The organism is Streptomyces sp. LBL (assembly GCF_029893585.1).
Classification (GTDB): domain Bacteria; phylum Actinomycetota; class Actinomycetes; order Streptomycetales; family Streptomycetaceae; genus Streptomyces.
In genome coordinates this window covers 230,011-322,863 of sequence record NZ_JARXYX010000006.1, presented here as the reverse complement: position 1 = coordinate 322,863, position 92,853 = coordinate 230,011, and the positions used below count along the sequence as shown (strand labels likewise).

Here is a 92,853-nt window from a genome sequence, read left to right as displayed (position 1 = left end):
GACTACGTCTCAGAAAGACGTGCGGGTGACACCACGAGAGCGGAACAGTCAGGCGGAATAAGCCCGACCGTTCACAGCGTCCTCGCTATGTTTTGTTTCAAAGGAACCTCGCCACCGGAGTAAACCGGTGGACGGGGTATCAACATATCTGGCGTTGACTTTTGGCACGCTGTTGAGTTCTCAAGGAACGGACGCTTCCTTTGTACTCACCCGAGAGACTCTCTCGTGGCTTTCCTCCGGGCGCTTCCCTTCGGTCTTGCGTTTCCGACTCTATCAGATCGTTTTCCGATCCGATTTCCTCGGCGCTTTCCAGGTTCCCGCTCTCGCGTTTCCCTTTCCGGCGGTTCCGACTTTATCAGAAGTTCTGAGTCGGAATTCCCGCCCCGTCGGGAAAGCGTCCGGTAGCACGAAGCTGCCGGGTTCCCCCTTGGGCGGAGTCGTAAACCTACTGGAGCGGGGCGCCCCGATGCAAATCGAGGCGCCCCGCTCCGGGTTCGCGTGGACGAAGGCCCGACGGACCGTCAGACCTCCACGACCACCGGGAGGATCATCGGCCGGCGTCGGTACTTGTCCGAGACCCACTTGCCCAGAGTCCGTCGCACCAACTGCTGGAGCTGGTGGGGCTCGACCACACCGTCCTGCGCCGAGCGCTCCAGCACTTCGATGACCCTTGGGAGGATGTCCGCGAAGGCGGAGTCCTCGATACCCGAGCCACGGGCCTGGACGTGCGGACCGCCTGTGATCTTCCCGGTCGAGGAGTCGATGACCATGAAGACCGAGATGATGCCCTCGTCGCCGAGGATCTTGCGGTCCTTCAGCGCCGGCTCTCCCACGTCACCGACCGAGAGGCCGTCGACGTACACATAACCGGCTTGGACCTTGCCGGAGATCTTCGCCTTGCCCTCGACGAGGTCGACGACCACGCCGTCCTCGGCGATGACGATCCGGTCGTGCGGGACGCCGGTCAGGGCGCCCAGCTCGGCGTTGGCCCGCAGGTGACGCCATTCGCCGTGCACCGGCATCAGGTTCTTCGGACGGCAGATGTTGTAGAAGTACAGCAGCTCGCCGGCCGAGGCGTGGCCCGAGACGTGGACCTTGGCGTTGCCCTTGTGTACTACGTGGGCGCCCCAGCGGGTCAGGCCGTTGATCACGCGGTAGACCGCGTTCTCGTTGCCGGGGATCAGCGACGAGGCCAGGATCACGGTGTCGCCGTTGACGATGCGGATCTGGTGGTCGCGGTTGGCCATGCGGGACAGGGCCGCCATCGGTTCGCCCTGGGAACCCGTGCAGACCAGGACGACGTCGTGGTCCGGGAGGTCGTCGAGCGTCTTGACGTCGACCACCAGGCCCGGTGGAACCTTCAGATAGCCCAGGTCCCGGGCGATGCCCATGTTGCGGACCATCGAGCGGCCGACGAAGGCGACCCGGCGGTTGTACTCGTGGGCCGTGTCCAGGATCTGCTGGATGCGGTGGACGTGACTGGCGAAGCTCGCCACGATGATCCGCTTGCGGGCGTTGGCGAACACCGTGCGCAGGACGTTGGAGATGTCCCGCTCGGGCGGTACGAATCCCGGGACCTCGGCGTTCGTCGAGTCCGAGAGAAGCAGGTCGATGCCTTCCTCGCTCAGCCGTGCGAACGCGTGGAGGTCGGTGAGGCGGTTGTCCAGCGGGAGCTGGTCCATCTTGAAGTCGCCGGTGTGGACCACCATGCCGGCCGGCGTGCGGATGGCGACGGCGAGGGCGTCCGGGATGGAGTGGTTGACCGCGACGAACTCGCAGTCGAACGGGCCGATGCGCTCACGATGTCCCTCTGCCACCTCAAGGGTGTACGGGCGGATGCGGTGCTCCTGGAGCTTCGCCTCGATCAGCGCGAGGGTCAGCTTGGAGCCGATCAGCGGGATGTCCGGCTTCTCCCGCAGGAGATAGGGAACGCCGCCGATGTGGTCCTCGTGGCCATGGGTGAGGACGATGCCCTCGATGTCGTCAAGGCGGTCCCGGATGGACGAGAAGTCCGGCAGGATCAGGTCGATTCCGGGCTGCTCCTCCTCGGGGAAGAGCACTCCGCAGTCGACGATCAGCAGGCGGCGGCCGTACTCGAAGACCGTCATGTTTCGGCCGATCTCGCCGAGGCCGCCGAGCGGGGTGACCCGCAAGCCGCCTTCGGGGAGCGGCGGGGGCGAGCCGAGTTCAGGATGCGGATGACTCAAAAGACTCTCCTCAACCACGCACGCCACGTACCGGTGGGCACGTGGCGCGCGTGACGTTCGTGCAGAAGCAGTTGTCGTTGTGGACGGCAGGCACCGGTGGCCTGCATATTCAGTTGTGAAGTCTGGGGGCGCGGGCGGGCGCGCGAAGTCTGGTGCTAGAGCTGTACCCCGCCGGCGGCAAGATCGATCTTGAGCTGCTCGATCTCTTCGGACGTGAGCTCGATCATCGGCGCGCGCAGCGGTCCGGCGGGCAGGCCCTGGAGGGTGAGCGCGGCCTTCGTCGTCATGACGCCCTGGGTGCGGAACATGCCCGTGTAGACGGGGAGCAGCTTCTGGTGGATCTCGGTCGCCTTCTGGACGTCACCGGCGATGTACGCGTCGATCAGCGCGCGCAGCTCCGGGGTGACCACGTGGCCGACGACGGAGACGAAGCCGACCGCGCCCACGGAGAGCAGCGGCAGGTTCAGCATGTCGTCGCCGGAGTACCAGGCGAGGCCGGAGCGTGCGATGGACCAGCTGGCGCGGCCGAGGTCGCCCTTGGCGTCCTTGTTGGCGACGATCCGCGGGTGCTCGGCGAGGCGGACCAGTGTCTCGCTGTTGATCGGGACGCCGCTGCGGCCGGGGATGTCGTAGAGCATGACCGGCAGCCCGGCGGCGTCGGCGATGCCCGTGAAGTGCCGGTACAGGCCCTCCTGCGGGGGCTTGTTGTAGTACGGCGTGACGACCAGGAGGCCGTGCGCGCCCACCTGCTCGGCCGCGCGGGCGAGCTCGATGCTGTGGTGGGTGTCGTTGGTGCCGACGCCGGCGACGACGTGGGCGCGGTCACCGACGGCCTCCAGGACGGCCCGTACGAGATCCGTTTTCTCCGCGTCGCTCGTGGTGGGCGACTCGCCGGTGGTGCCGTTGATGACCAGGCCGTCGTTGCCTGCGTCCACCAAGTGGGTGGCGAGCCGCTGTGCGCCGTCGAGGTCGAGTGCGCCGTCCGCCGTGAAGGGCGTGACCATGGCGGTGAGGACCCGCCCGAAGGGGGTCTGCGGAGTGGAGGTCAAAGCCATGGGGAACACGCTACTCGTTGCTCAAGGCGGGGTCTGCCCTCGGGGGAGGCGTCAAGTGGTGACAAATGCGGATCCCGGCACTGCCTGCTCGGGGGTTCAGGCAGTGCCGGGTCCGTTTGATCAGGCTAGATGAACTTCCCTAAATGCCGCAATACGGACACTTCGCCCCACTGGTCCGTACATCTGTGCCCTCCTGGGGAATAAGGGTGCGTAATGAGGGTTCGTTACGGCGCCACTCGGCCGTTCGCATTGAAGGCCGCGTGCGTGAGCGGCATGAGCTTGGCCCACTCCGCCTCCATCTTCTCGCCGACCATCTCGATCTCCCGCTGCGGGAAGGAGCGGACCTTCGCCAGTTCGTGCTGGGTGCGCAGCCCGAGGAAGTGCATCAGCGAGCGGGCGTTGCAGGTGGCGTACATCGAGGAGAACAGGCCGACCGGGAGCACCGCGCGGGCGACCTCGCGGGCGACGCCGGCGGCGAGCATCTCCTGGTAACGCTCGTACGCCTGAACGTATGACTCCTGCATCGAGCGTTCCACGATCGCCTGCTGCGCCTCGGTGCCCGGCACGAACTCGTATCTGCCCGGGCGCCCCTGCTGGACGAGCTTGCGGTCCTCTCCGGGGACGTAGAAGACCGGTTGCAGTTCCCTGTAGCGGCCCGACTCCTCGTTGTAGGAATTGTGGACGACTACGCCGTTCGCCAGGAAGTTGTGCCAGGGGCCTTCCACGGTGAGGTCGTACGTCATCTCCTCACCGTCCTCCTCGATCGACACGATCAGGTCAGGCACGGCCACGGCGATCTGCCCTCCGCGCCGTGCGAGGTTCTGTTCCTCGGCGCTCTTGGACGCATGACAGGGCTCGCAGGCCGGCGCCAGGTTCCGCTCGTCCAGCGCGCGAGCGAGGTCCTCGGCCACGGGAACGACGTGATCGAGCGCGAGCTGCTCCCGCGGGAAGGACTCTCCGCAGAGATGACAGCTGTCGGTCTCTCCGATCAGACGGTCGCGCAGCGTCGCGGTCCAGACTCCCACGCCGCGACGGAGGCTCGGGGGGACCGGACTCTCCGCGGGACGAGGCGCCATACCCTCCCCCATCACCGCGTCCCCCGCCGCGAGCTCGCCGGCCTTTCGCCAGCCGTCCGGGGTGAGGATCGCATGGTCGACAGTGCAGCGCAGGACCTTGCCGTCGGCAGTGGTGATCTTGATCAGCGGCTTGGTGCCGGACTGGATGACGTCGAGGATCGGGGCGCTACGGGCCGTCAGTGTCTCCTCGTCGTAGCAGCGGACCTGGTTGCGTCGGACCGGTTCCAGCTTGCGCAGCCGGGCCGAGGGGTGCCGCTCGCGGAATTCCGCGACGGCCGAGTCGGCCGCTTCACGGTGGTCGTACAGCCCGAGGTGGTGGTCGGTCTCTCCGAGACCGACCTGCGCCATCCACTTCTGCGCGCGGGCGTTCCAGGTCACACCGCCTGCTGAAGGCGGCAACCGGTCCTCGACGTCCAGGTGCCACAGCTTGTACAGATCCTCGATCGAGCGGCGCCGGAGGGTGCCCGCCTCGCTCACCAAGGTGATCTCCGTGTCACCGGCGACGCACCAGCCCACGCGGTGCCGCATGAACTCGCGGAAGACGAAGATCGGGGCGCTGACGAAGAAGGTCATCGAGTTGTGCTCGAAGGGGCTGCCGTGCCGGTCTCGCATCAGGTAGTTGATCAGGCCCTTGGAGCGCTCCGGGTCCTTGCCCAGCTCCTCCAGGGACTGTTCGCCGACGGTCGAGACGCGGGCGGCGAAGAGCACGTCGGCGTCGGACGCGGTGTGCTTGACCAGCTCGACGGTGATGTCACTGCGGAAGCTGGGCTTCAGGTCGTCGGCGGGTGTGTCGGTCACGGCAGGGAGGGTCCTTCCATCACTTCTCTCGGGCGGCGCCCACTCTACGGCCCGGCACTGGCATCGGGGCGTTCGGTGCCGGTACGCGACGACTTCTGTGAATTCGGGTGAAGCGGGCACCAAATGTGGCACCCGCTCGTCTGTATGGACGACAGTGATCCGTATGGACGACAGTGATCCGTTCGACCCCCGAAGGAGATGCGACCCCGATGTTCCGTCGGCGCGAACCCGTACCGTTCGCCTTCCTCGCCGAAGCCGACACGTTCCGCAGCAATGTCACTCCCCCGCCCCGTGAGCGGGCGTCCGCCGGGCAGATAGCCGGGCGCTCCTTCCTGGGGCTGATGATCGTCGCCGGTCTGGTGGGCTCCCTGGCGCTCGGGGTGCCCGCGCTGTCCCAGGACCGGGCGCCCGCGCATACGCAGCAGTCCCAGGCGTCCCGGGGGCACTGAGCCGGGACTGGCCCCATCCGGACCCCGGAGGTGGTGAGCAGGGACACAGGTGGATAACCTCACCGGGCACAGCCCACGCATGGAATTGAGTGAGGACCAGCCGTGCCCCTGCCCTTCCTGACGGCCGACCGCGCATTCGAGGCGCAGGACGTCCCGCTGCCCTTCGACGACCGCGACCGCTGGCGGCGTCCCTACCGGCCCGGCCCGTGGCGCGTGGGCGTGGCAGCGATCCTGCTGCTGCTTGCCTCCTACGTGCTCTTCGCGGCGGTGATCATCGCCCTGACCGGTGCGGTGTCGGAGGCCGGGGTCGTCCTCGGTATCGCCGTGGTCGTCATCGTCTGCGCGCTGCGGCTGCTGCGCATCGGTGTGTGGGTGAGCCCCCACGGGCTGCGCCAGGTGGGTTTCCTGCTCACGCGCACGGTGCCCTGGGAGCAGGTCGTCGCCGTCCGGACGGTGCAGCAGCCGGTGCGCTGGCTCGGGCTGCCGCGTGCCGTGATGGGGCAGGCGCTGACGCTCGTACGACGGGATCGTGGGGCGGATGACCTGCCGGCGCTGCTGACCACGCACAACGCGGACTTCCTGGCGCGGCCCGGTTCCTTCGACCGGGCCGCGGACGCGGTGGAGGCCTGGGCGGACGAGTACCGGCCGGGCTGACGTCCCGACCATGACCACGCCGAAGGGGCCGGTCCGCAGCGAGTGCGGGCCGGCCCCTTCGGCGTGCGGCGAACGTGGTCAGACCTGGACCGGTCTGCCGTCGTGCAGGGCTATCGCCCGTTGCATCGCCTTGCGGGCGCGTGGGGTGTCGCGGGCGTCGTGGTAGGCGATGGCCAGGCGGAACCAACTGCGCCAGTCGTCCGGCGCCGCCTCCGTCTCCGCCTTGCGCTCGGCGAACACCTCGTCGGCCGAGTCACGGTCGATACGGCCGCCCGGGCTGCGCTTGAGCTCGTCGACGGGCAGGCCGCCCTCGGCGTCGAGTTCGGCGGCAAGCTGGTTGGCCTTGCGGACGAACTGGGTGTTCTTCCAGAGGAACCACAGACCGATGACCGGCAGGATCAGCACCGCGACCCCGAAGGTCACGGTCAGAAGCGTGCCGGACTGGATGAGCATGACGCCGCGGCTGCCGACCAGGACGAAGTAGAAGACCAGGACGGCGGCCGTGACGGCGTAGGAGAGCTTGGCTCGCATCAGCCGAGATCCAGGAAGTGTTCCAGGCCGAAGGTGAGGCCCGGGGTGGTCACCACGCGGCGGGCGCCGAGCAGGATGCCCGGCATGAAGCTGCTGTGGTGCAGGGAGTCGTGCCGGACAGTCAGGGTCTCGCCCTCGCCGCCCAGCAGGACCTCCTGGTGGGCGAGCAGACCGCGCAGGCGGATGGCGTGCACGGGCACGCCGTCCACACTGGCTCCCCGCGCGCCGTCCAGTGCGGTGACCGTGGCGTCCGGTGCCGGTGCGGAACCGGCCCTGCGCCGGGCCTCGGCGATGAGCTGGGCGGTGCGGGTGGCGGTGCCGGACGGGGCGTCCACCTTGTTCGGGTGGTGCAGCTCGACGACCTCGACGGACTCGAAGTAGGGCGCGGCGATCTGCGCGAACTTCATCGTCAGCACGGCCCCGATGGAGAAGTTCGGCGCGATGAGCACGCCGGTCTCCGGGGACCGGTCAAGCCAGCCCTTGAGCTGTGCGAGACGCTCGTCGGTCCAGCCCGTCGTACCGACGACCGCGTGGATGCCGTGCCGTACGCAGAAGTCGAGGTTCTCCATCACCGAGGCCGGCGTGGTCAGTTCGACGGCGACCTGGGCTCCGGTTTCGGCGAGCCGCTCCAGCTTGTCGCCCCTGCCCAGGGCGGCGACCAGCTCCATGTCCTCCGCGGCCTCGACCGCCCGTACCGCCTCGGCACCGATGCGGCCCTTGGCACCGAGGACCGCCACGCGCAGCTTGCTCATGTTCTTGCTTCCTTAACCGGGGTTCCGGAGTCCCGGAGCCTCAAAGGCCCGGAGTCTCGGAGTCGTGGAGTTCGGAGTTTCGGAGTGGATCAGGCGACGGCCTCGTGCAGTCGGGCCGCCTGCTTGTCCTTCAACGGGCCGATGACCGACAGCGAGGGCCGCCGTCCCAGGAGGTCGCGGGCGACCGAGCGGACGTCGTCCGGGGTGACCGAGGCTATCCGGGCCAGCATGTCGTCGACCGACATCTGCTCGCCCCAGCACAGCTCGCTCTTGCCGATACGGTTCATCAGCGCGCCGGTGTCCTCGAGACCGAGGACCGTCGAGCCTCGGAGCTGGCCGATGGCGCGGTCGATCTCGTCGTCCGAGAGGCCGTGTTCGGCGACCTGGTCGAGTTCGTCGCGGCAGATCTTCAGCACGTCGTGCACCTGGCTCGGGCGGCAGCCCGCGTACACGCCGAAGAGTCCGCAGTCGGCGAAGCCGGAGGTGTACGCGTACACGCTGTAGGCCAGGCCGCGCTTCTCGCGGACCTCCTGGAACAGCCTCGACGACATGCCGCCGCCGAGGGCCGTGGTGAGGACCCCCAGCGACCAGCGGCGCTCGTCGGTGCGGGCCAGGCCCGGCATGCCGAGGACGACATGCGCCTGCTCGGTCTTGCGGCCGACCAGCTCGACGCGGCCCGCGGTGCGCAGGGCTCGGCGCCCGTCGCGGGGCGCGATGGGCGTGGCGTCGAGGTTCTTGAGGGCGCCCACCTTTTCGAAGGCCGCGCGGACCTGCCGTACGACCGTGTTGTGGTCGACGTTGCCGGCGCACGCCACGACGAGGTGGGTGGGGTCGTAGTGCTTCTTGTAGAAGCGGCGGATGCGGTCGGCGGTGAGGGCGTTGACGGTGTCGACCGTGCCGAGGACCGGGCGGCCGAGGGGGTTGTCGCCGAACATGGTGTGCGCGAACAGGTCGTGCACGCAGTCGCCCGGGTCGTCCTCGGTCATGGCGATCTCTTCGAGGATCGCACCCCGCTCGACGTTGACGTCCTCTTCGATGATCAGGGAGCCAGTCAGCATGTCGCAGACGACGTCGATGGCGAGCGGCAGGTCGGTGTCGAGCACGCGCGCGTAGTAGCACGTGTACTCCTTCGCCGTGAACGCGTTCATCTCGCCGCCGACCGCGTCGAGGGCGGAGGAGATGTCCAGCGCGCTGCGCTTCGAAGTGCCCTTGAAGAGCAGGTGCTCCAGATAGTGGGTGGCGCCGTTCAGGGCCGGCGTCTCGTCGCGGGAGCCGACGTGGGCCCAGATACCGAAGGTCGCCGAGCGGACCGAGGGCAGGGTCTCGGTGACCACGCGCAGTCCACCCGGGAGGGTGGTCTTGCGGACCGTACCGACGCCGTTGGTGCCCTTGATCAGAGTTTGGGTACGGGCGACGGCCCGCGCCTCCGAGGAGGTGCGGGCCGTCGCCGACGTGCTGCTCGACGTCACTTGTCGGTGTCGTCCTTCTTCTCGTCGCTCTCTTCGCCCTCGATGACCGGGATCAGGGAGAGCTTGCCTCGGGAGTCGATCTCGGCGATCTCGACCTGGACCTTGGAGCCCACACCGAGCACGTCCTCGACGTTCTCCACGCGCTTGCCGCCGGCGAGCTTGCGGATCTGCGAGATGTGCAGCAGACCGTCCTTGCCGGGGAGCAGCGACACGAACGCACCGAAGGTCGTCGTCTTCACGACGGTGCCCAGGTAGCGCTCGCCGACCTCCGGCATGGTCGGGTTGGCGATCGAGTTGATCGTGGCGCGCGCGGCCTCGGCCTGCGAGCCCTGCTGGGCACCGATGTAGATGGTGCCGTCGTCCTCGATCGTGATGTCGGCGCCGGTGTCCTCCTGGATCTGGTTGATCATCTTGCCCTTCGGGCCGATGACCTCGCCGATCTTGTCCACGGGGATCTTGACGGTGATGATCCGCGGGGCGTTGGGGGACATCTCGTCCGGCGTGTCGATCGCTTCCATCATCACGTCGAGGATGTGGAGGCGGGCGTCACGGGCCTGCTTGAGGGCCGCGGCCAGGACGGAGGCCGGGATGCCGTCCAGCTTGGTGTCGAGCTGGAGGGCGGTGACGAACTCCTTGGTGCCGGCGACCTTGAAGTCCATGTCGCCGAAGGCGTCCTCCGCACCGAGGATGTCGGTGAGGGCGACGTAGTGCGTCTCGCCGTTGATCTCCTGGGAGATCAGACCCATGGCGATACCGGCGACCGGGGCCTTCAGGGGCACACCGGCGTTCAGCAGCGACATCGTGGAGGCGCAGACCGAGCCCATGGACGTCGAGCCGTTGGAGCCGAGGGCCTCGGACACCTGACGGATCGCGTAGGGGAACTCCTCGCGCGTCGGCAGCACCGGCACGATGGCGCGCTCGGCGAGGGCGCCATGGCCGATCTCGCGGCGCTTCGGGGAGCCGACGCGGCCGGTCTCGCCGACGGAGTACGGCGGGAAGTTGTAGTTGTGCATGTAGCGCTTGCGGGTCACCGGGGAGAGGGTGTCCAGCTGCTGCTCCATCCGGAGCATGTTCAGGGTGGTGACGCCCAGGATCTGCGTCTCGCCACGCTCGAACAGCGCCGAACCGTGCACGCGCGGGATGGCCTCGACCTCGGCGGCGAGCGTACGGATGTCCGTGACGCCACGCCCGTCGATGCGCTTCTTGTCCTTGATGACGCGCTCACGGACCAGGGACTTGGTCAGCGAGCGGTACGCGGCGGAGATCTCCTTCTCGCGGCCCTCGAACTGCGGGAGCAGCTTCTCGGCGGCCAGACCCTTGACGCGGTCCAGCTCGGCCTCGCGCTCCTGCTTGCCCGCGATGGTGAGAGCCTGCGAGAGCTCGCCCTTGACCGCGGCGCTGAGCGCCTCCAGGACGTCGTCCTGGTAGTCGAGGAAGACCGGGAACTCACCGGTCGGCTTGGCGGCCTTCGCGGCGAGGTCGGCCTGGGCCTTGCAGAGCACCTTGATGAAGGGCTTCGCGGCGTCCAGACCGGAGGCGACGACCTCCTCGGTCGGCGCCTCGGCGCCGCCCGCGACCAGCGTGATGGTCTTCTCGGTGGCCTCGGCCTCGACCATCATGATCGCGACGTCGCCGTCGTCCAGGACGCGGCCCGCGACGACCATGTCGAAGACGGCGTCCTCGAGCTCGGTGTGCGTCGGGAAGGCGACCCACTGGCCGTTGATCAGCGCGACGCGGACGCCGCCGATCGGGCCGGAGAAGGGCAGACCGGCCAGCTGCGTCGACGCGGAGGCGGCGTTGATCGCCACGACGTCGTACAGGTGGTCGGGGTTGAGCGCCATGATCGTGGCGACGACCTGGATCTCGTTGCGCAGGCCCTTCTTGAAGGACGGGCGCAGCGGGCGGTCGATCAGACGGCAGGTGAGGATGGCGTCCTCGGAGGGACGGCCCTCGCGGCGGAAGAAGCTGCCGGGGATCTTGCCGGCGGCGTACATCCGCTCCTCGACGTCCACCGTGAGGGGGAAGAAGTCGAGCTGGTCCTTGGGGTTCTTGGATGCGGTGGTGGCCGACAGCACCATGGTGTCGTCGTCCAGGTACGCCACGGCGGAGCCGGCGGCCTGCTTGGCCAGGCGGCCCGTCTCGAAGCGGATGGTGCGGGTGCCGAAGGAGCCGTTGTCAATGACGGCCTCGGCGTAGTGGGTCTCGTTCTCCACTAGCGTTATCTCCGTTACTTGTCGTCTTTCGTCCCTCCTCGCCCGTGTGGCGGGGGGACGGTGGCGGAGAAGCGCTCCGTGCAGTGCGGGCCGGTCTTCGATCGAAGCACCCGGGGCTCGCTTCGCCCGGGCGCCACTACCGAGGACCGGCGGCGGCTAGGTGCGCTTCTCCATTTCTTGTCGTGCGGTGTTGCTCGTCCTGCTGTGTTGCTCGTCGTGCGGTGCTTCTTGTCGTGCGGTGCTTCTCGTGCTGTGTCGTCCGTAATGCGTTGTGCTACCACACTACAAAGCGTGAGTGACACTCCGCACGTTTCCGCACGTACGGCAAACCGCACATACGGCAAAGGGAGCGGCCCCCGATCGTTCGGGAACCGCTCCCCCACGGCGTCTTACTTGGCGCCCGCCGCACCGCGGCGGATGCCGAGGCGGTCGACCAGCGCACGGAAGCGCTGGATGTCCTTCTTGGCGAGGTACTGCAGCAGTCGGCGGCGCTGACCGACCAGGATCAGCAGGCCACGACGGGAGTGGTGGTCGTGCTTGTGGGTCTTGAGGTGCTCGGTCAGATCCGAGATACGGCGCGAGAGCATCGCGACCTGGACCTCGGGGGAGCCGGTGTCGCCCTCCTTCTGGCCGAACTCGGTGATGATCTGCTTCTTCGTAGCGGCGTCGAGCGGCACGCGTACTCCTCGTAGTCTGTGATTGCCACCGAGTGCCCCCGGTCTACTTCTCGGGGTGGCTTCCGTTACTCGGGAGGCAGGGATCCGTTGGGCGCGGCCTCCAGAGCGGCGCTCCGGGGGTGCGTACACAAACGGCCGTCACTCAGGGTACCAGGCACTGGTGGGGACCTTCGCCCAGGTCGCCGAAGCCCCTGGGCAGGGCGGACAGCGCCACTAGGGTGAGCGGTCGGACTTGTTCGGTACGTACGTCGGGAAGGGGTCGCTGCGCAATGGCGGAGACGGCAGAGGAGATCAAGGCGCGCAAGGAGCGGGAGAGGGACGAGCTGTACGCCCTCGACATCTCCGGCGTCGAGTGGCAGAGCGCGCCGGGAACCGAGCAGCACGAGGAACGGGTCGAGATCGCGTACCTCCCCGACGGGGCCGTGGCCATGCGTTCCTCACTCGACCCGGACACCGTTCTGCGGTACACGGAGGCGGAGTGGCGCGCGTTCGTGCTGGGGGCTCGGGACGGGGAGTTCGATTTGGAGCCGGGGCCGGAGCGGGGGCCGGAGCCGGAGCCGGAGAAGGACGGGGGCCGCGCAGCGGGGTGACGGTCGGGCGGGGCGGGAGCCGGTGGGTTGCCGGCTGCCCGCCCCGCCCGCGGGATGCGCTGGTGGGTTGCCGGCTGCCCGCCCGCCGGATGCACCGGCGGGTCCGTCGCCTCCGCGCCTGCCGGCCGGCCGGGGGGACCGTGTCCGCTGCCGCGCTGCGGACACGGTCCTTTCCGTTCACCGCGCGACGGACGCGGACCTCTCCTTCACCCCGCGACGGACGCGGACCTCTCCTTCACCGCGCGACGGACGCGGACATTCCGTTCACCGCGCGGCGGACGCGGGCTTCTCCGCGGCGCTCCCGATCCCCAGGGCCAGCCAGATCCAGGCCTTGCCGTCCTTCGCGGTGGGGCCGACGGCCTCCTTGGCGCCGAAGAACAGCCGTCCGTCGTGGACGAGGATGTCGTTCGATTCCGTGAGCGTGAACGATTCGGCTTCCAGCGGCAGACCGAAGTAGAGGTACGGAGTCTCCGCACCGGTCTTGGGGTCGAGGTCGACCAGTGCCATGGGTGAGATGCGGTCGCTGCTCTCGCGGAGCGCCAGCAGCCGGTCGCCGCTCATCTGTACCGGGTGCAGCAACTCGTTGGGCCCCGAGTCGAACTTCTTGACCGTTTTCCCGGTCGCCAGGTCGAAGCCGATGATCCAGTTGTTGGGGTGTCCGCCGTCATCGTGCTCCTTGCTGCGGAGGAACACCTGGCCGCCCCCGACCGGAATCGTGGGGCAGTCGTCGATGACGCGGTAGTCGAGCGCGTCGGTGCACTCACCGAGATACTGGCCGCTTTCGAGCCGGATCGTGGCGCGGTTCCTTCCCCGGTCGTCCAGGGAGAGCAGTTCGGTGAAGCCTGTGTCGCCGGCCGCGACGGCCAGGACGGCCGGTTCGCTGGAGGGCACCTTGATCTCCCGGACACCGGAGGCGACGGCGTACGTCCACAGGGTCCGGCCGGTGTCCGGCGCCACCTTGCGCACCTGGTACGTCGTGCCCTCCCACGAGGTGGCGGACGTGTCCTTGCGGGAGCAGGAGACCAGGACGAGCAGCGCACGCCCGCCCGCGGCGCCGGAGTCCCGGCAGGTGCCGGTGGCCTTGGTGCGCCACAGTCGCCGGCCCTCGTCCATGTCGTACGCCTGGGAGCCGCCGCCCCAGGTCACGGCGACCGTCGCCCGGGTGAGGGTCACGCTCGGAGTGGCACCGCCGCCCGGTGTGAACGGGTGCTCCCAGACCTTCCGGCCGTCGTCGAGGTCGACGAAGGCCACGTGGTCGCAGGGACCGCTGTCGTCGTTGCTCGCCCGGAACAGGCGGCCGTACGGTTCTCGACGGTCGTGTGCCGTGTGTAGCCGCAGATGGGGCCGGAGAACTGGAGCTTCCACTCCTCGTCGCCGGGGGAGGCGTCCGAGCCGATCCTGAAGCCGACGAGGGTTCTGTTGATGCCCTTGGCCAGGATCCGGTCCGTGGCCCACATGCCGGGCATCGCGCGCCGCTCGCCGGGGCTCATGTCGTCGAGGGAGAACCGGAACGCCATGGCGCCGCTGGTGTTCCCGGGCTGCTTCTCGACCGTCTGCCGGACGTCGAGGCGGCTCGGTGCCGCGGTGGCCGGTTTGTCCGACGATGACGGATCCCGGTCCCACAGCAACCAGGCGCCCGCTGACACCACCACCGCGAGGACGGCGGCCAGCGCACCGAACAGCGCTCTACGTCGCTTCCTGCGCTGCTGGTCCGCCGCCAGCGTGGACTGGGTGTACACGGAAGGAGGCGGGCCGAAGCTCACGCTCAGAGTTCCCTTCACTCGGTGCCGATGGCGTCCCTTTTGGGCCGACCTCCGCTGGCTTTCGCCGGCTTTTCGCCGACGCCACCGGCGGCATGCCGCCGGTGCCTGGTCAGCTCGTCATCGAACGTGCCGTCGAGTACACGTCGAAGACGGCCAGCGCGAGCGGTACCAGAGTCAGCAGCACGAAGCCCTCGGCGATCTCCAGGAAGCGGCCCCAGAACGGGGTGAGGCCGCCGCGGGAGAGGGCCAGCCCGATCGCGGTGACGAGCGCGGCCGCCGCCGCGATCACCGCGACGAGCCAGACGGTCCGGATGTCGAGGCCGTTGCTGTCGCCCAGGAGGGCCTCACGGACCAGCGAGCGCGGCGGGTCGAGGGCCAGCCCGAGGCCGAGCAGCACCAGCGAGACGAGACCGGCGGCCAGCACCGGGGCCACCTGGGCGGTGTAGCGGAAGAGGTGGGCGCGCATCAGCAGGGCCACGCCGGTCGCGAGGGCGAGCAGTTGGGCCCAGACGTCGGAGGAGAACCCGAGGACCGCCGAGGCGCCGACCGCGATCACGGCGCACCCTCCGACCAGACCGACCAGGAGTTCGTGGCCGCGGCGGGCCTTGGCGGCGACGCGCTCGGCGTCGACCGGCTCGTGCGGCGTGGGATCGGTGGCGTACGCGCTGCTCGGGGCGGTGTCCGGGGTGTCGAAGCCGATCGGCAGCCGGGCGAAGCGCATCGACAGGCCCGGCAGGAAGGCCAGGCCTCCGACGGCGATCGGGGCGCACAGGGCGCCGACCTCGGACGGCGTCCAGTCGGCGAGGATCGCCACGAACACCGCCACCAGGCCGATGGCGGACGCGAAGACGAAGGCGACGAACGGCCCGTCCCCGCTCGGTGAGCACAGGGCGAGCAGGAACGCGGCCAGCAGCACCGCCGCGCAGGCGAGGAGGAACTGGAGCTTGCCGATGCCCTGTCCGTCGGTGAGCGGGAGCAGTCCGGAGCCGGCCACCCCGATGTTCGGGAGCGCGCCGAGTCCCAGGGCGATGGCCGAGGCCCGGTCATCGTAGATACGGGCCCGCACGCACGCGAGGACGACGAGGAGGACGCCGGCGACCGCGGCGAGGACGCCGGGGAGGCTGTTCATGTCGTGGCGCGGGTTGCCCATCCATGCGACGAAGGCGAGCAGGACCGGCAGGACGCTGCCTCCGACGAGGCCCGCGGCGCGCGTCAGGTCGCCGCTCCACAGGGTGCGTTCGCTCGTCACCGCCGCGGCGACCGCTTCGGAGACGTCGTCGAAGACGGCCGGGGGCAGCGACTCGGAGAAGGGCCGCAGGGTGAGGAGTTCGCCGTCGAGGATGCGCTGGGCGGCGAACGAGCGGGAGCTGTCGAGGACGGTGCCGTCCCGGCGCACCAGGTGGTAGCCGACGGGGGCGCCCTCGGCGGGGCTCTGCTGGGAGAGAGTGAGGATCTCCGGATAGACGTCGGCGACCGGAATGTCGTCGGGCAGCGCCACGTCGATCCGGCTGTCGGGTGCGACGATCGTGATACGGCAGAAACCGAGTCCAGGGCCCGCCCCGGGAGGAGTTCCCGTCCCGGGCGCTCCTCCGGTGGCTGCCGCGGAGGCCGTCATGCTCACCTGCTGCTCCCCCTCAGTGATGATCCTGCGTCTACGGCGTGAAAATCCTGCGCCGCTTGCCCCGCCGTCCGCGGCCGGCACCGCCGAGCGGGTGCGGGGAGAGGGCCGACGTACTGCCGACGGGGTTCCGTACCTCGCCAGATGGCATGGAATGCCCTGATCCTCCGGCCCAACTCGCGTGTGCGCACGCGAACATCCGGCACCCTATCGCCCCCTCGTCCGTGAGGAAGTCAGTAGGATCACGCGGCGGCCTGCGTCCGCCTGACACGGGGCGGCGGACGGGACTCCCGGGCCGGCCAAGAGAATGGGTGAGCAGTGAGCCACATCGTCGTGAAGCGCCCGCCTCGGGCGCTGCCGTCCGAAGTGCCCACGCAGGAGATCGTCCTGCAGCCTCCGCCCGAACTGCCGCGGGGAAGCCAGGAGAGCGTGCTGATGCAACTCCTGCCGACGCTCGGCATGGGTGGCTCGGTCGTCTTCTTCTTCACGAGCGGACAGCCGTTCATGAAGATCATGGGCATGGTCATGATCGCCTCGACGGTCGCCATGTCCATCGCGATGGTGGTGCGCTTCCGCCGCGGTTCCCAGGGGCAGTTGGCGGACATGCGCCGCGACTACCTCAGTTATCTGGCGCAGACCCGGCGCACGGCCGTCGACACGGCGCGGACGCAGCGGGACGCCCAGTACTTCCTCCATCCCTCCCCGGAGCAGTTGTGGGCGCTGGTCGCCGAGGGCAGCCGGGTGTGGGAACGGCGTTCCGGGGACGAGGACTTCGCGCAGGTCCGCATCGGTCTGGGCGCGCAGGCGCTGGCCACTGCGGTGGTCGCGCCCGAGACCGGCCCGGTGGAGCAACTGGAGCCGCTGACGGCGGGCGCGATGCAGCGCTTCCTCGCCGTCCACGGCACCCTGGACGACCTGCCGATGGCGATCTCGCTGCGCGCCTTCTACCACGTCACGATCAGCGGCGACCCGCAGTCCGTACGGTCCTTCGCCCGGGCCGTGACGGGTTCGCTCGCCGCGCTGCACTCCCCCGAGGATCTGGTCGTCGTGGTCGCCGCGGGCCGTGCGGCCCTGCCCCACTGGGAATGGGCCAAGTGGCTGCCTCACGTCCAGGCGCCCGGTGCCGTGGACGGCGCGGGCAGCCGCAGGCTGATCGACGGTGACACCCGCGAGTTGGAGAACCTGCTCGCGACCCGGCTGAGCGGCCGCCCGCGCTTCCATCCGAACGCGGCGCCCCTGCCGGAGGAACCCCACATCGTCGTCGTACTCGACGGCCTCTCCCTGCCGCCGGACTCGTTGCTGGCCAGTCCCGAAGGGCTCCAGGGCGTCACCGTCCTCGAGGTCGTTCCCGGCGAGCTGACCACCGGCGGCGGCGAACTCTCCATCGTCGTACAACCCGACGCACTGCACCTGGAGTCGGGTCACGGCGTCGTCTACGAGGGGACTCCCGACGCGCTCTCGTACGAGTCCGCCGAGGCCCTCGCCCGGCAGTTGGCACCGCTGCGGATCGCCTCCGGCGGGGACGACGACCAACCCCTGCTCGCCAACCTGGAGTTCACCGACCTGCTGAACCTCGGTGACGCGGCGTCCGTGGACACCAAGCGCACCTGGCGGCCCCGGTCGCTCGCCGAGCGGCTGCGGGTTCCGATCGGCCTCGGCGAGGACGGCCGGCCCGTGATGCTGGACCTCAAGGAGGCCGCGCAGGAGGGGATGGGCCCGCACGGGCTGTGCGTGGGTGCCACCGGTTCCGGCAAGTCGGAGCTGCTGCGCACGCTGGTGCTGGGGCTGGCGGTGACGCACTCCTCGGAGACGCTGAACTTCGTCCTCGCGGACTTCAAGGGCGGCGCGACCTTCGCGGGCATGGCGCAGATGCCGCACGTGGCGGCCGTCATCACCAACCTCGCCGACGACCTGACTCTCGTCGACCGCATGGGTGACTCCATCCGCGGCGAGCTCAACCGCCGTCAGGAGATGCTGAGGGACGCGGGCAACTACGCCAACATCCACGACTACGAGAAGGCGCGCGCGGCCGGTGCCCCGCTGCAGCCGATCCCGTCCCTGGTCCTGGTGATCGACGAGTTCAGCGAACTGCTGACGGCGAAGCCGGACTTCATCGAGATGTTCGTGCAGATCGGCCGCATCGGCCGCTCGCTCGGCGTGCACCTGCTGCTGGCTTCGCAGCGCCTGGAGGAGGGCCGCCTGCGCGGTCTGGAGACGTACCTGTCGTACCGGATCGGTCTGCGGACGTTCTCGGCCGCGGAGTCGCGTGCCGCGCTGGGTGTGCCCGACGCCTACGAGCTGCCGAACGTGCCCGGTTCCGGGATCCTGAAGTTCGGCACGGACGAGATGGTCCGGTTCAAGGCGGCGTACGTCTCCGGCGTGTACCGCTCGGGCACGCAGCTGGGGGCGCTCGGTGACGGCCCGCTGCCCATGGACCGGCGGCCGGTGCTGTTCACGGCGGCCGAGGTCCCGGTGCAGTACGTGCCGGTGCCGCAGCAGGGAACCGCGGCGGACCCCGAGGTCGACGAGGCGCTCGCGGACACCGTGCTGGACGTGGTCGTGCGGCGTCTGGAGGCACAGGGCCCGGCCGCGCACCAGGTGTGGCTGCCGCCGCTGGACAGCCCGCCGTCGCTGGACAGTCTCCTGCCCGGTCTGACCGCGGTACCGGGCCGCGGCCTCACCCAGCCCGGTTACGAGGGCGCCGGCCGCCTGGTCGTGCCCGTCGGCCTGGTGGACAAGCCGTACGAGCAGCGCCGCGACCCCCTCTGGGCCGACTTCTCCGGCGCGGCCGGCCACATGCAGATCATCGGCGGCCCGCAGTCCGGCAAGTCGACGCTGCTGCGCACGATCATCTCGTCGTTCGCGCTCACGCACACGCCGTACGAGGTCCAGTTCTACGGCCTCGACTTCGGCGGTGGCGGCATGTCGGCGGTGGCCGGGCTGCCGCACGTGGGCGGGGTCGCCTCGCGACTGGACCCGGAGAAGGTACGGCGCACGGTCGCCGAGGTGTACGGCGTGCTCACCCGCCGCGAGGAGTACTTCCGCTCCTCGGGCATCCCGTCGATCGCGGACTTCCGCACCCGCAGGGCGCGCGGCGACATCTCGCTCACGGACCAGCCCTGGGGTGACGTGTTCCTGGTCGTCGACGGCTGGGGCAACTTCCGTACGGAGTACGAGTCACTGGACCCGGTCGTCCTCGACATCGCCGCGCGCGGCCTGGGTTACGGCATCCACGTGATCCTCACCGCGTCACGGTCGATGGAGGTCCGCTCCAGCCTCAAGGACCACCTGATGAACCGCCTGGAGCTGCGGCTCGGCGACACCATGGACTCCGAAATGGACCGCAAGGTCGCCGCGAACGTCCCCACGGGGGTGCCCGGCCGTGGCCAGTCCCCGCAGAAGCTGCACTTCATGGGGGCCGTACCGCGCATCGACGGGCTCGCCTCCGACACGGACCTCTCCGACGCCACGCAGGCACTGGCCACCGAGGTGACCCGCCACTGGCAGGCACCCCCCGCGCCGGAAGTCCGCCTGCTGCCACGGGAGTTCCCGGCCCACGAGCTGCCTCCGGGCGATCGCTTCCCGCGCCGCGGCGTCGCCTTCGCACTCGACGAGGACAACCTCGAACCGGTCTTCGTCGACTTCGAGCAGGACCCGTTCTTCCTCGTCTTCGGCGAGAGCGAGTCGGGCAAGTCGAACCTGCTGCGGCTCCTGGTCAAGCAGGTGACGGAGCGGTACCCGGGCAACGAGGCCAAGCTGTTCGTCATCGACAACCGGCGCTCGCTGCTGGACGTGACGCCGTCCTCCCACCTCGCCGAGTACATCCCGATGTCCAACGCCATGGACCACCACATGGCCGCCCTCGCCGACCTGATGCAACGCCGGACCCCGACAGCCGACGTGACGGCACAGCAACTGCGGGACCGCAGCTGGTGGCAGGGTCCGACGGTGTACGTCGTCATCGACGACTACGACCTCGTATCCACGTCGAGCGGCAATCCGCTGGCGGGTCTGACGGAGCTGCTGCCGTTCGCCCGGGACGTGGGCGTCCGCTTCATCATCGCCCGCTCCACGGCGGGCGCGGGCCGCGCCTCGTACGAGCCGTTCATGCAGCGCATGAAGGAACTGGGCGCCCAGGGCGTGGTCCTCGCCGGCGACCCCGCGGAGGGCGACCTCCTCGGCGGGATCCGGCCACGGGCGATGCCTGCGGGGCGGGGGGTCTTCGTGTCCCGGCGGAGGGGGAAGCCGTTGGTGCAGGTGGGGTTGGTGGCGGAGAACGTGTACTGAGAGCCGGTGGCATCGACGTGCTGAGCTGGTGCCAGACGTGAGATGAGGTGACGGTGGTGTGACTGGATCTTCCCGTCACACCACCGTCAAGCCGTGCGGCGATGAGTTGTGGAAAAAATGGTCAGATCCGTGAACTCGCTTGAACTGGGTCACGGATCTGATCTCTTGTTGGCTTGGCGAAGGGACCCCGCCCGACGGGCGGGGTTTCACGGGGACACGGGGAAGGGGTTCACGCGATGGCGTGGGACGAGTGGGAGCAGTTGAAGTCGCAGGCGGCTCAAGGGGAGTCGGCCCGGATGCAGCTGAACCAGTTGGAGCCCGGTGGCGGTGGAGGCTACACCTCGGATCCCGGCTCGTACGGCGACCTCAAGGTCAGCCAGAGCGATCTCTCAAACATCGGCAAGAAGGCGTTCGACCTCTACGACGACCTGTGGAACAAGGGCCGTAGGGCCGTACCCAGCAGCGAGACCGCCGCGGGGACCCTGGCCAAGGACGGCTTCGCCCTGGGCGGCGGGCTCAACCACGTGGCGACGCGCTGGGACGCGCAGTTGGCCTCCCTCAGGGACGCATGCGCGCACATCGCCAACCACATGACCGTCACCAAGAAGCTGCACGCCAACGACGACCATTACATCCGCCGGCAGATGAGCAGCATCGACTTGCTGGACGCGGGCTTCGACGAAAGGGTCGGTGGCCCGGGCGAGAAGAACTCGGTCTACGGCGTCCCCGAGGAGAAGCCCGGCGATAAGAAGGACAAGAACTGATGGATCTCGACGCCCTTCGTTTCGCCAACTTCAGCCAGCTCGACACTGCCATCGACGACTGGTCGACGATGGTCGACGACCTCTCGACCCTCAAGGACGACGCCGAGAAGGGTCTCCGCGGCGCCGCCAACAAGGCCAACTGGGCGGGCTACAACGCCACCGTGTCGAAAGAGTTCATCGGCAAGACGGCCGGCGAGTTCGCCGACGCCCACACGCAGGCGACATCGATCCGGAACATCCTCCGGGACACACGGAACGAGCTGAAGGACTACCAGGACAAACTGAAGGACGCGATCGACCGGGGACTGAAGAAGAACCTGACGGTGGTTGCCACCGGCGACGGCGGATTCACCGTCACCATGAACATCCACCCCGATCGCGCCGCGAAGGGCACGACGGTTCCCGAGCACCAGGAAAGCGACGTCACGGCTCTGCGGGACGAGGTGCAGAAGCTTCTCAACGGAGCTACGGAGAGCGACACCTCAGCCGACACCGTCCTCCGGGCCATCGCCGACCAGAGCGCCGTCGGCTTCTCGGACGCCAGCTACAAGGACCGGGACTCGGCGGACAAGGCCGTCAAGACGGCTGATGAGCTGGCGAAGTTGGCGAAGAAGAAGCCCGAGGACTTGACGGTCGAGGAGTTCGACCGGCTCAACAAGGGTTTGAAGGAATACGCGAACGACGATCTGTTCGCGGAACGCTTCGCCACATCGCTCGGACCGAACGGAACCCTCAACTTCTGGACCGGCATCAACGACCCTCACAGCGCCTGGGAACTGGGACAGAAACGGGTCGACCAGTACGACGACCTTCAGAAGAACCTCAGCCTCACGCTCGCCACGGCTTCGCAGAGTGACAGCGCCGCCATGTCCGACTGGAAGACCAGGATGATCGACCTGGCCGACAAGCCAGTCGGACGCAACGGCGGTTTCCCCCTCGGGGGCCAGGTCATGACCAACCTGATGCGGTGGGGCGATTTCGACGACCGCTTCCTCGTCGACTACGGCGACAAGCTTGTCGAGACGGAAAAGAAGTTCACGGACAACGGCCGCCACGGCGCTTGGACGCGCACCGGCGGCGATCCCCTCCTCAACCGCACGGGCACCGACTCGGGCTGGGACCCCATGACCGGTTACCTCAAGGGACTGTCCAATAGCCCGGATGCGGCAACGGAGTTCTTCAACGGCACCTTCGTCACCAAGGACGAGGACCACGACTTCACGCACGACACTGACGGCGACGGTAAGGAAGGAAAGAGGACTCTCAGCAACTTCGACTACCTGTTTGAGGAGCGCGATTGGCCGCAGGACAGGGACGACAAGGGCGAAGACAGCATCGCCGGGCGGAACAACCTGGCTTTGGCCTTGGAGGCGGCGACAACCGGACATCCAGCGGGAGAAATGCCGACGTCAGACACGCCTCCGCACAACACCGATCAGGCCAAGATCACGGAGAGTCTCGTATCATCCATCGCGGAAGATCCGACACGCCTCACCAAGCACAGTTACATGTCCGACAGCATGGGCCAGATTGCAGCGGAATACATGCCGGACGTTCATCGCGGACTTCATGCCGGGACTGAGGGCGAGGCACAACTGTTCCCCATCGCTGGCACAGCAGCCGAGTTGAGCGAGAGGGACACCACACGTTTCCTCTATACACTCGGCCGCAATCCCGATAGCTACGCGGCCGTAAATCTGGGACAGACCAGCTATACGACGCAGTTGATGCAGTACCACTTCGAGCATCCTGATGCGTACGCCAACGACCCGGCATTTGATCAGAAAGATCGCCTCAAACAAGGAATCGACGACATCGCCCGAACCGCGGGGCAGATTGAAGGCATGATCGGCGCAGGTCGCGCCTACGAGAGCGAACTCGAAGGCGGAGTCAAGGATGCCGACTACAACGCCAAGATCGAAAGTATCGGCACCTGGGGTGGCACTGCTGTCGGCATTGGGGTCGGTATGGCCACGGCGCCTCTCACTGGCCCTGGTGGAGCCGTCATCGGAGACTTGGCTGGCACGGCCGCCGACGAAATTATCAGTGGTATCACCGAGGGCTCCATGAAGGATAGCTCCGGAGAGGTCGTTTACCGCAACGGCGAAAAGATTGAGGACACTAAGTCTTCGACCTACGCGTCAGTCGAAGCGGCGGCTCATAAAGCAGGAAAGAATTCAGGCCACAGCTATCCACTCATCGAGGCTTCCGTAGGAACTTCTGCAGAGGGTGGATTCGACAGCGCTCGCACGAAGATTCACGACTACTTCGATGGCGAGGGAATTCCCAGGCAACTCGACACGGAAGATTGACAATTGAAACTCAGCCGCCCCCTTGTCCTTCTCGCCGTCGGAGCCGTAGTCGCACTGGCTCTCCTCGCGGGAATTGCATACATTTTCAAACTTCCACCTTTCAGGGAGAAGGGCGAGATCAAAGCAGGAGAGGTTTGCTCTTCGTTGGGCTCCTCATCCAACGCCGTCGACGCACTGACAAAGGTGCTGCCCGAGGAATCCTCTTACTCTTTCGACGAAAATATCGATCTTCGTACTGATGTCACGGACACGAACTTCGAATCTTCATGTTTCGTCGCCGGAGGCGGGAAACAGCTGCTGGTGGCAAAGGCGCGCTTGATGGAAGATGAGTCGGCAACTAGCTGGACGCAGTGGGTCAAGGGAACGGCTTCGAACGAGGTCTCCATCCAGTCACTGACGCCCTTCACGGCCGGCGATACAGCGGTCTCCTCCAGTAGGTTCGCGGCCGTCTTCGTACCGTGCACTTCTGCCGGTAAAGCTCCAGGCGGACAATATAATCTCAGCGTTTCTACTGAGCTGAAGCAGGAGGGAAACACCAACGATGCCGCGGCGCGCGATGAGCTGATCAAGTTGGCAAAGAATGCCGCTTCGTACGCCCACGTCAAGGCGAAATGCGACATGGCGCCCAACCTTGGTGGTACGTCATAGCTTGGAGACAGCACGTCTTCGACCCCACCGCCGTTCGGACGCAGGAGCGTGCGCAGCGGGGCTTGAGGGATGCGGCCGACGAACACTGAGCAAATGTCACCGCATCTTGAGACGGAATTCTGACTTCGAGCAAGAGGAATTCGTTATGTCCCGCCCCCCGGCCAGCCAGCCGCAAATTGTCCGAGCGTCGGCTTCCGTCGCCTTAGCATTGGCCGGACTGCTGACCTTTTCCGCATGCTCAAGTGGAGGTGGAGAAGAGAAGATGGAGTATATGGCGCCAAGCGTTCTCTGCGGAATTTCGCTCGACCCCAACCTGCTCAACGCGTTCCTGCCGAACGGTGATTCCGTCTCCGTCAAGCCTTCGTCTCCCAACGGAGGGACGAAATGGTGTGACGTGATCGTCGATGACGATCTAGCGGTCCGGCAAAGACAGACTTGGTGGGGCAGAGGAGAACGCGCGTCCGGTGTCTCCGCCGGATACGAAAAGATGGATGACGGCCAAGCGACCGATGACGGTCGCTATATCTACTCCGGCACGGGCCCCGTAGGCAAAACCTCAGCATCTTGCAAGTCTTCGGATCATCCCGATCAAGGTCTTTACGCCGTGGTCCAGGTGTTCACCCCGGACCGATCCGACTCCGACGCGATGAAGAAACTCATTATGGCTTATACCAAGGCACTTGAGGACTCCACCGAGTGCCACTGATTGACACTGCCAAGCTCGGCAACGGCGAGCGCCATGCCTCGCGCCATGACCCCGACTATCAGTAGTCCGCGCGCACGGCCGTGCCTTCAGCCGCAGCTGATGCCGCTTCTCCTACTCCCCGGCGTCAGCTCGTATCCTTGCGCATACCGCGTGATCCACTCGTTCCTCAGGGATCAAGGAACGTCAGCAGCCCGCGGACTCAACGAGTTCAACCTGATGAGGCTGGCCTTTGATCGCCTCTCGGCCTGGGTCACAGGAAGAGAGGCGATCACTGCGTCCGCTACTTCAACCCATCACGCTCAAGCCCATCGGAAGCCGCCACTGGGACCTGAACGCTCTCATCGCGGTTCGATGACAAAGGTGCACCAGACCTGCTTCTCGTCGAAGCCCATGCGATGCCAGCCCCATCGCCACGCCAGGGAATCCACCATGCGTAGCCCGCGCCCCCGTTCGCTGAACAGGTCGTTGTCGCCCGGGAGTTCCGGTGCTCGGCTCGGGGCATGGTCGATCACCATCACGCGTAGGACTCGAGGGGCAAAGTGTCTCCGCGATCCCAGAATCAGCTCAAGCCCAGCGAGTCCATCACCATGCCGCACTGCGTTCGCACACAGCTCGCCGACCGCCAACTCCACACTGTCTGCCAAGTCGGGGAGATTCCAGTGCTGTTGAAGCCACACGCGGGAACGGTGGCGGGCTTCGGTCACTGGGCGGTACGGATCCAGCACAGATGCGTCCCATCCGATGCGAGTGGGGGTGGTGTCGAAGACGGGGGAGCTGGGAGAGATCTGGGCGTCCAACGTGCACCTCACAAGGAGACTTGACGGTGATCTGAGCCACACCATAGACCCTGGACGCAACGGGTGATACCACATTAGCTCCAACGGGTTGAAGCCACCTGTTCGATGGACGCGTACAGGCATGCCGTGCACACTGAGCGCGAGCGAGGAGAGAGACATGGCCCCACGGCAGACCCCCACAGTCCGTCAGCGCCGTTTCGGCTCGGAATTGCGGAGGTTGCGTGAGGCCGCCGGCCTGTCCGCTCCAAGAGCCGCCGAGTTGCTCGGCACGGACCGTACAACCATTTCGAACGTGGAAGCCGGGCGCTTCGGCGTCAGCGAAGAGCGACTGCGCCGCCTCGCGGGCATCTACGAGTGCGACGACCCGACACTGATCGACGCGTTGGCAGCCATGACGGGCGGCCGCAGCTCAGGCTGGTGGGACGACTACCGGGGCAAAGTGCCGCCCGACTTCCTCGACGTGGCGGAGCTGGAGCATCACGCGACGTCGCTCCGAACCTTGCAAACCGCCCATATCCCCGGCATGTTCCAGGTTGAGGACCACGCCCGCGCCCTCTTCGACCTGTTCATCCCCTCACTGCCGCGACTTGAAGTTGAGCTCCGCATCGCCCAACGACTCGCCCGGCACGCCGTGATCACCAAGGCGCCGCCGGTGACGTATACGGGGGTGATTCATGAGTCAGCCCTTCACATGCAGGTAGGCGGGCGTCGCGTCGCGAAAGAGCAACTCGACCATCTTCTCGAGGAAGGTGAGCGCGAGAACGTCACGCTCCTCGTCATCCCGTTCAGCGTCGGCGGTTTTCCCATGGCCGGCGACTCGGTGTTGTACGCAACTGCCGGCAACCCGCATCTGGACACCGTTCAGCTGGACACACCGATCGGGGCCGTCTTCTTCGACTCCCCCACGCAGTTGTCCAACTTCCGCCGCCGCCTGGACGCTGTCGAACAAGTAGCCTTGGATCCCAAGCGTTCGAGGGACCGAATCCTCGAAATTTCCAAGGATCTATAAGGGAAGGCACTTTGTCCAAGTTGAAGTGGGTTAAGTCATCATTCTCGGAGGCGTCCGGCAACAACTGTGTCGAGATAGCCCAGAACAAAAACCTGATCGTTATCCGCGATTCGAAGAACCCGAAGCTTCCCTGGGCCGCTATAGACCGGGCTGCATGGTCGCGATTCGCCAACGCAGTAGCCGAAGGCCGGCTTTCCTGATCAAGCACCAGTGCGAACGGACGGCCCGTTCACCAGTCACGAGTGGGAGCTGGCGGGCCCACGTCTTCGGGTGCTCCTCGAGGGCACACTCAAGCTGATGGGGCTTGGTGCTGGCTTCTCCGCATCTACCTGAGTGCTGAGGTCAGCAGGCACGACTGGGGGTGGGCACCTCCCGTGCGTGCCCACCCCTTGTGTCGTGTTCTCAGCAGCTCACTGGAAGTAGCTGGCCGCCTTGAGGTCGCCGCCCCGGTAGTCGCCGCTGGCCTGGGTGACCTTGTGGCCGATGCTGACCAGCGCCGTGTGGATGGCGGCGGCGTCGGTGTCCCATTCCTTCATCTTCTGGCCGAACGCGTTCGCGGCCTCGCCTTCGAAGCCGGCGGCGGCACGGAGCACCGCGGCCTTGAGCGCCTGGATGTCCTCTTCGAGCTTCTTGGCCTGGTTACCGAGCTCGGTGGTGATCGAGTCGAGACCGCCGTACTTCACAGCAAGTTCGTCGTTGTGGACGTTAACCATGGTTCCTCATCTCTTCATTGGCTTCATGCGGGCAAGCGGTGGCCCAGGAACTGCGTGAGGGGGTCGCTCAGTAGCTGTTGAGAGCCGACTGGGATCCGCCGTACTGGACATCGATTCCCTGCATGGTGGCGCGTACCGCGTCCTCGTTCTTGTTCGTGATCTTGCGCGTCTCGTTCAGGTTGTCCAGGAACCACGTGAGGAGCCCGCCGATGTGCTTGACGCGCTCGTTGATCTCGACCTGCTTGGAGTTGAAGGCGCTGGCACCGATACCCCGCCAGTTCGCCTCCATCGTGTCCAGGGTTCCCTGGAGGCTGCTGAGCTGGCCCCGGATCGACTCGTACCGCTGGACCATTTCCTTTTCGAGCTTGATTACTTCGCCGTCGCTGAGCTTCTGCCCATCTGCCATGGCCGGACTTCCCTTCGTGGAATTCGCTGTCGCTTACAGGGGGGTTACAGATCCGCTTGCCGAGTTGCGCGTCACCCGGGTGGGGCGGGCGCTGGTACAGGAAGCGGTCAGGCAGTTCGCCTCTTGCGTGCCACGGCGAAGGCTCCGCCGCCGATGGCTACGACGAGAACGGCGCCGAGGATGACGTACAACTGGGTGTTGTTGTCGGAGGAGTTGGAGCTTGATACTGCCGCCGGGGTGGCGCCGCCGGAAATGTTCTTCGGGGCTGGTGACGAGGGTGGGGCGGAAACGGAGGGGGAGGTGGTGACGCCGGTGACGCCGGTTCCGTTCTCGTAGCTGAGGGGATCGGAGTTGGGCGGCCCCGGATTGATGTTGCTGTTCGTCACCACCCTCTTGGGCCGGATCAAGCCGTAACCGAGGTAGTTGCTCGGCTTGTCCTTGGGCCAGTCGCGGTTCGCGGTGTCGATCAGGCTGCGGAGGACCTGGTTGGCCGTCCAGTTGGGGTGGGCGGACCAGATGAGGGCGGCGGAGGCGGAGGTGATGGCGGTGGCGGCACTGGTACCGCCGCTTTTTGGGCAGTAGGACTGGAATGTCGCGTCGCACCATAGTGGGACGTTGACACCCGGAGCTGCTAGATCGACATAGTTACCGTGCTCTGAATAGCTGGCAACTTTGCCCGACTTATCGGCAGCTGCTACCCCGACGACATACGGAAATGCAGCCGGGTATCCGATGAAGTTCTTTGTCTCAGCATCGTTGCCGGTGGCGGCAAACATCAGCTTTCCCTTGGATTCGGCGTACTTGACCGCCTTCTCCACGTCGAAGTCGATGATGTCGCTACCGAAGGACATGCTGATGATCTGAGCGTCACTGTCAGCGGCAGCAGTGATCGCATCTGCCACCTCAGGTGTCTTCTTTTTGTCAGCGCTGTTTTTCAAACTGCTGGTGACGACCCGGTAAGGGATGATCTTCGCGCCAGGAGCCAGCCCTTGCAACCCATCTCCGTCACCAGTACCAGCGATCAACTCCGCCATGCTCGTGCCGTGACCGTCGTAGTCGTTGGTGGCCTTGTAAGAGACAGTGTGGGGCACCTCGTCTGCGAGCACCTGGCCCTTCAGGGACGAGGTCTCGGGATTGACGCCACTGTCCAGAACCGCAACCTTGACGCCTTCGCCCCTGCTGATCTTCCACAGCCCTTCGGCGTCCATCGCGTCCAAATACCACTGCTTCGACTGGACATCGGCGGCAACCGCACTCGGCGCCAGCCCCGAAGACACGATGGCGAAAGCACCGAGTGCGGCGCACACGGTGGACACACGTCTTCCGGCGCTTCCTGCAAAATACGCAGTCAATCGGCCACTCGGGCTGGTCACTGTCATGCCTTTGTAGATCCTCGCTCGTGTTCAGTCGGTCGCCGGCGGTGCGTCGCGCCGCTGCGTCTCGGGCTGACGTTCGCCCTCTCGGTCTTCGCGGTTGGTCTTGCGTCGATTTCCTTTCGGGCCCTGTGCGGCCGCGGCGCGGCCACCAGGCACTCCCCCGTTCGTCCCCGCGGGAGCTCTCCCCTTGGGCGTACCGACAACTCCGTTGGAATTGCCCGCAGGGGGACGGGCAGGCTGCCCCGGACGAGCGCCAGGAGTGGAGTTCGACGCCCCGATGACGCCTCGCTGTCCGACATTGCCGGCAGGTGGGCGGGAGCGTGTGTTGCCCTCGGCGCCGACGACCGTACCGCGGGGCACCCTCCTGGAACCGGTCGATCCTGGGGTGGCAGCGGTGGTGGGTCTTCCTCCGACGACACCATTACCTCGTGCCGCCCCCGTGGGACCCGCGCCACCGGCGCGGCCACTCACTGGTCCCTCGGCGGGGCGGGGTGTTCCGCCGGAGATGCCCCGGCCCATGGGGGAACTGCCGGCGGTCGAGCCGCCGCCCCGGGCGCCCGGTTGCCCGGTAGCGGCGGAACGTGCCATCGGTCCCGTGGTGCCGCGGCCGGTGGTGCCGCTAGGAGTTCCGGAGCGACCCTGTGCCTGGAGAGGAAGCTTATTGCCGTTCGCTCCGCCGAATCCTGAGGCTCGGCCCGTCTGCCTGCCAAGAGCAGGAGGAACTGTTCCCGAGGTGAAGGGAGGAACCGACCCTCCGCTGCCCCCACCTGTGACGGTCACCGGGGGCGTCGAACTCGTCGTCGGCCTCGCGGTTTCCTGAGGCGGCAGAGTCCCTACGCTGTCGATCTTCGTGGCGACGTTTCCGTCCGCGTCCGGCCGGATGGTCGAGTCGTCCACATACTTGAGCGGCGGCGTGGTGTCTCCCGAACGCGAATGTCCTGACGCCGTACTAGATGAATCATGTCCGGACACCGCAGACTCACGAGTTGCCCGAAGTTCCCCGCTACCTCGAGCTTCGCCTGGCTTGAACAGCCTCCACGCCGGATCCGGCTTCGGCACCCCCACATCCGGCATGGCCGTGAACGTAGGCGGCTGCTGCGCCGCCAGCGCTTCCTCCGATACCGCGTAGAAGGACGCCAGACGGTTCATCTGGTTGATCGCCTCTTGGCGGTCCTTCTCGGCCTTGACCGCCGCCGCGTAGTCCTTGTTGCCCTCGACCTGCATGGGGGCCGGGATTTCGTCGGCCCTCTTGGGGGCGAGCCGGGTGTCGCGTGGCGGCATGGACTTCTTGACGGAAGCGAGCCCTGTGGCCGCGGCCATGATCTGTGTGCCGGCGGTTGCCGCGAACGCGGCGAGGTCGACAGTTTGCTGCACAAGGTTGCCACCCCAAGTGTGGAAGGCGGCAGCGGCCTCACCCTCCCACTCAACCCTTTTGATGTGGTCCTTGAGTTCGTCAGCAGCCTCTTGGATGGCGGTCTGGGCGTCCCAGATCGCCTGCCCAGCGGTCTCCAGGTGCTCCGGATTGGCGGACTCGACCATGTCGATCATGTCGTTCAGGGCATGGCCCTCGAAGTCCGTCTTGCTGAACAAGCGGATGTTGCCGCCGAAGAACCCGTCGACCATCTCCATCGCGCTGGTGGCCGAGTTGATGACACCGGCCTGCAGGGTGACCTGCTCCTGTTCCGCCGCGTGCGGATCCTGCTGCTTCTGCTCGCCGCTCACTGGTACTGGTCCCCTTTCTTCGGGGTCACCTGCTGGCCGTCGGAGCGCCGCTCGGACTGAGTGGTCTTCGCCGCTTCCTCCGTGGCCTTCGCCTGCGCCTGCGCCTCTTCCTGCCGGCGGATGTGTGCCTGGATCGCCCAGAACCGCCGCCGCTGCTCCTCCTCCAGATCACTGAAGTCGCCTCGCGCACCGTTGACGGCGATCTGGAGCGCCTCGATCTGCAGGCCCAGGTTCTTGGAGAGCACGGTCAGGCGCTCGTGGACGCGTTCGTACTGGCGGTGCAGCCCCTTCGCCTCGCCGAAGCCGCCCGCGCCGCTGAACGACGCTTCGGAGAGACGGTGCGTCCCGACCTTCTGCGCGCTGCCCGGCGAGTCCTCGAACTTGGCGAGCGCGGCGTCCACGCGCTTCTTGAAGTCTCCGAGCGACTCCAGAGTGACTTTGAGAGCTCGGCCCTGTGCAGCAGGCACGATGCCTTCCTTCCCCGTTCCCCGTTCCCCGTTGTCCTACTGGCGTGTGCTGTACAGGTGGGTTCCTGGCCGACACACGCAGTAACCACTGTAGCCATTGTGCAAATCGCGGCCAACTGAACTTTGTGATTGGCTAGTTACGATGTTGTCGAGACACCGTCAACCACCGTTCCCCGAAGTCCCTTGAAGCGGCGGATAGTTGGACATGCGGGCGCTGCTCCCTCCAAGGGGGCATCCTCCACCGGCCCCTCCGTGAAGTCAGCAGGCTCCCTCGCGGTTCGTCACCGCGAAGTCGTACGACGGGATCGTCAGCGTTCCCTGGCCGCCCGCGACGCCCGGTGGCTCGTAGTCCCCGTCCTTCGACCGGGTGCGGGTGACGTCCAGGCAGAAGGACGTACCCGCGCCGGAGGCCGTGACCACGTAATGCACCTCTGAGGCCGTGTTCGAGTCGGTCGGCGTCGCGGTCACGTCGTACTGCGGAGCGTCGCCGCCGCCGTGCTCGACGACCTCGTCCTCGATCTTCGTCGCGTATTCGTCGATCCAGTCGGTGTCGGGGTCGGGGTCCTCGGCGTACATGTCGCCGAAGCCCGAGCTTCCGTCCAGGGCATCCGCGGCCCCCTGCACCGCGCTGGTCAGCTCGCTGTCGTCCCATGACGTGTCGTCGGAGACGCCGAAGGACTGCACGCCCAGGTAGATACCGACACCGGCCATGGTCACGAGCGCGACGCGAGCGACGACGAAGAAGGCGTCGGGCAGTTCCTCGGCCGACGGATTGATGCTGGCGCGCCAGGCCCGTATGCGGTCCGCCTTGACGCAGGCCATGGCCAGCAGCCCGGCGGACAGGACGAGGCCGAATACGCTCAGTTTCGTCAGCGCGTCCATGATCCGCCCCCAAGCCGTCGCCCCCGCTTGCGCCGCGCGTCCCGCAACGCCACCGCCGTCCCGCCCAAGCCGGCCACCAGGACGAGGCCACCGACCACGACGTACGTCGCCAGCCGTGCGTTGCGTTCGGCGGGGGTTTCGCCGAGCTGGAACTTTGCGGGGGTGGGGGCTTCCTGCTGGGTGAGGCCGTCCCGGGGGTCGGGGGACTCCAGGGGCTTGTCGTCCTCCGTCAGGGCGCGTACGGGGTCCACCACTCCCCAGCCGACCAACCGGTCGTGGCCGGCGATCGTGCGCTCCGCGGTCTGCTCGATCTGGGCGACGACCTCCCTCGCGGTCCACTTCGGGTGCTTGGCCTTGATCAGCGCCGCGACTCCGGCGACGTACGGCGCCGAGAAACTCGTACCGTTGTCGGAGCAGTGCCCGCCCTTGGGGACCGTGGAGATCATGTCGACGCCCGGGGCCGCCACGCCGACGAACTCGCCGGACTGGGAGAAGGACGCCCGCTCGTTGTTGCGGTCCGAGGCCGCGACCGCGAGGACGCCCTTGAAGGACGCCGGGTAGGTCTCCTTGACGTTGCCGCCGAGGCCGTCGTTGCCCGCCGAGGCCACGACCACGATACCCAGGGCCAGTGCCGCGTCGATCGCCCGCTCCAGCCGGGGAGTCGGCTTCACCGCGTTCGAGGTGTCCTGGGAGATGTTGATGACGTCGGCCTCGGCCCGGACGGCGTAGTCGATCGCGTTGGCCAGGGTCTCGGTGGTGCCGTGGCCCTCCGCGTCGTTCTGCTGGATCGGGATGATCGTCGCTTCGGGGGCCAGGCCCGCGAAGCCGGTGCCCGCGACGGGGCGGGCCGCGATGATGCCGGCGACCTTGGTGCCGTGGCCGACGGTGTCCGTGGTGCCCTTCTCGTTGCCCCGCTCGACCGGGTTGCCCTGATCGTCCTTGAGGTTCTTGGCCAGGAAGTTACGGCCGCTCTTCACGTCGACCGCGTCGGCGAGTTGCGGATTCTTCACGTCCACGCCGGTGTCGATCACCGCCACCCGTACGCCCTTGCCCTTGGACTGACTCCACAGCTCGTCTAGGAGCACCCGCTGCAGGGACCAAGGGCGGCCCGGGTACTTGCCGTTGGGGAACGCGCACTGGTCCGAGTACGGGAGGTCGGCCGCCGTCGCGGGAGGTGCGAGGACGACGGGGGTCGTCATGAGCAAGGTCGTGGCCATGGCCATGGCCATGGCCATGGTCGCGGCCGTCGTCGTGGTCGCGGCCGTCGTACGGAGGAACAGGAGGCGGGAGAAGGACAGGGATCGCATGTCCGCCCTCCTCAGGAGCCCTGCGGCTGACGGGCCGCCGTCGTCGACAGGCGAGGACCCGTGGGCAGGAACTCCGACCAGGGGACGGGGATCGGTGTCGGGTCCACGTCGGCGTAGCCCAGGCGGCTCTGGGCCTGCTGGGCCTCCTGCTGGGCCTGTTCGCGCTCCTTGGCCGTGGTGCCGATGCCCGCGTCGTCCGTGGCGCTGTCGGCGTTGGACTGCAGGACGTACCGCAGGCCCGTGTCGGTGGCCAGGAAGACGGGGCCGACCTTGGTCTCCTTGCCCTGGAACTGGCGGTAGAGCTGGCCGGAGCCGGGCGTGACGTAGGCGCTGGAGGAGCCGGTGGGGAGCTTGGCAGGGAAGTCCGTTCCCGCCCAGGTGCTCAGGGTTGTGGCACCCGTGTCGCCGTTCACGCCGCGCAGGACGTTGCAGACGGTGCTGCGGCTGCCGGCCGCCCCGGCGGCCTCGTTGACCGGCTCGGGGTCCTCGCTGGGCCAGCGGTGTTCGGTGCCGAACGGCAGGCCCGGGACGATCGCGCCGGGGCTCAGCTCCTTGGCGTGACCGGCCTGGCCCAGCGGGGCCAGGTCCTCGCTGAACAGCAGGAGTTGGGCGACGAACGCGGAGATGGGGGCGACCCGACCGGGCAGCACCACGTAGTACTGGTCCGAGTTGAGGTCGGAGGCCTTGAGCACCATGCCGACCTTGTCGGTCGCCTCGTCCAGTTGGCCGGGGGCGCCGGCCGCGGTGCCCGGCCGGCCGGTGATCTCCGGGAAGGAGAGCGCGTCGCCCGGGTGCAGGGTCTCCAGCCACTCCCTGGACACCTTCTGGGGCTCTCGGCCGGAGCCCACGACGGCGCGCAGCAGCAGCTCGCCCTCGCCGATGGGGTACGCACTGCCGCTCGCGTCCACGACGTAGCGCTTGCCGTCCGGGTCCTCGACGTAGAGCAGTTGGCCCCCGGTCAGCTTCTGTCCCTTGCCCTCGGTCGCGTTCAGGTCGCGGGAGGCCAGGACCAGGGCGGCCTTCTGGATGGACTCGCCGCCCGCGCTGGGACGTTCGCAGACCGCCCAGCGCTTCGCGCTGCCCGCCTCCGACGCCGAGGGGAGACGGTCGGGTGCGTACGGGATACCGATGGTGACGCCGTGCGGGATCTTGCCGCTGTCCAGCACCGACTCGGCGACGGTCACGACCTCGCCCTGGTTCGCGTTGAGGAGCAGCTTCGCGGAGGCCATGTTGAGCACCGGGTGCAACTGGACCTGTCCGCCGGTTTTCAGGACGACATAACGCGTGGTGGAGTCGCTCGCGATGATCACCTTGGCGTTGGGGGTGTTCCAGCCTTTCGGCGCGGTGGGCTTGAACATGCCGATCGCGCCGAACACGGCCAGGACGACCACACCCACGACGGCGCCCGGGAGGATCGCGCGCAGCGGTCGGGGTGCCCCTTCCTCGGAGCCGTCGGAGGACGACTGCAGGAAGGCCGCGAGCATACGGCGCTTCGCGAAGGTGTAGGCATTGAGCTGGTCCCGCCGAGATGCCATCTGTGCCTGTCTCTCCCCGTGTTCACCTGGGCCGCTCGGGCGGGCGCGACGCAGTCCCCGCCGCCGATGTCAGACCGGCCCCCTACTATGCCTGGTATCCGCGAGCACTGGCGGAGCAGGTAGGGTACCCGGGCCCTCAAGGGGCCCGTGTGGGGCTGGACTACGGCGAGTTGTGAGCAAGACGGGGGGATGGTGTGGTGGCTATCGGAACGCGCGCGCGGTCCCGCGGCCGATCGCGGACACAGGGGGTCTCGGCACCACAGCAGGCTCCACAGCGGACGCCACAGGCGACGTCGGCTCAGCGGCCCGCCGCGGCGGGCACGCTCCATCTCAGGGCGCGTTCAGGTCAGTCCGGGGCATCCCGGTTGCAACGGGTCGTCCTGCTGGAGCTCGCCGCGGCCGCCCTGCTCGTCGGCTGGGTGGTCGGTCCGGTGGCACTGGTGGTGGCGGCCGTGATCGCCGTCTGCCTGGTGCTGCTCTCCTTCGTTCGCCGCCGCGGCCGCTCGCTGCCCGAATGGCTGGCCACGGCAAGGGCGTTGCGGGCGCGACAGCGGCAGGCAGCGAACACGCCGATACCGGCGGGCACCGAGCCGGGACTCGCTCCGGTTGTGGAGTGCGACCCGAGCCTGCGGACCTACACGTACGCGGGCCGCGACCGGCGCCCGGTCGGAGTCATCGGGGACGGCACGTTCGTCACCGCCGTGCTGCAGGTGGAGGCCGACGCCACCGCCCTGCGGGCCGAGCGCGACCGGCAGCCGCTGCCGCTGTCCCTGGTGTACGACGCCCTGGAGGTGGACGGGATCCGGCTGGAGTCGGCGCAGGTCGTGCTGCACACCCAGCCCGCGCCCGCGCTCCACCTGCCCCAGCAGTCCGTGGCCGTCGCCAACTACGCGCCCCTGCAGGAACAGACGGGTGCTCCGGCCGTGCGCATCACGTGGATCGCGTTGAAGCTCGACCCGGAGTTGTGCCCGGAGGCGGTGGCGGCGCGCGGCGGTGGTCTCGTCGGCGCCCAGAAGTGTGTCGTACGGGCCGCCGACCAGCTCGCCAGCCGGCTGACCGGTGCCGGGTTCCGCGCGACCCTCCTCGACGAGGAGGAGCTGACCTCCGCCATCGCCACCTCGGCCTGCGCCAACCCGCTGGTGACGGCGGAGGCGGGGCGGACGGACACGCGGGAACGGCGTACGGAGGAGTCCGGGCGGAGCTGGCGCTGCGACAACCGCAGACACACCGCCTACTGGATCCGCCGGTGGCCCTCGCTGGGCGGCGAGAGAGCCCCGTCGCTGCCTCAGCTGGTCGCTCTGGTAACGGCTGTTCCCGCCCTCGCCACCACCTTCAGCCTCACGCTCACGCGCGGCGAGCGGCAGGAGGTCTCCGTGTGCGGACATCTTCGGGTGACCGGCCGCAGTGACGACGAACTCGTCGCGGCCCGGCGTGCCGTACAGTCCGCGGCCCGGCACACGGGCACGGGTCTCGTACGCCTCGACCGCGAACAGGTGCCCGGCATGCTCGCCACCATGCCCCTCGGAGGTGTCCGGTGACAGCGATGACCGCGCGTCCGGGACAGCCTGCCGCCGGTCGCGGCGAGCCCCAGCCCTCTGTCCCCGCACGGGCGCGGGAACTGCTGCGCAACGGCTTCGGACTGATCGGTCCACGGCACGCCCGGCACTCCGTGTCCCTCGAACAGCTGGACGCGCTCGCGCTGCCCGTCGGAGACGACGGCGTCGTCATAGGCGTGAACGCGGAGGGCGGGCCCGCGGTGCTGGGACTCAACCGGCCCACTCCGTACGACATCGTCCTCATCGGCGGCCTGTGGACCGTGCAGGTCATCGCGCTCAGAGCGGCGGCCACGGGGGCGCGGGTCGCCGTGGAGACGGGGCGCCCGCAGGCCTGGATGCAGATGGTGCACGCCATGGGCGGCGGACAGAACGGCCTGGCGGTGTACGACGTGGGGCGGGTGCCTCCGCAGGGCACCTCGGCCGGTACGCCGGTGCTGGTGGTGCGGGACTGCGGTATGCGTCCGCCGCAGGGCCGGGTCGCCTCCGGGCCCTGGCAGGCGGTGCTGACTCTGTTGCCGTATCTCAGCCCGGTGGCGCCGCGACTCGTGAGACAGGCCCGGCTCGTCGGCGTACAGCGCATCTCGCCGGACGAAGCCGCGGTACTGGGCCGGACCATGGCGCTGCCCCGGGCGGAGAGGGAAGCCCTGCCCGGGCTCCCCGACGGTCTCACGCTGTGGTGCAGCGACCGTGACCGGCAGTACGTGATGACCCACCCCACGGAGGCCGAGATCGGATTGTTGGGTACGCCACGAAGGATGGACTGAATCAGCCGCCGCCTGACGCGAATTGGGCATCCAGGGGTGATTTTTCCACTTTTCGCCGCACTCAAGTGCCCGCTATCGGCAGATATGTTCACCGGAAAGTGGTGCGTGGTCGACCCTTTCGGGCCGGATGTGACGCCGTGGGCGGACCGTGAGGAGTGGACGGGCCTGCCGAGGTGGGGTGCGTGGTGATTAGGCTGGTACCGGGCGCGACGTCAGAACCCGTGGACCGGGCGTCCGCGCCCCAGGGGGAAGAGCCGGTGGAGCGGACGACCTCGAACGACTCACGACGACAAGTACGGTCGCCCCGGCACGGCATGAGGGTGCTCGACCACACCAGGAGGAACTGTGAGCAGCGATCGGGACGGGATCCGCGGGGGCTGGGACACACCCGGCGATGACCAGACCGACGCGGAGTCCGCCATCGAGATGACGGGCGAGTTCACCATCGACTACGCGCCGCCCGCCTGGTACACGCAGAACTCGGGCGGCGGTGCCGCGGGAGCCCCCGCGGCCGTTCCGCCGCCGGATCCTGCCTTTCCGGCGCAGGGCCCCGCGTTTCCGCCGCCGGACCCCGCGTTTCCGGCGACGGTTCCCACGCCGACTCCGACCCCACCAGCGGCTCCGACTCCGACTCCGCCCGTGCCGCCCACGGGTGAACCGACGACGCCCCCGCCTCCCGGGCCTCCCGCGGGCGGCGCCTTCGAGCTGCCGCAGCCGCAGGGCAGGCCTGAGGGGCAGCCGGAAGGGCATGGCCAGGCCCATGGGCAGTGGGCACATGCCGCCCCCGTGCCTCCCGTTACGCCGCCCGCTCCGCCCGTCGCTCCCCCACCACCGGCGCCCTCCCCCTCCTCGCCCTTCCCCTCCTCGCCCTTCCCTGCTTTCGGTGAGGACGAGTCCGGTACCGGCGATCTGGAGAGCGGCTCGACCATGCGGATCTCCGCCACCTCCCTGAACCGGGAGATCGCGGACCTGGGCGTCACCACGGAGGCACAGACCGCTCCGGGGACCGGGGCGACGCAGGAGCCTGCCGACGAGGGTGTGAGCCAGGCCACGGCCGGCGGTTCCGTGGAAGCGGCTTCGGCCGACGACGCTTCGGTGCCGTCCGGCGACGGCGACCATGAGGGTGGCCGCGACGGTGGCGGCGATGGCGGCTTCGACGGTACGGCCGCGGACTCGGCCGGTGCCGCCGACGACGCCGGTGCCGATGGCGGCGGGTCCGCCGCCGGCGACACTTCCGATGGTTCCCTCCCGCAGGTCGCCAACGGCGGCGAGGACGCGGAGGCTTCGGCTGCCGTGTCCGAGGACGGCTGTTCCGCGGGCGATTCGACGGGCGCCTCCACGGGCGGCGAAGCCGAGAGCGCCTCCGCACCGGACGCCGACACCACCACCGAGCCTGCCCCCGACGCGGCGCCTGCCGAGGCCGCTGCGGGTGCCACTGCCCCTGGCGCTGGTGCTGGCGCTGGCGCTGGCGCTGGCGCTGCGCAGGGTCCACCGTCCGCCTGGACTCCCCCGCGGGCGCCGCAGGGCGAGGTGCCGCCGCTGCCGCCGTCGTACCAGCCCGCCGCTCCGGCGGCCGCGCCGCAGTGGCCCGTGCAGCCGCAGCCCGCGGACCCCAGGGAGTCCGCGCCGGGCCGGCCGTCGGCGCCCGCCCAGCAGCCGCCCTTCCAGCCGCAGGCACCGCAGCCCGCGCCGACCGGCTGGAACCCGCCGGCCCCGCCGACGCCCCCGGGTCAGGACATCCCCCCGGCCCCGCCCCAGCCCGGCTACGGATTCCCGCACCCCGGCACCCCGGCCCACCAGCCGCCCGCCGCACAGGGCGGATACGGCTTCCCCCAGCCTCCGACACCCAACACCCAGGGGGGTTACGGATTCCCGCAACCCCCCGCACCCAACGCCCAGGGTGGCTACGGCTTCCCACAGCCTGGCGCCCCGGCCGCTGCCGCTCCGGCACCCAACGCCCAGCCCGGCGGCCCCAACCCCGCCGCCCAGCCTGGTGGTTACGGCTTCCCGGAGCCGCCCACACCGCAGGGCGGACCGGCGAACCCAGGTGTTCCGCACCAGCCCGACGGTCAGGTCCCGCAGGCCCCCCAGACCCCGCCGTTCCCCCAACAGCCCCAGCACCCCCAGCAGCCCCAGCAGCCCCAGCCTCAGCACGGCCAACACCCCCATCAGCAGGCCGTCGACCCGCGTACCGGTGCCGCCTGGCCGCAGCCCATCCAGCACGATCAGCGGCAGCCGACCCATTCCGGTGCCGCACCCCTCGGTTACACCGCGGCCGTGGAGCTGTCGGCCGACCGGCTGCTCAACAGCAAGAAGCAGAAGGTGAAGAGCAGCCGTCCGGCGCCCGGCGGGGGCCGGTTCAAGCTGGGCGGAAAGAAGGAAGAGGCCGAGCGGCAGCGGAAGTTGGAGCTGATCCGCACCCCGGTGCTGTCCTGCTACCGGATCGCTGTGATCAGCCTCAAGGGCGGTGTCGGCAAGACGACGACCACCACGGCCCTCGGCTCCACCCTCGCCACCGAGCGACAGGACAAGATCCTCGCGATCGACGCCAACCCGGACGCCGGTACGCTCGGCCGCCGGGTCCGCCGAGAGACCGGGGCCACCATTCGTGACCTCGTCCAGGCGATCCCGTATCTCAACTCGTACATGGACATCCGGCGGTTCACCTCCCAGGCCCCGTCCGGCCTGGAGATCATCGCCAACGACGTCGACCCGGCCGTGTCGACCACGTTCAACGACGAGGACTACCGGCGCGCGATCGAGGTGCTGGGCAACCAGTACCCGGTCATCCTCACCGACTCCGGCACCGGTCTGCTCTACAGCGCCATGCGCGGTGTGCTCGACCTCGCCGACCAGCTCATCATCGTCTCGACACCGTCGGTGGACGGTGCGAGCAGCGCCAGTACGACACTGGACTGGCTGTCCGCGCACGGCTACGCCGATCTGGTGTCCCGGTCCCTCACCGTCATCTCCGGTGTCCGCGAGACCGGAAAGATGATCAAGGTCGAGGACATCGTCAGCCATTTCGAGACCCGGTGCCGGGGTGTGATCGTCGTGCCGTTCGACGAGCATCTCGCCGCCGGCGCGGAAGTCGACCTCGACATGATGCGGCCCAAGGTGCGGGAGGCGTACTTCAACCTGGCCGCGATGATCGCCGAGGACTTCGTACGGCATCAGCAGGCGCACGGCCTGTGGACGAGCGACGGCAATCCGCCCCCCGTGGTGGCCCCGCCCATGCCGGGCTACCCGACGCCGGGACAGCCTTACCCGGGACAGCCCTACCCGGGACAGCAGGTTCCGGCGCAGCCAGGTCCCTACCCGCCGCAACCGCAGCCCGGCCAGCCGGGACAGGGACCTTACGCCCCCGGCCAGCCGGGGCAGGGACCGTACGCCCCCCAGCCCTACCCCCAGCAGGGCCGGCCTTACCCGCAGGCGGCCCCCCAGCCCTACCCGGCACAGCCACAACCACAGTCGCAGCCACAACCACAGCCACAACCCCAACCGCCATCGCAACCGGACCAGCCCGGACAGGCCTACGGCTATCCGCAGCAGCCCGGACAGGCGTACGGCTACCCGCAGCAGCCCGGGCAGGCACAGCCCCCGCCGCCTCCCCCGGCTCCGCAGCAGTAGCCGGTCCGCGGCCATGAACGAAGGGCGGCCGGTGCCCAAGGCACCGGCCGCCCTTCAGTGTCTGGCAAGGGGACGGAGAACTACCCGGCTGCCGCCGCGACCAACTCCCGGCACCGCTGCACGTCCTCCGCCATCTGCTCCAGCAGCGCGTCCAACGTGTCGAACTTGGCCTGCCCGCGCACGAAGGCCAGGAAGTCGACGGCGACATGCAGGCCGTAGAGGTCCAGGCCGACGCGGTCGATGGCGTACGCCTCCACCGTGCGCTCGGTGCCGTCGAACTGCGGGTTCGTGCCGACGGAGATCGCCGCCGGCATCGCCTCGCCGTTCACGTGCAGCCAGCCCGCGTAGACGCCGTCGGCGGGGATCGCGGTGTGCGGGAGGGTCTCGACGTTGGCGGTCGGAAAACCGAGTTCACGCCCGCGCTGGGCGCCTCGGACGACCACGCCCTCCACCCGGTGCGGGCGGCCCAGGATCTCGGCGGCACCCTCGACCTCCCCCTCGGCCACCAGGCGCCGGGTGAGGGTGGAGGAGAACGGCTCGCCGCCGCCCGCCTCTCCGCGCACATACAGATCGACGACCTCGACCTCGAAGTCGTACACCTTGCCCTGTTCGACGAGGAACTCGACGTTGCCCGCGGCCTTGTGGCCGAAGCGGAAGTTGGGGCCCTCGACGACCGCATTGGCGTGCAGCTTGTCGACCAGGACCTTGACGACGAAGTCGGCGGGCGAGAGCTTCGAGAACTCGGTCGTGAACGGGAGGATCAGGACCGCGTCCACGCCCAGCTCCGCCATGAGTTCGGCGCGGCGGTGGTGCGGGGCCAGCAGCGGCGGGTGGCTGCCGGGGCGCACCACCTCGCTGGGGTGCGGGTCGAAGGTGACGACGACCGAGGGAACCCCCAGCTCACGGGCGCGTTCCGCGGCATGCCGGATGATCAGCTGGTGTCCGCGGTGAACTCCGTCGTAGGACCCGATGGTGACGACGCTGCGCCCCCAGTCCTGGGGGATGTCCTCCAAGCCACGCCAGCGTTGCACTGTGACCGCTCCTCGTCGCATCCTCGCCGAACCTGTGTCCGTCGCTCTGCCTGTTACGCAGGTCTAAGGGTGCCATGCCGGGTGTCCCGGCCCGGCATCGGCATAGGTATAGGCATGGGGATAGGCATGGGCATGGGAGCTGTGGAGGCAGACCCTGCCGGCGGTGGGCCCGTGCTCCAGGCTCCGGTCGCCGTACGCGGACACCTGCTCGGCAGCTTCCGGGCGACGCCCCCGCCTCCCCCTCCCGGACGAGGGCGGCCTCCCGGCGGGCCAGGGCGGGCGTGGTGACGTCGGCTCGGGCGCGCAGGTGGTGCGCAGGGCTCTGCGGTCTCCGGGCGGCGCGGTGGGGCGCAGAAGGCGTCCAGGACCGTTCGGGGCGGGTCGTGAGGGCGGGGACCAGAGCGCTCGGCGGGAACCGCGGGAACCGTGGGTCGCCGGCCATGAAGTGCCCGAGCGCCTACGGGAGATGGCGGGCCCGGGTGCGCGGGTCCGTAATGATCAGCGGGATGGATCGCGATGATCAGCCGGACAGCTCGCGCGGCGAACACGCCCCCTTCCGCTCCCCCGGTTCACTCCGAGCGCCTGCCCGGACGGGTGAATGCACGGGGGCCGCTGGATAACCCTAGGAGTGGGGGAACCGAGGGGGGACCGTGGAGCGGCGGCAGTGACGACCCCGTGACGCCGCTCCACGGTCAGGCAGCCGGATGCGGTCGGACGCAGCCGGACCACAGCCGGATGCCGTCGGACGCAGCCGGATGCCGTCGAACGCCGCGGACGCAGCCGGATGCCGTGTCACCCGGCGCGGCGCCGCCTCAGCCGAAAACGGCCAGGCTCTTCGCCTTGCCGTTCTGCTCCTCGACGAGGGCGAGGAAGAGCCCCCCGGGGGCGAAGACCGCCACGGCGCCCTTGCCGGCGTACTCGTCGGGCATGTCGAGCCGTACCCCGTTCGTCAGCAGCCGGGCGCGTCTGTCGTCCACGTCCCAGCGCGGGAACGCGGCCCCGGCGGCCTCGGCGACCGGCATCACCGTCAGGTCCTGCTGGAGCTGGTCCAGCGTCTTCGCGGAGTCCAGCTTGTACGGGCCGACCCGCGTCCGCCGCAACGCCGTGAGGTGGCCGCCGACGCCCAGGTCGGCGCCGAGGTCCCGGGCCAGGGCGCGGATGTACGTGCCGGACGAGCAGGTCACCGACACCACCAGGTCGAGCATCGGGGTGCCGTCCTCGGCGACGGCGTCCCGGATGTCGTACACCGCGAAAGAGGAGACGGTGACCGGCCGGGCGGGGATCTCGAACTCCTCGCCCTCACGCGCCCGCTTGTAGGAGCGCACACCGTCGATCTTGATGGCGCTGACCTTGGACGGCACCTGCATGATCTCGCCGGACAGCTTGGCGATCCCCGCGTCGACGGCGTCGCGGGTGACCTTCGAGGCGTCGACCGACTCCGTGATCTCGCCCTCGGCGTCGTCCGTCAGGGTCGACTGCCCGAGGCGGATCGTGCCCAGGTACTCCTTCTCGGTCAGCGCGAGGTGTCCGAGGAGCTTGGTCGCCTTCTCGACGCCGAGGACAAGCACGCCCGTCGCCATGGGGTCGAGGGTTCCGGCGTGACCGACGCGGCGGGTCCTGGCGATCCCGCGCATCTTGGCGACCACGTCGTGCGAAGTGAAGCCCGACGGCTTGTCGACGATGACAAGGCCGTCGGGCGTCCGGTTCTTCTGGGTCATTCGGCGGCGTCGTCCTCGTCTTCGTCTTCGCCCGGCTTCTTGTACGGGTCCGCGTCACCGGCGTAGTCGGCGCCTGCCGAGACCTCGCGCACCTTCTCGTCGGACTGGCGTGCCTTGTCGAGGAGGTCCTCGATGGTCTTGGCGGTGTCGGGCAGCGCGTCGGCCACGAAGGCCAGCGACGGCGTGAACTTCACACCCGCCGCCGCGCCGACCGCGGAGCGGAGCACGCCCTTGGCGCTCTCCAGTCCGGCGGCCGCGGCAGCCCGCTCCTCGTCGTCCCCGTACACCGTGTAGAAGACGGTCGCCTCCCGCAGGTCACCCGTGACCCGGGTGTCCGTGATGGTGACGTGCGAGCCGAGCCGCGGGTCCTTGATCCCGCGCATCAGCTTCTGGGCCACCACCTCTCGGATGAGGTCCGCCAGCCTCTTAGCCCGCGCGTTGTCGGCCACTGGTCGTCTCCCGTTCTTCCTGTTCCACGTTCAAAAATCTGGTCGCCCGAAAAAACTACCGGTCGCCCGAAAACTAGTCGTCGTCACCGTGGAGGCGCCGTCTGACGGACAGCAACTCCACCTCGGGACGGCCGGCGACCAGCCGCTCGCAGCGGTCCAGTACGTCGGTGATGTGCCCCGTGTCGCCGGACACCACGGCCAGGCCGATGATCGCCCGGCGATGAAGGTCCATGTGTTCCACCTCGGCCGCGCTCACCGCGTACTTCCGCTGGAGCTCGGCGACGATCGGGCGGACGACGGAGCGCTTCTCCTTCAGCGACCGTACGTCGCCGAGGAGGAGGTCGAAGGACAGAGTCCCCACATACATGTGTGTAACCGGTTCACCCGCCGGTACGGGATCGATGGCCCCGCCCTCCCTGGGGCAGGGGCATCAGAACCGTACAACGAACGGCCGGGGCCGGTCGACGGAAATAATCTCCGTCGACCGGCCCCGGACCGGACCGTCTCGGAAGTCCGAGCGCTTACGCGCGCGGCTTCTCCCGCATCTCGTACGTCGCGATGACGTCGTCGATCTTGATGTCGTTGAAGTTTCCGAGGTTGATACCGCCCTCGAAGCCTTCGCGGATCTCGGTGACGTCGTCCTTGAAGCGACGCAGCCCGGAGATGTTGAGGCTCTCCGCCACGACCTTGCCGTCGCGGACGAGGCGCGCCTTGGTGTTGCGCTTGACCTCGCCCGAGCGGACCAGGACACCGGCGATGTTGCCCAGCTTGGACGACTTGAAGACCTCGCGGATCTCCGCCGTGCCGAGCTCGACCTCCTCGTACTCCGGCTTGAGCATGCCCTTGAGGGCCGCCTCGATCTCCTCGATGGCCTGGTAGATCACCGAGTAGTACCGGACGTCGACGCCTTCGCGGTCCGCCATCTGCGCCGCGCGGCCCGCAGCGCGGACGTTGAAGCCGATGACGATGGCGTCGGAACCGGTCGCCAGGTCGATGTCCGACTCGGTGACCGCACCCACGCCGCGGTGCAGGACACGGATGTCGACCTCTTCGCCGACGTCGAGCTGGAGCAGCGAGGACTCGAGAGCCTCCACCGAACCGGACGCGTCGCCCTTGATGATGAGGTTGAGTTCCTGCACCAGACCGGCCTTGAGGGCCTCGTCCAGGTTCTCCAGGGAGAACCGGACACCCCGGCGGGCGAAGTTGGCGTTGCGCTCACGAGCGGCACGCTTCTCGGCGATCTGACGCGCCGTGCGGTCCTCGTCGACAACCAGGAAGTTGTCGCCGGCACCCGGGACGTTGGTGAGACCGAGGACGAGGACCGGGGTCGAGGGACCCGCCTCTTCCACGTTCTCGCCCTTGTCGTCGAGCATCGCTCGGACACGGCCGTACGCGTCGCCGACCACCATGGTGTCGCCGACCCGCAGGGTGCCTCGCTGCACCAGGACGGTCGCGACGGCACCGCGGCCACGGTCGAGGTGGGACTCGATCGCAATACCCTGCGCGTCCTGCTCCGGGTTGGCCCGCAGGTCGAGCGAGGCGTCCGCGGTGAGGACCACGGCCTCCAGCAGGCTCTCGATGTTGAGGCCCTGCTTGGCGGAGATGTCGACGAACATGGTGTCGCCGCCGTACTCCTCGGCCACCAGCCCGAACTCGGTGAGCTGACCGCGCACCTTGGTCGGGTCGGCACCCTCGACGTCGATCTTGTTGACCGCGACCACGATCGGCACACCGGCCGCCTTGGCGTGGTTCAGCGCCTCGATCGTCTGGGGCATCACACCGTCGTTGGCCGCCACCACGAGGATCGCGATGTCGGTCGACTTGGCACCACGGGCACGCATGGCGGTGAACGCCTCGTGACCCGGGGTGTCGATGAAGGTGATCCTGCGCTCTTCTTCGTTGACCTGGGTGGCGACCTGGTACGCACCGATGTGCTGCGTGATACCGCCGGCCTCGCCCGCGACGACGTTCGTCTTGCGGATGGTGTCCAGCAGTCGGGTCTTACCGTGGTCGACGTGACCCATGACGGTCACGACCGGCGGACGCGCGACGAGGAACTCCTCGCCACCCTCGTCCTCGCCGAACTCGATGTCGAAGGACTCGAGCAGCTCGCGGTCCTCCTCCTCGGGGCTGACGATCTCGAGGACGAAGTTCATCTCGTCCGCGAGGAGCTTCAGCGTCTCGTCGGAGACGGACTGCGTGGCAGTGACCATCTCGCCGAGGTTCATCATCACGCCGACGAGCGACGCCGGGTTGGCACCGATCTTCTCGGCGAAGTCGGTGAGGGACGCACCGCGCGACAGGCGGACGGACTGTCCGTTGCCGCGAGGCAGCATCACGCCGCCGACCGACGGGGCCTGCATGGCCTCGTACTCCTGGCGCCTCTGCCGCTTCGACTTGCGACCGCGACGCGCGGGACCGCCGGGGCGACCGAAGGCGCCCTGCGTGCCACCACGAGCGCCCGGACCACCGGGACGACCACCGAAGCCGGGACGACCGCCACCGCCACCGGGACCACCCGGACGGCCGGCGAAACCGCCGCCACCGCCACCGGGACCACCCGGACGGCCGGCGAAACCGCCGCCACCGCCACCGGGACCGGCCGGACGGCCGGCGAAGCCGCCGCCACCGGGACGACCGCCACCGGCGCCACCCGGACGACCGCCACCGGCGCCGGGACCGCGGCCACCGGGGCCACCGCCGCCGGGACGGGGGCCGGCAGCCGGACGCTGCGGCATCATGCCGGGGTTCGGACGGGCGCCGCCGGGGCCGCCGCCGGGACGCGGAGCGCCGCCCTGCGGGCGGGGCATGCCACCCGGGGTGGGACGAGCGCCGCCCGGAGACTGCGGACGGGGACCGCCCGACGCGCCCTGGGGACGGGGACCGCCCTGACCGGCGCCCTGCGGACGCGGAGCGCCGCCGGGGCCGCCCTGACCGCCCGGACGCGGGGCACCACCCGGACGGGGCGTCTGCGGACGCGCCATGCCGGTGGAGCCACCAGAGGTGAACGGGTTGTTGCCCGGACGGGGACCGGCCGGACGGGCACCGGGACGCGGCGCCTGGCCGCCCGGACGCTGACCACCGGGACGGTCGCCCGCGGGACGGTCGCCGCGGTCACCACGGCCCTGGCCACCCTGACCGGGGCCGGACGGACGGGCACCCGGACGAGCACCCTGGCCACCCTGACCCTGACCCTGGCCCTGACCGGCCGGACGCGGGGCGCCCGGACGAGCACCGGAACCGGTGCCGGCGCCGGAGGAGGCAGCCGGTGCGGAGGCAGCCGGTGCGGCGGGAGCCGCCGGCGGTGCCGTGAACTCGGGCGTGGTCGGAGCCGGGGACGCCGGGGCGGGCCGCGGCGCGGGCTTCGGGCCCGGAGTGGGACGGGGGCCGGGAGCGGCTGACGCGGCGGGAGCCGCGGGCCTCTCGGCGGCGGCCGGCTTGGGGGCCGGCGGGCGCGGGGCGGCCGGACGGGCGGCCTGCGCGGGAGAGGGGGCACCCGGCCTCGCCGGGACAGCCTTGCGTGCGGGGGCGGACTTGCCGCCTCCGTTGCCCTGCTGGAGGGCGTCGGTCAGCTTGCGTACAACGGGCGCCTCGATCGTCGAGGACGCCGAACGGACGAATTCACCGAGTTCCTGGAGCTTGGCCATGACGACCTTGCTCTCCACCCCGAACTCCTTGGCGAGTTCGTATACCCGGACCTTAGCCACTTCGCTCCTTTTAGGTCCGGGTTGCGTCCGGACCGTCGCTACTTCATGGGCGTACTCATCGCGTGCTCATCGAGTGCTCATCGCAATCTCGACCTACTTCCAACTCGCGGGGTACCAGGGCCGCACGGGGATCCGTACGACGCTCCTTGCGGTGTTGCCTGCACAGCGAGAGCTGCTCAGCAACCTTCTGTCTGCTCGACGTACCGGCGCAACGCCTTTACGTCGAGCGGGCCCGGGACGCGCAGCGCCCTCGGGAACGCCCGGCGGCGTACCGCCTGGTCGAGACAGACCGAGGCGGGGTGAATGTACGCACCCCGGCCGGGCAGCGTACCGCGTGGATCGGGGACGCATGCATCCTTGATCGCCACGGTCCGCAGCAGTTCGGTCTTGGCCGCTCGCTCCCGGCACCCCACACAGGTGCGTTCAGGGCATGCGCCGGTGTGCGTCCGGCCAGACACTGTTAAGTCTACCTCCCCGTACCGACCTCACCCTTTCGGGGCAGGAATCGAACGGTTGTTGTCGTGATCTCAGCCATCTGCGGCTCAGAACTATTCCTCCGGCTGTTCGGTGTCCGGACGGATGTCGATCCGCCAGCCGGTCAGCCGGGCCGCGAGGCGGGCGTTCTGCCCTTCCTTGCCGATGGCCAGCGACAGCTGGTAGTCGGGGACGGTCACCCGGGCGGACCGGGCGGCCATGTCCACGACCTCGACCTTGGACACCCGGGCGGGCGACAGCGCGTTCGCCACCATCTCGGCCGGGTCGTCCGACCAGTCGACGATGTCGATCTTCTCACCGTTCAGCTCGCCCATGACATTGCGCACCCGCCCGCCCATGGGGCCGATACAGGCACCCTTGGCGTTCAGACCCGAACGTGTGGACCGCACGGCGATCTTCGAGCGGTGACCGGCCTCGCGGGCGATGGCGGCGATCTCGACGGACCCGTCGGCGATCTCCGGCACCTCCAGCGCGAAGAGTTTCTTCACCAGATTGGGATGTGTACGGGACAGGGTCACGGACGGACCACGCACCCCCTTGGCCACGCGGACGACGTACGACCGAAGGCGCATCCCGTGCTGATACGTCTCCCCGGGGACCTGCTCCTGCACCGGCAGGATGGCCTCCAGCTTGCCGATGTCCACCAGCACGTTCTTGGGGTCGCGGCCCTGCTGGACCACGCCGGTCACGATGTCGCCCTCGCGCCCCGCGTACTCGCCGAGCGTCGCGTCGTCCTCGGCGTCGCGCAGCCGCTGCAGGATGACCTGCTTGGCGGTGGTGGCGGCGATACGGCCGAAGTCGGACGGGGTGTCGTCGAACTCGCGGGCCTCCTGGCCCTCTTCGAGGTCCTCGGGGTCCTCCTTCGCCCACACGGTCACATGTCCGGTCTCCCGGTTGAGCTCCACGCGCGCGTGTCGGCGGCTTCCCTCGGTGCGGTGATAGGCGATGAGGAGGGCCGACTCGATCGCCCCGACCAGCAGGTCGAAGGAAATCTCCTTCTCCCGCACCAAGCCCCTCAGGGCACTCATGTCGATGTCCACTGCTACGCCTCCTCCTCTTCCTTCATGTCTTTCTCGTCCCGCTCGCCCTGCTTGCCGTTCTTGTCCTGCTGGTCGTGCTCGCCCTGCTTGTCCTGCTTGTCCTTACGGTTGAACTCGACCTGCACGCGGGCCCTGTCGATCTCCGCGAAGGCGAGTCTGCGGGTGGTGGCCTTGCGGCCCTTCACACCGGGGATCTCCACGTCCAGACCCTCGTCGTCGACCTGGAGGATGCGGGCGACCAGCTCGTCGCCCTCGTGCAGCTGGAACCTCACCAGCCGCTCGACAGCGCGTACGTAGTGGCGGTGCTCCTTGAGGAGGCGCTCCGCGCCGGGGGTTCCGACCTCGAGGGTGTACTCGCCCTCGCCCATCGCGTCCGTCTCGTCGAGCTTCGCCGAGAGCGCGCGGCTCACATCGGCGATCTGGTCCAGGTCCGCACCGGTGTCGGAGTCGACGACGACGCGCAGCACCCGCTTGCGTCCGACCGAGTCCACCGCGATCTCCTCGAGATCAAGGCCCTGGGAGCCGACGAGCGGTTCCAGAAGCTCTCGCAGCCTCTCGCTCTGGGTGGTGCTCATCCGGGTGACTCCTCGGCCGCGTGTGCTGTTGTGGGTGGGTCGCGTGTCTGATCAAAGGGTATCCGGTCACGGGGGGTGTTGCCGTCCACCTTGCGACCGGTCAGGCGCCGCCGCAGGCGCGGGCGGCGCCGATGACTGGCGGCTGGCGGGCTCGCGGGTACCGTGATCATCGGCGGGGCCACCCTTCCCGCCCGTATGTCCGTACGAGCCCCCGAGGACGTCTGCCGTGCCGTATCCCCCACCGCCGCGCACCCCCTCGGGGCCGCGCAGAAGAGCGCTGCTCGTCTCGGCCGCCGGGGCCGCCCTGCTCGCGGGCTGCTCCTCCGGGTCCGAGGAGTCGGAGGAGTCGGAGGAGAGCGCGGGCGGCAGTCAGTCGGTGATCGCGCGGGCACGCGCGCGTGCGGCCCGGGACAGCCGGGGTCTGGCCGAGCGGTACGACCTCGTCCTCGCCGCGTATCCGGCGCTGGCCGACCGGCTGGGGCCGTTGCGTGCAGAGGTCGCCCGGCACACGGAGGCCTTCGGGGGCACCGCGGCCACCCGAACCACCTCCCCCGAGCCGTCCGCGAAGGCCGCTTCTCCTTCGCCATCCGTTTCTCTTTCGCCCTCCGTTTCTCTTTCGCCCTCCGCCGCTTCTTCGTCATCCGTTTCCCCGTCGGCCGCCGTACGGGGGAACGAGAAGGACGCCCTCGCCGAGCTGGCCGCCGCCGAGCGCGCCCTCGCGGACCGGCGGGCCGAGGCGCTGCTCGACGTACCGGGCGAGCTGGCGCGGCTACTGGCCTCGGTGGCGGCGGCCGGGGCGGCGCACGCGTTTCTGCTGACGGAGGGCAAGAAGTGAAGGCACGAGAGCTGACGGCCCTCCAGGCGGCGCTGGCCGCCGAGCACGCGGCGGTCTACGGCTACGGCGTCGTCGGCGGGCGGATCGGCGAGGTTCGTCGTACGGAGGTGAAGGCGGCGTATGACGCCCATCGCGCGCGGCGGGACACTCTGGTCCGTGAGGTGCGGGACCTGGGCGGAACACCGGTGGCCGCGGCGCCCGCGTACGCGCTGCCCTTCCCGGTGCCGGACTCGGCAGCGGCGGTGCGGCTGGCCGCCGAGCTGGAGGACCGGGTGGCGGGGGTGTACTCCGATCTGGTGCGGTCGACCGAGGGCGAGCTGCGGGGCACGGCGGCCGGGGCGCTGCGCGAGGCGGCGGTGCGGGCGGTGCGCTGGCGCGGCGGCGAGAGCGTAGCCTTCCCTGGGCTCGCCGAGCGGGACGGGGCCGCTTCGGCGTCGGCATCGGGGGCGCCCACCGCTTAGCCCGTACGGCAGGTACGGCACGTACGGCTGGACACCGACGGGAAGGAAACAGCTCGCGTATGGCTTTCGAACCCCCGCCGCGTCTGGTGAGGGCACTCGGTGAAGCGGCGCCGGACGGCGACGGCTGGTTGGAGAAGCTGCCCGAGGCGGCCCGGCAGGCTGTCGCGCAGGGCGAGTTGACCGTCGAGCGGGTACAGGTGCCCGGCGGGCGCAGCAGCCTGGTCGTGCTGGTGCGGCGGTCGGACGGGACGCCCGCGGTGCTCAAACTGGCCCCGCCCCGGGCCCGCCCGGAGAGCGAGCGGGCCGCGCTGCGGCGCTGGGCCGGTCTGAGTGCCGTACAGCTGCTCGAACCCTTGACGACCGAGGGGGTGCTGCTGCTGGAGCGGCTGCATCCGGACGTGTCGGTGCGGTCGCTGCCGGAGGCGAAGGCACTCCTTGAGGCGGCCGGGACCTTGCGTCGGTTGTGGGTGGAGCCCGGCGACCACCCCTTCGAGACGGTGGCCGAGCGGACCGGACGGCAGGCCGAGGCGATGCGGGCGAGTGCCACCGCCGACGCCGAGGTGGCGCCCCTGGTCGACGCGGCGCTCGCGGCCCGCCAGGGCCTGCTGGCCGCGCCACCCGAACAGCGGCTGCTGCACGGGACGTTCCGGCAGAGCAAGGTGCTCGCCGGTGAGCGGATGTCGTGGCTGGCCGTCGGGCCCGACCCGGTGGTCGGCGAGTGCGCCTTCGATCTGGCGCGGCTGGTGCGGGACCGGGTGGAGGACCTGATCGCCTCGCCGTCCGGCGCGGCGACGACCCGACGGCGGGTCAAGCGGCTCGCCGAGTCCCTGGACGTGGACCAGGACCGGCTGCGGGGCTGGACTCTGTTCCGGGCGGTGGAGTCGGGCCTGCGGGCACGGCGGGTCGGACGACCGCAGGCAGCCGAGCTGCTGCTGGAGTTCGCGAGCTGGCTCTGACTCCGTTGCGCCGCCTCGGGTTTGCGGCTGCCCCCTCGCGCCGCCTCGGGTCGGGCGTGCGGAGGGAACAGTCGGTGGCGGCTCCGCGAACGCGTTCGACTGTCAGAGGGCCAGAGGGCCAGAGGGCCAAGCCCCCTGGCGGTCAGACGGCCTGGCTCCGCGAACGCGTTCGCCTGTCAGACCACCAGGCAGTCAGGGGGCCTGGCGGTCAAGCGGCCTGGCGGTCAGGCGGTCAGGCGGTCAGGCGGTCAGGCGGGCGACCGCCTCCTCGACCGTCAGCTCCTCGCGCTCGCCGGTGCGGCGGTCCTTCAGCTCCAGGACGCCCTCGGCGGCACGCCGGCCGGCCACCAGGATCTGCGGTACGCCGATCAGCTCCGAGTCCGTGAACTTCACGCCTGGGGAGACGCCGGCCCGGTCGTCCACCAGGACGCGGACGCCTGCCGCCGCGAGCTTGCCGGAGACGTCGAGGGCCAGCTCGGTCTGCAGGGCCTTGCCCGCGGCGACGACGTGCACGTCGGCCGGGGCGACCTCCTTGGGCCAGCACAGGCCCTTGTCGTCGGCGGTCTGCTCGGCGAGGGCGGCGACCGCGCGGGAGACGCCGACGCCGTAGGAGCCCATGGTCACGCGGACCGGCTTGCCCTGCGGGCCGAGGACGTCGAGCTTGAGGGCGTCGGTGTACTTGCGGCCCAGCTGGAAGATGTGGCCGATCTCGATGGCACGGTCCAGCTTGAGGCCGGTGCCGCACTTCGGGCAGGGGTCGCCCTCCTGGACGACCACGACGTCGACGTACTGGTCGGCCTCGAAGTCACGGCCCGCGACGACGTTCTTCGCGTGCGTGTGCTCCTTGTTGGCGCCGGTGATCCACGCGGTGCCGGGGGCCACCCGCGGGTCGGCGATGTACGTCACCTTCTCCAGGCCCTGCGGACCGACGTAACCACGGACCAGGTCGGGGCGGGTCGCGAAGTCCGCCTCGGTGACCATCTCGACGACCGCCGGGGCGAAGTGCGCCTCGACCTTGTCCAGGTCGACCTCGCGGTCGCCGGGGACGCCGACGGCGACGATCTCGCCGTCCACCTTCACGAGCAGGTTCTTGAGGGTGGCGGACGCCGGGACGCCGAGAGAGGCGGCGAGGGTCTCGATGGTGGGGGTGTCCGGGGTCGGGATCTCCTCGGCCGCGGGCACGGCGGAGCCGTCCACCGGCTGCAGCTCGTACGTGATCGCCTCGGTGTTCGCCGCGAAGTCGCAGTTCGGGCAGTCCGCGAAGGTGTCCTCGCCGGCGCCGGCCGGGGCGAGGAACTCCTCCGACTTGGAGCCGCCCATCGCGCCCGCCGTGGCGGCACAGATGCGGTAGTCGAGGCCCAGGCGCGCGAAGATCTTCTGGTAGGCCCCGCGGTGCAGGGCGTACGACCGGGCGAGGCCCTCGTCCTCCAGGTCGAAGGAGTACGAGTCCTTCATCAGGAACTCACGGCCGCGCAGGATGCCGGCGCGGGGGCGGGCCTCGTCCCGGTACTTGTGCTGGATCTGGTAGAGCATCACCGGCAGGTCCTTGTAGGAGGACGCCTGGTCCTTCACCAGCAGGGTGAAGATCTCCTCGTGGGTGGGGCCGAGGAGGTAGTCGCCGCCCTTGCGGTCCTGGAGGCGGAACAGCTCGGGGCCGTACTCCTCCCAGCGGCCGGTCGCCTCGTAGGGCTCACGCGGCAGCAGCGCGGGGAGCAGCACCTCCTGGGCGCCGATGGCGTCCATTTCCTCGCGTACGATCCGCTCCACGTTGGCGAGGACCTTCTTGCCGAGCGGCAGCCAGCTCCACAGACCCGCGGCGGTACGGCGGACATAGCCGGCGCGGACGAGCAGCTTGTGGCTGAGGACCTCGGCGTCCGCCGGGTCGTCGCGCAGCGTCTTCACCATCAACTGGGACATGCGCTGGACCGGTGCGTTCGCCATGGTTTTCGTACTCCTGCTGCTGGGGGTCCCCCCGCCCGGGCGAAGCCGAGAGTGGGGGAGGTGATGGCAGGAGGTTAACCGGGGGGTCCATCCCGGTGGTAATCGATTCCCCGTGGTGAGCGGTTCCCGGTGGTGAACGGTTCCCGGTGGTAGTCGGTTCCCGGTGGTGGCCGGTCAGCGCCGGCGCAGGGGCAGCGGGGCGCCCATCACGGCGTACGGCTTGGGCGCGCTGGGGAACAGGACCTGGCGGGCCAGGTCCTGGTAGCCGAGGGAGTGGTAGAGGCCGCGGGCGGGGCTGTAGGTGTCGATCGCGGAGAGGATCGAGCGGGGTTCGGCGGCGCTGTCGGTGATGGTGGTGATCAGGGACCGGCCGATGCCACGGTTCTGGTGGCGGGGATGGACGTGCAGCTCGGTGATGACGAAGGAGTCGTCGAGCCAGTCGTCGTGGCCGCGGGCGCTGAGGTACGGCTCGACGACGGTGGACCACCAGTGGGCGCGGTTGTTGGGCATGCCGTAGACGAAGCCCACGAGGTTGCCTCCGGCGGTGGCGCCGAGGGCCCTGGCTCCTGGGTAGGTCATGTGGCGCAGGACGATCTGGCGGCGCACGGCCACCTCGTCGGGGCCCAGGCCGAAAGCGATGGCTTGGACGGCTAGGGCCTCATCGACGTGGGCGGACAGGTCCAGGGGGCCGATGACGAGGTCCATGGCGGGGAGCCTACAGGGGTGTTTCGGTTGTCTGCCGGTGCGGGGTGGACGGGGGCCGGTCCGTCAGAAGAGAACGCTCATGAACGCGCCGATCTCCTGGAACCCCACCCTGCGGTACGTCCTTCTCGCCGCCGTGTTGAAGTCGTTGACGTACAGGCTCACCACCGGGGCGATGTCCGCCAGGGCGTAGCGCAGGACCGCGGCCATGCCGGGCGCGGCCAGGCCCCTCCCCCGGTACTCGGGGGCCACCCAGACGCCCTGGATCTGGCAGGCGCGGTCCGTCGCGGCGCCGATCTCCGCCTTGAAGGCGACCTTGCCGTTCTCGTCGAGGCGGACGAAGGAGCGGCCGGCGCCGACGAGTTCGGCGACGCGGGCCTGGTAGAGGAGGCCGCCGTCGCCGGCCATCGGGGAGACGCCGACCTCCTCGGTGAACATCGCCACGCAGGCCGGCATGAGCGTGTCCACCTCGTCCTTGCGGGTGCGGCGGACGTGGGGATCCGGGGCGATGTCGGACGACACGCGGTCGGTGATCATGAGGGGCTGGCGGGTGCGGACCTCGCGGGCGGGGCCCCAGCTGGGTTCCAGCAACCGCCAGAGCTGGGCGGTGGGTTCGGCGGGACCGACGATGGAGGAGCAGCGGCGGCCGGCCCTGCGGGCCCGGTCGGCGAAGGCGCGGACGGCGCGCGGGGTGGCGCAGATCGGGACCAGGTTGGCGCCCGCATAGCACAGGGACGTCAGCATGCCGTCCTCGTACCAGCCCCACATCTCGCCGCCGAGCCGCCATGGGTCGAGGCCCGCGACCTGGATCCGGGAGGTCACGAAGGCGTTCGCGACCGGCTCGCGGTGCAGGACGGCGAGCGCGGCGTCCAGGTCGCTCGGTTCGAGGACCCGGGAGGTCGTCTGGGTCAACACGGGCGGGGCCTCACACTGGGGTTCTGCTGATCTCCGCACTGTACCTGCGGAAGCTGGGCAGCGTCGCCGGGTGTTCGGCCACCGCTCGTCCGGAAGTGACCGTCGGTCTGCCGCCCCGCCTCCGGGGGCTGCCGGAGGCGGACCCCGGCCGACGGTCCGACGGCTACGTCCTCGAACGTCCCCGGAGGGGGCACCCGCGGAGAGTCAGCCCGCCACCGAGACCGACGGTTCGCCCGACGGCACGCCGTCCGTCTCCATCTGCTCGGCCAGCTTCATGGCCTCCTCGATGAGAGTCTCGACGATCTTGGACTCGGGGACGGTCTTGATGACCTCGCCCTTGACGAAGATCTGGCCCTTTCCGTTGCCGGAGGCGACACCGAGGTCGGCCTCACGGGCCTCGCCCGGGCCGTTGACGACGCAGCCCATGACGGCGACGCGCAGCGGGACCTCCATGCCGGTCAGGCCGGCGGTGACTTCTTCGGCCAGCTTGTACACGTCGACCTGGGCACGGCCGCAGGACGGGCAGGAGACGATCTCCAGGCCGCGCTGCCTGAGGTTCAGTGACTCCAGGATCTGGTTGCCGACCTTGACCTCCTCGACCGGCGGGGCCGACAGGGAGACGCGGATCGTGTCGCCGATGCCCTGGCTGAGCAGCGCGCCGAAGGCGACCGCCGACTTGATCGTGCCCTGGAACGCCGGGCCCGCCTCCGTCACGCCGAGGTGGAGGGGGTAGTCGCACTGGGCCGCGAGCTGGCGGTAGGCCTCGACCATGACGACCGGGTCGTTGTGCTTGACGGAGATCTTGATGTCCCGGAAGTCGTGCTCCTCGAAGAGGGACGCCTCCCACAGCGCGGACTCGGCCAGCGCCTCGGGAGTGGCCTTGCCGTACTTCTGGAGCAGGCGCTGGTCGAGCGAGCCCGCGTTCACGCCGATACGGATCGGGGTGCCGTGGTCCTTCGCGGCCCTGGCGATCTCCTTGACCTTGTCGTCGAACTGCTTGATGTTGCCGGGGTTGACGCGGACGGCCGCACAGCCGGCCTCGATGGCGGCGAACACGTACTTCGGCTGGAAGTGGATGTCCGCGATCACCGGGATCTGCGACTTGCGGGCGATCGTGGCGAGGGCGTCCGCGTCGTCCTGCGTGGGGCAGGCCACACGGACGATCTGGCAGCCCGAGGCGGTGAGTTCCGCGATCTGCTGCAGGGTGGCGCCGATGTCCGACGTACGGGTCGTGGTCATCGACTGCACCGACACCGGGGCGTCTCCGCCGACCGCCACGGATCCGACCTGGATCTGCCTACTCTTCCGGCGCTCGGCGAGCCTGGTCGGAACGGACGGCATGCCGAGAGAAATCGCAGTCATCTGCTGTGCAACCCCAAGTCGTGGATCAAGGTCCGGCCCCGTCAGCAGCGGGCTCCAGACTTCGAGATTACGGCACGGGCGACCGCGCCGGCACATCACGGCCGTCAAAGCCACCCAAGGGAAGGCGGCCCGGCGTCGAGCCTGCCGGGCCGCCTTCGAACGCCGTACGGCTAGGAGATTCTCACCGGATTGACGACATCCGCCACCAGGACGAGCAAGGTGAAGCAAATGAAGATTCCCGCCACCACATAGGCGACCGGCATCAGCTTCGCCACGTCGAACGGCCCGGGGTCGGGCCGCCTCAGCACCTTCGCCAGGTTCCGGCGCAGCGCCTCCCACAGGGCGCCCGCGATGTGGCCGCCGTCGAGCGGCAGCAGCGGGAGCATGTTGAAGAGGAAGAGGGACAGGTTGAAGCCGGCCACCAGCATCAGCGCCATCGCCAGCTGCTGGGTCGGCGGGATGTCCAGAGTGAAGATCTCACCGCCCACGCGGGCCGCGCCGACGACGCCCATCGGGGAGTCGGGTTCGCGCGGGCCGTTGCCGAAGGCCGCGTCCCACAGGGCCGGGACCTTGCCGGGCAGGTCGGCGAGGGAGTTGACGGCGTCGCCGACGCGGTCGCCCATCCAGGTCACCGAGTCGCCGAAGTCCTGCTTGACGATGCCGGTGGCGGCGCTGAAGCCGAGGAAGCCGGCGTTGACGTACTGCCCCTGGACGTACTGGCCGCTGGAGTCCTTCTTGGCGACCTGGTTGTCGGCGATCTTCGCGTGCAGGCTGACCTGCTCGCCGTCGCGGTCGACGACGATCGGCACGTCCTTGCCCGGGTTGGCGCGGATCAGGTCGGACAGCCGGTTCCAGTCGTCGGTCCTGACACCGTCGAAGGAGACGATCTTGTCGCCCGCCTTCAGGCCGGCGGCCGCGGCCGGGGAGGCCGGGTCGGACTTCTTGCAGTCGTCGCGGTTCTGGCTCTGGGAGATGACGCACTTCGAGACGGAGCTGACGGTGGTGGTCTGCTGCGAGATACCGAAGCCCATCAGGACGACGAGGAACAGCGCCACCGCCAGGATCAGGTTCATGAACGGGCCCGCGAACATCACGATGACCCGCTTCCACGGCTTGCGCGTGTAGAAGAGGCGGTTCTCGTCACCCGGCCTGAGCTCCTCGAACGCGGCCGAGCGGGCGTCCTCGATCATGCCGCGCCAGGGAGAGGTGGAGCGGGCCTCCAGACGGCCGTCCGGGCCGGGCGGGAACATGCCGATCATGCGGATGTAGCCGCCGAACGGGATGGCCTTGACGCCGTACTCCGTGTCGCCCTTCCTGCGGGAGAAGACCGTCGGGCCGAAGCCGACCATGTACTGCGGCACACGGATGCCGAAGAGCTTGGCGGTGGACAGGTGCCCCAGCTCGTGCCACGCGATCGACACCAGGAGGCCGACGGCGAAAAGCACTATGCCGAGGATGAACATCAGGGTCGTCATGCACGGGCCTCCGCCGTCTGTGCCGTCAGTTCCCGGGCCCGGGTCCGCGCCCAGGTCTCCGCTTCGAGGACGTCCGCGACCGTGAGCGAGGTTCCCGAGCCCGGGGTGCCGTGCTCGTCCACCACCCGGGTCACGGTCTCCACGATCCCGTTGAACGGCAGCGCGCCGAGCCGGAAGGCCTCCACACACTCCTCGTTGGCCGCATTGAACACCGCGGGGGCCGTGCCCGCGAGCTGACCGACGTGGCACGCCAGGTCGACCGCCGGGAACGCGTCGCGGTCGAGCGGGAAGAACTCCCAGGTCGACGCCTTGCTCCAGTCGAAGGCGGGCGCCGCGTCCGGGACGCGTTCGGGCCAGCCGAGGCCGATGGCGATCGGCCCGCGCATGTCGGGGGGTGTCGCCTGGGCGATCGTGGATCCGTCCGTGAATTCAACCATCGAGTGGACATACGACTGCGGGTGCACGACCACCTCAATCCGATCGAAGGGAATGTCGTAGAGGAGGTGCGCCTCGATGACCTCCAGGCCCTTGTTCACGAGGGTCGCGGAGTTGATCGTGATCACCGGGCCCATGGCCCAGGTGGGGTGCGCGAGGGCGTCCTCCACCGTCACGTGCGCCAGCTGTTCCTTCGTACGGCCGCGGAAGGGGCCCCCGGAGGCGGTGACGACGAGCTTGCGTACGTCCGCTCTCGTGCCGGACGCCAGCGCCTGGAACAGCGCCGCGTGCTCGGAGTCGACCGGGATGATCTGCCCCGGCTTGGCGAGGGCCTTGACCAGCGGGCCGCCCACGATGAGCGACTCCTTGTTGGCGAGCGCGAGGGTGCGGCCCGCCTCCAGGGCGGCGAGGGTCGGGGCGAGACCGATGGAGCCGGTGATGCCGTTCAGGACGGTGTGGCAGTCGGAGGCGGCGACCAGGGTGGCCGCGTCGGGGCCGGCGAGGATCTCGGGAAGCGGTTCTCCGGGGCCGTACTGGCTGCTCAGGGCCTCGCGCAGGGCCGGTACGACGTCCTCGCGGGCGACCGCGACGGTGCGTACCCGTAGCTGGTACGCCTGCTCGGCGAGGAGCGCGACCCGGCCACCGTTGGCGGAGAGCCCGGTGACCCGGAACCGGTCGGGGTTGCGCAGCACGAGGTCGATGGCCTGGGTCCCGATCGAGCCGGTGGAGCCGAGGATCACCACATCCTTCGGGCCGGCGCCCCCGATGGGGTCGTAGACGAGGTGCGGGTCGGCGAGGGCAGACGGGGCTTCCGCCCCGCGCCCTGTGAGGGCTGGACTGTCGCTCATCGTCCTATTGTGGCCGCAACGGGCTGCCGTGAGGACAGCGCGTCCCTCTCTCGGGGGGCGCGCGGGTCGGCGGGCGGGTGAGTCCGGTCACGGGCGCGCGAGTCGGCGGGCGGGTGACTCGCCGGCCCGTGTCGCCGGTGAGCGGACGGGGCAGGTCAGCGGACGGGACGGTGCACGTTCTCCTTCCGACTCAGGCCCGGTGTCGCGTCCGCGATCCAGGGACCGTCGCCGGACGGGTCGACGATGCCCTGCTCCAGCCACTCGTACGTGCCCGAGAGCACGCCCTTGACGACCTTGCGGTCCAGGTCGTCCGTGTTGGTCCACAGGCGGCCGAAGAGTTCCTCGACGCGGATGCGGGCCTGGCGGCAGAAGATGTCGGCGAGCTGGTAGGCCTCGCGGCCGTGGTCCTCGTTGCTGCGCAGGAGCTCGGCACGTACGCAGGCCGCGCTCATCGCGAACAGTTCCGCGCCGATGTCGACGATCCGGCCCAGGAAGCCCTGCTTGGTCTCCATCCGGCCCTGCCAGCGGGACATGGCGTAGAAGGTGGAGCGGGCGAGTTTGCGGGCCGTGCGTTCGACGTGGCGCAGGTGCGGGGAGAGGTCGATCTCCCGCTTGAACTCGCCATAGGAGTTGGGAAGTTGGCCCGGCCCCGCGATCAGCTTGGGCAGCCATTTGGCGTAGAAGACGCCTGCCTGGGCGCCTGCCCTCGCCTTGTCCGAGAGGGACTTGTCGGGGTCGATCAGGTCGCCGGCGACCGACAGATGGGCGTCGACCGCCTCGCGGGCGATCAGCAGGTGCATGATCTCGGTGGAGCCCTCGAAGATGCGGTTGATGCGCAGGTCGCGCAGGATCTGCTCGGCGGGAACCCCGCGTTCGCCCCGGGCCCGGAGCGACTCGGCCGTCTCGAAACCCCGGCCGCCCCTGATCTGGACCAGTTCGTCGGCCATCAGCCAGGCCATCTCGGAGCCGTAGAGCTTGGCGAGGGCGGCCTCGATGCGGATGTCGTTGCGGTCCTCGTCCGCCATCTGGGAGGAGAGGTCCACGACGGCCTCCAGGGCGAAGGTCGTCGCCGCGATGAAGCTGATCTTCGAGCCGACCGCCTCGTGGAACGCGACCGGCTTGCCCCACTGCTCCCGGGCCGCGGACCACTCGCGGGCGATCTTCAGACACCACTTGCCGGCACCCACGCACATCGCGGGGAGGGACAGCCGGCCGGTGTTGAGGGTGGTGAGCGCGATCTTCAGGCCCGCGCCCTCGGGGCCGATGCGGTTGGCGGCCGGGACCCGGACCTGGTGGAAGCGGGTGACGCCGTTCTCCAGGCCGCGCAGGCCCATGAAGGCGTTGCGGTTCTCGACGGTGACGCCCTCCGAGGCGGCCTCGACGACGAACGCGGTGATGCCGCCCTTGTGGCCCTCCGACCTGGGCACCCGGGCCATGACGACGAGGAGGTCGGCGACCACGCCGTTGGTGGTCCAGAGTTTCACCCCGTCGAGCACGTAGTCGTCCCCGTCGGGGACTGCGGACGTGGCCAGACGGGCCGGGTCGGAGCCGACGTCCGGCTCGGTCAGCAGGAACGCCGAGATGTCCGTGCGGGCGCAGCGCGGCAGGAAGGTGTCCTTCTGCTCCTGGGTGCCGAACATCTTCAGCGGCTGCGGTACGCCGATCGACTGATGGGCGGACAGCAGCGCGCCCAGCGCCGGGTTCGCGGAGCCGACCAGGGCGAGGGCCTTGTTGTAGTAGACCTGCGTGAGGCCCAGGCCGCCGTACTTGGTGTCGATCTTCATGCCGAGGGCGCCGAGTTCCTTGAGGCCGTCGATGACCTCGTCGGGAATGCGGGCCTCTCGTTCGATCAGCGCGCCGTCGACCTTCGTCTCACAGAAGTCGCGCAGCTTGTCGAGGAACTCCTCGCCGTGCTGGGCGGCCTCGTCGGGCGGCATCGGGTGGGGGTGGATGAGGTCGAGCCGGAAGCGGCCCAGGAACAGTTCCTTGGCGAAGCTGGGCTTACGCCAGTCCTGTTCCCGGGCGGCCTCCGCGACCTGGCGTGCCTCACGTTCGGTGACGACAGGTCGGGAGGGGGTGGACGGAGCGGACATGAGGCTCACCTCGTCGCGAATAGGGATCTTGGGGATGTTGGGTTACCGACGGGTGCTACCCGTTCGTATGTACCCGATCCGGGCCGACCCCACCACCCTTCGCGGGCCGTTCGGCCGATGCCGCGACGGGGCGACTGTCGCCCGGGGCCCGTCCGGGGCCACCCAGGGCTCGTCCGGGGCCGCCCAGGGCCCGCCCGGGACTCGTCTCCGGGACTCGTCTCCGGGACTCGTCTCCGGGACTCGTCTCCGGGACTCGTCCGGGGAGGGCCCGCCCTGCGGGCGCCTGTCCCGCTTCCCCTCCGAGCGTCCCGACGATCCGGTCGGCCCGTTCCGCCGGACGGGCTCCGCCGCGTCCACCGGACGGGCTCCTCCACCCCTTTCCATGGCCCCCGCGGCCGGTCGTGGTAGGCAGGAACCTCGACGCAGGCGGGAGCCCCCGCACGCGTCGAGGAGCGGCGGCACCCGGTCGACCCCGGGGCCCCAAGCCCGGCGCGGCCCTCACTCACCAGCCCGTCAGAAGTCCGCAGGAAGTCCGTAGGAAGTCCCTGTCGAAGCGCTTCGACAACCTATGGACACCCACCTTCTCTGAAGCTACTGTCGAACCACTCCCACCCACCCTTGTTCGCACTGCGCACTGTCGAAGCGCTTCACAAAGCTTGGAGAGCTGGATGGTCACCCTCGCCGAGGTCGCCCAGCACGCCGGAGTCTCGGCGAGCACGGTGAGCTATGTCCTCAGCGGCAAGCGGTCCATCTCCACGCCCACCCGGCAGCGGGTCGAGCAGAGCATCAGCGAGCTCGGCTACCACCCGAACGCGGGCGCCCGTGCCCTGGCCAGCAACAAGTCGAACATCATCGCGCTGATGATCCCGCTGCGCACCGACATGTACGTGCCGGTGATGATGGAGATCGCCATCGCGGTGGCCACCACCGCCCGCACCCACGGGTACGACGTCCTGCTGCTCACCGGCGAGGAGGGGCCCGACGCCGTGCGCCGCGTCACCGGCAGCGGGCTCGCCGACGCGATGATCGTGATGGACGTCGAACTCGACGACGAACGGCTGCCGTTGCTGCGCGGCACCGACCAGCCGTCCGTACTCATCGGGCTTCCCGCCGACACCACCGGCCTGACCTGCGTGGACCTCGACTTCAAGGCGACGGGCGCACTGTGTGTCGAGCACCTCGCGAAACTCGGACACCGTGACATCGCTGTCATCGGCGAGGCCCCGGCCGTCTACGAACGGCACACCGGTTTCGCCGAGCGCACCCTCGACGGACTGCGCTCCCGCGCCCAGGAGTTGGGCGTACGACTGCTGCACCGGCCGTGCGACGGCGGGTACGACGCGATGGCCGTGACGTTCGCCCGGGTGCTCGACGAACGCCCGGGAACCACCGGGTTCGTGGTGCAGAACGAGTCGGCGGTCGAGCCGCTGCTGGCCCTGCTGCGCCAGCAGGGGCGGGCCGTGCCCGAGGACGTGTCGGTGGTGGCGATCTGTCCGGACCAGGTAGCCGTGCAGGCCTCGGTGCGGCTGACGTCCGTCGCCATCCCCGCGCAGGACATGGGCCGGCGCGCCGTGGAGCGGCTGGTCGCCAAGCTGGACGGGCACGGTACCGACGAAGTCGTGCTGATCGCCCCCGAGTTGACGGTCCGGACGAGCACGGGGCCGGCTCCGGCCGTCGCCTCTTGACCTGCCGTTCCAGACCCGCCTTTCCCTTTTGCCCACCCTCCCCTTCACCTGCCCTCCCCGCCTTCCCGGACGTGCCTCTGCCGGCCGGCACCTCCTGACCCGCACCTCCTCACCTCTCTTCAGCCCCGCACGCCTTCCCGCCAGGGCACCACCACGTCTGCCCTGGCTCGGGCGCTCGGGGCGCTCAGGTGACTCAGGCGGCTCGGGGCGCTCGGGCCGCTCGGGCCCCTCGGCTCAGAGCGCGAGGCCGGTCAGGACCAGCACGCGCTCGTACGTGTAGTCGTCCATCGCGAACTTCACGCCCTCGCGGCCCACCCCGGACTGCTTGGCGCCGCCGTACGGCATCTGGTCGGCGCGGTAGGAGGGCACGTCGCCGATGACGACACCGCCGACCTCCAGGGCGCGGTGGGCGCGGAAGGCGACCTGGAGGTCGTGGGTGAACACGCCTGCCTGGAGGCCGTACTTGGAGTCGTTGACGGCGGCGAAGGCCTCCGCCTCCCCGTCCACCTTCCGTACGGTGAGGACGGGCCCGAAGACCTCCTCGCAGGAGATGGTCGCGTCGGCCGGTACGTCGGTGAGGACGGTGGGCGCGTAGGAGGCGCCGTCCCGCTTGCCGCCGGTGAGGAGCTGGGCCCCGGCCTCGACGGCCTCCCGCACCCACGCCTCGACCCGCCGGGCGGCGTCCTCGCTGACCAACGGTCCGACGTCGGTCGTGTCGTCGCCCGGGTCGCCGGTGACCTGGGCCTCGACGGCGGCGACGATGCGCGGGAGGAGCCGGTCGTACACGGACGCGTCCGCGATCACCCGCTGCACGGAGATGCAGGACTGGCCGCCCTGGTAGTTGGAGAAGGTGGCGATGCGGGTGGCGGCCCGGTCGAGGTCGGCGTCGGAGGCGTAGTCCCCGAGAACGACGGCGGCGCCGTTGCCCCCCAGCTCCAGCGTGCAGTGCTTGCGCGGCACCGAGTCCATGATCGCGTAGCCGACCTTCTCGGAACCGGTGAAGGAGATGACCGGCAGCCGCTCGTCCTGGACGAGGGCGGGCATCCGGTCGTTCGGGACGGGGAGGATGCTCCAGGAACCGGCCGGGAGGTCGGTCTCGGCGAGCAGCTCACCGATGACCAGGCCCGAGAGCGGGGTCGCGGGCGCGGGCTTGAGGATGATCGGTACCCCGGCCGCGATCGCCGGGGCGACCTTGTGGGCGCACAGGTTCAGCGGGAAGTTGAAGGGCGCGATACCGAGGACGACGCCCTTCGGGAAGCGCCGGGTGAGGGCGAGACGCCCCTGGCCGCCGGCGTCCGTGTCGAGCCGCTGGGCCTCGCCGCCGTTGAACCGGCGGGCCTCCTCGGCGGCGAACCGGAACACGGAGACGGCCCGGCCGACCTCGCCCCGGGCCCACTTGATCGGCTTGCCGTTCTCGGCGGAGATGAGCCGCGCGATCTCCTCGGCGCGCTCGACCAGGCGCTTGCCGACGTGGTCGAGGGCGGCGGCGCGTACGTGGGCCGGGGTGGCGGCGAAGTCCTCGCGGACGGCGTACGCGGCGGCCACGGCCTCCTCGGTCTGGGCGTCGGTCGGGACGGCGACCTCGCCGACGGGGCGGCCGTCCCAGGGGGAGGTCACGGCGAAGCTGTCCTCGCCGGTGGCCTGGCGGCCGGCGAGCCAGAAGGCGTGGGTGGAAGTCATTTCGGGTCCCGGCCCTTCCGCGTTGGGGGTGGGTCTGTGGGGTCCACCGTAGGGTGCGGGCGGGCAGGGGACGTTGCGACGGTGTGGAGTGGTGGGGGGCGGTGGTGCTCCGGTTCGGCAGGGTAGGAGGTACACCCACCCCGGGGCTGGTACGGACCCCCGGCACACCCACCCCGCGGTGGGGACGGGCCCCGGCACACCCACCCCCGAGCCTGAGACGGCAGCCTCCACCCACACCCACACCCACCCCCGCGCCGGGTGGGCTACTCCGCCGTCGTGGCCTTCAGCGCCAGCCACAGCTCCATCCGCACGTCCGGGTCGTCCAGCGACCGCCCCAGGATCTCCTCGACCCGCCGCATCCGATACCGCAGCGTATGCCGGTGGACCCCCAGATCCGCGGCCGCCGCATCCCACTGCCCGTGCCGTGACAACCACGCCCGTACGGACGCGACCAGGTCACCCCGCCCGGTCGCGTCGTGCTCGTGCAACGCCCGCAGCAGGCCGTCGGCGAAAGCCTTCACCGCGTCGTCCGCGAGCAATGGCAGCACCGACCCGGCCGCCATCCGCTCGTGCTCGACGCACACGCGCCCCCTCCGCCGCGCCACCGACAACGCCTGCTCGGCCTGCTTGTACGCGGCCGCCGCGGCGATCGGACCGGCCGGCGCCGACAACCCCACGACCAGTTCGTCCACGTCACCGCCGGCCGCCTGCTCCGGTATCCCCTCCCGCGCCGCCTCCAACGCCGCCGCGTACTCCCCGCACGCGGCCACCGCCGCACCCCCGTCCGCGGCCAGCACCACCAGCCGCTCCCCCTCGCCCCCGCCCCCGCCGTCGGGGACGACCAGCACCGCCTCCCCGGCCCGTGCCGCCGCCGACTCCACGACCTCGGTGAGCGCGGCCAGCGGATCACCGTGCGGGTCGGCGGCGGCGAGCGTCGCCGCCGTCGCCTTGGTGAGCGGCACGGGCGCATGGTCGGCGGACTGCACCCGCGCGGCCGACGCGGCGGAGGCCGACTCGGCGACGATCACCCGGAAGGGCGCGTCCAGCAGCTCCCCGTACAGATCCCCGGCGACCGCGCGCGCATGGTCCGGTTCCTTCGCGAGCAGCATGCGCAGCACCGCCGCTCCGACCCGCTGCTCGGCCGCGTGCAGGGACCGTGAGCGTTCCGTGGTGAGCGTCAGCAGGGCGATGGCCGAGTGCACGGCGTACCGCTCGGCCGTACCGAGGGCCGCGGCCGTCCCGACGGCCAGCGCCGCGCGCGGTCGCCGCCCGGTGCCCAGCGAGTGCAGCTCGACCCGGTCCTCGTGCTCGGGCCCGCCGACCACCGAGGAGGCGGGCGCGGGCCGCTCCCGCAGCCGTTCGACGTCCGCGGTCAGCCGGGCGGCCCGCCGCCCCGCCCACTCCGGCGCGGTCGCGACGACGGCGCCGGAGGCGTCGTAGAGCGCCGCCCATCCGTCGACCTGCGAGGCGAGCGCACCCAGCACCCCCTCCGGCCCGGCTGCCAGCGCCTGCCCGGTCAGCTCGCGCTGCGCGGCGAAGCCCGCTGTCACCGCCCGGTACTGGTCGGCCGCGATCTCCGCCGAGACGGCCTTGCTGATGGCGAGGAAGGGAGTGCGGCGCGGCACCTCCAGCAGCGGCAGCCCCTCCTGTTCCGCCGCGTCGACGAGGGCCTTGGGGATCTCCCCGTAGGTGACCCCGACAGCGAAGCCGAGCCCGACCACCCCCGCGCCGACCAGCCGCTTCACATAGGGGACCATCGCCTCCGGATCCTCCGCGTCCAGCTTCAGCGCGGTGACCAGCAGCAGCTCGCCGCCCTCCATGTAGGGCACGGGGTCGGCGAGTTCACTCACGTGCGCCCAGCGCACCGGCACGTCCAGGCGGTCGCCGCCCGCCCGCACGGTCAGCTTGAGCGCGGAGTGGCGGACGAGGGAGGCGAGCGTGGGGGGCATGAGGCCTTCAGGGATGGGTGACCGTCGTGATCTTTGTGGCTTTTTGGCCGCCATGTATGAACGACCTATGATGATTCTGCCTCACCGTACGGTCGCCGGGGGACCTCAGCCCCGCAGATCCACCAACAACGGCGGCGCGTGCTCCCCCTTCACGTTCGTCAGCGACAGCACCGCGTGCCCCGGCGGCACCCCGTGCGCCAGTTCGGACGCGGACCACCGCTCCCGTTCGACCTGCCGTACGGTCACCGCCCGCGCGGTGGGCGCCTTCCCGGTGATCACCCGTCGGACCATGTGGAGCGCCTTGCCGGCCGGGGTCTCGGCGATGATCTGCCGGTCCGTCACGTCCGTGGCGTCGATCCACTCCTTGCCCCACACCTCGGCGAAGTCCTGCCCGTCCCACGGGGTGAGCCCGGACAGCGCCATCCGGCACCCGGTGGCCCCGAGCAGCGGCCCACGCAACGGCCTCGGTACGTCGTCCAGGGTGCGCAGCGTCAGCACGACCCCGGCGTTGCCCGACCGCAGCCGCTGGATGCTCCGTACCGCTTCGGGTGTCACCACGCCGGTGGCGTCGTCGAGCAGCAGGCAGGCGAACAGCGACCGGTCCTCCCGTACCGCGACACTCGCTGAGAACTGGGCCAGCACCAGCCGCGCCAGCATCCGCGAGGCGTCGGCGTGTCCGCGCTGCGGCAGGTCGATGCGTACCCGCACCGGGTGGTCCAGCGCCCTGAGCGAGAACGGCCGCGACTGTCCCGAGGTGTCGAAGAACCCGGCGAAGGCCGGTCGGTCGAGCAGCGCCACACGGTCCGCGAGCACTCCGCCCACATCCCCCGGTCGTCCCATCTGCCGCTCCCGCGCGTCCAGTTCGCGCAGCAGCGCCTCCTGTCCGGCGTCCTGCAGTCCCTTGCGCAGCGTGGCCAGCGGCCCGGGCGCCCCGTCGAGCAGCTGACGCAGCTCCGGTACGGCGGGAAAGCGGCCGTGGACCGCGTGGAACGGCCCGAGGAGCTGGGCGAGGACGGTGGTGGACCGGCGGGTGTCCCCGCCCTGGTGGGGTTCGGCGAGGTCGCCGACGAGCGCCTCGGCGAGCACGGCCGCCGCCTCGTCCGGATCGCCGGTCCCGCCGTACAGGTCGAGGTCGTAGACGGACTCGGGATTCCCGATCTGTACGACGACGTCGTAGGCGTCGGCCGGGCCGAGTCCGGCACCCGCCGCGCCGATCACGACGACGGCGGCCCGCCCGGCGAGCGCGTGCAGGCACAGCATCTCGGCAAGCGGCCGCACCACGGTCCCGGTCTTGCCGGAGCCGGCCGGGCCGACGGCGAGCAGGGAGGTGCCGAGCAGATCGGGGTCGAGGCCGAGGCCGGCACCGCGGTAGGCGTACGGGTTGCGGGCGTCGTCGGCCGTGGTGCCGAGCCGGACCTGGCCGGTGACCAGGTCGTGCCGGGCGAGCCGGGTCGGCAGGTCGCGGGCGCCGGAGGGGTGCGCACAGGCGGCGGCGCCCTCCTGGAGCACGGCGCCGGTGAAGGTGGCAAGGCTGTTGCGACCGTTGCGTACGCCCTGCCAGGCGCGGGTGATCCGGGCGTGGTCGACGTCCCGCATCAGCCCGGTCCGGGCCTCGGCGGTGAGCCGCTCGGCCGCGTCGACGGCTCCGGCGGCCCGCAGCTGGGGCCACTCGGCGGGGTCCTGCTCCGGGGCGGGGGGCCGCTCGGGCGTCGGGGCGGTCCGCGACCAGGCGGACGGGCCGAACCGTCGCCAGATCTCGCCCCAGCGGCCGAGGCGGCCCACGACGATCATGATCGTCACGGCGATCAGGGTGTAGTAGCCGTTCCAGAGGACGGCGTTGCCGACGCGGTCGTCGCTGTGGCGCCAGGAGTCCGGGGTGAAGAGTTCGAGGGGCAGCACCCACCAGCCGCCGAGGTAGCCGTTCCACAGCAGGGACCAGGCCAGCCAGCCCACCAGGAACGCGATCACCGCGCCGCTGAGCAGTTGCCGGGTCGGGATCTGCTCGGGCTCCTCCTCGGGCCGGGGCCGGTGTCCGAACCGCCACACGCCGGGCGCCGCCTGCGGGCGGGGGGCCCGCAGCCAGGCGAGGAAGGCCGACCCGTCCGGCATCGGAGGCACGCCCGGTGCCGCGGGCGGCCGCGGCGGCATCGCCGGCATCTGAGGCGGCCCCGCCGGACGTGGCACAGGGTTCGCATGCGTACCCCGCGCGTCCTGCGTCCCGTCGCTGTCCATCGCCCTCGCCCTCGCCCCTTGACCAGCCGTTCCGTCCACCATCAGCGGTCAATCTAACGCCCCGGGAAGGGGAGTTCACCGCTTACGCGGCCGGGTGGCCGGTGATGCGCGGCTTTGCCGCTCATGTCCACCGCGGACAACCCGGGCCCCCCGACAACGCCCACATGGAGCATGCCCACGCCTCAGCCTCCGTCCTAGCCTGCGAGAAAGAAGTCAAGCGTCCTCACCACGCCCACCCGGAACCACCGGAACGCCCGGAATCTCCGGAACACTCGGATACCGGGAACAGCCGGAACACCTGGAACGCCCGGAACACCTGGACACCTGGACACCTGGACACCTGGACACCTGGAACACCGGGACACCTGGAACACCGGGACACCTGGAACACCGGGACCATCTGGCCGCAAGATCACAAGATCATCAGGGAGCCCCCCATGACCGCACTTCCGCAGGAGCGCCGCGTCGTCACCGCCATCCCCGGCCCGAAGTCGCAGGAGTTGCAGGCCCGCCGCCTCGCCGCGGTCGCGCAGGGGGTGGGCTCCGTACTGCCCGTGTTCACGGCGCGTGCGGGCGGCGGGATCATCGAGGACGTGGACGGAAACCGCCTGATCGACTTCGGCTCGGGTATCGCGGTCACGTCCGTCGGCGCCTCCGCCGAGGCCGTCGTACGCCGGGCCTCCGCCCAGCTCGCCGAGTTCACCCACACCTGTTTCATGGTCACGCCGTACGAGGGCTACGTGGAGGTCGCCGAGGCGCTGGCCGAGCTGACCCCCGGCGACCACGCCAAGAAGTCGGCCCTCTTCAACAGTGGCGCCGAAGCGGTCGAGAACGCCGTCAAGATCGCCCGTGCGTACACCAAGCGCCAGGCGGTCGTCGTCTTCGACCACGGCTACCACGGCCGGACCAACCTCACGATGGCGCTGACGGCCAAGAACATGCCGTACAAGCACGGCTTCGGCCCGTTCGCGCCGGAGGTCTACCGCATGCCGATGGCGTACGGCTACCGCTGGCCGACCGGCGCCGAGAACGCGGGTCCCGAGGCCGCCGCGCAGGCCGTCGACCAGATCACCAAGCAGGTCGGCCCGGACAACGTGGCCGCGATCATCATCGAGCCGGTGCTCGGCGAGGGCGGCTTCATCGAACCGGCGAAGGGCTTCCTGCCGGCGCTCAGCAGGTTCGCCGCCGACAGCGGCATCGTCTTCGTCGCCGACGAGATCCAGTCCGGCTTCTGCCGCACCGGCCAGTGGTTCGCCTGTGAGGACGAGGGCATCGTCCCGGACCTGATCACCACGGCGAAGGGCATCGCGGGCGGTCTTCCGCTCGCCGCCGTCACCGGCCGCGCCGAGATCATGGACGCCGCGCACCCGGGTGGCCTGGGCGGCACCTACGGCGGCAACCCGGTGGCCTGCGCCGCTGCGCTGGGCGCGATCGAGACGATGAAGGAGCTCGACCTCAACGCGAGGGCGCAGGCCATCGAGGCGACGATGAAGCCCCGCCTCACCGCCATGGCCGAGAAGTTCGACATCATCGGCGACGTCCGCGGCCGGGGCGCGATGATCGCCATCGAGCTGGTGAAGGACCGTACGACGAAGGAGCCGAACCCGGACGCGACGGCCGCGCTGGCCAAGGCCTGCCATCAGGCGGGTCTGCTGGTCCTGACCTGTGGCACCTACGGCAACGTGCTGCGCTTTCTGCCGCCGCTGGTCATCGGCGAGGACCTGCTGAACGAGGGCCTCGACATCATCGAGCAGGCCTTCGCCCGTGTCTGACGGGCGGCCGCAGGCATCCGACGGGCCGGCGCGCGCATCCGACAGGCGGCCCGCACACCTGATGCCCCCCAACGGCAGAGCGTGTGAAGAAGGTGTGCGAGGTGGATGGGAGGACTCGATTCCGCCTGTCCTCCCCCCTTCCCCTGGCGTAGGTTCTACCCAGATGAGAGAAACACCCCGCTCACAGGGAACTGTGGGCGAGTACAGGCCGGGGCCTCCCCAGCTTCGACCTGGTCGTGCCCTCGCGCACACAACTGGGGCCTCCGGCCTCGGATCTCCTCACCGATCGGACAGTCGCCCGCCCCAAACCCCCCGGGGCGCGCGACCACCCGATCCGTTCGGCCGCCCCGGAACCACCCCCCCTGTTCCGGGGCGGCCGACCTTCCTCTTCCTCCTCGGGCTTCCGGCCCTCCTCTTCGCGCTGATCACCTGGCAGGTCGTCGCCGACGGCCCGCTGGTGCGCGCGGACGAGCGCGTCAGCCGCGCCCTGATCCACCCCGACCGCCTCGCCGAACTCCTCGCCGACCTGGGCAATGTCCAGGTGGCACTCCCGGTCCTGGCCGTCGCCCTGGTGTACGTCGCCCTGCGCTCCCGCCGTGCCGGTACAGACCGCTGGTGGCTCCCGCCCACCGCCGCGGCCCTCCTCATGGCCCTGGTACCGGCGCTGATCATCCCGCTGAAGGACCTCACGGCCCGCCCGGGAACGCCCCTCGTGCCTCCCGGCACCGGCTACTTCCCCTCCGGCCACACGGCCACCGCGGCCGTCGCCTACGGCTCCGCGGCCCTGCTCCTCCTCCCCTGGCTGCGCTCGGCGGCAGCCCGCCGCGCCGGCGGGATCACCAGCGCGGCCCTCGTCCTCGCCGTCTCCTTCGGTCTGATCCGCCGCGGTTATCACTGGCCCCTGGACGTCGTGGCCAGTTGGTGTCTGGGTGGGGTGCTGCTCTCGTCGCTGTGGCTGTTCCTCAGGCGGCGGACGACCACCTGATCGTCCGCCTGGTCGTTCACCCGGGTCGCCGGTTCAGCTGTCGAAGCCCAGACCCAGCCGGTCCATCGTGCGCAGCCACAGGTTGCGCCGGCCCCCGTGCGCGTCCGCCCGTGCCAGCGACCACTTGGTGAGGGCGATGCCCGTCCAGGCGAAGGGCTCCGGCGGGAAGGGCAGGGGTTTCTTGCGGACCATTTCGAGGGACGTGCGCTCCGTGGTCCGTCCCGCCAACAGGTCCAGCATCACGTCCGCGCCGAAGCGGGTCGCGCCCACGCCGAGGCCCGTGTAGCCCGCCGCGTACGCGACCCTGCCGCCGTGGGCGGTTCCGTAGAACGCCGAGAAGCGTGAGCAGGTGTCGATCGCGCCGCCCCACACGTGTGTGAAGCGGACGCCCTCCAACTGCGGGAAGCACGTGAAGAAGTGCCCGGCCAGCTTGGCGTACGTCTGGGGGCGGTCGTCATACTCGGAGCGCACCCGGCCGCCGTACGGGTAGACGGCGTCGTAGCCGCCCCAGAGGATCCGATTGTCCGCGGACAGCCGGAAGTAGTGGAACTGGTTGGCGCTGTCCCCCAGCCCCTGTCTGTTCTTCCAGCCGATCGACGCCAGCCGGTCGGCCGTGAGCGGCTCGGTCATCAGCGCGTAGTCGTAGACCGGGACGGTGTACGCCCGCACCCGCCTGACCAGGTTCGGGAAGATGTTCGTGCCGAGCGCGACCTTGCGGGCGCGGACCTGGCCGTACGGGGTGCCCACGGCCATCCCGGCGCCGTACGGCCTCAGCGTGAGCGCCGGAGTGTGCTCGTGGACGCGGACGCCGAGGCGCAGGCATGCCCGCTTCAACCCCCAGGCGAGCTTGGCCGGGTTGAGCATGGCCACTCCCCGGCGGTCGTGGAGCCCCGCCTGGAAGGTCGGGGAGGCGACCTGTTCCCGTACGGCCTCGGCGTCCAGGAACTCCACGCCGTCGGCGAGGCCCACGCGCGTCATCTCCGCGTACCGGTCGCGCAGTTCCCACGCCTGGTACGTCTCGGTCGCCAGTTCGATCTCGCCGGTGCGCTCGAAGTCGCAGTCGAGGTCGTGCCGGGCGACCGCCTTCTCGATCTCGTCGAGGTTGCGGGCGCCCAGCTCCTGGAGCCGGTGGATCTCCTCCGGCCAGCGGGTGAGGCCGTTGGGCAGGCCGTGGGTGAGGGAGGCCGCGCAGAATCCGCCGTTACGGCCCGAGGCGGCCCAGCCCACCTCGCGGCCTTCCAGCAGGACGACATCCCGCTGTGGGTCGCGCTCCTTGGCGTTCAGCGCGGTCCACAGCCCGCTGTAGCCGCCGCCGACGACCAGCAGGTCGCACGTCTCGGCGCCGGTGAGAGCGGGCTCGGGCCGGGGCTTGCCGGGGTCGTCCAGCCAGTACGGGACCGGCTGGGCCTCGGACAGTGCCTTCGTCCCGTCACTGCCACGGCTCACGGCGCTCGGGGCCATGATGTCAACTCCCTACGAGTCCCTACGAGGTCTTTCCGTTATGCCTTATGCCTTATGCCTTATGCCTGGTGCGGCGATTGCCGACGACCATCGAGGTCAGGACGGACAGGACGGCGACCAGGAACATGGCCGTCCCGATGACATTGATCTGGACGGGCGTTCCGCGCTGCGCCGAGCCCCAGACGAACATGGGGAAGGTGACGGTCGAGCCGGCGTTGAAATTGGTGATGATGAAATCGTCGAAGGAGAGCGCGAAGGCGAGCAGCGCGCCCGCCGCGATTCCGGGCGCCGCGATGGGCAGGGTGACCCGGAGGAAGGTCTGCACGGGCCCGGCGTACAGGTCCTGCGCCGCCTGTTCCAGCCGCGGGTCCATCGACATCACGCGCGCCTTCACGGCCGTCACGACGAAGCTGAGGCAGAACATGATGTGGGCGATGAGGATCGTCCAGAAGCCCAGCTGTGCGCCCAGGTTGAGGAACAGGGTGAGCAGCGAGGCCGCCATGACCACCTCGGGCATCGCCATCGGCAGGAAGATCAGCGAGTTGACGGCACCCCTCGCGCGGAAGCGGTAGCGGACCAGCGCGAAGGCGATCATCGTGCCGAGGACGGTCGCGCCGATCGTCGCCCAGAGCGCGACCTGGAGGCTGATCGACAGCGAGCCGCACAGGTCCGCGACCCCGCACGGGTCCTTCCAGGCGTCCGTGGAGAACTGCTGCCACTGGTAGTTGAAGCGCCCCTTCGGTTTGTTGAAGGAGAACACCGTGACGACGACGTTCGGCAGGAGGAGATACCCGAGGGTCACCAGTCCCGCGATGACGACGAGATGGCGTCTGAGCCAGTTGACGAAGGTCATTTACACCAGATCCTCCGCGCCGGACCTGCGAATGTAGACGGTGACGATGACGAGAATCGCGGCCATGAGAATGAAGGAGAGGGCCGCGGCCGTCGGATAGTCGAGAATCCGCAGGAACTGAGACTGGATGACGTTTCCGACCATACGGGTGTCGGTCGAGCCGAGCAGGTCGGCGTTGACGTAGTCGCCGGCCGCCGGGATGAAGGTCAGCAGCGTGCCGGAGACCACGCCCGGCATCGACAACGGGAAGGTGACCCTGCGGAAGGTCGTCCACGGGCGCGCGTACAGGTCGCCCGCCGCCTCGTGGAGACGCCCGTCGATGCGCTCCAGCGAGGAGTACAGCGGCAGGATCATGAACGGCAGGAAGTTGTACGTCAGGCCGCACACCACCGCGAGCGGTGTGGCCAGCACCCGGTCGCCGGCGGTCCAGCCGAGCCAACTCGTCACGTCCAGGACGTGCAGCGTGTTGAGGGCGCCGACGACCGGGCCGCCGTCCGCGAGGATCGTCTTCCAGGCGAGAGTGCGGATCAGGAAGCTGGTGAAGAAGGGGGCGATCACCAGGATCATGATCAGGTTCCGCCAGCGGCCCGCCCGGAAGGCGATGAGGTACGCCAGCGGGTAGCCGAGGACCAGGCACAGGACCGTCGCGGCGGCCGCATAGGCGACCGAGCGCAGGAACTGCGGCCAGTACTGGGACAGCGCGTCCCAGTAGGTGGCGAAGTGCCAGGTGACCTTGTAGCCCTCCTCCAGGGACCCCGTCTGCACGGACGTGGAGGCCTGGTAGACCATCGGCAGCGCGAAGAAGACCAGCAGCCACAGGATGCCGGGCAACAGCAGCCAGTACGGGACGAGCCGGCCGCGTCGACGCGGGGGTCCTTGCTCCGGAGCGGGCGCCAGAGGAGGCGCCTGGGTGAGCGTCGACATCAGGCGGCCGTCTCTTCCTGAACGCCCGCGTCGATGTCCTGGGCCGCGTCGAGGCCGAAGGTGTGGGCCGGGTTCCAGTGCAGGACGACCTCGGCGCCGGGCACCAGCCGGGCGTCGCGGTCGATGTTCTGGGCGTAGACCTCGAACTCGGGGCAGACCGGGCTGTCGACGACGTACTGCGTGGAGACGCCGATGAAGCTGGAGTCGGCGATCTGGCCGGTGATGCGGTTGCGGCCGTCGGGTATCCCGCCCGCGTCGTCGGCGTGAGTGAGGGAGATCTTCTCGGGGCGAACGCCGACCAGGACCTTGCCGCCGGCCGTCGTCGGGGCGGAACACCGCGCCTCGGGGAGCACCAGCTTGCCACCGCCCGCCCTGAGGACGATGTCGTCGCCGCTTCTGGCGTCGACCTCGGCCTCGATCAGGTTGGAGGTGCCGAGGAAGTTGGCGACGAAGGTGGTGTTCGGGTTCTCGTAGAGGTCGGCGGGCGAGCCGAGCTGTTCGACGCGGCCCGCGTTCATCACGGCGACCGTGTCGGCCATGGTCATGGCCTCCTCCTGGTCGTGCGTGACGTGGACGAAGGTGATGCCGACCTCGGTCTGGATCCGCTTGAGCTCCAGCTGCATCTGACGGCGCAGCTTGAGGTCGAGGGCGCCCAGGGGCTCGTCGAGCAGAAGCACCTTGGGGTGATTGATCAGCGCCCGGGCGACCGCGACGCGCTGCTGCTGGCCACCCGACAACTGGTGCGGTTTCTTGCGTATCTGCTCGCCGAGCTGGACCAGCTCGAGCATCTCCTCGACCTGCTTCTTCACCGACTTGATGCCACGCCGACGCAGGCCGAAGGCGACGTTCTCGAAGACGTCGAGGTGCGGGAAGAGCGCGTAGGACTGGAAGACGGTGTTCACCGGCCGCTTGTAGGGCGGCAGGTCGGTCACCTCCTGGTCGCCGAGGAGGACCGTCCCGGAGGAAGGTTCCTCCAGGCCCGCGATCATGCGCAGGGTGGTGGTCTTGCCGCAGCCGGAGGCGCCGAGCAGGGCGAAGAAGGAGCCCTGCGCAACGGTCAGGTCGAGCGGGTGTACGGCGGTGAAGGAGCCGTAGGTCTTGCTGATGCCCGACAGGCGGACGTCGCCGCCGTGGCCGGTCTGGTCGGTCGTCGTCACGGTGATCACGCCCCAGTCAGCTTCGCGAACTTCTCTTCGAACTCTGTGTCTTCCGTCGGGGTCAGCAAGCGGAAGGAGTGGGACTTCGCGGCCATGGCCTTGTCCGGGATGATCAACGGGTTGTTCGCCGCGTCCTTGTCGATCTTCGCCAGTTCGGGCTTCACGCCGTCGACAGGACACACGTAGTTGATGTACGCGGCGAGTTCGGCGGCCGGCCTGGGCTCGTAGTAGTAGTCGATGAGCCGCTCGGCGTTCGTCTTGTGCCGCGCCTTGTTGGGGATCAGCAGGTTGTCGGTCGACGTCATGTAGCCGCTGTCCGGGATCAGGAAGTCGATGTCGGGGCTGTCCGCCTTGAGCTGGACCACGTCACCGGCCCAGGCGATACAGGCCGCGAAGTCGCCGCTGGTGAGGTCGGAGGTGTAGTCGTTGCCGGTGAAGCGGCGGATCTGCCCCTTGTCGACGGCTTTCTGCAGACGGGCGATCACCGCGTCGTAGTCGTCCGCCGTGAACGTCGCCGGGTCCTTGCCCATGTCCAGCAGGGTCATCCCGATGCTGTCGCGCATCTCCGACAGGAAACCGACACGGCCTTTGAGCCGGGGATTGTCGAGCAGGTCGGAGACCGACGTCACCTCGATGCCGTCGAGCGCCTTCTTGTTGTAGGCGATGACCGTCGAGATGCCCTGCCAGACGTACGAGTAGGCGCGTCCGGGGTCCCAGTCGGGGCTGCGGAACTGCGCGGACAGGTTGGCGTAGGCGTGCGGCAGAAGGGACGGGTCCAGCTTCTGGACCCAGCCCAGGCGGATGAGGCGGCCGGCCAGCCAGTCCGTGAGGACGATGAGATCGCGGCCGGTGTCCTGGCCCGCGGCGAGCTGCGGCTTGATCTTGCCGAAGAACTCGTTGTTGTCGTTGATGTCCTCGGTGTACTTGACCTTGATGCCGGTCCGTTTCGTGAACTGGTCGAGCGTGGGGTGCTGCTTCTCGCTCTTGTCCACGTCCATGTACTCGGTCCAGTTGGAGAAGTCGACGGTCTTCTCCTTCGCCGAGCGGTCGTCCGCGGGGACACCGCCCTGCGTACTGCCCGCCGCGGGGATGCCGCAGGCGCTCAGTGTCCCGAGTCCGCCGACCGCGAGCGCGCCGCCCGCGGAGGCACGCAACAGCGAGCGCCGGGTCATGGCGGCCCTGCCGTTCCTGAAGCTGCGCCGCACGGCGGCCACCTGGGCCGGGGACAGGTGGTCGGGCTCGTACTGTTCCATGCGCGTGGTGCCCTTTCGGGAGTGCCCTTTCGGGAGTGCCCTATGGAAAGTTCCCTTGGCGTAGCTCCAGCTCGATTTGAGTGCCGATCCTGGCAGAGCCAAGGGCGCCCAACAAGTGATTCCGTTGTTGCCTTTTGGTTACGCGACGGAATCTGTCGACCAGGTGTCGAGTCGGCGCGGAAAAAAGGGGGCCGGAGTGTCAGTGGCGCCTGCCAGACTCGCCTGCGGGGAAAGGACCCGGAAATGATCGACTCACGGGAAGCACTGATCAGGGAGGTCCGGGCAGGAGCCCGGATCAAGTATCTGTACTTCTGGGGGCACCGGCCACAGTCGGACGGCCGGGTCGGGGCGAGCTGTCTGAGCCAGTGGTGGCCGTCGCCGTTCACGGTGGACGGGGTGGTCTACGCGACCGCCGAGCACTGGATGATGACGCGGAAAGCGCGGCTCTTCGGGGACGCGGAGGCCGAGGAGCGGGTGCTGTCGGCCGGCCATCCGGCCGAGGCCAAGAAGGCGGGGCGGCTGCGGGCGGGCCTCGCGAACCGGGCGGAATGAGGCGGGGTCGGCCTTCTCGGGCCGGCCCCGCCTCCACCTCGGAGTCAGGCTGACGAAGCGTCGGCGACCCTGACTCCGGCCGGCCGGCCGACCGGCCGGTGAGGCCTGACGCGGGCTGAGTCAGACGGACACCGGCGCACTCACATGGCGCTCATGAAGCTCGCGAAGAGCAGGAGCCCCAGCAGCGGAAGGATCACCGTGGCGACGATCCCGCAGACGAGCCCGGCGGTCGCCGCTCCCCTGTTCGTGGCCTGGCCGCGATTGCCCTTGCCCCGGCCGATCGCGCCGAAGATGATCGCCAGGATCCCGAGGATGACTCCGAAGATCCACAGGAAGAACGTCAGGCTGCACACGACGCCGATGATGCCCAGCACCAGTCCGGTCGTGCCCATGCCGTTGCTCGGCTGCGGTGCCATGGCGTATCCGGGCGCCTGCGGGTAGGCGCCCACCGCGGGGGCGACCGGGTAGGACGGGGCCGGACTTCCGTAGGGGTTGCCGGGGTTCGGGTAGCCGTACCCCGGGGCGGACCCGGACTGCGGATAGGCGTATCCCCCGGCGGGCGGCTGTGACGACTGCGGCGGCTGCGACGGCGGCGGCCCGAACCCACCGGATCCGGGATTGGCGTCGGACATGAACTGCTCTCCCCTCGTTGACTGCCAGGGCATCGTAGTAGCCCTGATCACCTCGGGGGGCACCGTTTACGGGGTGGATTCAGCGGTACGGGGTGGATTCAGCGGTACGACACCGCGGACACCGACACGGTGTGGAGAGCGCCGTAGGAGGAGCCGAAGTCGTCGCCGTCGTCGCCTGAGTTGATCGCGGCCGTGATCCCGATGGCGATCAGGACGATGACCGCGACGCCGAGGACGATGCCTATGACCCCCGTGATCAGGCCTGCCTGCGCCTGGCCGTGGTTGTCGGCCTCGCCACGCTGGACCCGCTTCTTGCCCTTGATGCCGAAGATCACGGCGAGGATGCCGAGCACGATCGAGACTATGCCGTAGAGGCAGAACAGACAGCAGGCCAGGATGCCCAGGACCATCGCGGCGACGCCCAGGCCGTTCTGCGGAGGTGCCTGCATGCCGGGCCAGCCGTAGCCCACGGGATAGGACGGGTAGCCGTATCCGCCGGGGGCCGTGGGGCCGGTGGGCGCGACGGGCGGGGGCGGCACGGCACCGGGGCCGGCGCCGGGAGCGGCCGCGCCCGGGGCGGCGCCGGGGGGCGGGTAGCCGGGGGAGCCGTAGCCGGGGGCGCCGAACCCGTCGGCGGGCATCGAGGTGACCGTGGCCTGGTCGTACACCGACGGCGGCGGCGACGCGGGCGGCTGACCCGTGCCGGGAGCCTGGCCGGAACCGGGGGCCTGGCCCTTGTCCAGGGACGGCCTGTTCTCCGGTGGTGCCCAGGGGTCGTGGCCGCTACCGGCCTCCCCGCCCGGCTGCGGTGCGTTCGTCATGTCATGTCCCCCCAGGGTCGTTCGTGCCGCCATGTTACGGCCTCGCGACCGCACGCCAGAGCCCGGTCCCGGGTCGGCCGCCGCCGGGGTCCGCGCCCCAACGGCCTACGATGTCAGCGCACTCGATCAGCCGATCACCCGCGCCGCACCGCACCGCACCGCCGACGGTGCCCGGCGCCCTGTCCGGGGAGGCCCCCATGACCGACCACCTCGTCGATGCCCCTGTCCCAGGCGATCTGCACGCCTTCATCGCGTCGCTGCCCAAGGCCGAACTGCATGTGCACCACGTCGGCTCGGCCTCCCCGCGCATCGTCTCGACCCTGGCCGCCCGCCACCCCGACTCCAAGGTGCCCACCGACCCCGAGGCCCTGGTCGACTTCTTCACCTTCACGGACTTCGCCCACTTCATCGACGTGTACCTGTCCGTGGTCGACCTGATCCGCACACCGGAGGACGTACGGCTGCTGACCTACGAGGCGGCCCGGGACCTGGCCCGGCAGCAGGTGCGGTACGCCGAGCTGACCATCACCCCGTTCTCCTCCACCCGTCGGGGCATCGACGAACTCGCCTTCATGGAGGCGATCGAGGACGCCCGCAAGGCGGCGGAGGCCGAGTTCGGCACGGTCCTGCGCTGGTGCTTCGACATTCCGGGCGAGGCCGGGCTGGAGTCCGCCGAGGAGACGGTACGGATGGCCACCGACGAGCGGCTGCGTCCGGAGGGGCTGGTGTCGTTCGGGCTCGGCGGGCCCGAGATCGGCGTGCCCCGGCCGCAGTTCAAGCCGTACTTCGACCGGGCGATCGCGGCCGGACTGCACTCCGTTCCGCACGCCGGCGAGACGACCGGCCCGGAGACGGTGTGGGACGCGCTCACCCACCTGCGGGCCGAACGCATCGGACACGGCACCAGCTCGGCGCGGGACGAGAAGCTCCTCGCCCACCTCGCCGAGCACCAGATCACGCTGGAGGTGTGCCCGACCTCCAACATCGCCACGCGCGCGGTGCGCACCCTCGACGAGCACCCGCTCAAGGAGTTCGTGAAGGCCGGTGTGCCGGTCACGATCAACTCCGACGACCCGCCGATGTTCGGCACCGACCTCAACAACGAGTACGCGGTCGCCGCCCGACTGCTGGACCTCGACGAGCGGGGCGTGGCCGAGCTGGCGAAGAACGCGGTGGACGCCTCGTTCCTCGACGAAGCCGGCAAGACCCGGATCAAGGACGAGATAGACACGTACACCTCTGGTTGGCTCGCGCCCTGACCCAGCACACCCACGCCCTGACCGAGCACACCCGCGGCCTGGCCGCAGCACACCCGCGCCCTGACCCCAGCACACTCGCCCTCCGACCCCAGCACAATGGGCGCATGCAGAAGCTGACCGCCGTGGCCCATCGCGGTGACCCCTACCGCGTCCGTGAGAACACCGTCGACTCCCTGCGTTCCGCGCTCCGGCGGGGCGCGGACGCGGTCGAGTTCGACGTACGGCTCACCCGGGACGGCGTGCCCGTCCTGCTCCACGACGACACGCTGAAGCGGCTGTGGGAGCAGGACCGTCCGCTGCTGTCGCTGTCGGCGGACGAGGTGCGCGGGCTCACGGACGGCCAGGTGCCGACGCTCGCGCAGGCGCTGGCCGCGACCGGGGACAGCCGCGTGCTGCTCGACCTGCCGGGCACGCCGGATGTGCGGGCGGCCCGCCGGGTCGTGGACGTCGTGCGGGAGTGCGGGGCCGGGGAGCGGGTGTACTACTGCGCGGGCGCCCCGGCCATGCTCGCCGTACGCGCCGCCGACCCGACCGCCGAGATCGCGCTGACCTGGACCACCCTGGCCCCGCCGCGTCCCGCACTCCTGTCCGCGGTCCGCCCACGCTGGCTCAACTACCGCTTCGGCCTGGTCGACCACGCCCTCGCCGAACGCGTCCACACCGACGGCTACCTCCTCTCCGTCTGGACCCCCGACACCCGCCGCTCCATGGGCCGCCTCATCGACATGGGCGTCGACTCGATCACGACCAACCGCATCGACACGCTGTGCACCCTGCGGGACGGCGGTTGAGCAGGCCGCCGCCCCGACCGCGGGACCGCTGGACGCGGGACCGTTGAGCCGCCTCACCGGGATCCCCGTCGAGGCGGCTTCCCGCAGGGGCCCCGCAGGTCCGGCACCCGTAAGGGCGATCCCCCACAACACCCGTACGCGACAAGGGATTCACCAAGGGGGCGATCAGGGACCGGCACCCTCCTTGCCGACGATCCGCACACCCGCGTACCGCCCGAGGATGATCAGCGACACCGACCACGGAACCCCCAGGAGCAGCTCATGCGCCCCCGTACCCCCGTCGTCCTCGCCGCCACCCTCGTCCTCGCCCTGGCCGCCGGCCCGCTGGCCGCGCCGGCCCTCGCCGCCTCCACCACCACCACGACCAGCTCGGTACACACCAGGTCCGCGCCCGACGCCCACGCCCTGCGGGCCGCGATCGCCGGGCTCCCCGACGCGGACGCCACCGCCGCCCTCGTCAGGATCGGCGGCACCGACGGCAGCTGGCGCGGCAGCGCGGGCGTGCACGATCTGGCGAGCGGCCGGGCGGCGGACCCGGACGCCCGCTTCCGGGCCGGGTCGACGACGAAGGTGGTGACGGCGGCGGCCGTACTGAAGCTGGCGGCGCAGGGAAAGGTCGACCTGAACACGCCGATCCAGCACTACCTCCCGGGGCTCCTCACCCCCGCCTTCGAGCCGGTCACCGTACGGCAGTTGCTGAACCACACCAGCGGCATCCAGCCGGGCGACGGCTGGGGCGACTCCTTCGAGCAGCAGTACGCGCACCGCTTCGACACGATCACCCCACGGCAGGTCGTGGCGTCGGCGGTGGCGAAGGGCCCGGAGTTCGCGCCGGGCACGCGGCAGGACTACCTCAACATCAACTACACGGTCCTCGGCATGCTCATCGAGAAGGTGACGGGACACTCGTACGCCGAGGAGGCCACGCGTCTCGTGCTGCGCCCCGCCGGCCTGTGGGACACGTACTTCCCCGGCGCCGACCCCCGCATCCACGGCCCGCACAACAACGGCTACCAAGCGGTGAAGCGGGCGGACGGCACGACGGAGTTCGTCGACGTGACGGACTGGAACCAGGCGGACCGCTGGGCGGCCGGCGACATGATCTCCACGACCGGCGATCTGGAGCGGCTGGTGACGGCCCTGTTCGAGGGACGGATCGTGCCGCGCGGCCCCCAGCTGAAGGAGATGTTCACGGTGCCGGCGGGCATCGACGGGGCCACCTACAGCGCCGGACTGCAGCGCTTCACGTACCAGGGGCGGGTCTACTGGCTCAAGTCGGGCGCCCGTTACGGCTACGGCGCGGTGATGGCCGCGACCAGGAACCTGAGCCGCACCCTGGTCTACTCGGTCAACTCCACGGACGCGAAAGGCGAGACGATGAACCCGGTCGCCGAGCGGATCGCCGTCGCGGCCCTCAAGTAGCGGGCGCCGGAACGGGGTTCGTCGAACGGGCTCAAAATCTGCTGGGCTGCGGGACCGGCTCGGAGACCGACGGGGCAGAGGTGGGGGTGCGGTCGGGCAGAGGGGAGGCGGCGGACGAAGCGGAACCAGCGGTTTTGGTGGGCGCGTCGGCCGGGCCGCTCGTAGGCGGGGCACTGGCACGGAGGTCGCTGGTGCGGGGTTCCGGCGTCGGGTGCGGGCGCGTCGGCCGGGGCGACGCCGCCTCGGACGGCATCGTCGACGGCCTGCTCGCCGGGGACGGCGTCGTCGACGGGCTGCTCGCCGGCGGGGCGAGGGGGACGGTCGGGGAGCCGGGGGTGTCCGAGGTGGACAGTCGCAGGGGCACGATGACCAGGGCGGCGACGCCGCAGGTCAGGGCCGCTCCGGCCGCTGCGCGCAGGAGGCGGCGGCGGGCCGCGCCGCGGCGGATCGCCTCGTAGTGGCCGGGGGGTGCGCCGAGGTACTCGGCGGGGGGGTGCAGAAGAACCGTGAGCGGGTCCTCGGGATCGAAGTCCGGGCCGTCGTCAGAGTGTGTGATCAAGGCTTCTCCTCAGGTGGGCGCGGAGCAGTTCACGGGCCGCGTGGAGGTCGGCCTTGACGGTTCCTTCCTTGCGTCCGGTCAGCACGGACACCTCCCGGATCGGCATGTCAGCGTAGTAGTGCAGCAGGATCGGGACACGCAGGCGTTGCGGCAGCCCCTGCACCAGCAGGCGTACCGAGGGGTCCTCCTGTTCGGGCGTCGGGCTCACCGCGACCTCGTTGGTGGCCCGGCGCACGGCTCTTCGCTCGCGCTCCAGCTTGCGCCAGTGGTCCCGGACGAGGTTGGCCGCGGTGACGTAGAGGAAGCCGCGCGGTTCCGCCACAGCCGTCCAGCGGGCCCAGAGCCGGGTGAACGCCTCCGAGGCGATCTCGTGGGCGGTCTCGTCGTCGTCGACCAGCCGGCGGCACCAGCCGGCGAGACGCGGATAGAGGGCGGCGAACAGCTCGGACGCGGCCTTCTCGCGGGTCCGTTTCAACGTTCTCCAGGTTCGTGGGGGGCTGTCGTGGAGGAAGACCCCGGGCCGACGGCGTACGTTCCGCCGGCCCGGGACGATCCGGACGGCCGGGTCAGGGGCTCGCGGAGCTCAGCGTCGCGAAGACGATCACGTTGTCCCGGTATCCGTCGCCGGTACGGGCGCCACCGCAGGTGATGAGCCGCAGCTCCGGCCGGTCCACGTCCCCGTACACCTCGTCCGTCGGGAAATGGGCCTTGGCCACCGTCTTCACGTCAGTGACGGCGAACACCGCAGCCGTGCCGTTCTCCAGACGCGCCACGATCTTCTCGCCCCGTTGGAGGTCCTTCAGGTGCCGGAAGACTCCGTCCCCGTCGGCGCCGACCGTGACATGGCCGAGGATCACCGACGGTCCGGTCTGACCCGGTGTCGGGGAGTGCTCGTACCAGCCCGCGCGGTCGTTCGCCTGGATCGGCGGCACCTGCACGCTGCCGTCCGCGGCCAGCCCCAGCTTCATGACCGGGGTGTCGACCCCGATGGCCGGTATCCGGAGCCCGACCGGAGTCGATCGCCCCATGGCCGACACCGGCTTGGCGGGCGGCGGCGCTGAGGACGACGGCGTGCTCGCGGGCTTCCCGGTCGTGGCGCCGGTGCCGGTGCCGGCGTCGGTGCCGGGGCCGCCGCAGGCGACGAGCAGCGCGGCCAGCGCCGCGGTGGCGAAGGCGTGCCTGGAGAACCGGCTCATGCCCCGTTCGCCTGACGGCGGCGGATGAGGAACACCGCGCCGCCGCCCAGGACGACGGCCGCGGCGGCGCCCCCGCCGACCAGCACACCCGTGCCCGAGGAGTTCGAGGACGTCGGCGCCACACCGGTGTCCGGCGCACCGCTCGGCACGACGGAGACCTGATCCGACGGGGCCCGGGTCGGCTCGGGCGTCGCCCACCGGCTCGGCGCGGCGCTCGCGACCGGGGTGGCGTCGGCGGCGCGGGTGGGCTCGGCGGCGGCGCGGGTGGGCTCGGCGGCACTCGGCGCCTTGGTCGGTGCGGCGGAGGCCGCGACGGGGGTGGGGGCCTTGGACGCCCCGTCGGCGAACGCGGGCACGGCACCCGCCAGCACGGCGGTGCACGCAAGTGCCAGGGCACTGAAGCCTGTTCGGCGCATGAGTCGCTCTCTTTCGTCGGTCCGCCCGGCCGGTGGTCGACCGGCGGGCTGTGTGGTGGATCGAGCAGAGAGACGAGGCGGCGACCATAAGGGTTGCAAAGAGATGGCAAAGTCGACGGGGAGGGGCTCACGACCCCCCGGCCGGAGAGGGAAACACCGCGGCCCCGGACGGATCAACTCCCGTCCGGGGCCGCGCTTCACGCCGTAAGGAACAGGCATGGACCAGGCATGGACAGGCGTGGGCCAGGCAGGGGGCAGACGTGGACTAGGCGTCCAGCGACGTCATCACATGCTTGATCCGCGTGTAGTCGTCGAACCCGTACGCCGACAGATCCTTGCCGTAGCCGGACTTCTTGAAGCCGCCGTGGGGCATCTCGGCGACCAGCGCGATGTGCGTGTTGATCCACACGCAGCCGAAGTCCAGCTTCTTGGACATCCGCATCGCACGCCCGTGGTCCTTGGTCCACACGGAGGAGGCGAGGGCGTACTCGACGCCGTTGGCCCACTCGACGGCCTGGTCCTCGTCGGAGAAGGACTGGACGGTGATGACCGGGCCGAAGACCTCCTGCTGGATGATCTCGTCGTCCTGCTTCAGCCCGGACACGACGGTCGGCGCGTAGAAGTACCCCTTCTCACCGACCTGGTGCCCGCCGGTCTCGACCTTGGCGTGCGCGGGCAGCCGCTCGATGAACCCGCTGACCTGCTTGAGCTGGTTCGGGTTGTTGAGCGGGCCGAACAGCACGTCCTCGTCGTCCGGCTGCCCGGTCTTGGTCTCCGCGGCGGCCTTGGCGAGCGCCGACACGAACTCGTCGTGGATGGCCTCGTGGACGAGGACGCGACAGGCGGCCGTACAGTCCTGACCGGCGTTGAAGAAGCCCGCGACCGAGATGTCCCCCACGGCCTTGGCGATGTCCGTGTCCTCGAAGACCACGACCGGCGCCTTGCCCCCCAGTTCCAGGTGGACCCGCTTGAGATCCTTGGACGCGGACTCGGCGACCGCCATGCCCGCGCGCACGGACCCGGTGATGGACGCCATCGCCGGCGTCGGGTGCTCCACCATCAGACGGCCGGTGTCACGGTCGCCGGTGATGACGTTGAAGACGCCCTCGGGGAGGATCGAGCCGATGATGTCGGCGATCAGAACCGTCGACGCCGGGGTCGTGTCCGACGGCTTCAACACCACCGTGTTGCCCGCCGCGATCGCGGGGGCGAACTTCCACACGGCCATCATCATCGGGTAGTTCCACGGCGCGACCTGTGCGCAGACGCCCACCGGCTCGCGGCGGACGATGGAGGTCAACCCCTCCATGTACTCGCCGGCGCTGCGCCCGTCCAGCATGCGGGCCGCACCCGCGAAGAAGCGGATCTGGTCGATCATCGGCGGGATCTCTTCGTCCCGGGTCAGCCCGACCGGCTTGCCCGTGTTCTCCACCTCGGCCGCGATCAGTTCCTCGGCCCGCTCCTCGAACGCGTCGGCGATCTTCAGCAGGGCCTTCTGACGCTCGGCCGGAGTCTTGTCGCGCCAGCCGGGGAAGGCCGCGGCCGCGGCGGCCATCGCGGCGTCCACGTCCGCCTGCCCGGACAGCGGCGCCGTCGCGTACGCCTCACCCGTCACGGGGTTGACCACCTCGGTGGTCCGTCCGTCTGCGGCATCCCGGAACTCACCGGCGATGTAATTCCGTAGTGTGCGCAGCCCACGCGGCTCGGTGCTCACTGCCGGCCTCCTGTCAGGTTCTGACTGTTCGTCTGACGTGTTCCCCTGCATGTCCGTCTGAACTGTTCGGGGTGTCCGATCACTGAGACTCCCACCCTATTCCGCGGTTCCACGTTTTCAACACCCCCGATCGCTCCATCGCTGCGAAATCCGCAGGTCTCGGTCGCGTAAACAACGAATTTCATCGCCTCAACCTTGCGTAACTGTCGAGACGTCGTGCACAGTGAGCTGGTGGCCAGTCGAAGCGCACAACCCCGAGACTCGCGGGAGGGTCGGGACTCCTCCCGCGAGTCCAGGAACGGCAGCAGCCCGCACCTGGACGCCGTCTCCCTCGCCATCATCGAGCAGCTCCAGGAGGACGGCCGCCGGCCGTACGCCGCCATCGGCAAGGCTGTCGGCCTGTCCGAGGCGGCCGTGCGCCAGCGTGTCCAGAAGCTGCTCGACCAGGGCGTGATGCAGATCGTCGCCGTCACGGACCCGCTCACCGTGGGCTTCCGCCGTCAGGCGATGGTCGGCGTTCACGTCGAGGGCGAGGTGGAATCCGTGGCCGACGCGCTGAGCGCCATGGGGGAGTGCGAGTACGTGGTGATGACCGCGGGCTCCTTCGACCTGATGGTGGAGATCGTCTGCGAGGACGACGACCACCTCCTGGAGGTCATCAACCGACGCATCCGGGCCGTCCCCGGAGTGCGCTCCACGGAGAGCTTCGTCTACCTCAAGCTCAAGAAGCAGACCTACATGTGGGGAACCCGATAATCGTGAGCACCGACAGCTCCAAGGACCTCAGCAGGACCGCGTACGACCACCTGTGGATGCACTTCACCCGCATGTCCTCGTACGAGAACTCCCCCGTCCCGACGATCGTCCGGGGTGAGGGCACCTACATCTACGACGACAAGGGCAAGCGCTACCTCGACGGTCTCGCGGGTCTGTTCGTGGTCCAGGCCGGGCACGGCCGGGTGGAGCTGGCCGAGGCGGCCTTCAAGCAGGCACAGGAGCTGGCGTTCTTCCCGGTGTGGTCCTACGCCCACCCCAAGGCCGTGGAGCTGGCGGAGCGGCTGGCCGGCCACGCGCCGGGCGATCTGAACAAGGTCTTCTTCACCACCGGCGGCGGCGAGGCCGTGGAGACGGCGTGGAAGCTCGCCAAGCAGTACTTCAAACTGGTCGGCAAGCCCGCCAAGCACAAGGTCATCTCCCGCGCGGTCGCCTACCACGGCACCCCGCAGGGCGCCCTGTCCATCACCGGCCTGCCGGCCCTGAAGGCCCCCTTCGAGCCGCTGGTCCCGGGCGCGCACAAGGTCCCGAACACCAACATCTACCGGGCACCGCTGTTCGGCGACGACCCCGTGGCCTTCGGCCGCTGGGCCGCCGACCAGATCGAGCAGCAGATCCTCTTCGAGGGCCCGGACACCGTCGCCGCGGTCTTCCTGGAGCCGGTCCAGAACGCGGGCGGCTGCTTCCCGCCCCCGCCCGGCTACTTCCGGCGGGTCCGCGAGATCTGCGACAAGCACGACGTGCTGCTGGTGTCGGACGAGGTCATCTGCGCCTTCGGCCGCCTGGGCACGATGTTCGCCTGCGACAAGTTCGACTACGTGCCGGACATGATCACCTGCGCCAAGGGCATGACCTCGGGCTACTCCCCGATCGGCGCCTGCATCGTCTCCGACCGCCTGGCCGAACCGTTCTACAAGGGCGACAACACCTTCCTGCACGGCTACACCTTCGGCGGCCACCCGGTCTCCGCCGCGGTCGGCATCGCCAACCTCGACCTGTTCGAGCGCGAGAACCTCAACCAGCACGTGCTCGACAACGAGGGCGCCTTCCGCGCGACCCTGGAGAAGCTGCACGACCTGCCGATCGTCGGCGATGTCCGCGGCAACGGCTTCTTCTACGGCATCGAGCTGGTGAAGGACAAGGCGACGAAGGAGTCCTTCGACGACGAGGAGACCGAGCGCGTCCTGTACGGCTTCCTCTCCAAGGCCCTCTACGACAACGGCCTGTACTGCCGTGCCGACGACCGCGGCGACCCGGTCGTCCAGCTCGCCCCGCCGCTGATCTCCGACCAGGGCACGTTCGACGAGATCGAGCAGATCCTGCGCGCGACGCTGACGGAGGCGTGGACGAAGCTCTGATCTTCGTTCTGAACGATCAATCACAGCCCCGGTGCCGTCCGTTCGAGTGAGAAACGGCGACCCGGGGCCGTGTGTTGTCCGGCCTTCCAGCCGCCGCTGCCTAGCGTGCCAGTGACCGATCGGCCCTGCCTTCGTTCCCCCGCACGGGGGATGTGGCACGGGAAAACGGATCTGAACGAGGTGTACGCCTATGGTGGCCCCGCCCGACAACAACGTGCTGTGGGCACACGCCCTGCACTTCACCCACCGCGACGGCTCACCCGGGCTCGGCGGTGTCTCGCTCAGCGTCCGGGAGGGTGAGATCCTCGCCGTCAGCGGCCCTCGCGGCAGCGGCAAGACGACCCTGCTGGGGTGCCTGTCCGGCCTGGTCCCGGCCCAGCGCGGCGAGGTCTGGTTCAACAGCATGCCGGTCCACACCATGGGCCCGATGGCCCGCGAGCGTCTGCGCCGGGACCGCTTCGGCTGGATCGACCCGGTCCCGACGCTGGTCCCGGAGCTGAACGTCTGGGAGAACGCCGCCCTCTCCCTGATGCTGCGGGGCACCAGCCGTCGCCGTGCCAAGACCGCCGCGCTGGAATGGCTGGAGCGCCTGGACATCGGCGACCGCATCACCAAGCGACCGCACGAACTGCGCCAGTCCGAACGCCAGCGCGTCTGCATCGCGCGGGCCCTCGCCCCGGCCCCGACGGTCCTGTTCGCGGACGAACCGACGGCCCCCCTGCACCGCGCGGACCGCGGCCATGTCCTGCGCACCCTCACCACGGCGGCCCGCTCGCACGGCATCACGGTGGTGCTGGCCACCCACGACGCGGAAACGGCCGCCCTCGCCGACCGGACGGTGCCCCTGCTGGACGGGCGGTGCGTGAAGACCGTGCACCTGCCCCCGGCCCCCGAGACGGAAGGCCGGGCCACGTGCTCGCTCTCCGTCTGACCCGCGGCACCCACCCGGCCGTCCAGCTCCGCCGCCTCCTCGTGGCGGCGGCCTCGGCCGGCACGGGCTTCCTCCTCCTGTGCATCCTCGGCTATGCGATGAGCCACCCGGACGACCCGGACGGCTCTCTCCTCCGCCTGGCCTGGTGCGCCACCCCTCTGGCCGCCACGGTGTACTTCGCGGTCGCCGTGGCCCGCACCGACCCGGCCACCAGGCCCCGCCCCGGCCTCTCCGCCGTCGGCCTCGGCCCGACCCGGCTGATGGCCGTCTCGGCGACCACGACGGCTCTCTCCTGCACTCTCGGCTCCCTGCTCGCGTTGCTCTTCTTCCTCCATCTGCGCGGCGACCTGACCGGCATGCCGTTCGACGGAGCGGCAGCGGAGTTCCTGGCGGCGGACGAGCCGCTGCCGCTCCCGGCGGCCCTGACGCTGCTGGTCCTGGTACCGGTGATCGCGTCGATGACGGTGGGGCTGATCTCGCGGCCACGGGACGACCGCCCGGCATCAGCACGGCCGGGGACCCGGTCCTTCGGCCGCTTCGGGGCGTACGGCGCCTCCCCAGCAAGAGAGACCTTCGGAGCGTACGGCCGCTTCGGCGCGCGCCTGCGGACCGGCGAACCCCGCTCCCCCGCCCCCGGTACCGCCCCGACCGACGCCCCCGTCACACCGACCCCCCACCTCTCCCCACCCGTCACACAGGCCCCCGACTTCACCCCACCCGTCACACCAGCCCCCCACCTCGACGCACCCCCCGTCACACCAGCCCCCCACCTCGACGCACCCCCCGTCCCGCCGGCGCCCGGCCTCGACGTCGGAGTCCGTCCTCAGCCCTCCGCCGAGGCCCCCCGAGGCCTCCCCTGGGGCATCGCCGTGCTCGCCGCAGGCCTCGCGGCAGAGGCGTATGCCAACCGCACGGCGACAGCCACCCCCCTCACCATGCCCGGCGGCCTGACCACCACCGGCCCCGCCGGAGTCCTGGCCGGCTGGATCCTCACCGCCCTCGGCCTCGCCCTGGCCGGCCCCGGACTCACCCACCTCTGCGGCCGCCTGCTGCAGACAGCCCGTCCCGGCGCCCTCCGCCTCCTCGCCGGCCGCGTCCTCATGACGGAGTCCACCCGCATCGGCCGCCCCCTCGGCGTCGTCTGCGCGGTCGCCTCCGGCACGTACGCCATGGCCGCGCTGTACGACACCGCGGAACCGTCCTTCGGCCCGTTGACCATCCTCGGCCTGCTGTTGGTCATCGGCTGCACCGTGGCGACCCTGATCACCGCCGCCGTGGAGGCCAAGCAGGCCCGCGCCGACACGACGGCCGCCCTGTTCAGGCTCGGCGCACCGGCCACCCTGCTGCGCAGCGCCGCCGCCCTGCGCGCCGGCGCACTGCTGACCCTGTTCGGCCCGCTCACCCTGGTCGTGGCCGAGTTGGCGGCGCTCCCGCTGTCCCCCTGAAGCACATACGAAGCACATACGAACCACGTACGAGCCACGTGAAGCACGTACGAGAACCGCGCGGAAAAAATCCTCCCCGGCCGATGAGTTCCGCCGGGACGCACCGTCTACCCCATGGAACAGCCCGCACCCGATGGGAGAGACCGATGACCTCGACGTACCAGCAGATGATCTTCGTCAACCTGCCGGTGAACGACCTCGACGCCTCGAAGAAGTTCTTCACCGAGCTGGGCTACTCGATCAACCCGCAGTTCACCAACGAGAACGCGGCCTCCGTGGTGATCAGCGACACCATCCTCGCCATGCTGCTGACCAAGCCGTTCTACTCGACCTTCACCAAGAAGGAGATCGCCGACGCCACGAAGACCAGCGAGGTGCTGATCGCGCTGAGCGCCGAGAGCCGCGTGAAGGTCGACGAGTTGGTCGAGAAGGCGCTCGCGGCGGGCGGCTCCCCGGCGGGCGAGACGCAGGACCACGGCTTCATGTACGGCCGTTCCTTCGACGACCCGGACGGCCACACCTGGGAAGTCGTGTGGATGGATCCCGCGGCCGTCGAAAGCTGAGCACCGCGGTGCCCAGCAGTGCCTAGCATGGGCGGGTGCAGACGATGCCCGCCCATGCGGCCCACCACAACGACCGTGAGATCGAGACCCTGGAGGAGTTCGACGCGACCGTCGCGGCCCGCGGCACCCTCGCCGGATTCCGCGTCCAGGGCGTCGACCTGACGGACCGTACGCGCGAACTCCTCGGCACGGACACGGCCGGAGCGGTCTTCCTCGGCTGCCGGATGCGCGAGGACGCCGCCGTGAAGGTCCGCGCCGACGGCGCCCTGGTCTTCCCGCCGGTCCCCGACCTGCCCTTCGACCCGTACCGGGGCCTGGTCTACTCCCCCGACGAACTCTTCGAGAACCTGGCGGACGGCTACGAGGCCACACCGGACGCCCGTGCGTACGCCTGGTTCCAGCAGACCAAGGCCGACGGCGACATCTTCTCCTCGATGCTGCGCGCGATCCACGACGACTCCGTCTCGGACGCGCTCGACGAACTCCTGCGCGGGGCACGGGTGGTGGGAGTGATGGGCGGCCACGCGATGGCGCGTGGGACGGAGGAGTACGCCGGTGCCGCGCGGCTCGGCCGCGCGTTGGCCCGCGCCGGTTTCACGGTCGCCACCGGCGGCGGCCCGGGAGCGATGGAGGCGGCCAACCTCGGCGCGTACGCCGCCCCGTACGACGACGAGATGCTGACCGAGTCGCTCCGAGTC

The 92,853-nt window shown here is 69.8% G+C and carries 77 protein-coding genes and 4 pseudogenes (1 of these 81 only partly in view); 29 read left to right on the top strand and 52 right to left on the bottom strand.

Going from position 1 to position 92,853, the window contains the following annotated elements:
* Window positions 1–521: 521 nt before the first annotated feature.
* From M2271_RS10125 to M2271_RS10105, 5 genes and pseudogenes are all read right to left on the bottom strand, one after another.
* Window positions 522–2,207, bottom strand: a complete 1,686-nt coding sequence (locus M2271_RS10125) for a ribonuclease J (protein WP_280886776.1) — start codon at window positions 2,205–2,207, stop codon at window positions 522–524.
* A 155-nt stretch (window positions 2,208–2,362) separates the two neighbouring features.
* Complete coding sequence (gene dapA, locus M2271_RS10120; RefSeq protein WP_280886775.1) at window positions 2,363–3,262, bottom strand: 4-hydroxy-tetrahydrodipicolinate synthase; 900 nt, start codon at window positions 3,260–3,262, stop codon at window positions 2,363–2,365.
* 224 nt (window positions 3,263–3,486) lie between these two features.
* A pseudogene (thyX, locus tag M2271_RS10115) lies at window positions 3,487–3,936 on the bottom strand (FAD-dependent thymidylate synthase); the annotation flags it as partial.
* Between the two features lie 4 nt (window positions 3,937–3,940).
* Window positions 3,941–4,686 (bottom strand): annotated as a pseudogene (locus tag M2271_RS10110) (HNH endonuclease); the annotation flags it as partial.
* Window positions 4,687–4,845: 159 nt separating this feature from the next.
* A pseudogene (locus tag M2271_RS10105) lies at window positions 4,846–5,136 on the bottom strand (FAD-dependent thymidylate synthase); the annotation flags it as partial.
* 209 nt (window positions 5,137–5,345) lie between these two features.
* Here M2271_RS10105 and M2271_RS10100 point away from each other — a divergent pair.
* A complete protein-coding gene (locus M2271_RS10100) occupies window positions 5,346–5,585 on the top strand; it encodes a hypothetical protein (protein WP_280886774.1) in 240 nt (79 codons plus the stop codon).
* A 102-nt stretch (window positions 5,586–5,687) separates the two neighbouring features.
* Entirely contained in the window at window positions 5,688–6,239 is a 552-nt protein-coding gene (locus M2271_RS10095; protein ID WP_280886773.1) for a PH domain-containing protein, read from the top strand.
* Between the two features lie 78 nt (window positions 6,240–6,317).
* Here the strand turns inward: M2271_RS10095 and M2271_RS10090 are convergent, their stop codons facing one another.
* The 5 genes from M2271_RS10090 to rpsO form a co-directional block, all read right to left on the bottom strand.
* Complete coding sequence (locus tag M2271_RS10090; protein WP_280886772.1) at window positions 6,318–6,770, bottom strand: hypothetical protein; 453 nt, start codon at window positions 6,768–6,770, stop codon at window positions 6,318–6,320.
* A complete protein-coding gene (gene dapB / locus M2271_RS10085) occupies window positions 6,770–7,522 on the bottom strand; it encodes a 4-hydroxy-tetrahydrodipicolinate reductase (protein WP_280886771.1) in 753 nt (250 codons plus the stop codon). The genes M2271_RS10090 and dapB overlap by 1 nt, the downstream gene beginning before the upstream one ends.
* Window positions 7,523–7,611: 89 nt before the next feature.
* Window positions 7,612–8,991 carry a pitrilysin family protein gene (locus M2271_RS10080; RefSeq protein WP_280886770.1) on the bottom strand — a complete coding sequence of 460 codons (1,380 nt, stop codon included), beginning with the start codon at window positions 8,989–8,991 and terminating at the stop codon, window positions 7,612–7,614.
* The gene (locus M2271_RS10075; RefSeq protein ID WP_280886769.1) at window positions 8,988–11,204 is read right to left on the bottom strand and encodes a polyribonucleotide nucleotidyltransferase; all 2,217 of its coding nucleotides are present in this window, start codon (window positions 11,202–11,204) and stop codon (window positions 8,988–8,990) included. Before M2271_RS10075 ends, M2271_RS10080 begins: the two co-directional genes overlap by 4 nt.
* 389 nt (window positions 11,205–11,593) lie before the next feature.
* Window positions 11,594–11,881, bottom strand: coding sequence for a 30S ribosomal protein S15 (gene rpsO / locus M2271_RS10070; protein ID WP_003993372.1), 288 nt, complete (start codon window positions 11,879–11,881; stop codon window positions 11,594–11,596).
* A gap of 269 nt (window positions 11,882–12,150) precedes the next feature.
* Between rpsO and M2271_RS10065 the strand changes: the two genes are divergently transcribed.
* Window positions 12,151–12,471 (top strand): DUF397 domain-containing protein, encoded by a 321-nt coding sequence (locus M2271_RS10065; RefSeq protein WP_280886768.1) that lies wholly within the window; start codon window positions 12,151–12,153, stop codon window positions 12,469–12,471.
* 264 nt (window positions 12,472–12,735) lie between these two features.
* On the opposite strand, the gene M2271_RS10060 is transcribed toward M2271_RS10065, so the two are convergent.
* The 3 genes from M2271_RS10060 to eccD form a co-directional block, all read right to left on the bottom strand.
* Complete coding sequence (locus tag M2271_RS10060; RefSeq protein ID WP_280886767.1) at window positions 12,736–13,722, bottom strand: PQQ-binding-like beta-propeller repeat protein; 987 nt, start codon at window positions 13,720–13,722, stop codon at window positions 12,736–12,738.
* Complete coding sequence (locus M2271_RS10055) at window positions 13,641–14,234, bottom strand: hypothetical protein (RefSeq protein WP_280886766.1); 594 nt, start codon at window positions 14,232–14,234, stop codon at window positions 13,641–13,643. Before M2271_RS10055 ends, M2271_RS10060 begins: the two co-directional genes overlap by 82 nt.
* Window positions 14,235–14,343: 109 nt before the next feature.
* Window positions 14,344–15,849, bottom strand: coding sequence for a type VII secretion integral membrane protein EccD (eccD, locus tag M2271_RS10050; RefSeq protein ID WP_280886792.1), 1,506 nt, complete (start codon window positions 15,847–15,849; stop codon window positions 14,344–14,346).
* Between the two features lie 321 nt (window positions 15,850–16,170).
* Between eccD and eccCa the strand changes: the two genes are divergently transcribed.
* The 5 genes from eccCa to M2271_RS10025 all read left to right on the top strand — a co-directional run bounded on the left by eccCa (window position 16,171) and on the right by M2271_RS10025 (window position 24,569).
* Window positions 16,171–20,139: a type VII secretion protein EccCa gene (gene eccCa / locus M2271_RS10045; RefSeq protein ID WP_280886765.1), complete on the top strand. Its 3,969-nt coding sequence runs from the start codon at window positions 16,171–16,173 to the stop codon at window positions 20,137–20,139.
* A gap of 236 nt (window positions 20,140–20,375) precedes the next feature.
* Window positions 20,376–20,903: a hypothetical protein gene (locus M2271_RS10040; protein WP_280886764.1), complete on the top strand. Its 528-nt coding sequence runs from the start codon at window positions 20,376–20,378 to the stop codon at window positions 20,901–20,903.
* Window positions 20,903–23,215 (top strand): hypothetical protein, encoded by a 2,313-nt coding sequence (locus M2271_RS10035; RefSeq protein ID WP_280886763.1) that lies wholly within the window; start codon window positions 20,903–20,905, stop codon window positions 23,213–23,215. The genes M2271_RS10040 and M2271_RS10035 overlap by 1 nt, the downstream gene beginning before the upstream one ends.
* A 3-nt stretch (window positions 23,216–23,218) precedes the next feature.
* On the top strand, window positions 23,219–23,863 hold the full coding sequence (locus tag M2271_RS10030) for a hypothetical protein (protein ID WP_280886762.1): 645 nt from the start codon (window positions 23,219–23,221) through the stop codon (window positions 23,861–23,863).
* A 262-nt stretch (window positions 23,864–24,125) separates the two neighbouring features.
* Window positions 24,126–24,569: a hypothetical protein gene (locus M2271_RS10025; protein ID WP_280886761.1), complete on the top strand. Its 444-nt coding sequence runs from the start codon at window positions 24,126–24,128 to the stop codon at window positions 24,567–24,569.
* Between the two features lie 338 nt (window positions 24,570–24,907).
* On the opposite strand, the gene M2271_RS10020 is transcribed toward M2271_RS10025, so the two are convergent.
* Window positions 24,908–25,411, bottom strand: a complete 504-nt coding sequence (locus tag M2271_RS10020) for an ATP-binding protein (protein ID WP_280886791.1) — start codon at window positions 25,409–25,411, stop codon at window positions 24,908–24,910.
* Between the two features lie 112 nt (window positions 25,412–25,523).
* Here M2271_RS10020 and M2271_RS10015 point away from each other — a divergent pair, with 112 nt between their 5' ends.
* Together M2271_RS10015 and M2271_RS10010 are read left to right on the top strand one after the other, a co-directional pair.
* The gene (locus M2271_RS10015) at window positions 25,524–26,375 is read left to right on the top strand and encodes a helix-turn-helix transcriptional regulator (RefSeq protein WP_280886760.1); all 852 of its coding nucleotides are present in this window, start codon (window positions 25,524–25,526) and stop codon (window positions 26,373–26,375) included.
* An 11-nt stretch (window positions 26,376–26,386) separates the two neighbouring features.
* Entirely contained in the window at window positions 26,387–26,575 is a 189-nt protein-coding gene (locus tag M2271_RS10010) for a DUF397 domain-containing protein (protein ID WP_348539155.1), read from the top strand.
* 210 nt (window positions 26,576–26,785) lie between these two features.
* Here the strand turns inward: M2271_RS10010 and M2271_RS10005 are convergent, their stop codons facing one another.
* The 8 genes from M2271_RS10005 to eccB all read right to left on the bottom strand — a co-directional run bounded on the left by M2271_RS10005 (window position 26,786) and on the right by eccB (window position 34,783).
* Window positions 26,786–27,088 (bottom strand): WXG100 family type VII secretion target, encoded by a 303-nt coding sequence (locus tag M2271_RS10005; RefSeq protein WP_280886759.1) that lies wholly within the window; start codon window positions 27,086–27,088, stop codon window positions 26,786–26,788.
* A gap of 67 nt (window positions 27,089–27,155) precedes the next feature.
* Window positions 27,156–27,494, bottom strand: coding sequence for a WXG100 family type VII secretion target (locus tag M2271_RS10000; RefSeq protein WP_280886758.1), 339 nt, complete (start codon window positions 27,492–27,494; stop codon window positions 27,156–27,158).
* Window positions 27,495–27,601: 107 nt separating this feature from the next.
* Window positions 27,602–28,873: a S8 family serine peptidase gene (locus tag M2271_RS09995; RefSeq protein ID WP_280886757.1), complete on the bottom strand. Its 1,272-nt coding sequence runs from the start codon at window positions 28,871–28,873 to the stop codon at window positions 27,602–27,604.
* Between the two features lie 24 nt (window positions 28,874–28,897).
* Window positions 28,898–30,592: a hypothetical protein gene (locus M2271_RS09990; protein WP_280886756.1), complete on the bottom strand. Its 1,695-nt coding sequence runs from the start codon at window positions 30,590–30,592 to the stop codon at window positions 28,898–28,900.
* A complete protein-coding gene (locus M2271_RS09985) occupies window positions 30,589–31,059 on the bottom strand; it encodes a hypothetical protein (protein WP_280886755.1) in 471 nt (156 codons plus the stop codon). The genes M2271_RS09990 and M2271_RS09985 overlap by 4 nt, the downstream gene beginning before the upstream one ends.
* A 258-nt stretch (window positions 31,060–31,317) precedes the next feature.
* Entirely contained in the window at window positions 31,318–31,941 is a 624-nt protein-coding gene (locus tag M2271_RS09980; RefSeq protein ID WP_280886754.1) for a hypothetical protein, read from the bottom strand.
* Window positions 31,929–33,170 carry a type VII secretion-associated serine protease mycosin gene (gene mycP, locus M2271_RS09975; RefSeq protein ID WP_280886789.1) on the bottom strand — a complete coding sequence of 414 codons (1,242 nt, stop codon included), beginning with the start codon at window positions 33,168–33,170 and terminating at the stop codon, window positions 31,929–31,931. Before mycP ends, M2271_RS09980 begins: the two co-directional genes overlap by 13 nt.
* Before the next feature lie 89 nt (window positions 33,171–33,259).
* Complete coding sequence (eccB, locus tag M2271_RS09970) at window positions 33,260–34,783, bottom strand: type VII secretion protein EccB (RefSeq protein ID WP_280886753.1); 1,524 nt, start codon at window positions 34,781–34,783, stop codon at window positions 33,260–33,262.
* Between the two features lie 197 nt (window positions 34,784–34,980).
* Between eccB and eccE the strand changes: the two genes are divergently transcribed.
* The 3 genes from eccE (at window position 34,981) to M2271_RS09955 (ending at window position 40,733) form a co-directional block, all read left to right on the top strand.
* Entirely contained in the window at window positions 34,981–36,321 is a 1,341-nt protein-coding gene (gene eccE / locus M2271_RS09965) for a type VII secretion protein EccE (RefSeq protein ID WP_280886752.1), read from the top strand.
* Window positions 36,322–36,326: 5 nt separating this feature from the next.
* Complete coding sequence (locus M2271_RS09960; RefSeq protein ID WP_280886751.1) at window positions 36,327–37,103, top strand: hypothetical protein; 777 nt, start codon at window positions 36,327–36,329, stop codon at window positions 37,101–37,103.
* A 345-nt stretch (window positions 37,104–37,448) separates the two neighbouring features.
* On the top strand, window positions 37,449–40,733 hold the full coding sequence (locus M2271_RS09955) for an SCO5717 family growth-regulating ATPase (RefSeq protein ID WP_280886750.1): 3,285 nt from the start codon (window positions 37,449–37,451) through the stop codon (window positions 40,731–40,733).
* Between the two features lie 80 nt (window positions 40,734–40,813).
* Here the strand turns inward: M2271_RS09955 and M2271_RS09950 are convergent, their stop codons facing one another.
* The 8 genes from M2271_RS09950 to rimP all read right to left on the bottom strand — a co-directional run bounded on the left by M2271_RS09950 (window position 40,814) and on the right by rimP (window position 49,748).
* A complete protein-coding gene (locus M2271_RS09950) occupies window positions 40,814–41,764 on the bottom strand; it encodes a bifunctional riboflavin kinase/FAD synthetase (RefSeq protein ID WP_280886749.1) in 951 nt (316 codons plus the stop codon).
* 812 nt (window positions 41,765–42,576) lie between these two features.
* Window positions 42,577–43,482 (bottom strand): tRNA pseudouridine(55) synthase TruB, encoded by a 906-nt coding sequence (gene truB / locus M2271_RS09945; protein WP_280886748.1) that lies wholly within the window; start codon window positions 43,480–43,482, stop codon window positions 42,577–42,579.
* Complete coding sequence (gene rbfA, locus M2271_RS09940) at window positions 43,479–43,931, bottom strand: 30S ribosome-binding factor RbfA (protein WP_280886747.1); 453 nt, start codon at window positions 43,929–43,931, stop codon at window positions 43,479–43,481. The genes truB and rbfA overlap by 4 nt, the downstream gene beginning before the upstream one ends.
* A gap of 73 nt (window positions 43,932–44,004) precedes the next feature.
* A complete protein-coding gene (locus tag M2271_RS09935; RefSeq protein WP_280886746.1) occupies window positions 44,005–44,298 on the bottom strand; it encodes a DUF503 domain-containing protein in 294 nt (97 codons plus the stop codon).
* A 154-nt stretch (window positions 44,299–44,452) separates the two neighbouring features.
* The gene (gene infB, locus M2271_RS09930) at window positions 44,453–47,638 is read right to left on the bottom strand and encodes a translation initiation factor IF-2 (RefSeq protein ID WP_280886745.1); all 3,186 of its coding nucleotides are present in this window, start codon (window positions 47,636–47,638) and stop codon (window positions 44,453–44,455) included.
* A 176-nt stretch (window positions 47,639–47,814) separates the two neighbouring features.
* Complete coding sequence (locus M2271_RS09925; RefSeq protein ID WP_280886744.1) at window positions 47,815–48,096, bottom strand: YlxR family protein; 282 nt, start codon at window positions 48,094–48,096, stop codon at window positions 47,815–47,817.
* Window positions 48,097–48,186: 90 nt separating this feature from the next.
* Window positions 48,187–49,173, bottom strand: a complete 987-nt coding sequence (gene nusA, locus M2271_RS09920) for a transcription termination factor NusA (protein WP_280886743.1) — start codon at window positions 49,171–49,173, stop codon at window positions 48,187–48,189.
* A gap of 2 nt (window positions 49,174–49,175) precedes the next feature.
* Complete coding sequence (gene rimP / locus M2271_RS09915; RefSeq protein ID WP_280886742.1) at window positions 49,176–49,748, bottom strand: ribosome maturation factor RimP; 573 nt, start codon at window positions 49,746–49,748, stop codon at window positions 49,176–49,178.
* Between the two features lie 226 nt (window positions 49,749–49,974).
* Here rimP and M2271_RS09910 point away from each other — a divergent pair, with 226 nt between their 5' ends.
* From M2271_RS09910 to M2271_RS09900, 3 genes are read left to right on the top strand one after another with little or no spacing between them, the layout of a single operon-like run.
* The gene (locus M2271_RS09910; RefSeq protein WP_280886741.1) at window positions 49,975–50,583 is read left to right on the top strand and encodes a hypothetical protein; all 609 of its coding nucleotides are present in this window, start codon (window positions 49,975–49,977) and stop codon (window positions 50,581–50,583) included.
* Window positions 50,580–51,044, top strand: coding sequence for a ferritin-like domain-containing protein (locus M2271_RS09905; protein WP_280886740.1), 465 nt, complete (start codon window positions 50,580–50,582; stop codon window positions 51,042–51,044). Before M2271_RS09910 ends, M2271_RS09905 begins: the two co-directional genes overlap by 4 nt.
* A gap of 59 nt (window positions 51,045–51,103) precedes the next feature.
* The gene (locus tag M2271_RS09900; protein WP_280886739.1) at window positions 51,104–52,000 is read left to right on the top strand and encodes an aminoglycoside phosphotransferase family protein; all 897 of its coding nucleotides are present in this window, start codon (window positions 51,104–51,106) and stop codon (window positions 51,998–52,000) included.
* A 240-nt stretch (window positions 52,001–52,240) separates the two neighbouring features.
* Here the strand turns inward: M2271_RS09900 and M2271_RS09895 are convergent, their stop codons facing one another.
* The 7 genes from M2271_RS09895 to M2271_RS09865 form a co-directional block, all read right to left on the bottom strand.
* Entirely contained in the window at window positions 52,241–53,941 is a 1,701-nt protein-coding gene (locus M2271_RS09895) for a proline--tRNA ligase (RefSeq protein WP_280886738.1), read from the bottom strand.
* Between the two features lie 174 nt (window positions 53,942–54,115).
* Window positions 54,116–54,646 carry a GNAT family N-acetyltransferase gene (locus M2271_RS09890; RefSeq protein WP_280886737.1) on the bottom strand — a complete coding sequence of 177 codons (531 nt, stop codon included), beginning with the start codon at window positions 54,644–54,646 and terminating at the stop codon, window positions 54,116–54,118.
* 63 nt (window positions 54,647–54,709) lie between these two features.
* A complete protein-coding gene (locus tag M2271_RS09885) occupies window positions 54,710–55,558 on the bottom strand; it encodes a GNAT family N-acetyltransferase (RefSeq protein ID WP_280886736.1) in 849 nt (282 codons plus the stop codon).
* A 204-nt stretch (window positions 55,559–55,762) separates the two neighbouring features.
* A complete protein-coding gene (gene ispG, locus M2271_RS09880; RefSeq protein ID WP_280886735.1) occupies window positions 55,763–56,920 on the bottom strand; it encodes a flavodoxin-dependent (E)-4-hydroxy-3-methylbut-2-enyl-diphosphate synthase in 1,158 nt (385 codons plus the stop codon).
* Window positions 56,921–57,090: 170 nt separating this feature from the next.
* Window positions 57,091–58,383: a site-2 protease family protein gene (locus tag M2271_RS09875; protein ID WP_280886788.1), complete on the bottom strand. Its 1,293-nt coding sequence runs from the start codon at window positions 58,381–58,383 to the stop codon at window positions 57,091–57,093.
* 8 nt (window positions 58,384–58,391) lie between these two features.
* Entirely contained in the window at window positions 58,392–59,678 is a 1,287-nt protein-coding gene (gene dxr, locus M2271_RS09870) for a 1-deoxy-D-xylulose-5-phosphate reductoisomerase (RefSeq protein WP_280886734.1), read from the bottom strand.
* 155 nt (window positions 59,679–59,833) lie between these two features.
* The gene (locus M2271_RS09865) at window positions 59,834–61,771 is read right to left on the bottom strand and encodes an acyl-CoA dehydrogenase family protein (RefSeq protein WP_280886733.1); all 1,938 of its coding nucleotides are present in this window, start codon (window positions 61,769–61,771) and stop codon (window positions 59,834–59,836) included.
* 668 nt (window positions 61,772–62,439) lie between these two features.
* On the opposite strand from M2271_RS09865, the gene M2271_RS09860 reads away from it, so the two are divergent.
* Complete coding sequence (locus M2271_RS09860; protein WP_280886732.1) at window positions 62,440–63,456, top strand: LacI family DNA-binding transcriptional regulator; 1,017 nt, start codon at window positions 62,440–62,442, stop codon at window positions 63,454–63,456.
* A gap of 234 nt (window positions 63,457–63,690) precedes the next feature.
* On the opposite strand, the gene M2271_RS09855 is transcribed toward M2271_RS09860, so the two are convergent.
* From M2271_RS09855 to M2271_RS09845, 3 genes are all read right to left on the bottom strand, one after another.
* Window positions 63,691–65,136, bottom strand: a complete 1,446-nt coding sequence (locus M2271_RS09855) for an aldehyde dehydrogenase family protein (protein WP_280886731.1) — start codon at window positions 65,134–65,136, stop codon at window positions 63,691–63,693.
* 263 nt (window positions 65,137–65,399) lie between these two features.
* Window positions 65,400–67,085: a PucR family transcriptional regulator gene (locus tag M2271_RS09850; RefSeq protein ID WP_280886730.1), complete on the bottom strand. Its 1,686-nt coding sequence runs from the start codon at window positions 67,083–67,085 to the stop codon at window positions 65,400–65,402.
* A 105-nt stretch (window positions 67,086–67,190) separates the two neighbouring features.
* Window positions 67,191–69,317: an ATP-binding protein gene (locus tag M2271_RS09845; protein ID WP_280886729.1), complete on the bottom strand. Its 2,127-nt coding sequence runs from the start codon at window positions 69,315–69,317 to the stop codon at window positions 67,191–67,193.
* Between the two features lie 437 nt (window positions 69,318–69,754).
* Here M2271_RS09845 and gabT point away from each other — a divergent pair, with 437 nt between their 5' ends.
* Both gabT and M2271_RS09835 read left to right on the top strand, forming a co-directional pair.
* Complete coding sequence (gene gabT, locus M2271_RS09840; RefSeq protein ID WP_280886728.1) at window positions 69,755–71,089, top strand: 4-aminobutyrate--2-oxoglutarate transaminase; 1,335 nt, start codon at window positions 69,755–69,757, stop codon at window positions 71,087–71,089.
* Between the two features lie 193 nt (window positions 71,090–71,282).
* Window positions 71,283–72,074, top strand: coding sequence for a phosphatase PAP2 family protein (locus tag M2271_RS09835; protein WP_280886727.1), 792 nt, complete (start codon window positions 71,283–71,285; stop codon window positions 72,072–72,074).
* Between the two features lie 33 nt (window positions 72,075–72,107).
* Here M2271_RS09835 and M2271_RS09830 read toward each other — a convergent pair whose 3' ends face one another.
* Genes M2271_RS09830 through M2271_RS09810 form a run of 5 tightly spaced genes read right to left on the bottom strand, consistent with a single transcriptional unit; the run spans window position 72,108 to window position 77,722 of the window.
* On the bottom strand, window positions 72,108–73,535 hold the full coding sequence (locus tag M2271_RS09830; protein WP_280886726.1) for an FAD-dependent oxidoreductase: 1,428 nt from the start codon (window positions 73,533–73,535) through the stop codon (window positions 72,108–72,110).
* A gap of 52 nt (window positions 73,536–73,587) precedes the next feature.
* Complete coding sequence (locus M2271_RS09825; RefSeq protein WP_280886725.1) at window positions 73,588–74,388, bottom strand: ABC transporter permease; 801 nt, start codon at window positions 74,386–74,388, stop codon at window positions 73,588–73,590.
* Window positions 74,389–75,312, bottom strand: coding sequence for an ABC transporter permease (locus tag M2271_RS09820; protein WP_280886724.1), 924 nt, complete (start codon window positions 75,310–75,312; stop codon window positions 74,389–74,391).
* On the bottom strand, window positions 75,312–76,478 hold the full coding sequence (locus M2271_RS09815; protein ID WP_280886723.1) for an ABC transporter ATP-binding protein: 1,167 nt from the start codon (window positions 76,476–76,478) through the stop codon (window positions 75,312–75,314). The genes M2271_RS09820 and M2271_RS09815 overlap by 1 nt, the downstream gene beginning before the upstream one ends.
* On the bottom strand, window positions 76,475–77,722 hold the full coding sequence (locus tag M2271_RS09810; RefSeq protein ID WP_280886722.1) for a spermidine/putrescine ABC transporter substrate-binding protein: 1,248 nt from the start codon (window positions 77,720–77,722) through the stop codon (window positions 76,475–76,477). The genes M2271_RS09815 and M2271_RS09810 overlap by 4 nt, the downstream gene beginning before the upstream one ends.
* Window positions 77,723–77,924: 202 nt before the next feature.
* Here M2271_RS09810 and M2271_RS09805 point away from each other — a divergent pair.
* Window positions 77,925–78,244: pseudogene (locus tag M2271_RS09805) on the top strand (NADAR family protein); the annotation flags it as partial.
* Window positions 78,245–78,414: 170 nt separating this feature from the next.
* On the opposite strand, the gene M2271_RS09800 reads toward M2271_RS09805, so the two are convergent.
* Both M2271_RS09800 and M2271_RS09795 read right to left on the bottom strand, forming a co-directional pair.
* Window positions 78,415–78,906 carry a DUF4190 domain-containing protein gene (locus tag M2271_RS09800; RefSeq protein ID WP_280886721.1) on the bottom strand — a complete coding sequence of 164 codons (492 nt, stop codon included), beginning with the start codon at window positions 78,904–78,906 and terminating at the stop codon, window positions 78,415–78,417.
* Window positions 78,907–79,004: 98 nt separating this feature from the next.
* Window positions 79,005–79,727: a DUF4190 domain-containing protein gene (locus M2271_RS09795; RefSeq protein WP_280886720.1), complete on the bottom strand. Its 723-nt coding sequence runs from the start codon at window positions 79,725–79,727 to the stop codon at window positions 79,005–79,007.
* 197 nt (window positions 79,728–79,924) lie between these two features.
* Here M2271_RS09795 and M2271_RS09790 point away from each other — a divergent pair, with 197 nt between their 5' ends.
* The 3 genes from M2271_RS09790 to M2271_RS09780 all read left to right on the top strand — a co-directional run bounded on the left by M2271_RS09790 (window position 79,925) and on the right by M2271_RS09780 (window position 83,199).
* Window positions 79,925–80,986 carry an adenosine deaminase gene (locus M2271_RS09790; protein WP_280886719.1) on the top strand — a complete coding sequence of 354 codons (1,062 nt, stop codon included), beginning with the start codon at window positions 79,925–79,927 and terminating at the stop codon, window positions 80,984–80,986.
* Window positions 80,987–81,090: 104 nt separating this feature from the next.
* Window positions 81,091–81,777 carry a glycerophosphodiester phosphodiesterase gene (locus tag M2271_RS09785; RefSeq protein WP_280886718.1) on the top strand — a complete coding sequence of 229 codons (687 nt, stop codon included), beginning with the start codon at window positions 81,091–81,093 and terminating at the stop codon, window positions 81,775–81,777.
* Window positions 81,778–82,038: 261 nt separating this feature from the next.
* Window positions 82,039–83,199 (top strand): serine hydrolase domain-containing protein, encoded by a 1,161-nt coding sequence (locus tag M2271_RS09780; protein ID WP_280886717.1) that lies wholly within the window; start codon window positions 82,039–82,041, stop codon window positions 83,197–83,199.
* Window positions 83,200–83,230: 31 nt separating this feature from the next.
* Here M2271_RS09780 and M2271_RS09775 read toward each other — a convergent pair whose 3' ends face one another.
* The 5 genes from M2271_RS09775 to M2271_RS09755 all read right to left on the bottom strand — a co-directional run bounded on the left by M2271_RS09775 (window position 83,231) and on the right by M2271_RS09755 (window position 87,084).
* Window positions 83,231–83,758, bottom strand: coding sequence for a hypothetical protein (locus tag M2271_RS09775; protein WP_280886716.1), 528 nt, complete (start codon window positions 83,756–83,758; stop codon window positions 83,231–83,233).
* Complete coding sequence (locus M2271_RS09770; RefSeq protein WP_280886715.1) at window positions 83,742–84,233, bottom strand: RNA polymerase sigma factor; 492 nt, start codon at window positions 84,231–84,233, stop codon at window positions 83,742–83,744. The genes M2271_RS09775 and M2271_RS09770 overlap by 17 nt, the downstream gene beginning before the upstream one ends.
* A gap of 91 nt (window positions 84,234–84,324) precedes the next feature.
* Window positions 84,325–84,954 carry a class F sortase gene (locus M2271_RS09765; protein WP_280886714.1) on the bottom strand — a complete coding sequence of 210 codons (630 nt, stop codon included), beginning with the start codon at window positions 84,952–84,954 and terminating at the stop codon, window positions 84,325–84,327.
* Window positions 84,951–85,370, bottom strand: coding sequence for a sortase-dependent protein (locus tag M2271_RS09760; protein WP_280886713.1), 420 nt, complete (start codon window positions 85,368–85,370; stop codon window positions 84,951–84,953). The genes M2271_RS09765 and M2271_RS09760 overlap by 4 nt, the downstream gene beginning before the upstream one ends.
* Before the next feature lie 265 nt (window positions 85,371–85,635).
* Complete coding sequence (locus tag M2271_RS09755) at window positions 85,636–87,084, bottom strand: gamma-aminobutyraldehyde dehydrogenase (protein ID WP_280886712.1); 1,449 nt, start codon at window positions 87,082–87,084, stop codon at window positions 85,636–85,638.
* 216 nt (window positions 87,085–87,300) lie between these two features.
* Here M2271_RS09755 and M2271_RS09750 point away from each other — a divergent pair, with 216 nt between their 5' ends.
* The 6 genes from M2271_RS09750 to M2271_RS09725 all read left to right on the top strand — a co-directional run.
* The gene (locus tag M2271_RS09750; protein WP_280886787.1) at window positions 87,301–87,840 is read left to right on the top strand and encodes an Lrp/AsnC family transcriptional regulator; all 540 of its coding nucleotides are present in this window, start codon (window positions 87,301–87,303) and stop codon (window positions 87,838–87,840) included.
* Window positions 87,825–89,216 (top strand): aspartate aminotransferase family protein, encoded by a 1,392-nt coding sequence (locus M2271_RS09745; protein ID WP_280886711.1) that lies wholly within the window; start codon window positions 87,825–87,827, stop codon window positions 89,214–89,216. The genes M2271_RS09750 and M2271_RS09745 overlap by 16 nt, the downstream gene beginning before the upstream one ends.
* A gap of 190 nt (window positions 89,217–89,406) precedes the next feature.
* Window positions 89,407–90,147 carry an ATP-binding cassette domain-containing protein gene (locus tag M2271_RS09740; protein WP_280886710.1) on the top strand — a complete coding sequence of 247 codons (741 nt, stop codon included), beginning with the start codon at window positions 89,407–89,409 and terminating at the stop codon, window positions 90,145–90,147.
* On the top strand, window positions 90,129–91,592 hold the full coding sequence (locus M2271_RS09735; RefSeq protein ID WP_280886709.1) for a hypothetical protein: 1,464 nt from the start codon (window positions 90,129–90,131) through the stop codon (window positions 91,590–91,592). The genes M2271_RS09740 and M2271_RS09735 overlap by 19 nt, the downstream gene beginning before the upstream one ends.
* A gap of 146 nt (window positions 91,593–91,738) precedes the next feature.
* A complete protein-coding gene (locus tag M2271_RS09730) occupies window positions 91,739–92,155 on the top strand; it encodes a VOC family protein (protein WP_280886708.1) in 417 nt (138 codons plus the stop codon).
* Between the two features lie 35 nt (window positions 92,156–92,190).
* Window positions 92,191–92,853 carry the 5' portion of an LOG family protein gene (locus M2271_RS09725; RefSeq protein ID WP_280886707.1) on the top strand. 459 nt of this gene lie beyond the right edge of the window, so only the first 663 of its 1,122 coding nucleotides appear in the window; it begins with the start codon at window positions 92,191–92,193; its stop codon lies beyond the right edge, outside the window.

Excerpts from the sequence above, each read along its gene's own strand:
- M2271_RS09740 (WP_280886710.1), top strand. The coding sequence starts at position 89,407 with ATGGTGGCCCCGCCCGACAACAACGTGCTGTGGGCACACGCCCTGCAC.
- M2271_RS10090 (WP_280886772.1), bottom strand. The coding sequence starts at position 6,770 with ATGCGAGCCAAGCTCTCCTACGCCGTCACGGCCGCCGTCCTGGTCTTC.
- M2271_RS09980 (WP_280886754.1), bottom strand. The coding sequence starts at position 31,941 with ATGGACGCGCTGACGAAACTGAGCGTATTCGGCCTCGTCCTGTCCGCC.
- M2271_RS10035 (WP_280886763.1), top strand. The coding sequence starts at position 20,903 with ATGGATCTCGACGCCCTTCGTTTCGCCAACTTCAGCCAGCTCGACACT.
- M2271_RS10020 (WP_280886791.1), bottom strand. The coding sequence starts at position 25,411 with ATGGTGTGGCTCAGATCACCGTCAAGTCTCCTTGTGAGGTGCACGTTG.
- gabT (WP_280886728.1), top strand. The coding sequence starts at position 69,755 with ATGACCGCACTTCCGCAGGAGCGCCGCGTCGTCACCGCCATCCCCGGC.
- M2271_RS10005 (WP_280886759.1), bottom strand. The coding sequence starts at position 27,088 with ATGGTTAACGTCCACAACGACGAACTTGCTGTGAAGTACGGCGGTCTC.
- eccB (WP_280886753.1), bottom strand. The coding sequence starts at position 34,783 with ATGGCATCTCGGCGGGACCAGCTCAATGCCTACACCTTCGCGAAGCGC.
- M2271_RS09875 (WP_280886788.1), bottom strand. The coding sequence starts at position 58,383 with ATGTTCATCCTCGGCATAGTGCTTTTCGCCGTCGGCCTCCTGGTGTCG.
- M2271_RS10015 (WP_280886760.1), top strand. The coding sequence starts at position 25,524 with ATGGCCCCACGGCAGACCCCCACAGTCCGTCAGCGCCGTTTCGGCTCG.
- M2271_RS09845 (WP_280886729.1), bottom strand. The coding sequence starts at position 69,317 with ATGGACAGCGACGGGACGCAGGACGCGCGGGGTACGCATGCGAACCCT.
- M2271_RS09790 (WP_280886719.1), top strand. The coding sequence starts at position 79,925 with ATGACCGACCACCTCGTCGATGCCCCTGTCCCAGGCGATCTGCACGCC.
- M2271_RS09820 (WP_280886724.1), bottom strand. The coding sequence starts at position 75,312 with ATGTCGACGCTCACCCAGGCGCCTCCTCTGGCGCCCGCTCCGGAGCAA.
- M2271_RS09895 (WP_280886738.1), bottom strand. The coding sequence starts at position 53,941 with ATGGCGAACGCACCGGTCCAGCGCATGTCCCAGTTGATGGTGAAGACG.
- M2271_RS09780 (WP_280886717.1), top strand. The coding sequence starts at position 82,039 with ATGCGCCCCCGTACCCCCGTCGTCCTCGCCGCCACCCTCGTCCTCGCC.
- mycP (WP_280886789.1), bottom strand. The coding sequence starts at position 33,170 with ATGGCCATGGCCATGGCCACGACCTTGCTCATGACGACCCCCGTCGTC.
- rimP (WP_280886742.1), bottom strand. The coding sequence starts at position 49,748 with ATGAGCACCACCCAGAGCGAGAGGCTGCGAGAGCTTCTGGAACCGCTC.
- M2271_RS09855 (WP_280886731.1), bottom strand. The coding sequence starts at position 65,136 with ATGACTTCCACCCACGCCTTCTGGCTCGCCGGCCGCCAGGCCACCGGC.
- truB (WP_280886748.1), bottom strand. The coding sequence starts at position 43,482 with ATGACCCAGAAGAACCGGACGCCCGACGGCCTTGTCATCGTCGACAAG.
- M2271_RS09865 (WP_280886733.1), bottom strand. The coding sequence starts at position 61,771 with ATGTCCGCTCCGTCCACCCCCTCCCGACCTGTCGTCACCGAACGTGAG.
- M2271_RS09810 (WP_280886722.1), bottom strand. The coding sequence starts at position 77,722 with ATGGAACAGTACGAGCCCGACCACCTGTCCCCGGCCCAGGTGGCCGCC.
- ispG (WP_280886735.1), bottom strand. The coding sequence starts at position 56,920 with ATGACTGCGATTTCTCTCGGCATGCCGTCCGTTCCGACCAGGCTCGCC.
- M2271_RS09960 (WP_280886751.1), top strand. The coding sequence starts at position 36,327 with ATGACCGCGCGTCCGGGACAGCCTGCCGCCGGTCGCGGCGAGCCCCAG.
- M2271_RS09730 (WP_280886708.1), top strand. The coding sequence starts at position 91,739 with ATGACCTCGACGTACCAGCAGATGATCTTCGTCAACCTGCCGGTGAAC.
- dapA (WP_280886775.1), bottom strand. The coding sequence starts at position 3,262 with ATGGCTTTGACCTCCACTCCGCAGACCCCCTTCGGGCGGGTCCTCACC.
- M2271_RS09860 (WP_280886732.1), top strand. The coding sequence starts at position 62,440 with ATGGTCACCCTCGCCGAGGTCGCCCAGCACGCCGGAGTCTCGGCGAGC.
- M2271_RS09995 (WP_280886757.1), bottom strand. The coding sequence starts at position 28,873 with ATGACAGTGACCAGCCCGAGTGGCCGATTGACTGCGTATTTTGCAGGA.
- M2271_RS09760 (WP_280886713.1), bottom strand. The coding sequence starts at position 85,370 with ATGCGCCGAACAGGCTTCAGTGCCCTGGCACTTGCGTGCACCGCCGTG.
- M2271_RS10040 (WP_280886764.1), top strand. The coding sequence starts at position 20,376 with ATGGCGTGGGACGAGTGGGAGCAGTTGAAGTCGCAGGCGGCTCAAGGG.
- M2271_RS09825 (WP_280886725.1), bottom strand. The coding sequence starts at position 74,388 with ATGACCTTCGTCAACTGGCTCAGACGCCATCTCGTCGTCATCGCGGGA.
- M2271_RS09795 (WP_280886720.1), bottom strand. The coding sequence starts at position 79,727 with ATGACGAACGCACCGCAGCCGGGCGGGGAGGCCGGTAGCGGCCACGAC.
- dapB (WP_280886771.1), bottom strand. The coding sequence starts at position 7,522 with ATGAGCAAGCTGCGCGTGGCGGTCCTCGGTGCCAAGGGCCGCATCGGT.
- M2271_RS10100 (WP_280886774.1), top strand. The coding sequence starts at position 5,346 with ATGTTCCGTCGGCGCGAACCCGTACCGTTCGCCTTCCTCGCCGAAGCC.
- dxr (WP_280886734.1), bottom strand. The coding sequence starts at position 59,678 with ATGAGCGACAGTCCAGCCCTCACAGGGCGCGGGGCGGAAGCCCCGTCT.
- M2271_RS09785 (WP_280886718.1), top strand. The coding sequence starts at position 81,091 with ATGCAGAAGCTGACCGCCGTGGCCCATCGCGGTGACCCCTACCGCGTC.
- M2271_RS09850 (WP_280886730.1), bottom strand. The coding sequence starts at position 67,085 with ATGCCCCCCACGCTCGCCTCCCTCGTCCGCCACTCCGCGCTCAAGCTG.
- M2271_RS09935 (WP_280886746.1), bottom strand. The coding sequence starts at position 44,298 with ATGTATGTGGGGACTCTGTCCTTCGACCTCCTCCTCGGCGACGTACGG.
- M2271_RS09765 (WP_280886714.1), bottom strand. The coding sequence starts at position 84,954 with ATGAGCCGGTTCTCCAGGCACGCCTTCGCCACCGCGGCGCTGGCCGCG.
- M2271_RS09900 (WP_280886739.1), top strand. The coding sequence starts at position 51,104 with ATGGCTTTCGAACCCCCGCCGCGTCTGGTGAGGGCACTCGGTGAAGCG.
- M2271_RS10000 (WP_280886758.1), bottom strand. The coding sequence starts at position 27,494 with ATGGCAGATGGGCAGAAGCTCAGCGACGGCGAAGTAATCAAGCTCGAA.
- M2271_RS09890 (WP_280886737.1), bottom strand. The coding sequence starts at position 54,646 with ATGGACCTCGTCATCGGCCCCCTGGACCTGTCCGCCCACGTCGATGAG.
- M2271_RS10065 (WP_280886768.1), top strand. The coding sequence starts at position 12,151 with ATGGCGGAGACGGCAGAGGAGATCAAGGCGCGCAAGGAGCGGGAGAGG.
- M2271_RS09800 (WP_280886721.1), bottom strand. The coding sequence starts at position 78,906 with ATGTCCGACGCCAATCCCGGATCCGGTGGGTTCGGGCCGCCGCCGTCG.
- M2271_RS10025 (WP_280886761.1), top strand. The coding sequence starts at position 24,126 with ATGGAGTATATGGCGCCAAGCGTTCTCTGCGGAATTTCGCTCGACCCC.
- eccD (WP_280886792.1), bottom strand. The coding sequence starts at position 15,849 with ATGACGGCCTCCGCGGCAGCCACCGGAGGAGCGCCCGGGACGGGAACT.
- M2271_RS09830 (WP_280886726.1), bottom strand. The coding sequence starts at position 73,535 with ATGGCCCCGAGCGCCGTGAGCCGTGGCAGTGACGGGACGAAGGCACTG.